The 112341-nt window shown below is 65.7% G+C and carries 106 protein-coding genes and 2 tRNA genes (1 of these 108 running past the window's edge); 61 read left to right on the forward strand and 47 right to left on the reverse strand.

Translation table 11 applies throughout. The features are described from left to right. Positions 1–175 precede the first annotated feature (175 nt). Complete coding sequence (locus CJ014_RS04010) at positions 176–925, forward strand: GntR family transcriptional regulator (protein ID WP_100079188.1); 750 nt, start codon at positions 176–178, stop codon at positions 923–925. Positions 926–931: 6 nt separating this feature from the next. Here the strand turns inward: CJ014_RS04010 and CJ014_RS04015 are convergent, their stop codons facing one another. Beyond that, on the reverse strand, positions 932–2257 hold the full coding sequence (locus CJ014_RS04015) for an FGGY family carbohydrate kinase (protein WP_100079189.1): 1326 nt from the start codon (positions 2255–2257) through the stop codon (positions 932–934). A gap of 10 nt (positions 2258–2267) precedes the next feature. Then, positions 2268–3065: a class I fructose-bisphosphate aldolase gene (locus tag CJ014_RS04020; protein WP_245427050.1), complete on the reverse strand. Its 798-nt coding sequence runs from the start codon at positions 3063–3065 to the stop codon at positions 2268–2270. Positions 3066–3324: 259 nt separating this feature from the next. On the opposite strand from CJ014_RS04020, the gene dhaK reads away from it, so the two are divergent. From dhaK to CJ014_RS04040, 4 genes are all read left to right on the forward strand, one after another. After that, on the forward strand, positions 3325–5022 hold the full coding sequence (gene dhaK, locus CJ014_RS04025; RefSeq protein WP_100079190.1) for a dihydroxyacetone kinase subunit DhaK: 1698 nt from the start codon (positions 3325–3327) through the stop codon (positions 5020–5022). 136 nt (positions 5023–5158) lie between these two features. Beyond that, a complete protein-coding gene (locus CJ014_RS04030; RefSeq protein WP_100079191.1) occupies positions 5159–6100 on the forward strand; it encodes an ABC transporter substrate-binding protein in 942 nt (313 codons plus the stop codon). Between the two features lie 114 nt (positions 6101–6214). Beyond that, positions 6215–7720: a sugar ABC transporter ATP-binding protein gene (locus CJ014_RS04035; protein WP_100079349.1), complete on the forward strand. Its 1506-nt coding sequence runs from the start codon at positions 6215–6217 to the stop codon at positions 7718–7720. A 46-nt stretch (positions 7721–7766) separates the two neighbouring features. Beyond that, the gene (locus tag CJ014_RS04040) at positions 7767–8729 is read left to right on the forward strand and encodes an ABC transporter permease subunit (protein ID WP_245427099.1); all 963 of its coding nucleotides are present in this window, start codon (positions 7767–7769) and stop codon (positions 8727–8729) included. 78 nt (positions 8730–8807) lie between these two features. Here the strand turns inward: CJ014_RS04040 and CJ014_RS04045 are convergent, their stop codons facing one another. From CJ014_RS04045 to CJ014_RS04075, 7 genes are all read right to left on the reverse strand, one after another. Further along, positions 8808–9536 carry an SDR family oxidoreductase gene (locus CJ014_RS04045; RefSeq protein WP_100079192.1) on the reverse strand — a complete coding sequence of 243 codons (729 nt, stop codon included), beginning with the start codon at positions 9534–9536 and terminating at the stop codon, positions 8808–8810. Between the two features lie 67 nt (positions 9537–9603). Further along, entirely contained in the window at positions 9604–10482 is an 879-nt protein-coding gene (locus CJ014_RS04050) for an L-ribulose-5-phosphate 3-epimerase (protein WP_245427052.1), read from the reverse strand. Positions 10483–10507: 25 nt separating this feature from the next. Continuing rightward, positions 10508–12001: an FGGY-family carbohydrate kinase gene (locus CJ014_RS04055; RefSeq protein ID WP_100079194.1), complete on the reverse strand. Its 1494-nt coding sequence runs from the start codon at positions 11999–12001 to the stop codon at positions 10508–10510. Positions 12002–12123: 122 nt separating this feature from the next. Then, positions 12124–13713: an FGGY-family carbohydrate kinase gene (locus CJ014_RS04060; protein ID WP_100079195.1), complete on the reverse strand. Its 1590-nt coding sequence runs from the start codon at positions 13711–13713 to the stop codon at positions 12124–12126. Between the two features lie 107 nt (positions 13714–13820). Then, positions 13821–14819 (reverse strand): ABC transporter permease, encoded by a 999-nt coding sequence (locus CJ014_RS04065; RefSeq protein WP_100079196.1) that lies wholly within the window; start codon positions 14817–14819, stop codon positions 13821–13823. Then, positions 14812–16305: a sugar ABC transporter ATP-binding protein gene (locus CJ014_RS04070; protein WP_100079197.1), complete on the reverse strand. Its 1494-nt coding sequence runs from the start codon at positions 16303–16305 to the stop codon at positions 14812–14814. The genes CJ014_RS04065 and CJ014_RS04070 overlap by 8 nt, the downstream gene beginning before the upstream one ends. A 112-nt stretch (positions 16306–16417) precedes the next feature. After that, positions 16418–17329, reverse strand: coding sequence for a substrate-binding domain-containing protein (locus tag CJ014_RS04075; protein ID WP_207765668.1), 912 nt, complete (start codon positions 17327–17329; stop codon positions 16418–16420). A 262-nt stretch (positions 17330–17591) separates the two neighbouring features. Between CJ014_RS04075 and CJ014_RS04080 the strand changes: the two genes are divergently transcribed. After that, positions 17592–18500, forward strand: a complete 909-nt coding sequence (locus tag CJ014_RS04080) for a helix-turn-helix domain-containing protein (RefSeq protein WP_100079199.1) — start codon at positions 17592–17594, stop codon at positions 18498–18500. 10 nt (positions 18501–18510) lie between these two features. Here CJ014_RS04080 and CJ014_RS04085 read toward each other — a convergent pair whose 3' ends face one another. Next, complete coding sequence (locus CJ014_RS04085; RefSeq protein ID WP_100079200.1) at positions 18511–20073, reverse strand: FGGY-family carbohydrate kinase; 1563 nt, start codon at positions 20071–20073, stop codon at positions 18511–18513. 344 nt (positions 20074–20417) lie between these two features. Here CJ014_RS04085 and CJ014_RS04090 point away from each other — a divergent pair, with 344 nt between their 5' ends. From CJ014_RS04090 to CJ014_RS04115, 6 genes are all read left to right on the forward strand, one after another. After that, complete coding sequence (locus CJ014_RS04090) at positions 20418–20864, forward strand: helix-turn-helix domain-containing protein (RefSeq protein ID WP_100079201.1); 447 nt, start codon at positions 20418–20420, stop codon at positions 20862–20864. 35 nt (positions 20865–20899) lie between these two features. Beyond that, the gene (locus CJ014_RS04095) at positions 20900–22867 is read left to right on the forward strand and encodes an AfsR/SARP family transcriptional regulator (protein ID WP_165790730.1); all 1968 of its coding nucleotides are present in this window, start codon (positions 20900–20902) and stop codon (positions 22865–22867) included. Positions 22868–22894: 27 nt separating this feature from the next. Then, positions 22895–23155: a hypothetical protein gene (locus CJ014_RS04100; protein ID WP_100079203.1), complete on the forward strand. Its 261-nt coding sequence runs from the start codon at positions 22895–22897 to the stop codon at positions 23153–23155. 24 nt (positions 23156–23179) lie between these two features. Continuing rightward, positions 23180–24376: a YcaO-like family protein gene (locus tag CJ014_RS04105; RefSeq protein ID WP_100079204.1), complete on the forward strand. Its 1197-nt coding sequence runs from the start codon at positions 23180–23182 to the stop codon at positions 24374–24376. Beyond that, positions 24373–25077, forward strand: a complete 705-nt coding sequence (locus CJ014_RS04110; RefSeq protein ID WP_100079205.1) for a TfuA-like protein — start codon at positions 24373–24375, stop codon at positions 25075–25077. The genes CJ014_RS04105 and CJ014_RS04110 overlap by 4 nt, the downstream gene beginning before the upstream one ends. 103 nt (positions 25078–25180) lie before the next feature. Further along, on the forward strand, positions 25181–25411 hold the full coding sequence (locus CJ014_RS04115; RefSeq protein WP_100079206.1) for a hypothetical protein: 231 nt from the start codon (positions 25181–25183) through the stop codon (positions 25409–25411). A 155-nt stretch (positions 25412–25566) separates the two neighbouring features. On the opposite strand, the gene CJ014_RS04120 is transcribed toward CJ014_RS04115, so the two are convergent. After that, positions 25567–25860 carry a putative quinol monooxygenase gene (locus CJ014_RS04120; RefSeq protein WP_165790732.1) on the reverse strand — a complete coding sequence of 98 codons (294 nt, stop codon included), beginning with the start codon at positions 25858–25860 and terminating at the stop codon, positions 25567–25569. Between the two features lie 22 nt (positions 25861–25882). Beyond that, complete coding sequence (locus tag CJ014_RS04125; RefSeq protein ID WP_342588514.1) at positions 25883–27472, reverse strand: xylulokinase; 1590 nt, start codon at positions 27470–27472, stop codon at positions 25883–25885. Between the two features lie 212 nt (positions 27473–27684). On the opposite strand from CJ014_RS04125, the gene CJ014_RS04130 reads away from it, so the two are divergent. The 6 genes from CJ014_RS04130 (at position 27685) to CJ014_RS04155 (ending at position 33903) form a co-directional block, all read left to right on the forward strand. Continuing rightward, a complete protein-coding gene (locus CJ014_RS04130; RefSeq protein WP_280952319.1) occupies positions 27685–28557 on the forward strand; it encodes a MurR/RpiR family transcriptional regulator in 873 nt (290 codons plus the stop codon). After that, positions 28557–29264, forward strand: coding sequence for a deoxyribose-phosphate aldolase (gene deoC, locus CJ014_RS04135; protein WP_100079209.1), 708 nt, complete (start codon positions 28557–28559; stop codon positions 29262–29264). The genes CJ014_RS04130 and deoC overlap by 1 nt, the downstream gene beginning before the upstream one ends. 23 nt (positions 29265–29287) lie before the next feature. Further along, positions 29288–30271, forward strand: coding sequence for an aldo/keto reductase (locus tag CJ014_RS04140; RefSeq protein WP_100079210.1), 984 nt, complete (start codon positions 29288–29290; stop codon positions 30269–30271). A gap of 71 nt (positions 30272–30342) precedes the next feature. Then, positions 30343–31323: an ABC transporter substrate-binding protein gene (locus CJ014_RS04145; RefSeq protein WP_100079211.1), complete on the forward strand. Its 981-nt coding sequence runs from the start codon at positions 30343–30345 to the stop codon at positions 31321–31323. Between the two features lie 75 nt (positions 31324–31398). After that, the gene (locus CJ014_RS04150) at positions 31399–32892 is read left to right on the forward strand and encodes a sugar ABC transporter ATP-binding protein (RefSeq protein ID WP_207765657.1); all 1494 of its coding nucleotides are present in this window, start codon (positions 31399–31401) and stop codon (positions 32890–32892) included. A 36-nt stretch (positions 32893–32928) separates the two neighbouring features. Beyond that, on the forward strand, positions 32929–33903 hold the full coding sequence (locus CJ014_RS04155) for an ABC transporter permease (protein WP_100079213.1): 975 nt from the start codon (positions 32929–32931) through the stop codon (positions 33901–33903). A 185-nt stretch (positions 33904–34088) separates the two neighbouring features. Here the strand turns inward: CJ014_RS04155 and CJ014_RS04160 are convergent, their stop codons facing one another. The 6 genes from CJ014_RS04160 to CJ014_RS04185 form a co-directional block, all read right to left on the reverse strand. Then, complete coding sequence (locus CJ014_RS04160) at positions 34089–34775, reverse strand: GntR family transcriptional regulator (RefSeq protein ID WP_100079214.1); 687 nt, start codon at positions 34773–34775, stop codon at positions 34089–34091. Positions 34776–34947: 172 nt separating this feature from the next. Further along, positions 34948–36030 (reverse strand): ABC transporter ATP-binding protein, encoded by a 1083-nt coding sequence (locus CJ014_RS04165; RefSeq protein ID WP_100079215.1) that lies wholly within the window; start codon positions 36028–36030, stop codon positions 34948–34950. Between the two features lie 18 nt (positions 36031–36048). After that, entirely contained in the window at positions 36049–37563 is a 1515-nt protein-coding gene (locus tag CJ014_RS04170) for a DUF5060 domain-containing protein (protein ID WP_100079216.1), read from the reverse strand. 23 nt (positions 37564–37586) lie between these two features. After that, positions 37587–38459: a carbohydrate ABC transporter permease gene (locus CJ014_RS04175; protein WP_100079217.1), complete on the reverse strand. Its 873-nt coding sequence runs from the start codon at positions 38457–38459 to the stop codon at positions 37587–37589. Beyond that, positions 38456–39355: a carbohydrate ABC transporter permease gene (locus CJ014_RS04180; RefSeq protein WP_100079218.1), complete on the reverse strand. Its 900-nt coding sequence runs from the start codon at positions 39353–39355 to the stop codon at positions 38456–38458. Before CJ014_RS04180 ends, CJ014_RS04175 begins: the two co-directional genes overlap by 4 nt. Before the next feature lie 80 nt (positions 39356–39435). After that, positions 39436–40680: an ABC transporter substrate-binding protein gene (locus CJ014_RS04185; RefSeq protein WP_100079219.1), complete on the reverse strand. Its 1245-nt coding sequence runs from the start codon at positions 40678–40680 to the stop codon at positions 39436–39438. Between the two features lie 306 nt (positions 40681–40986). Between CJ014_RS04185 and CJ014_RS04190 the strand changes: the two genes are divergently transcribed. Both CJ014_RS04190 and pdxY read left to right on the forward strand, forming a co-directional pair. Next, positions 40987–42174, forward strand: coding sequence for an ROK family transcriptional regulator (locus CJ014_RS04190; RefSeq protein ID WP_245427101.1), 1188 nt, complete (start codon positions 40987–40989; stop codon positions 42172–42174). Between the two features lie 182 nt (positions 42175–42356). Beyond that, positions 42357–43205, forward strand: coding sequence for a pyridoxal kinase PdxY (gene pdxY / locus CJ014_RS04195; RefSeq protein ID WP_100079221.1), 849 nt, complete (start codon positions 42357–42359; stop codon positions 43203–43205). A gap of 21 nt (positions 43206–43226) precedes the next feature. On the opposite strand, the gene phnF is transcribed toward pdxY, so the two are convergent. Next, positions 43227–43964: a phosphonate metabolism transcriptional regulator PhnF gene (gene phnF, locus CJ014_RS04200; protein ID WP_100079222.1), complete on the reverse strand. Its 738-nt coding sequence runs from the start codon at positions 43962–43964 to the stop codon at positions 43227–43229. 127 nt (positions 43965–44091) lie between these two features. Between phnF and phnG the strand changes: the two genes are divergently transcribed. From phnG to CJ014_RS04270, 15 genes are all read left to right on the forward strand, one after another. Continuing rightward, positions 44092–44553 carry a phosphonate C-P lyase system protein PhnG gene (gene phnG, locus CJ014_RS04205; protein WP_100079223.1) on the forward strand — a complete coding sequence of 154 codons (462 nt, stop codon included), beginning with the start codon at positions 44092–44094 and terminating at the stop codon, positions 44551–44553. Continuing rightward, a complete protein-coding gene (phnH, locus tag CJ014_RS04210) occupies positions 44553–45161 on the forward strand; it encodes a phosphonate C-P lyase system protein PhnH (RefSeq protein WP_425351888.1) in 609 nt (202 codons plus the stop codon). Before phnG ends, phnH begins: the two co-directional genes overlap by 1 nt. Before the next feature lie 3 nt (positions 45162–45164). Then, positions 45165–46283: a carbon-phosphorus lyase complex subunit gene (locus CJ014_RS04215; protein WP_100079224.1), complete on the forward strand. Its 1119-nt coding sequence runs from the start codon at positions 45165–45167 to the stop codon at positions 46281–46283. Further along, positions 46280–46501, forward strand: a complete 222-nt coding sequence (locus CJ014_RS27475; RefSeq protein WP_133121800.1) for a hypothetical protein — start codon at positions 46280–46282, stop codon at positions 46499–46501. Before CJ014_RS04215 ends, CJ014_RS27475 begins: the two co-directional genes overlap by 4 nt. Continuing rightward, on the forward strand, positions 46498–47346 hold the full coding sequence (locus CJ014_RS04220; protein WP_280952315.1) for an alpha-D-ribose 1-methylphosphonate 5-phosphate C-P-lyase PhnJ: 849 nt from the start codon (positions 46498–46500) through the stop codon (positions 47344–47346). The genes CJ014_RS27475 and CJ014_RS04220 overlap by 4 nt, the downstream gene beginning before the upstream one ends. Further along, the gene (gene phnK, locus CJ014_RS04225; RefSeq protein WP_100079226.1) at positions 47343–48119 is read left to right on the forward strand and encodes a phosphonate C-P lyase system protein PhnK; all 777 of its coding nucleotides are present in this window, start codon (positions 47343–47345) and stop codon (positions 48117–48119) included. Before CJ014_RS04220 ends, phnK begins: the two co-directional genes overlap by 4 nt. Before the next feature lie 12 nt (positions 48120–48131). Continuing rightward, positions 48132–48836, forward strand: a complete 705-nt coding sequence (gene phnL, locus CJ014_RS04230) for a phosphonate C-P lyase system protein PhnL (RefSeq protein ID WP_100079227.1) — start codon at positions 48132–48134, stop codon at positions 48834–48836. Then, positions 48833–49447 carry a DapH/DapD/GlmU-related protein gene (locus CJ014_RS04235; RefSeq protein WP_100079228.1) on the forward strand — a complete coding sequence of 205 codons (615 nt, stop codon included), beginning with the start codon at positions 48833–48835 and terminating at the stop codon, positions 49445–49447. Before phnL ends, CJ014_RS04235 begins: the two co-directional genes overlap by 4 nt. A gap of 92 nt (positions 49448–49539) precedes the next feature. Then, the gene (phnC, locus tag CJ014_RS04240) at positions 49540–50376 is read left to right on the forward strand and encodes a phosphonate ABC transporter ATP-binding protein (protein ID WP_100079229.1); all 837 of its coding nucleotides are present in this window, start codon (positions 49540–49542) and stop codon (positions 50374–50376) included. A gap of 256 nt (positions 50377–50632) precedes the next feature. Next, positions 50633–51538, forward strand: coding sequence for a phosphonate ABC transporter substrate-binding protein (phnD, locus tag CJ014_RS04245; RefSeq protein WP_100079230.1), 906 nt, complete (start codon positions 50633–50635; stop codon positions 51536–51538). 66 nt (positions 51539–51604) lie between these two features. After that, positions 51605–52552 (forward strand): phosphonate ABC transporter, permease protein PhnE, encoded by a 948-nt coding sequence (gene phnE / locus CJ014_RS04250; protein ID WP_100079231.1) that lies wholly within the window; start codon positions 51605–51607, stop codon positions 52550–52552. 12 nt (positions 52553–52564) lie between these two features. Continuing rightward, complete coding sequence (gene phnE, locus CJ014_RS04255) at positions 52565–54055, forward strand: phosphonate ABC transporter, permease protein PhnE (RefSeq protein WP_100079232.1); 1491 nt, start codon at positions 52565–52567, stop codon at positions 54053–54055. A gap of 17 nt (positions 54056–54072) precedes the next feature. Beyond that, on the forward strand, positions 54073–55218 hold the full coding sequence (locus CJ014_RS04260; RefSeq protein ID WP_100079233.1) for an alpha-D-ribose 1-methylphosphonate 5-triphosphate diphosphatase: 1146 nt from the start codon (positions 54073–54075) through the stop codon (positions 55216–55218). Further along, positions 55218–55799, forward strand: coding sequence for a phosphonate metabolism protein/1,5-bisphosphokinase (PRPP-forming) PhnN (gene phnN, locus CJ014_RS04265; RefSeq protein WP_100079234.1), 582 nt, complete (start codon positions 55218–55220; stop codon positions 55797–55799). The genes CJ014_RS04260 and phnN overlap by 1 nt, the downstream gene beginning before the upstream one ends. 9 nt (positions 55800–55808) lie before the next feature. After that, complete coding sequence (locus CJ014_RS04270) at positions 55809–56498, forward strand: DUF1045 domain-containing protein (protein ID WP_100079235.1); 690 nt, start codon at positions 55809–55811, stop codon at positions 56496–56498. Between the two features lie 20 nt (positions 56499–56518). Here CJ014_RS04270 and CJ014_RS04275 read toward each other — a convergent pair whose 3' ends face one another. Next, a complete protein-coding gene (locus CJ014_RS04275; RefSeq protein ID WP_100079236.1) occupies positions 56519–57529 on the reverse strand; it encodes a LacI family DNA-binding transcriptional regulator in 1011 nt (336 codons plus the stop codon). 178 nt (positions 57530–57707) lie between these two features. Here CJ014_RS04275 and CJ014_RS04280 point away from each other — a divergent pair, with 178 nt between their 5' ends. The 5 genes from CJ014_RS04280 (at position 57708) to CJ014_RS04300 (ending at position 62595) form a co-directional block, all read left to right on the forward strand. Further along, positions 57708–58649 (forward strand): sugar ABC transporter substrate-binding protein, encoded by a 942-nt coding sequence (locus CJ014_RS04280; protein ID WP_100079237.1) that lies wholly within the window; start codon positions 57708–57710, stop codon positions 58647–58649. A gap of 15 nt (positions 58650–58664) precedes the next feature. After that, a complete protein-coding gene (locus CJ014_RS04285) occupies positions 58665–60224 on the forward strand; it encodes a sugar ABC transporter ATP-binding protein (protein ID WP_100079238.1) in 1560 nt (519 codons plus the stop codon). Next, positions 60224–61219, forward strand: a complete 996-nt coding sequence (locus CJ014_RS04290) for an ABC transporter permease (RefSeq protein WP_100079239.1) — start codon at positions 60224–60226, stop codon at positions 61217–61219. Before CJ014_RS04285 ends, CJ014_RS04290 begins: the two co-directional genes overlap by 1 nt. 23 nt (positions 61220–61242) lie before the next feature. Continuing rightward, positions 61243–62085, forward strand: coding sequence for an N-acyl homoserine lactonase family protein (locus tag CJ014_RS04295; RefSeq protein WP_100079240.1), 843 nt, complete (start codon positions 61243–61245; stop codon positions 62083–62085). A gap of 150 nt (positions 62086–62235) precedes the next feature. After that, positions 62236–62595, forward strand: coding sequence for a DUF488 domain-containing protein (locus CJ014_RS04300; RefSeq protein ID WP_100079241.1), 360 nt, complete (start codon positions 62236–62238; stop codon positions 62593–62595). 58 nt (positions 62596–62653) lie between these two features. Here the strand turns inward: CJ014_RS04300 and CJ014_RS04305 are convergent, their stop codons facing one another. The 6 genes from CJ014_RS04305 to araD form a co-directional block, all read right to left on the reverse strand. Next, positions 62654–63592 carry an SRPBCC family protein gene (locus tag CJ014_RS04305; RefSeq protein WP_100079242.1) on the reverse strand — a complete coding sequence of 313 codons (939 nt, stop codon included), beginning with the start codon at positions 63590–63592 and terminating at the stop codon, positions 62654–62656. After that, positions 63589–63930 carry an ArsR/SmtB family transcription factor gene (locus CJ014_RS04310; RefSeq protein WP_207765658.1) on the reverse strand — a complete coding sequence of 114 codons (342 nt, stop codon included), beginning with the start codon at positions 63928–63930 and terminating at the stop codon, positions 63589–63591. The genes CJ014_RS04305 and CJ014_RS04310 overlap by 4 nt, the downstream gene beginning before the upstream one ends. 257 nt (positions 63931–64187) lie before the next feature. Next, positions 64188–64281: transfer RNA gene (locus CJ014_RS04315), tRNA-Ser, on the reverse strand. Between the two features lie 168 nt (positions 64282–64449). Continuing rightward, positions 64450–65436: an aldo/keto reductase gene (locus CJ014_RS04320; RefSeq protein ID WP_100079244.1), complete on the reverse strand. Its 987-nt coding sequence runs from the start codon at positions 65434–65436 to the stop codon at positions 64450–64452. 192 nt (positions 65437–65628) lie between these two features. Beyond that, the gene (locus CJ014_RS04325; protein ID WP_100079245.1) at positions 65629–67035 is read right to left on the reverse strand and encodes an L-fucose/L-arabinose isomerase family protein; all 1407 of its coding nucleotides are present in this window, start codon (positions 67033–67035) and stop codon (positions 65629–65631) included. Between the two features lie 66 nt (positions 67036–67101). Beyond that, the gene (araD, locus tag CJ014_RS04330; RefSeq protein ID WP_100079246.1) at positions 67102–67803 is read right to left on the reverse strand and encodes an L-ribulose-5-phosphate 4-epimerase AraD; all 702 of its coding nucleotides are present in this window, start codon (positions 67801–67803) and stop codon (positions 67102–67104) included. A gap of 505 nt (positions 67804–68308) precedes the next feature. Between araD and araC the strand changes: the two genes are divergently transcribed. From araC to CJ014_RS04345, 3 genes are all read left to right on the forward strand, one after another. Further along, entirely contained in the window at positions 68309–69265 is a 957-nt protein-coding gene (araC, locus tag CJ014_RS04335) for an arabinose operon transcriptional regulator AraC (protein WP_100079247.1), read from the forward strand. Between the two features lie 237 nt (positions 69266–69502). Next, positions 69503–70660: a galactokinase gene (locus CJ014_RS04340; RefSeq protein WP_100079248.1), complete on the forward strand. Its 1158-nt coding sequence runs from the start codon at positions 69503–69505 to the stop codon at positions 70658–70660. 111 nt (positions 70661–70771) lie between these two features. Next, positions 70772–71812, forward strand: a complete 1041-nt coding sequence (locus tag CJ014_RS04345) for a UDP-glucose--hexose-1-phosphate uridylyltransferase (protein WP_100079249.1) — start codon at positions 70772–70774, stop codon at positions 71810–71812. A gap of 77 nt (positions 71813–71889) precedes the next feature. Here the strand turns inward: CJ014_RS04345 and yjfF are convergent, their stop codons facing one another. The 5 genes from yjfF to lipB all read right to left on the reverse strand — a co-directional run bounded on the left by yjfF (position 71890) and on the right by lipB (position 77760). After that, the gene (gene yjfF / locus CJ014_RS04350; RefSeq protein WP_100079250.1) at positions 71890–72894 is read right to left on the reverse strand and encodes a galactofuranose ABC transporter, permease protein YjfF; all 1005 of its coding nucleotides are present in this window, start codon (positions 72892–72894) and stop codon (positions 71890–71892) included. Next, positions 72891–73925, reverse strand: a complete 1035-nt coding sequence (locus CJ014_RS04355) for an ABC transporter permease (RefSeq protein WP_100079251.1) — start codon at positions 73923–73925, stop codon at positions 72891–72893. The genes yjfF and CJ014_RS04355 overlap by 4 nt, the downstream gene beginning before the upstream one ends. Further along, entirely contained in the window at positions 73925–75445 is a 1521-nt protein-coding gene (gene ytfR, locus CJ014_RS04360) for a galactofuranose ABC transporter, ATP-binding protein YtfR (RefSeq protein ID WP_425351889.1), read from the reverse strand. Before ytfR ends, CJ014_RS04355 begins: the two co-directional genes overlap by 1 nt. A gap of 155 nt (positions 75446–75600) precedes the next feature. Next, positions 75601–76557 (reverse strand): galactofuranose ABC transporter, galactofuranose-binding protein YtfQ, encoded by a 957-nt coding sequence (gene ytfQ / locus CJ014_RS04365; protein WP_100079253.1) that lies wholly within the window; start codon positions 76555–76557, stop codon positions 75601–75603. A 525-nt stretch (positions 76558–77082) separates the two neighbouring features. After that, entirely contained in the window at positions 77083–77760 is a 678-nt protein-coding gene (lipB, locus tag CJ014_RS04370) for a lipoyl(octanoyl) transferase LipB (RefSeq protein ID WP_425351890.1), read from the reverse strand. Positions 77761–77912: 152 nt separating this feature from the next. Here lipB and CJ014_RS04375 point away from each other — a divergent pair, with 152 nt between their 5' ends. The 7 genes from CJ014_RS04375 to CJ014_RS04405 all read left to right on the forward strand — a co-directional run bounded on the left by CJ014_RS04375 (position 77913) and on the right by CJ014_RS04405 (position 83020). Beyond that, on the forward strand, positions 77913–78179 hold the full coding sequence (locus CJ014_RS04375) for a FliM/FliN family flagellar motor switch protein (RefSeq protein ID WP_100079255.1): 267 nt from the start codon (positions 77913–77915) through the stop codon (positions 78177–78179). Positions 78180–78307: 128 nt separating this feature from the next. Further along, a tRNA-Leu gene (locus CJ014_RS04380) sits at positions 78308–78392 on the forward strand. Positions 78393–78606: 214 nt separating this feature from the next. Further along, positions 78607–80019: a magnesium transporter gene (gene mgtE / locus CJ014_RS04385; RefSeq protein ID WP_100079256.1), complete on the forward strand. Its 1413-nt coding sequence runs from the start codon at positions 78607–78609 to the stop codon at positions 80017–80019. After that, entirely contained in the window at positions 80016–80828 is an 813-nt protein-coding gene (locus CJ014_RS04390; RefSeq protein ID WP_245427057.1) for a glycoside hydrolase family 25 protein, read from the forward strand. Before mgtE ends, CJ014_RS04390 begins: the two co-directional genes overlap by 4 nt. A 258-nt stretch (positions 80829–81086) precedes the next feature. Beyond that, positions 81087–81710 (forward strand): ATP-dependent Clp protease proteolytic subunit, encoded by a 624-nt coding sequence (locus CJ014_RS04395; RefSeq protein WP_100079257.1) that lies wholly within the window; start codon positions 81087–81089, stop codon positions 81708–81710. 129 nt (positions 81711–81839) lie between these two features. Then, entirely contained in the window at positions 81840–82181 is a 342-nt protein-coding gene (locus tag CJ014_RS04400) for a hypothetical protein (RefSeq protein WP_100079258.1), read from the forward strand. Between the two features lie 38 nt (positions 82182–82219). After that, positions 82220–83020 carry a YdcF family protein gene (locus CJ014_RS04405; RefSeq protein ID WP_100079259.1) on the forward strand — a complete coding sequence of 267 codons (801 nt, stop codon included), beginning with the start codon at positions 82220–82222 and terminating at the stop codon, positions 83018–83020. 135 nt (positions 83021–83155) lie between these two features. Here the strand turns inward: CJ014_RS04405 and CJ014_RS04410 are convergent, their stop codons facing one another. Together CJ014_RS04410 and CJ014_RS04415 are read right to left on the reverse strand one after the other, a co-directional pair. Next, positions 83156–83524 (reverse strand): DUF3253 domain-containing protein, encoded by a 369-nt coding sequence (locus CJ014_RS04410; protein WP_245427059.1) that lies wholly within the window; start codon positions 83522–83524, stop codon positions 83156–83158. Next, positions 83521–84210, reverse strand: coding sequence for a DUF599 domain-containing protein (locus tag CJ014_RS04415; RefSeq protein ID WP_100079260.1), 690 nt, complete (start codon positions 84208–84210; stop codon positions 83521–83523). Before CJ014_RS04415 ends, CJ014_RS04410 begins: the two co-directional genes overlap by 4 nt. A gap of 181 nt (positions 84211–84391) precedes the next feature. On the opposite strand from CJ014_RS04415, the gene CJ014_RS04420 reads away from it, so the two are divergent. Then, positions 84392–85825, forward strand: a complete 1434-nt coding sequence (locus CJ014_RS04420; protein ID WP_100079261.1) for an alkaline phosphatase — start codon at positions 84392–84394, stop codon at positions 85823–85825. 185 nt (positions 85826–86010) lie between these two features. Here the strand turns inward: CJ014_RS04420 and CJ014_RS04425 are convergent, their stop codons facing one another. Further along, positions 86011–87900 (reverse strand): ABC-F family ATP-binding cassette domain-containing protein, encoded by a 1890-nt coding sequence (locus tag CJ014_RS04425; protein WP_100079262.1) that lies wholly within the window; start codon positions 87898–87900, stop codon positions 86011–86013. Between the two features lie 143 nt (positions 87901–88043). Here CJ014_RS04425 and CJ014_RS04430 point away from each other — a divergent pair, with 143 nt between their 5' ends. From CJ014_RS04430 to CJ014_RS04440, 3 genes are all read left to right on the forward strand, one after another. Then, positions 88044–89075, forward strand: coding sequence for a histone deacetylase family protein (locus CJ014_RS04430; protein ID WP_100079263.1), 1032 nt, complete (start codon positions 88044–88046; stop codon positions 89073–89075). An 81-nt stretch (positions 89076–89156) separates the two neighbouring features. Continuing rightward, complete coding sequence (locus CJ014_RS04435) at positions 89157–89549, forward strand: VOC family protein (RefSeq protein WP_100079264.1); 393 nt, start codon at positions 89157–89159, stop codon at positions 89547–89549. A 49-nt stretch (positions 89550–89598) separates the two neighbouring features. Next, positions 89599–89979, forward strand: coding sequence for a VOC family protein (locus CJ014_RS04440; protein ID WP_100079265.1), 381 nt, complete (start codon positions 89599–89601; stop codon positions 89977–89979). A gap of 2 nt (positions 89980–89981) precedes the next feature. Here the strand turns inward: CJ014_RS04440 and CJ014_RS04445 are convergent, their stop codons facing one another. Then, complete coding sequence (locus CJ014_RS04445; protein ID WP_245427061.1) at positions 89982–90644, reverse strand: class I SAM-dependent methyltransferase; 663 nt, start codon at positions 90642–90644, stop codon at positions 89982–89984. Then, on the reverse strand, positions 90641–91870 hold the full coding sequence (locus CJ014_RS04450; protein WP_100079266.1) for a BtaA family protein: 1230 nt from the start codon (positions 91868–91870) through the stop codon (positions 90641–90643). The genes CJ014_RS04445 and CJ014_RS04450 overlap by 4 nt, the downstream gene beginning before the upstream one ends. 348 nt (positions 91871–92218) lie before the next feature. Here CJ014_RS04450 and aspS point away from each other — a divergent pair, with 348 nt between their 5' ends. After that, positions 92219–94000 (forward strand): aspartate--tRNA ligase, encoded by a 1782-nt coding sequence (aspS, locus tag CJ014_RS04455; RefSeq protein WP_100079267.1) that lies wholly within the window; start codon positions 92219–92221, stop codon positions 93998–94000. 82 nt (positions 94001–94082) lie between these two features. On the opposite strand, the gene CJ014_RS04460 is transcribed toward aspS, so the two are convergent. Continuing rightward, a complete protein-coding gene (locus CJ014_RS04460) occupies positions 94083–96260 on the reverse strand; it encodes a hypothetical protein (RefSeq protein WP_100079268.1) in 2178 nt (725 codons plus the stop codon). 132 nt (positions 96261–96392) lie between these two features. Then, on the reverse strand, positions 96393–97562 hold the full coding sequence (locus CJ014_RS04465; RefSeq protein WP_133121801.1) for a hypothetical protein: 1170 nt from the start codon (positions 97560–97562) through the stop codon (positions 96393–96395). Positions 97563–97849: 287 nt separating this feature from the next. Between CJ014_RS04465 and CJ014_RS04470 the strand changes: the two genes are divergently transcribed. Continuing rightward, positions 97850–99508, forward strand: coding sequence for an EAL domain-containing protein (locus CJ014_RS04470; protein WP_133121802.1), 1659 nt, complete (start codon positions 97850–97852; stop codon positions 99506–99508). A 29-nt stretch (positions 99509–99537) separates the two neighbouring features. Here the strand turns inward: CJ014_RS04470 and CJ014_RS04475 are convergent, their stop codons facing one another. The 4 genes from CJ014_RS04475 to CJ014_RS04490 all read right to left on the reverse strand — a co-directional run bounded on the left by CJ014_RS04475 (position 99538) and on the right by CJ014_RS04490 (position 103818). Beyond that, complete coding sequence (locus CJ014_RS04475; protein WP_100079271.1) at positions 99538–99816, reverse strand: DUF6455 family protein; 279 nt, start codon at positions 99814–99816, stop codon at positions 99538–99540. A gap of 294 nt (positions 99817–100110) precedes the next feature. Further along, the gene (gene glpK / locus CJ014_RS04480) at positions 100111–101598 is read right to left on the reverse strand and encodes a glycerol kinase GlpK (protein ID WP_100079272.1); all 1488 of its coding nucleotides are present in this window, start codon (positions 101596–101598) and stop codon (positions 100111–100113) included. A gap of 37 nt (positions 101599–101635) precedes the next feature. Then, entirely contained in the window at positions 101636–103180 is a 1545-nt protein-coding gene (gene glpD, locus CJ014_RS04485) for a glycerol-3-phosphate dehydrogenase (protein ID WP_100079273.1), read from the reverse strand. A 170-nt stretch (positions 103181–103350) separates the two neighbouring features. Continuing rightward, positions 103351–103818, reverse strand: coding sequence for an Lrp/AsnC family transcriptional regulator (locus CJ014_RS04490; RefSeq protein ID WP_207765659.1), 468 nt, complete (start codon positions 103816–103818; stop codon positions 103351–103353). A gap of 162 nt (positions 103819–103980) precedes the next feature. On the opposite strand from CJ014_RS04490, the gene CJ014_RS04495 reads away from it, so the two are divergent. From CJ014_RS04495 to CJ014_RS04505, 3 genes are all read left to right on the forward strand, one after another. Further along, positions 103981–105153 carry an amino acid aminotransferase gene (locus tag CJ014_RS04495; RefSeq protein WP_100079275.1) on the forward strand — a complete coding sequence of 391 codons (1173 nt, stop codon included), beginning with the start codon at positions 103981–103983 and terminating at the stop codon, positions 105151–105153. Positions 105154–105180: 27 nt separating this feature from the next. After that, entirely contained in the window at positions 105181–106851 is a 1671-nt protein-coding gene (locus CJ014_RS04500; protein WP_100079276.1) for a thiamine pyrophosphate-dependent enzyme, read from the forward strand. Between the two features lie 209 nt (positions 106852–107060). Further along, positions 107061–107492: a hypothetical protein gene (locus CJ014_RS04505; protein ID WP_100079277.1), complete on the forward strand. Its 432-nt coding sequence runs from the start codon at positions 107061–107063 to the stop codon at positions 107490–107492. A gap of 118 nt (positions 107493–107610) precedes the next feature. Here CJ014_RS04505 and CJ014_RS04510 read toward each other — a convergent pair whose 3' ends face one another. Both CJ014_RS04510 and CJ014_RS27480 read right to left on the reverse strand, forming a co-directional pair. Further along, the gene (locus CJ014_RS04510) at positions 107611–107922 is read right to left on the reverse strand and encodes a hypothetical protein (protein ID WP_100079278.1); all 312 of its coding nucleotides are present in this window, start codon (positions 107920–107922) and stop codon (positions 107611–107613) included. Positions 107923–108045: 123 nt separating this feature from the next. After that, complete coding sequence (locus CJ014_RS27480) at positions 108046–108984, reverse strand: DMT family transporter (protein ID WP_165790734.1); 939 nt, start codon at positions 108982–108984, stop codon at positions 108046–108048. A gap of 271 nt (positions 108985–109255) precedes the next feature. Here CJ014_RS27480 and CJ014_RS04520 point away from each other — a divergent pair, with 271 nt between their 5' ends. Further along, entirely contained in the window at positions 109256–110047 is a 792-nt protein-coding gene (locus CJ014_RS04520; RefSeq protein ID WP_100079279.1) for an IclR family transcriptional regulator, read from the forward strand. Positions 110048–110049: 2 nt separating this feature from the next. On the opposite strand, the gene CJ014_RS28115 is transcribed toward CJ014_RS04520, so the two are convergent. Both CJ014_RS28115 and CJ014_RS04530 read right to left on the reverse strand, forming a co-directional pair. Continuing rightward, the gene (locus CJ014_RS28115) at positions 110050–110469 is read right to left on the reverse strand and encodes a helix-turn-helix transcriptional regulator (RefSeq protein ID WP_245427065.1); all 420 of its coding nucleotides are present in this window, start codon (positions 110467–110469) and stop codon (positions 110050–110052) included. Positions 110470–110610: 141 nt separating this feature from the next. Then, on the reverse strand, positions 110611–111567 hold the full coding sequence (locus CJ014_RS04530) for a phosphoribosylaminoimidazolesuccinocarboxamide synthase (RefSeq protein ID WP_100079280.1): 957 nt from the start codon (positions 111565–111567) through the stop codon (positions 110611–110613). Between the two features lie 154 nt (positions 111568–111721). On the opposite strand from CJ014_RS04530, the gene CJ014_RS04535 reads away from it, so the two are divergent. Continuing rightward, the gene (locus CJ014_RS04535; RefSeq protein WP_207765660.1) at positions 111722–112297 is read left to right on the forward strand and encodes a 5' nucleotidase, NT5C type; all 576 of its coding nucleotides are present in this window, start codon (positions 111722–111724) and stop codon (positions 112295–112297) included. On the opposite strand, the gene CJ014_RS04540 is transcribed toward CJ014_RS04535, so the two are convergent. After that, positions 112273–112341 carry the final stretch of a DUF2585 family protein gene (locus CJ014_RS04540; protein WP_100079358.1) on the reverse strand. Its footprint extends 525 nt past the window's final position, so only the last 69 of its 594 coding nucleotides appear in the window; the start codon falls outside the window, past its right edge — the gene reads right to left on this strand; the stop codon is at positions 112273–112275. The two genes, CJ014_RS04535 and CJ014_RS04540, sit on opposite strands and share 25 nt — an antisense overlap.

The raw sequence follows: 112341 nt of genomic DNA on the forward strand, positions 1-112341 counted from the left end.
CACCCGCCCTTCTCCCGGGAGAATAGCGGCTTTGCGGGGCGGCGGCGAGCGGCGAGCGTCGGAATGCGACGGACGGAAAACCGGTGGCGTGTTTTCACCGACGTGCGCCGTCCAATCTATTCAACGGCTTGCACCTGATGTAGATTTCGTGCGGACAAACCAGACTGCCGATATCATGGACGCCATCAACCGCACTTCCGCCGAGCCCTATTACCAGCAACTCGGCCGCATCCTCGAACAGCGCATCAAGTCGAAGGAGCTGTCGCCGGGCCAGCGCCTGCCGTCGGAAAGCGATCTCTGCCGCACCTTCGATCTTTCCCGCTCCACGGTGCGCGAGACGCTGCGCTCGCTGCAGGAGCAGGGGCTGATCCGGATGATTCCCCGGCGCGGCGCCTTCGTCGCCGAGCGGAACAGCGGCGACTGGATGCTGCAGGTGACGCGCGGCTTCTTCGAGTCGGAGGTGGACGGCACCCGCACCGTCGACACGACGGTCTTCCGCAGCGGCCTCGAACCGCTGCCGCGCGAGGCGAGCGATGCGCTGGGGCTCGAACCGGGCGCCGCCGGCTTCATCCTGGAACGGCTGCGTTGCCTCGACGGCAAGCCGGCCGTCTATTCGACCAACTTCATGCCGCCCGAAGTCGGCGCGGTGCTGGCCGGCACGGACGTGCTGCGCGGCACCCAGTCGCTCAACCAAACCCTTCGGGCCGCCGGCTATCAGATTTCCAGCGCCCGCCGCGAGGTGGCGGCGGTCGGCGCGCCCGAGCTGCCGGCCCGCTTCCTCGGCCTCGACGTGCGGGATCCGGTGCTGCTGATCCGTTCGCTGTCGCGCGGCGCCGATGGCCGGCCGTTCGACTACTATCGCTCCTACGCCCGCTCCGACGTAGTGACCATCGCGGTCGAGGCGCAGGCGATGGACGGCGACTGAGGCGGGTCAGGCGTCGATCCGGCTTATTTTCAGGACATGCGCCAGATCCGGCCGGGCGCCGGCGATCAGCGCCGCGCCGAGGGCGGCGAGCTCGGGCTCGTCGATGCGGTGGATCGGCCGACCGAGAATGCCGGCGCGGAGACGCATCAGCGCGTCGGAGCGGCTCCAGCCGCCCGTCGCGAACAGCGGACCGTCGCCGACGCCCGAGGCGGTGAGGTCGTCGAAGATGCCGGCGGTGATCCGGGCGCAGGCGACGAGCAGGGCAGCGGCGATGCGGCGCGCGTCCGATTCGTTTGCCTGAGCAAGGATGGCAGCGACCGCCGCGTGATCGGCTGGATCGTCGACGCTGGGCGTCGCCTCGGCGGGAATTTCGGCGGCGGCGAGCAGGTCGGACAGGAGATCGCCGGAGGGCGTCGGAAGCCTGAGCGGCGCCAGCGCCGCCGCCAACTCGAACACCTTGAAGCGCGCCTCGCGGCCGGGCAGCACGGAAACCGAGCGGACGATGCCCGGCCGCGGCGGCACGGGGCGATCGGTTTCGCCATAGACGAGTTCGGCGGTGCCGAGCGAATCGACGATGGCATCCGGGTGCAGGCGGTGGGCGACCGAGGCGGCGACCGGATGGTCGTGACCGCCGGCGACGAGCCGGGTGGCGGTGGTGGCCGCCCCGGCTTGCGTGAGGCGGCCCGGCCGCATCGGACCGACCGTGGCGCCGGCCGGCAGAACCGGCGGCAGCGTCGGCGCCCGCGCCGCCGCGAGCAGGTCGTCGCGAAAGGCGCGGGCGGAAATGTCGTAGCAGGCGGTGCGGGCGGCCAGCGTCTCGCTGAGGAAGGCCCGCCCCGACCACCAGGCGGCGGGAAAGTCGGTGAGGGCGATCCAGCCCGCGACCGCCGGCACCGGACGATGGCGGGCGATCCACAGCCACTTGGCGGAGGTGCGCGTCGGCTCGAAGGCGAGGCCGGTGACGTCGACGCAGTCGTGGGCGGCGGCGAGCTCGTCCGCTTCGGCAGCGGCGCGGTCGTCGAACCAGGGAATGACGGTGGAGAGCGGCCGCAACGCGGCGTCGACGAGGCATCCGTCCTCCCCGACTCCGGCGGCGGCGATGGCCGCGATCGGGAGGCCGTCGGCGGCCTGCCGCCAGGCGTCGATGATCATGTCCTCGATCGCCTTCAGCAGGACGAGCGGCTCGGCCTCGCCGGCCCGGGCGCCGGCCGTGTCCTGTCCGAGGCGCGGCGTCGGGCGGCGACGGCGGGCGATGACGCCCGCCACCTCGTCGACCAGCACCACCTTGATGTTGGTCGAGCCGATATCGACACCGCAATAAAGCCCGGACATCCCGGCCTCCTCACCAGTGGCGGGTATAGTGCCGGCGGGTGATGCGCGCCAGTTCGCGGATCGTTTCCTTGGCCTCGGCTTCCGGACGCTGCCAGACCTTGCGGCCGATCACCAGACCCTGGGCGCCGGCCCGGATGACTTCCTCGGAATCGGTCAGCGTCGACTTGGAATCGCCGCTGAGCGCGCCGCCGGCCACCACGATCGGAATGCGCAGTTCCTCGACGAGGCGGGCGGTTTCCTCGGCGCCGGGGAAGGTGATCTTGATGATGTCGGCGCCGAGGTCGAAGGCGATGCGCGCCACCTCGATCTCCTGCTTGACCACCTCCGGCGAGCGCGGCGCCGCCAGCAGCACCGGCTCGACCATCACCGGCATCTCCCACTTGGCGGCCTCGGAGATCACGTTGCCGATGCGCTCGCAATAGAGGATCTTCTCCTCGTCGGAGACGTTCCAGGGCAACAGCAGCTTGACGCAGTCGACGCCGAGGCGGACGGCATCCTCGAGCCGGGCGACGATGGTGCCGGTGCCCTTGTCGGGCGTCTTGGTCGACCAGAAGGCGTCGATGGCCAGCACGCGGGCGAACTGCGGCTGGCGGGCCAAGAGAGCCTCGGTGGCGCGGACGATGCCGGTGGTCACCATGAAGCCGGTGACGTCCTCCTGCATGTAGCTGTTGATCACGTCGACGGGCGCTTCGAGGGCCGGAACGCGGCCCCAGACGACGCCGTGGTCGACCGGCACGATCAGCGCCGCCCGGTCCACGTGGAAAAGCCGGTTCATGCGGTAGCTCGTCGAGAGCCGGTGTTGGGCCATGGTTCATCTCCTCGTTTTGCGGGTCCCTGGCGGAGGACCGTTGGAGCGGTGATCCGGCGTCGCCGTTCCTCGAAAGAGACGCGGTTCATCGCTTGTCGGTATCGTACGGACAAAATCTGTCTACCTTTTGCATATCGAGGCGTCAATACCGTCTTGACAGTTGTTCGGTACCGAACGTATCGTCCGACTTGTCCGTACAAAAATGACGGTGAGGAGGAACCACGTAACGTCGTGGCTCACCGGGAGACGGGAGGACGGCGTGAAGAAGCTGATCAACGATGTCGGCGCGGTGGTCGATGACATGATCGACGGCCTCATCCGGTCGGTGGACGGCCTCAGCCGCATCGAGGGCGAACGCGTCATTGTCCGCCGCGACCTGGAGGCGGTTCGCTCCGCCGGGCAGGTGGCGCTGGTCTCGGGCGGCGGCTCCGGCCACGAACCGGCCCATGCCGGCTATGTCGGCGCCGGCATGCTGACCGCCGCCGTCTGCGGCGACGTCTTCACCTCGCCGTCGACCGATGCCGTGCTGGCCGCCATCCGTGCCGTCGGCGGCCCGGCCGGCGTACTGCTGATCGTCAAGTCCTATACCGGCGACCGCCTCAACTTCGGCCTCGCCGCCGAAATCGCCCGCTCGGAGGGCATTCCCGTCGAGATGGTGGTGGTAGCCGACGACGTGTCGCTCGCCACCGGCACGTCCAACGCCGGCCGGCGCGGCATCGCCGGCACCGTCCTTGTTCACAAAGTAGCCGGCGCCGCTGCGGCCGCCGGCCTTCCCCTCGATCGGGTCGCCGCCCTGGCGCGGCGGGTCGGCGACGGCGTCGGCTCCATGGGCGTCGGCCTCACCGCCTGCACCGTGCCGGCGGCCGGCCGGCCGAGCTTCTCGCTCGCCGACGACGAGATCGAATTCGGCCTCGGCATTCATGGCGAAGCCGGCGTTCGCCGCGACCGGATGCAGCCGGTGGGCGCACTGGTGTCGACCGTGGCCGAACGCATCTTCGAGGACCGCGGCCTTTTGGCCGGCGACCGCGCCGTGCTGCTCGTCAACAATCTCGGCGCCACGCCGGCGATGGAGATGGCGATCGTTGCCGGCGAGGCCGCCCGTGCCGCCGAGGCGCGCGGCCTCTGCGTCGAGCGCATGTGGACGGGCGCCTTCCTGACCGCCCTCGACATGGCCGGCTTCTCGCTGTCGGCGCTCGCCGTCGACGACGAGCTGCTGGGCTATCTCGACGCGCCGACCACCGCCTCGGCCTGGCCGACGTCGGCGGCGCCCGCCAAGATCGCGCCTGCCGTGGCGGTTGCTGCCCGCACTGACGAGGCCGTGGGCGGCGCCGGCGAACCCGATCTCACTCTCGTTTCGGCCATCGAGGCGGCCGCCCGCGCGTTGATCGCCGACGAGGCGCGTCTCACGGCGCTCGATCAGGCGGTCGGCGACGGCGACCTCGGCCTCAATCTGGCGCGCGGCGCCGAGGCGGTGCTCGCCGAGATCGACGGCTATCGCGCCCTCGGCCGGTCGGCGGTACTGCGGCGCCTGTCGGCGACCGTCCGGAAGACGGTGGGCGGAACCTCGGGAGCGCTCTACGCCGTCGGCCTGATGCGCGCCGCCGCCGTCGCCGAGAAGCCGGTGGCCGGCAACGCCCTCTGGGGCGAGGCGCTGGCCGCCGCCGCAGAGGCCATATCCCGGCTGGGCGATGCCCGCATCGGCGACCGCACGATGCTCGATGCCCTGCTGCCGGCCGCCGAGGCGCTGGCCTCGGCCGGCGCCGACCCGCGCGCCGGCTACGCGGCCGCCGTTAAGGCCGCCGCCAGCGGCGCTGCCGCCACCGCCGCCGTCACGTCCCGGCGCGGCCGCTCGAGCTATCTCGGCGAGCGGGCGGTCGGGCACCCCGACCCCGGCGCCGAAGCCGTCGTCGTCTGGCTGACCGCCATCGGGCAAGTCCTCGGGGAGGAGGACGCCTGACCGCGGCAAGAGCTTGGCGCGGTCGTCCCGGAACCTCCGGGATGCCCGCCCACGAACGCAGACCCGCGTGTCTGCCAAAGGGCAGCCCGGCGTCGCCGTGATCGCGCGCCGCGCCGTCCGAACAAGGAGGAGACCAATGAAGCCTGCAACCTATCTCATGGCTGCCGCCGCCTTCGCGCTCGCGGCCGTGCCGGCGATGGCCGCCGACAAGGTTCCCACCCGCGTCGGCATCACCGTCGGTACGCTCGGCAACCCGTTCTTCGTGCCCCTGGTGGCCGGCGCCAAGGACACCGTGGCCAAGGCCGCCCCGGAGGCCGACGTCACCGTCATCGGCGCCGACTACGACCTCAATAAGCAGGCGACGCAGATCGACAACTTCATCGCCTCCGGCGTCGAGCTGATCATGATCAACTCGGTGGACGCCAACGCCATCGCCCCGGCGATCGAGAAGGCCAAGGCGGCCGGCATCACCGTCGGCGCCTTCGACGTCTCGGCCAAGGGCGCCGACGTCACCGTGATGACCAACAACGTCCAGGCCGGCGAGATCGCCTGCAAGTACCTGGCCGACCAGCTCAAGGGCAAGGGCGACGTCGTCATCATCAACGGCCCGCCGATCTCGTCGATCATCGATCGCGTCACCGGCTGCAAGAACGCCTTCGCCGGCTATCCCGACATCAACATCCTGTCGGACAATCAGGACGGCAAGGCTTCGCGCGACGGCGGCTTCGCCGTCATGCAGGGTCTGTTGACCCGCTTTCCGCACATCGACGCCGTGTTCGGGGCCAACGACCCGACCGCGCTCGGCGCCGACCTCGCTGCCAAGCAGCTCAACCGGCAGGAGATGATCATTGCCGGCGTCGACGGCGCTCCCGATGTCGTCGCCGCCCTCAAGTCGGGCGAGACCCGGATCGTCGCCTCCTCCTCCCAGGATCCCTATGCGATGGCCGCACGGGCCACCGAAATGGCTCTCGCCGCCTTCCGTGGCGAGGCCCAGCCTTCGGAGCCGGTGCTGCTCGATACCAAGCTGGTCACGGCGGACAACGTCGGCAGCTACATCGGATGGGATGCCGAGCGCTGACGGCAGCAGCGGCCGCCGCGGCATCCCCCCGCCGCGGCGGCCTCCTTCGATACCGGACCGATCGGGAGAACAGTCGTGGAGCAAACGTCCGGACGGCCGGCGCCGCTTCTCGAGATGCGCCACATCAGCAAGACCTTCGGCAGCATGGCCGCCCTGAAGGACGTCTCGCTGTCGGTGGAGCGCGGAGAAGTGCATGCGCTGATGGGCGAGAACGGCGCCGGCAAGTCGACGCTGATGAAGATCCTCTCCGGCGCCTATCGCGCCGACGCCGGCGGCTCCATCCTCATCGACGGCCGGGAGGTCGACATCGACGGGCCGCAGGCCGGCCGCCATTGCGGCATCGCCGTCATCTATCAGGAACTGTCGCTGGCCCCCAACCTGACGGTCGCCCAGAACATCTTCCTCGGCCGGGAGCATCGGCGCGGCGGCTTCACCGACCGCAAGGCGCAGGAGGCGGCCTGCCGCGACGTGCTCGCCCGTCTCCGCCTTGCCTTCCCGCCGTCGACGGTGGTCTCCCGCCTGTCGCTCGGCGAGCGGCAACTGGTGGAGATCGCCCGGGCGCTCGCCTCGGACGCCCGCATCCTGGTGATGGACGAGCCGACGACCTCGCTCAGCCTGCTCGAGACGGAACGCCTCTACGAGATCATCGCCGACCTCAAGGCGCACGGTATCGGCATCATCTACATCAGCCACCGCATGGAGGAGATCTACGCGCTGTCCGACCGGGTCAGCGTGTTGCGCGACGGCCGCTACGTCGGCACGCTCGGCCGCGACGAGATCGTCGCCGAGCGGCTGGTGGCCATGATGGTCGGCCGCGATCTCTCCTCCTTCTACAAGAAGGACCATCGGCCCGCCGCCGATCGCCGGACGCTGCTTTCCGTCCGCGACATCGCCGACGACGTCCGCGTCCACGGCTGCTCCTTCGATCTCAAGGCCGGCGAGGTGCTGTGCCTGGCCGGCCTGGTCGGCTCGGGACGCACCGAGCTGGCCCGTCTCGTCTACGGCGCCGATCCGCGCACGCGCGGCAGCATCGCCCTCGACGGCCGGGCGCTCGACATCCGCCGAGCGCGCGACGCCATCGCTGCGGGCATCGTCTATCTCACCGAGGACCGGCGCCGGCTCGGCCTGTTCCTGGAGATGTCGATCAACGACAACGTCAGCATCAACGTCGCGGCCGGCGATGCCCATGGCGCCGGCTTCACCAATGCCGTGAAGGCGCGCGAGCGGGCCGACCGCGCGATGAAAACACTGGAGATCCGCGCCACCGGCATCTCGGCCAAGACCGGCGCGCTGTCGGGCGGCAACCAGCAGAAGGTGCTGCTCGGCCGCCTCTTGGAGACCGAGCCGCGCGTGCTGATCCTCGACGAGCCGACGCGCGGCGTCGACGTCGGCGCCAAGTCGGAGATCTATCGGCTGATCGACGATCTCGCGACGCGCGGCATCGGCGTCCTGATGATCTCCAGCGAACTGCCGGAGGTCGTCGGCGTCGCCGACCGGGTGCTGGTGATGCGCGACGGACGGATCGTCGGCGAGATCGCCGCCGCGCCGGACCAGCCGATCACCCAGGAAGCCATCATGGCCTACGCGACCGGTGTCGCCGCCGTCGACGCGGACGCCTGAACGGGCCAATTCGGGAGAGGTTCAGTTGACCAACACGACGAAAACCATCGACGCCGGTGCGCTGGCGCGCGCCGACAGGCTGCAAACCGTCATTCAGATCGCCGGCATGCTGCCGGTGCTGATTCTGCTCTGCATCGGCTTCGAGCTGCTGAGCGGCCGCTTCGCCACCTTCACCAACCTCTCCATCGTCATGCAGCAGGCGGCGATCAACACCACGCTGGCCGCCGGCATGACCTTCGTCATCCTGACCGGCGGCATCGACCTGTCGGTCGGCTCGATCGTCGCCGCCTCGGCGATGGTGTCGGTGATGGGCTCGCTGATCCCCGGCTGGGGCTATATCGGCATTCCCGCCGGGCTGGCCGTCGGCCTTGCCTGCGGCCTGGTCAACGGCCTCCTGGTCGCCGTCGTCAAGCTGCCACCCTTCATAGCCACCCTTGGTTCGCTGACGGCGGTGCGCGGCTTCGCCCGCCTGATCGGCAACGACACCACCGTCTTCAACACGGCGATGCCCTTCGCCTTCCTCGGCAACGGCTCGCTGTTCGGCGTGCCCTGGCTGGTGATCATCGCCTTCGCCGGCATCGTCGTCTCGTGGCTGATCCTGCGGCGCACGGTGCTCGGCACCTTCATCTACGCCATCGGCGGCAACGAGGACGCGGCCCGCCTCGCCGGCATCCGCGTCACGGCGGTGCTCACCTTCGTCTATGCGATTTCCGGGCTGTTCGCCGGCCTTGGCGGCGTCATGAGCGCCGCCCGCCTCTACGCCGCCAACGGCTTGCAGGTCGGCCAGTCCTACGAGCTCGACGCTATCGCCGCCGTCATTCTCGGCGGCACCAGCTTCGTCGGCGGCATCGGCTCGATCTGGGGCACGCTGGTCGGTGCGCTGATCATCGCCGTGCTGTCTAACGGCCTGATCCTGATCGGCGTTTCCGATATCTGGCAGTATATCGTCAAGGGGCTGGTGATCATCGCCGCCGTCGCCCTCGACAGGTATCACCGCTCGAGAGGATGACCGGCGACGGACTCCAAATGGCACGGCGGCGCGATCGATATCGATGCGCCGCCGCCCTGTCTTGATAAATCAATGGTCTCAGATATCGAACTGGGCCGGCAGGATCACCAGGTCGCGGACGACGACGTTGCGCGGCCGCGTCAGCATGAACAGCACGGCTTCGGCGACTTCCTCGGGCTCGATCAGGCCGCCGGCCGCCTTCAGGGCGGCAAGCCGCTCCGGCACCCAGTCCTTGAGGAGGGCGGTGATCACCGGGCCGGGCTGCACCGCGCCGACGCGCACGTCATGTTTCGCCACCTGGCGGCGGACGGTGTGCACGAAGGCCTGCACCGCGTGCTTGGAGGCGGTGTAGATCGGCTCGACCATCACCGGCACCACGCCGGCCACCGAGCTGGTGAACAGGATGTCGCCGTGCTTGCGCTCGATCATGTAGGGCAACACGGCATGGGCGGTGCGGAAGGCCGCGTTGATGTTGAGGTTGAGCATGCGGTCCCAGGCATCGGGATCGCCGGTGGCGGCGTCGCCGCCGATATAGGCGCCGGCGTTGGCATGCAGGATGTCGAGCTTGCCGGCCTTGTCGATGATCTGCGGCAGCATGGTGGCGACGCTCTTGGGATCCAGGAGGTCGATGCGGACCGGGAAGGCGTTGGCGCCGATCTCGGCGCAGGCCTTGGCGAGACCTTCTTCGTCGCGGTCGACGACGGCGACCCGGGCGCCGGCCTCGGCCATGGCCTTGGCGCATGCCAGGCCGATGCCGGAAGCGCCACCGGTGACGGCGGCAACCTGACCTTCGATACTCACAGCCATTTCAGTCTCCTTTCGTCCGTATCCGACGGACAATCGCTTTGTTTGTTGGACGTTTCCTCAAGTGTTCTCATGCGACCTGCAGCAGGCCGCCGAGGCGCATCTGCTCGATCATCCAGCGCCGGGCGGTGGCGATCTCCACCACCGGCTCGTCCGATTTCTCGGTCCACATCTCCATCAGGAAGGGGCCGCGATAGCCGAGGTCGGCGAGCGTGGCGAAGCAGGCCTTGAAGTCGACGCAGCCGTCGCCGAAGGGCACGTCGCGGAACTGGCCGGGGAAGTCGCCGGTTACCTTCAGCGTGTCTTTCAGGTGGATGGCGACGATGCGGTCGATGCCCGCCCTGAGCTCCGCGTCGACGTCGTTGCCCCAGGCCGTGAGGTTGCCGAGGTCGGGGTAGACGCAGAAGTACGGCGAGTGGATGAGCTGGTCGTATTCGCGCCAGCGGGTGATCGAGTTGATGAAGGCGGTGTCCATGATCTCGACCGCCAGCATCACCTGCGCCTTGGCCGCCTCGCGCACCGACCACTGCAGGCCTTCGATGAACCGCTCCTTGGTGCCGACGTCGGCTTCCTCGTAGTAGACGTCGTAACCGGCCACCTGGATGGTGCGGATGCCCAGGTCGACGCAGAGGTCGATCGCCCGGCGCATGATGTCGCGCGCCTTGACGCGCGTCGACGGATCGCGGCTGCCGAACGGGAAGCGGCGGTGCGCCGACAGGCAGACGCTCGGCACCGAGACGCCGAAATCGCGCACGGCGGCGCAGAAGGCGGCGCGCTCGGCCTTCGACCAGCTGAGGCGCGTCATGCGTTCGTCGGTCTCGTCGATCGACATTTCGACGAAGTCGAAGTCCAATGCCTTGGCGAGCGCCAGCCGCGCCGGCCAGTCGAGGTCCTTCGGCAGGGCCTTCTCATAGATGCCCAGCGGGTTGGGCAGCGCCTCTCGGGTCACGTCGTCCTCCAGATATTGGTGGCTCTCAGCGTCCGGCCGGCAGGGTGGACAGCGTGTCGGCCAAGCGGCGGAAGGCCGCGTATTTTTCGCGATAGGCGGGGAAGCTCCCGGCATCCGGCTCGATCAGCGCGCCGGATGGGCACATGGCCGCCATGGCTTCCTTGAAGCCCTTGTGGACGCCGGAGCCGACGGCGGCGGCGATGGCGGCGCCGAGGCAGCCGGACTGCTCGACGTGCATCACCTCGACCGGCATCTCGGAGATGTCGGCGACCATCTGCATCCAGGGCTTGGAGCGGGTCGGGCCGCCGGTGAGGCGCAGCGTCTTGTCGCGGCCGGACAGCTTGACGATCCGCTCGAGGTGGACGTGCTGCGAGAAGCAGATGCCCTCGTAGACCGCCTGCAGCACCTGGCCGAGGCCGTGGGCATTGGCGAGGCCGTGCAGGCCGGCCGTGAGATCGTCGCCGAGGTTGGAGGCGAACAGATAGGGCAGGAACTGGATGCCGGTGCCCGCCTTGGGCAGCGCCGAGATCATCAGGTCGGCCTGGCGGTAGCAGTCGGGCATGCCGCCGAGGAAGGTGCGGACGAACCATTCGAGGTTGCCGGCCGAGGTCGGGCTGCCTTCGTGGACGAAGTAGCGGTCCGGCATGCAGTAGCGGCCCCAGATGTAGGGCCAGTTGTCGCCTTGGGGCTTCAGGATGCGGTCGGTGGTCCAGGTGACGATGGTCCAGGTGCCCATCACCACGTTGACGAAGCTCGGATCGGCGAGGCCGGCGCAGACGGCGGCCGACACCACGTCGAAGAAGCCGCCGAACACCGGCGTGCCCGCCTTGAGGCCGGTTTCCTCGGCCGCCTTGGCGCTCAGGCCGGCGACGCGCTCCTCCGAGCCGACGACCGGCGGCAGGCAGCCCTCCATCTCGTCGATGCCGAACATCCTGAAGAGAGCGGGGTCGTAGGCGCCCTTCTCGACGTTGTAGAGATTGCTGCCGGAGATGTTGGTGACCTCGGCGGCGAAAACGCCGGTCAGCTTGTAGCGGACGAAATCGTGCGCCATCAGCACGTGACGCGTCCGGCGGTAGTTGTCCGGCTCGTTGGCCTTCATCCAGGCGAGCAGCGACACCGGGTGGCCGGTCCAGAGCTGCTGATAGCCGTAGGGATAGCTCGCCGCGTCGAGCCCCTTGGCCTTCCAGTCCTTGACGATGGACAGCGAGCGGTTGTCGGAGGAGATGATGCCGTTGCGCACCGGCTCGCCGTCGGCATCGAGGGCGTAGAGCCCCTTGCCGTGGGCGGAGAAGCTGATGCCGGCGATCTCGTCGGCCGAAACGCCGGCTTCGGCGACGACGCGGCGGATGGTGCCGGCGACGATCCGCCACATGGCGTTCATGTCGCGCTCGGACCAGCCGACGTGGGCGGCGACGCCGTTGTCGACCTCGGAGGCCACGGCCTTTTCATGCCCCTCGGCGTCGTAGAGGCCGCTCTTGATGACGGTGCCGCCGATATCGATTCCGAGAAAGTAGGTCACGGCTCTTGGTCCTTTGAAGAAACGCGGGACTGGTTCGGCTTGCGCCGGGCAAAGAGGATCCCGTCCGTCGGACGGATGGCCCGGCGATCAGGCGTGGTCGGTTCGGGGCGGCCGAAGGGCTGTCAGCCGGCGGCGAGAAGGCTTCGATATTTCAACTGGTCGCCCGCCATCTCGCGGAAGACACGGTATTTCCTGTCGTGGAAGGCAGCGGTTTCGGATCGGGGCATCGTCACCGAGACATCGCCGGCCATGGCCAGCATGGCGTCGGTGAGCTTGGGATAGAGGCCGGCCGCCGTCGCGCCCAGCATGGCCGAGCCGAGCAGCATCGCCTCGCTTTCCGAGATGATCTCGATCGGCAGGCCGGTGACGTCGGCGAATTCGCGCACCCAGAGCGGGTTCTTGGCGCCGCCGCCAGCGAGGCGGATGCGCTTGATGGCGTAGCCGTTGCCGTTCATCGTCTCGATGATGTGGCGCGTGCCGTAGGCGACCGACTGCAGCGCGGCGAGATAGCGGACGGCGAGGCTTTCCAGCGTGTCGTCGAGCTTGAGGCCCGAGATCATGCCGGTCAGCGTCGGGTCGGCGAGCGGCGAGCGATTGCCGAGGTAGTAGCCGAGCAGGTGGAAGTCGCTGGTCGGGAACGGGTTCCCGGCCTCGATCTTGCCGACGAGATCGTTGAGATAGGCGTAGGTCGACCGGCCCGTCCGGGCGAGCTCCTTCTCCAGCGCCGGCCAGGCGGCGCTGTCGCGCACCACGAAGTCGACCAGCGCGCCGGCCGCGCTCTGTCCGCCTTCGGCCAGCCAGTAACCGGGCACCATGGCGCCGTGATAGGGGCCCCAGACGCCGGGAACGAAGTGGCGGTCGCGGTTGGAGGCCATGTGGCAGGCCGACGTGCCGGCGATCACCGCCAGCGCTTCCTCGGGCCGGTCGCCGAGCACGCCGACGCCGCCGGCGTGCGCGTCGATCAGGCCGACGGCCACGACGACGTCCGGCGACAGGCCGAGCTCGGCGGCGGCCGCCGCCGTCAGTTTGCCGGCCGGGGTGCCGGCCTCGAGAATGGTGTCGCCGATGCGGTTTTCATCGAGCAGCTCCACGAGGTCGAGCGCCTCGAAGAACGGCCGCGACCAGCGCTTTTCGTGATGGAGGTAGGTCCACTTGCAGACGGTGGTGCAGGCCGAGCGCACGGTGCTGCCGGTCGACCGCCAGCTCAGGAAGTCGGCGAGGTCGAGGAACAGGGCGACGCGCTGGTATTGCTCGGGCAGGTGGGTCTTGAGCCAGCGGATCTTGGGGATCTCCATCTCCGGCGAGATGGCGCCGCCGACGAAGTCGAGCACCTCGTAGCCGCCCTTGTTGATGGCTTCCGCCTCGGCGAGCGCCCGGTGATCCATCCAGACGACGACATTCCATTGGTCGTCGCCCGTCTCGGACACCGACACCGGCTTTCCCTCGGCGTCGACGGCCACCAGCGAGCAGGTGGCGTCGTAGCCGATCGCCTTGATGTCGCCGACCGGCACGCCGGCGGCGACCACCACGGCGCGGACGCACTCGACGACGCCGGCCCAGATGTCGCCGGAGGACTGCTCGACGTGGAGCGGCCGCGGCTTGTTCATCCGGATCGGGCGGTCGGCGACGGCAAGGCGGCCGCCGCGCTCGTCGAACAGCGCCGCCCTGACGCTGCCGGTGCCCACATCCACGCCGATGACATAGGAAGTCATGGTCAAACCTCGTGACGCCGCTTTTCCTGTTGACCGGTCCGATGGTCCGGTCCCTGGTGTTCTGCCGGGAGGCGCCTCGTCGACTTGCGGGGCGCCTCCCGGCTTGTTCAGCGCGAATTCCGCTTGCGTAGATAGCCGATGAGGACGGCGATCAGCAGGATGACGCCCTTGACGACGCGCTGGCTGTAGGGCGACAGGCCGATCATGTTCAGGCTGTTGTTGAGCACGCCGAGCAGCAGGGCGCCGATCAGGGTGCCGACGATATGGCCGCGGCCGCCGGTGATCGCCGTGCCGCCGAGCACCACCGCCGCGATGGCGTCGAGCTCCACGCCGATGGCCGAGTTGGGCTGGCCGGACAACAGGCGCGAGGTCTGGATCATGCCGGCGATGGCGGCGGTGAAGCCGGAGATGGCGTAGACCATCAGCTTGATGCGGGCGGTGCGGATACCCGACAGGATGGCCGCGTCTTCGTTGCCGCCGACGGCGTAGACGTAGCGGCCGATCGGCAGGCGGTTCAGCACGAAGTAGGCGGCCGCGAAGACGATCAGCATGATCAGCGTCGGGATCGGCAGGCCGAGCACGTATTCGCGGCCGATGAACCCGAACTCGCGATCGATCGGCAGCGGATAGCCGTTGGTGTAGATGAGGCCGAGACCGCGCGGGATCTCCATCATCGCCAGCGTGACGATGATCGGCGGCAGGGCGAAGCGGGCGATGAAGAAGCCCGACACCGCGCCGGTCAGGGCGCCGCCGAAGATGGCGACCAGCGCCGCCGCCCAGAAGGGGAAGCCCATGTTGGCGATCATGCCGGCCATCAGCGTCGAGGCGAGCGCCACGATGGCGCCGACCGACAGGTCGATGCCGCCGGTCAGGATGACGAAGGTCATGCCGACGGCGATGATGCCGGTGGTGGACACCTGGCGCGTGATGTTGAGCAGGTTGTCGGCCGTGAAGAAGTTCTCGTTCATGAACGAGGTGAGGATCATCAGGACGATCAGCGCCACGAAGGAAACGAATTCCGGCCGGCCCACGGCGGCCTTGGCAAGGCCGACCAGTCCGGCGGGCTCTTCGCGCGATGTCGCGCCGGTGGCTGCAGCTTCACCCATTTTCACCTCCCGAGGCGTAAAGCATGATCTTTTCAGAGTTGATGTCGGCGCCGGTCAGCGTGGCGCGGATCGAGCCGTAGCGCATGACCAGCACGCGGTCGCAGATGCCGATCACTTCCGGCAGGTCGGACGAAATCACCACCACGCCGAGGCCCTGCGCCGCCAGCTCCTGCAGCATGACGTAGATTTCCGCCTTGGCGCCCACGTCGATGCCGCGGGTCGGCTCATCGAAGATCAGGAGCTTGCAGTTGCTGGCCAGCCAGCGGGCGATGATCACCTTCTGCTGGTTGCCGCCGGACAGTTCCGACACCGTCTTGAGGTCGGAGGTGGTGCGGATGCGCATGCGCTGGATGAAGCGGTCGCTGAGCGCCTTTTCCTGGCGCGCCACCACCATGCCGAACTTGTTGGTCAGGCGGGCGACCGTGCTGACCACGATGTTGGAGCGGATGGAGAACGGCAGGAACAGGCCGGTCCGCTTGCGGTCCTCCGGCAGGTAGCCGATGCCGTGGCTCAGCGCTTCGTGCGGCGAGCGCAACTGGATCGGCTTGCCCTGGAACAGCACTTCTTTTTCAGTGGACGGATCGCGGCCGATCAGGGCCAGGAAGCTCTCGGTCCGCTTGGCGCCGACCAGCCCGGCGATGCCGAGGATCTCGCCGCGCCGCACTTCGAAGGAGATCTCGTCCGAGCCGGGGAAGCGCAGCTTGCGCACTTCCATGATCGGCGGCTCGGCCTTTTCCGCGGCGCCGCGTTTCGGCGGGAAGGCCTGCGTCACCTCGCGGCCGACCATCTTGGAGATCAGCTCGTCCTGGGTGCAATCGCTGACCGGACCGGTATAGACGTGGCAGCCGTCGCGCAGCACCGACACGGTGTCGGCGATCTCGAAGATCTCCTCGAGATGGTGGGAGATGAAGAAGCAGCCGACGCCCAGCGCCTTGAGGCGCTCGATCACCTCGAACAGCTTCTTGACCTCGCGCGGTGTCAACGTCGCCGTCGGCTCGTCGAGCACCAGGAAGTTGCACTTGAAGATGGTCGCCTTGACGATTTCGACCGATTGCTGCTCGGCCACCGTCAGGTCGGCGACGGGACGGTCGAGCGGGAAATACATGTCGAGCCGGTCGAGGGCCTCGCGGGCCATGCGACGCATGGAGCGGCTATCGAGCGTGCCGAACCTGGTGCGGATCTCACGGCCGAGAAAGATGTTCTCATAGGCATTGAGCTCGGGGACCAGGCTGAATTCCTGGAAGATGATGTTGATGCCGAGTTTTTCCGACTCACGGGTGCGCGTCGGATGAACTTCTTTTCCATCAATCAGCAGTTCGCCTTCATCGGCTTGGTAGACGCCGGACAGGATTTTCATCAGCGTCGACTTGCCGGCGCCGTTTTCGCCGACCAGCGCGTGAACCTCGCCGCGTTTCAGCGAGAGGGAGACATCGTTGAGGGCGACGATGCCGGGGAACCTCTTGGTGATATGTTTCATTTCGAGCATGGCGGAACCCTCGGAGCGCGCCGTTCCAGACGGCGGTGCTGATCGGACTGTCCGGAAAACGGGTTCGCCGCGGGGAGGGGCGGTCGGCCGCTTCCTCCCCGCGACGGATCGATTACCAGGCGAAGGTCGCCGCGTTGGATTGGTCGACGAGCTCGACGTCGATCGGGATCACGGCCGGAACGTGGGCGCCCATGTACTTGGCAAGCGCGATGGCGAGGCCGATCCGCATCTGGTCGCGCGGGAACTGGGCGGCGGTGGCCTTGAAGGCCGTGCCGGCAGCGATCGCCTTGGTCGCCTCGGGGGCGCCGTCGACCGAGGTCAGGACGATGTCCTTGCCCGAGCCCTCGATAGCCGCCAGCGCGCCCATCGAGCCGCCGTCGTTGACCGAGAAGACGCCCTTCAGGTCGGGATGCGACTGGATCATGTTCTCGACGACGTCGACGGCGATGTCGCGTTCCTGGCGGCCGTTCTGGATGTCGACCAGCTTGACGTCCGGCGCCTTGGCGAGGGCGTCCTTGCAGCCGCGAACGCGCTCGAGGATCGGAACCACGGCGATACCGTCGAGGATGGCGACCTCGCCCTTGCCGCCGATATCCTTGATCAGGGCATCGCAGGCCAGCACGCCGGCATCGTAGTTCTTGGAGCCGACGAAAGCGTCGACGCCGGCGGCCTGCGCGTCCACCGACACCACCGTCACGCCTTTGGCCTTGGCGGCTTCGACGGCGCTGCGCACGCCTTCGGAGTCGGTCGGGTTGACCACCAGGATATTGACACCCTTGGAGACCATATCCTCGATGTCGCTGAGCTGCTTGGAAACATCGTGGCGAGCGTCGGCAACGTAAACTTCAGTATTGTCACCGAGCAGCTTGGCGAAAGCCGTGACTTCCTCGTTCATGACGATGAAGTAGGGGTTGTTCATTTCCTGGAAGGAAACACCGATCTTGGGAGCGTCCTTGGCGAGAGCTGCACCTGCCGACAGGACAAGCGTCGCCGAAGCGGCGAGCAGCGCCGCTTTTGCATGAATATTCATAACGTCTCCTCCGTAATTATTGCCTTTCGGCGGATTCCTTCTAGCCGACCTCCTCGATCTGCCCCTAGACGATTTTCCTGATTTGTCTTGTACTTTTTCCACCCTTCCCTTGAATCTTCAGGGGAATTCGCCGTACCGATTAGCCTTTGGTCTGAGTGGCAAAGGGCGTCCGGCGGTTCGTCTTGACAGGGGCGCCGCCGGCTTCCGATCATTGCCGGCGGGCGAGCTGCCGCTGGCCGACCGATAGGAACCGACAATGCCGGAGATGAAGCCGTCGCTCGAGGTGAACGACAACAACCTCGGAAATTCCTTCCGCTTTCAGCGCTGCGGCTGGCCGAACGACAGCGACAAATGGCATTTTCATCCCGAATACGAGCTGCACCAGATCGTCAGGACCAGCGGCAAGCTGTTCATTGGCGACAACGTGCTGAATTTCCGGCCGGGCAGCCTGTTCCTGATCGGACCCTACACGCCGCACAACTTCGTCAGCGACGCCCGCAGCGGCGCGGTGGTTCCCGAGCGCGACCTCATCCTGCAGTTCCGCAAGGAGTGGATCGAGGCCAGCGCCAACGTGCTGACCGAGTTGCGGCTGCTGCGTCCGGCCTTCGACGAGGCGGTGTTCGGTGTCGAGTACGGCGGCGAGACGCAGCAGGCGGTCTACGGCCTGATGAACCGCATCGACAGCGAGGAGCCGCTGGAGCGGCTGATCTCGTTTATGCGGATCATCGACCATCTGAAGCAATGCCGCCGCAAGACGGTGCTCGGAACGTCGCGCTATTTCATCGACATGCGGACCGCCTCGCTCAGGCGGTTCAACAAGGTGGTCGACTATATCCACGAGCACATCGAGGAGGACGTCTCGATGGAGGAGGCCGCCGACCTCGTCGGCATGAGCTATAAGATGTTTTCCCGCTGGTTCATCGAATGCACCGGCATCGGCTTCCGCCGTTACGTCATCAAGACGAGAATCAACAAGTCCTGCGAGTATCTGTTCTCCACCTCGCGCTCCATCCAGGAGATCTGCTACCTGGTGGGGTTCAACAACGTGTCCAACTACAACCGGCTGTTCCGGCAGGTCATCGGCGTCACGCCCAGCGAGTTCCGTCGCAAGTCGCAGGAAGCGCAGGAATACGAGTTTCCGCTCGAAGGCTTCGCCGCCGCCTGACGCGGCGGCGTCAGGTTTCGTTGACGGTGGGAAAATAGGACTTCATGTGCTCGTAGAGCCGCTTGAAGTTCTCGAAGGTGCGCTCGTAGACGGCATTGGCGGCGGCGTCCGGCGTCAGCACTCTCGCCTGTTGGCGGACGCTCAGCCAGTCGACCATCTGCTGGCGGTCGATCATGCCCACCCCGTAGGCGGCGATCACCGCCGCGCCGTAGGCCGCCTTGCCGCTGTTGGGCAGCACCCGCACCGGCCGGCCGGTGACGTTGGTGATGATTTCCACCCAGAGGTCGGATTTCGACACGTCGCCGACCACGGTCAATTGGTCCTCCAATCCCTGGAAGGCGGCGCTGCCGTAGTCGATGTTGTTCTTGAGCGCGTAGGCGACGCTCTCCAGCATGGCCCGGTAGAGGTGCGACTTGGTATGGCTGAGCGTCAGGCCGGTGATGGTGCCGCGCGCGTCGACGTCCCAGATCGGGCTGCGCTCGCCCATGAAATAGGGCAGCATCATCAGGCCGTTGGAGCCGGGCTGAATGGTCGAGGCGTGCTCGTCGAGAAGGTCGTAGGCCGATATGCGCCGTTTGCCGCCGCTGGTCAGCGACTCGACCAGCCGCTCGTTGTCGGCGAAATTGTCGCGGAACCACTGGACCACCGAGCCGGAGGTCGCCGAGCCGCCGTAGGAATAGGTGAGCGTCTCGCTGTCGATCACGTAGGGCATCGACACGAGGCCTGGAAAGCGGTCGGCGCTGGCGTGGATGAAGCCCCAGCAGGTCGACGAACTCAGCATGGCGGCGTGCTGGCCCTCGCGCACCACGCCGGCCCTGAGCGTGGCGACCGCCGCATCGACGCCGCCGGCGCAGACCGGCATGCCCTCGGTAAGGCCGAGCATGCGGGCGCCGGCCTTGTGCAGCCGGCCGACCACCTCCTGGGAGCCGACCAGCCGCTCCGGGAAGAAATAGGGAGGGATGTCGAGGATATCGGCCATCTCCTCCGACCAGGCGCGCTTGCCGAGGTCATAGACGCCGCCGATGTTGCAGGCCTGCGAATGGTCGACGGCGATTTCGCCGGTCAGGCGATAGATGATGTCGGCGTTGGGCGGCAGGAAATAGTTGATCCGCGACCAGACCTCCGGCTCGTGGTTCTTGATCCACAGGATCTTGGTGAAGCCGAAGTAGGAATCCGCGCCGTTGCCGGTGATGGCGTAGAGATCCTCCTCGCTGATCATCTGGCGAACGCGTTCGCTTTCGATCTTGGCGCGACGATCCAGCCAGAGCAGGCAAGGGCGGATCGGCTGCATGCCGACGTCGACCGGAATGCCGGTGCCGCCGCCGATGGCCGACACCGCCATGCCCTTGACGCTCTGGGCGGTGACGCCGGCGCGCAGCAAGGTCTCCCGCACGGCCTCCGTGAAGGCGTGCAGCCAGGCTTCGGACGATTGCTCGGCCCACAGGCTGTGCAGGCTGACGAAGCCGTATTCGGCCCGCCCCTGGCCGAGGATACGGCCGTCCCGATCCACCAACACGGCTTTCACCGACGAGGTGCCCAGGTCCACGCCCAATACGCAATCGGCCCCGGTCATTCGCACCAGGCCTCCTCTTCCGTCTCATCCCTTTTTGGCGGCAGGATTCTCACGCCTGCCTACTTCAGAGCAACAATAGTAGTCCATTCCCTTGCGGCGGGGCAATCGACGGATTCAATCGTTTGGACGATGGGTAACGACGGATTTACCTGCGAAGGCCCGTCTTGCTGGTCGAGTCCATGGAGTGCACGCTGGCGTCGACATTGACGATCGATGCGCTTTCGCTACTTTATTTTGTGCGCCTCATGAAATACACTAATTCGTGGTGTGGCTCTTTCGGCCTGTTCCCTAAGCTACCTTGATCGCTACGACGCTCGTCGACCATCGCCAAGCTGGAGACTCCAATGACCGCCAAGTTGCCTAACCCGATCGACATCCATGTTGGTTCGCGCGTGCGCATGCGCCGGTTTCTCGTCGGGATGACGCAGGGGAAGCTGGCGGAGCAATTGGGGATCACCTTCCAGCAGGTCCAGAAATACGAAAAGGGGACGAGCCGCATCAGCGCGTCGCGTCTCCAGACGATCGCCAATGTCTTCGAAGTGCCGGTGGGTTTCTTTTTCGAGAATATCGCCAGCCATGCGAGCGCCGAATACGATCCCCTGTCGGATGCCGCCGACGCGTCGCTGCTGACGCTGGACGGCATGGCGCTCAACAAGGCTTTCGTTCGCATCCGGAGCGCCAGGGTCAGGAGATCGATCATCGAGCTGGTGAAGCTTTTGGCCGACGACTGCGATGCATCGCTGACCGATCTGTCGATCGATGCGGATATCCGGGGGCTTCGCTCCAACTGAATTTCGGAAGGCATTCGAACCAAAAGGGGAATGGCGTGCCCTTCGGACTGAAGACCTTCGGCGAAACGCGATTGACCGGCCCCGGCGGTCTGTCCGTCGCCTTTCCCGACAAGGGACTTCTGGCAATCGTCTTTCTGGGCTTTCGTCCATCCGGACGGGTTTCCCGGACCGAGTTGGCGTCCTTTCTCTGGGGAGAGGACGACGACGGCGGCGCCAAGGCGCTTGGCAACCTCCGCCAGTTGCTGTCGCGGATCAGAACGCGCCAGCGGGAACTCGGAACGGCCTTTCTCGATATCGACTCCTCCGACATCGCCTTGTATCGGGGCGCCGTCAGGTTCGATTTCGAGGAACTGCAGCCGGACCAATCCGAAGACCCCGTCGCCAGTCTGGAAGCGTTCCTGAAGGTCATGTCGGGGCAGTTTCTTGCCGATCTCGATGCCTCGTCGGAAACGGGCCAGCTCTGGCTTCTCGAACGGCGCGATTTCTGGCTGGCCGAATTCGCTGCCGCCCTGGAGGAGGCAGCAGCCGCTCTCTCACGCCTGAACAGTGCGCCGATCAAGGACGCCGCGGCGCGGCTCATCGAGCTGGATCCCTACAGCGATATCGCCCATCAGGTGCTGATGCGGGTCTACGCCAAGGACCGCAGGCTGTCGCAGGCCCGCCTCATCTACGATCGCTACAAGCAGCAGCTCTGGTCGGATCTCAATACCCGGCCGTCCGAGGACATGCTTCGCTTCGCCCGCCTGCTTTTCAACGACGAGGGGAGGGTGGCGGCGGCCGGCCTGGAGACGGCGCCCGAGCGGACCGAAGCCCGCGATCCGCAGCCGGCTCTGGCTTTTCGCCCGCCGCTGCCGCGCCTGTTGCTGCTGCCGCCGAAGCGCCCCGAGGAGCCGCGCAGCTGGGCGCCGATTTCCGGCCTGATCGAAGACGTCACGATCGGTCTCTGCCGCATCCGGACGCTGGCCATCGTGGCGCCGCATACCGCCAGGCGGATCGCCGGTATGGCGGGTGCCGAGGCCGATCTCCTGAGGCAGTTCGACGTGTCCTACGTTCTGGAAACGCGGCTGCAGGAGCGAAACGGCGAGACGGCCCTCTATGCCACGCTCGTCCATGTCGCCAGCGACGAGGTTCTCTGGTCCGAAAGGTTTCGCGGCCATCCAGACGATTTCCCGGACACCTACGGCGAACTGGTTGCCCGGATTGTCCTGGAGACGACCGGCTCGATCGAGAGGAAGGAGCTGTCGAAGATCCGCACCGTCTCGAAGCCGACCGCCTATCAGAATTTTCTGCTCGGCCAGCACAGTCTTTCCATTGCCGATCTGCCCGGCATTCGCCGGGCGCGGAAATTCTTCCGCGCCGCCCTTCACGACGCACCGCAGTATGCCTCGGCGATTGCGGGACTGGCGCGAACCGAGCATCTCGAATGGCTGTTGACGGCGCGAGGCGATGAGGAACTGCTTCTCTCAGCGGAAGTTCATGCCCGGGATGCGATCCGGATCAGCGCCGACGATGCCGGCGGCTATCATCAGCTCGGCGTCGCCAAGCTCTACCAGGGGCAGTTTTTCGAAAGCATGGAAGCCTTCTTGGAGGCCGAAAGCCGGGCTCCGTCGCACGCCGACCTGATCGCCGATCATGCCGATACGCTCGTTCACACGGCCGATCCGATCCTTGCGCTCGACAAGATCAAGCGGGCGATCGAACTCAACCCGCTATGCCCCGACCTTTACTGGTGGACAGCGGCGGGGGCGAATTACTGTCTTGAGGAATATGGCGAGGCTATCGCTTGCATCGGCCGCATGGCCGACCAGGCCAATGCCGGAAGGTTGGCGGCGGCGGCCTATGCCATGCTTGGCGATCAACGGAGCGCCAGAAGGGAGATGCGCCGGACACTCGCGATCTATCCCGACTTCACCGTCGACGATTGGCTGACCAAGGTGCCGATCCGCGAAAAGTGGAAACAGGATATGTTGCGAGACGGCATGCGGAAAGCGGGCTTCAAATAAGGGGTCCGCGTTTTGAGGAGAAAGACCATGGCTAAGTTGGTAGTTCTGGGTATTTCCGATGAACCCGGGTATTGGCTCGTCGATTTCGAGAACGGCACGGTGTCCGTGCTGCCGGAAGGCACAAAAGAGCCGTTCGATTTTTCGAAGACGGCTCGCGACAAGGGAGCGAAGCTGGTCGCCGGTGTCGATCTCGCGGTGGCGCTCGATAGCGGCGATGACGCGATGGTCGGCAAGGGCGAGGCTTCCTCCGGCCGCCTGAGTGCCTATTCCGGCCGTTTCAGCAACTAAGAAGGTCACGTTCGGTCCGGACAAGTGGCATCAAGCGAACACACCTATTCGGACCGCACGTGCCGTCCGGAGGAAACTCTGGCGCGCGTGGCGCCGGCGCTCGCCGAGCATGGGGTCACGCGCCTCGCTAAAGTGACCGGCTTGGATTGCATCGGTATTCCGGTGTGGAATGTCATGCGCCCCAATGCGCGGTCGCTGTCGGTCCATCAGGGCAAGGGCATAACCGATATCGACGCCAAGGCGTCGGCCGTCATGGAAGCGCTCGAGCGGGCGTGTGCCGAGCGGTCGAGCCTTTTCGTGCGAACGGCTTCGGCCGAAGAGCTCGTCGGGGAGGGCAGGCTCTGCGATACCCTCGACGATCTCGTCGCGATTGGCCACCAGCCCCTGGATAGCGGCTGCCGGCTGGAATGGGTCGAGGGGCAGGATCTGATCGGCGGCCGGTCCATCTGGGTGCCGCTCGAAGCCGTGCGTCTCGACTTCACCCGCTCCTCGCATTTCTGGCAGTCGTCCGACGGTCTCGCCTCCGGCAATACAGACCGGGAGGCGATCTTCCACGGCCTGCTCGAACGCATCGAGCGCGACGCCGACACCCTCTGGTCCCTGGAGCGGTTCGAGCGGCAGGCGGCGACCTGCGTTTCAAGCGCCGATCTCGGCGATCCCGTGGTGACCGCGCTGGTCGATCGCATCGAGCGAGCCGGGTTCATGCTGCGGCTTTTCGACATGACCAGCGATCTCGGCGTGCCGACCTTCTCGGTTCTGCTCGCTCCGGCCGAGGCTTTGTCGCGCCGGTCCCTCCGCTATATCGACATGACCATGGGAAGCGGCACCCATCCGATTGCCTATCGCGCGGCGCTGAGGGCCATCACCGAAGCCGTGCAGTCGCGGCTGACGCTGATCACCGGCACGCGCGACGACGTCGAGGACGACGTCTACGAGAGCGAGGCGTCGGAATTTCTCCTGCGCAAGCTGCGCCTGAAGCCGCAAGGCCGGATCCCCGCCGATTTGACCCTGCCGGGGGACGGGGTGGAGGCGATGCTGGCGCGCCTTCTGGAGGTGCTTCGGGATCATGGGATCGGCCGCGTCATCGCTGTGCGGATGAACCCCGGCGAAGAGCGCTTTTCGGTGATGAAGATGATCGTATCGGGCCTGGAACATCCCGAAGGCCGCCGGCAGCGCCGGTTCGGCGCCAGGGCCCTCTCGCGCCTCCTGGTGTTTCGATGAAGCTGATATTCGTCGGTCCCTCGCTTCACGGCGCCGAACTGCCCGTTGCTGCCGGCACCGAGCTGCGGCCGCCCGCGGCGAAGGGGGACGTACGCCGGGCCGTGGAGGAGGGGGCGGACGTCATCGGCCTTGTCGACGGCTATTTCGAAACGACGGCCGCGGTCTGGCACAAGGAAATCCTCCATGCCCTGTCCTGCGGGGTGCGCGTGTTCGGTGCGGCGAGCATCGGCGCGTTGCGGGCCGCCGAGTGCGCCGCCTTCGGGATGACCGGCATCGGCGCGATTTACGAGGCCTATGCCGCCGGCCGGCTGGAGGACGACGCCGAGGTGGCGCTGCTGCACGCACCGCGCGAACTCGGTTATGCGCCGCTGTCCGAACCCCTGGTCAACGTAAGGGCCACGCTCGACCATATGCTGGCGGCCAACCTCATCGTCGAGCGTCAATTCCGGACGCTGATCGAAACGGCGTCGGCGATCTTCTACAAGGAACGGACCTGGAAGGCGATCCTTGCCGCGGCGACGCTATCCGCCGACGAACGGGCGCTGATCGGCGGGCTGGTGCGGACGTCTCGCGTCGACCAGAAAATGATCGACGCCATGGCGCTCGTAAAGGCGGTGGAACTGGAAACCGGCGTCCGGTCGAAGGAACCGCCCGCCTGGGACTTCTCGCATACGTCCTACTTCCGGATGCTTGCTACCTAGCGGATAGCCTCCTGTATCCAGTTTGTAACGGCGCTGTCACGGCGCAGTTGGTTAGGTTCCCTCCACGTTATTTGTGCTTGGTAGGCTAGGAAGGGGATTCAAGATGCTGGATAGAACCGTCGACAAGGCCGTCACGGCCGATTCGGAAGAGTTCGCCGCTCTTGCGCGACTGATCATTTATGCGCGTCAGACGTCCAAGACGCTGAACGCCGAGTTCACGTCCTATTGCCTCGACCTCGCGCTCGCGGCTGTCATCGACGAGATGGAAAAGGCCGGCCTCGACACGTCGATCATGGCTCCGAACGCGGAAGCGGTGATCGGCGAACTTCACTGAAGGATCGGCCGCGGCTTTTCACCGACATGCCCGATCATCGTTGATCGGCGGCCGGTGAATATTCGAACCACGCTGGGCTTTGCCTGAGCGCCGGAAACTGGAGTTTCCGGCGCCTTGTATATTGGCGGGCTGACCAACCTGGGCCGGAGCTGGCTTCAACTTATTGCTTCGACGAAGGTCAGCTCGGACTTTCCGCTGACGGCGACATCCTTCAGCCAGGCATTAAAGGCGACGCTATGCGGTTCGGCGAGGTGGCTGGCGAAGGCCGTCTCGTCGGCATAGGTCTCGACAACGTCGAAGCGGTTCGGCTCGTCGCAGCGCCGGTAGACCTGGAACAGGCGATTGCCGGCTTCCTTGCGGACGTGGCGGGCAAGGTCGGAAAGGCGCGCCGCCAGTTGGTCGGTCTTGCCCTCCCTGGCCTCGAGATGTGCGATCAGCGAAACCTCCACGATGCATTCTCCTCGTTGACGCTCAGCCGGGCGGCGTGTCCGTCTCGCCCTCTACCTGGTCCATCAGGTCATAGTAGGGACCACCCAGCCGATAAAGGTCGGCGAACACCCCGAACAGCTTGGCATAGCGATCCCGCCAAGCCGGATTCGGTTTGATTTCCATGTCATATCTCACACAGCGGCGCACGGCCTCCGCCGTGTCCGCGAAGGCGCCGAGCCCGAGCCCACCGATCATGGCGCAGCCGACGATGCCGTTCTCGGCGTCGGCGGTACGCAGGATCGGCAGATCGTAGATCGATGCCTTGACCGTCAGCACGAAATCGGACCGCGATCCGCCGCCGGAGGCGATCAGCCGGCCGATCGGGCCGGTAGCCGCCCGGAGATCGTCGAGACAACGGCGAGCGCCGAAAGCGGAGCCTTCGATGACCGCCCGATGCAGGTCGCCGGCCCGGTGGCGGCGGGTGAGGCCGAAGAACTGGGCGCGCGCGTTGCGTCGGGCGGCGTTGCGTTCGCCGGAGAGATAGGGAAGGAAGACGAGGCCGCCGCTGCCGGCCGGCGCCTGCTCGGCCAGGTCGGCGATCTCGGCGTAGGATAGCGCGTTGTCGTGGAAGGCGAGGCGCGCCCAACGCATGGCGTCGCCGCCGGAATCGAGAATGGTGAATACGCCCCACGCCTGGTTGGCGAGGTGTAGGTTGTTGACGCCGGCTGCGGGCCGCGGCTTCGGGCTGACCACCGTCAGCAGCGTGGAGGTGCCGGTGCTGTCGGATGCGACGCCTGTCTCGTAAACGCCGGAACCGAGGATGGAAGCCGCCATGTCGGAGGTGCCGGCCACGACCGGCAGGCCGGCGGGCAGGCCGGTCGAGCGGCAGACGGCCGGCAGCACCGCGCCGATGACGTCGGTGGCGGTCTTGATCTCCGGCAGGAAGGCGCGGCTAAGCCCGAACAGCGCCAGCAGACGATCGTCATATCGGCCGGTGCTGGCGTCGAGGAGATAGAAGCAGGAGGCCTCGCTGAGGTCGGTGGCCCGGACGCCAGTGAGACAGGCGTTGATATAGTCTTTCGGCATCAGCAAACCGGACGCCCGATCCCAGGCCTCCGGCCGGTGGCGCCGGATCCATTGCAGCTTGAACGCCGGCCATGCGGTGGTGGGGGGATTGCCGGTGAGCGTGGTCAGCGCCGGCAGGTCGTCGCGAGCGGAAAAGGTCTCCACCTCGGCCTCGCAACGTTTGTCGTTCCAGAGCGGCACCTCGTCGAGCACCGGCTGGAAGTCGTCGTCGACGAGCACGGTGCCATGCATCTGGCCGCACGTCGCGACGCAGAGCAGCCGACCGGCGGCGTCGGGATGGTCCGAGAGGATCTGCCGGATGCCGTTCTCCGCGTTTGCCCACCACTGACTCGCTCGCTGCTCGCTCCAACCGTGCTTCGGTGTGAGCTGGTCGTGTTCGCGCTGGACCATGGCGTCGATGCGTCCATCGAGACCGACGAGAGCCACTCGAACGCTGCCGGTGCCTATATCGATCGCCAAAACTCTGTCGCGTATCATGGCTGTCATCCATTCGCCTGTTTGTAGTTTTACAACTATGATTGTGCGAATGAAAAGAGTCATGACCATACGACCAAATGCTGATTATCGCGCGTCCAGTGCGGTAGCTCCTTGATAAATTGTTATATATCAATATTTTGATTGGGAACTATGAAACTCGCATGGTTTTGAATGCGAGTTGACAAGCTGATGTAGCTGATGCAAGTAGGTCTGGTATTCCAGATTTATGTAGTAAAGCTTCTATTTCGCGAGGCGAGATGACCATTCATTTTGTAATCCAGATGCAGGCGGCCCTCGAGGCCGGCGAGCTTTCCCGCGGAGAGCGGCGGGTCGTCCAGTTCGTTCTCGCCGCGCCGGACGAGGCGATGCGGTTGCCGCTCGCCAAGCTGGCCGATGCGGTGGGTGTCAGCGAACCGACGGTTCTGCGCTGCTGCCGCAAGCTCGGCTGCTCCAGCCTGCAGGAGTTCCGTATCAAGATGGCCGGTGCCGAGGCGATCGGCCTGCCGGCCACCCACGCCGCCATTCCGGTCGGCAGTTCGGTATCGGAGATCGCAGCCCGTGTTCTCGACTTCTCGGTGAGCAATCTCGACAACCTCAGGCGCCAGATCGACGGCGCCGCCTTGCAGCGGGTTGTCGACATCGTGGCAGGCGCGCGATCACTGCATTTCTGGGGCAATGGCGCGTCCGGCATTGTCGCCCGGGATGCCCAGCAGAAGTTCCCGCTGTTCGGCATACCCTGCGTCGCCGAGACCGACAGTCACCAGATCCTGATCAATGCCGCGTCGCTGTCGGCCGGTGACGTCGTCGTGGTGTTCTCCAACACCGGGCGCAATTCGTCCATGCGGCCGTCGGTGGCGGCGGCGCGTGCCAATGGCGCGCCGGTCATCCTGATCACGTCGTCGGTGGATACGCCCTTGGCGCGAGAGGCGAGCGAAGTGCTGTCGATTCCGACCCTCGACAACACCGACATCTATACGCCGACGATTTCGCGGATCGCCGCCTTGTGCATTGTGGACATTCTGTCCATTTGCGTCGCGCAGACACGAGGAAATACCGGCGCCTTGAAGATGAAAAAAATGAAAGAGGCCATCGTCAAGGTCTTCCGCGACGATGCGCCTGCGAAAATGCCTGGAAAATGTTCGGAGAAAACTTGATGTCTATCGCTGCAAGCCGCTTTGCCCGTCTGATCGACCTGAGCGCAGTCCAGGCCGTCAATTCGGAGCGCGATGTCCGCGAGGTCGCCGCCTATGCGCTCGAAAGGGACATCATCGCCGTCCATGTGCTGCCGTGCTGGGTTCCGCTGTTGCGCGATCTGCTGCCCAAGGGCGGATCGACGCTGATTGGTGCCCCGATCGGCTTTCCCGGCGGCGCCCATGTCACCGACATTAAGGTCGCCGAGGCCGTCCGTCTGGTTGCCGACGGGGCCGAGGAGGTCGACATGGTGATGTGCATCGCCAAGGCTCTGAGCGGCGATTTCGATTATGTCGGGGCCGACATCAGAGCCGTTGCCGAGGCGGTGGCGCCGACGCCGATCAAGGTCATCCTCGAGTGCCATCATCTCGACGAGGCGACCATCCGGCGCTGCTGCGACGTTGCCATCGACAGCGGCACCAAGTGGATCAAGACGGCGACCGGCTGGGCGCCGACCGGCGCCACGGTGGCCAACCTCACCATCATTTCCGATCAGGTTCGCGGCCGCGTCGGTCTCAAGGCGGCCGGCGGCGTTCGGACGCTGGATGACGTCAGGGCTTTCTATCGGCTGGGCGTACGCCGCTTCGGCATGAGCCTTTCGAGCGCGCGCACGTTGCTCGATCGCCTCGACACCGAGCCGGAGGCATTCCCCGAACTGGCAAGCGCCTGATCCGGGGGCGAGGGAGGCTTGCAATGAAATACAAGACGGTCGCGGCTCTGCCGCATGCCCGTTTCTCGACGATCGGCTTTGGCTGCTGGTCGCTTGGAGCCCAGTCCGGCTGGCGCAATTCGAACGACGAGGAGTCCATTGCCACCGTGCACAAGGCCATCGACTGCGGCGTGACGTTTTTCGACACGGCGCCGGTCTATGGTTTCCACGGCTCCGAAACCCTGCTCGGCAGGGCGCTGGGGGAGCGCCGCGACAGGATTTTCCTGGCGAGCAAGTGCGGCCTTCTCTGGGACGACAGCCACACGACCCGACGGGATCTGTCTCATGACGCGGTCATTGCCGATGTGGAAGGGTCGCTAAGCCGGCTCAGGACGGATCATCTCGATCTCCTGCAACTGCACTGGCCCGACCACGCCACTCCGCTCGAGGAAACAGCGCGCGCCCTCCATCATCTGTTGGATCAAGGCAAGATCCGTGCGGTGGGCGTCACCAACTACTCGGTCGCCGACACGCTGGCGCTGGCAAAGCTCGTTCCGGTGAGCTCCTACCAGGGGCTCTACAATATGCTGGAGCGAAATACCGACAGCTATCACGACATTCCGCTGGAATACGAAGCCGAGCGGGAAATTCTGCCGTTCTGTCTGGAAAATGGCATGGCGTTCCTGCCTTACAGTCCACTGTTCCAGGGCCTGTTGACCGGCCGCTTCAACGCCGACAGCAAGTTTGGCTCCGACGATATCCGCTCCGCCAATCCGAAGCTCGCCGGCAATGGCTACCGGCGGTATGTCGCGGCGGTTGACGACCTGAAGCCGATCGCCGAGGCGGCGGGCATCAGCATGACGCACATGGCGCTCGCCTGGCTCTGCCAGAATCCGGCTGTGACCTCGGTGCTATGCGGCGCTCACCGGCCCGATCAGATCGCCGACAACGCGGCCGCCGCCGATGTTGTCCTTTCCGAGAGAACTCTCAATGACATCAAGGAGGTGCTCGAGCGACACGATCTTTGAGATTGCTTGGAGGAGCATTTGAAGCATGTCACGGCGGGCAATCCTGCCGCCGGAATTGTCGTGGAGGAAACATGAAAAAGCTCATCATCGGGTTGTGCGCCGCGACCGCGCTGGCGCTGGTCACGGGCTCGGCTTTCGCCAAGGACCCCGTCGAAGTCACCGTCATCATCAAGGCCACCAACTCGGAATTCTGGCAGGCGGTGCTGGTCGGCGCCCAGAACTACGCCAAGGAGCACGAAGGCGTCACCGTCACCACCAACGGTCCGCCGTCGGAGGCCGACATCGAGCAACAGGTCTCGATCCTCGAGGACACCGTCTCGCGCGGGCCGCATGGCATCGTCATCTCATCGACCAGCTCGGAGGCCACCGTTCCGGCCATCGAGAGGGCGATGGACCAGGGCATTCCGGTCGTCACCATCGACAATCGCGTCAAGACCGACAAGGTCACCTCGTTCCTCGCCACCGATAACGTCGCCGGCGGCAAGATGGCCGCCCAGCAGATGGTCGAGCAGTTGAAGGCGGCCGGCAAGCCGCTCGAGGGCAAGGTCGCCCTCATCAGCTCGATGGCCGGCGTGCAGGTACTGATCGACCGCGACACCGGCTTCGAAGAGGGCCTGAAGGAATATGCGCCGGGATTGACGCTGATGACGCCGCGCTACGTCAACAACGACATCTTCACCGCCGTCAACACGGCTCAGGATCTCGTTCTGTCGAATCCGGACCTCGTCGGAATCTTCGCCGACAACAACACCACCGGCAGTGGCGTCGCCAAGGTTTTGAGCGAAACCGGCAAGCAGGATGCCATCGTGGCGGTCGCCTTCGATTCCGATCCGCAGGAAGTCGAGGCGCTGCGGTCCGGCGCCCTCAAGGCGCTGGTGGTCCAGGATCCCTACGGCATGGGGTACAAGGGCGTCGACAGCGTGATCCGCGCGCTCGCCGGCGAAAAGCTGCCCGCCTATGTCGATACCGGCGCCAATATCGTCACCAAGGCGAACATGGACGAGGAGACGTACAAGAATCTTCTCGATCCGCTGGGCCGAGCCATCAAGTGACCCTCGTCAAGTGAGCCAGGGAGAGGTCGGCGCCACGGTGCCGACCTTTCCGATGATCCGCGGAGGAGGATGGCCATGGCCGAGCTGATAGCCGCGCGCGGCATTTCCAAAGCTTTCCCGGGCGTGCGGGCGCTCGATCAGGTCGATTTCGTGCTGCGACCGGGCGAGGTTCACGCGCTGGTCGGCGAAAACGGCGCCGGCAAGTCGACACTTATCAAGATACTGATGGGCGTCTACCGGCGGGACGCCGGCACGCTTTCGATCAAGGGACGGGACGTCCACGATTTCAGCCCGCAGGCCGCGCAAGCCTGCGGCATGGCGGCGGTCTATCAGGATATTTCTCTGGCCCGCAGCCTGACGGTCGGTGAGAATTTCTTCCTCGGCCATATGCCGACGACCGGCTGGGGTATCGTCGACTGGGCCAAGGCCTACGAGCAGTGCGGGAGGCTGCTCGGAGAACTCGGCCTCGACGACATCGATCCGCGCGCGACGCTCAGCAGCCTGTCGGTGGCCAAGCAGGAGATGGTGGCCATCGCCAAGCCGGTGTTCGAGAACGCCGACATCCTGGTGTTCGACGAACCCACCGCGCTGCTTGCCAGCGAGGAGACGGAAATCCTGTTCTCGATCATTCGGCGGCTGCGCGACGAGGGCAAGGGCATCGTCTACATCTCCCACCGACTGGAGGAGATCTTCGCCATCTGCGACAGCGTGACCGTTCTGAAGGACGGCCGCCATGTCCGCACCATGCCGGTCTCCGACACCAACCCGGACGAACTCGTGCGGCTGATGGTCGGCCGGTCCATGGAAGACATGTACACGATCCGCCGCTCGCCGCCCGGAGAGGTTGCCCTCAAGGTCGAGGGATTGACGCGCGAGCCGCGCTTTCGCGACATCGGCTTCGACGTGCATCACGGCGAGATTTTCGGCTTGTTTGGGCTCGTCGGGTCGGGGCGCACGGAAATCATGCGGGCGATCTTCGGGGCCGATCCCGTCGAGCGCGGCGAAATCCGCCTCGACGGCAGGCCGGTGCGTTTCACCCATCCGAGCCAGGCCATCGCGGCGGGCATCGGCTTCATGAGCGAAGACCGCAAGAACCAGTCGATCGCCCTGCCTCTGTCGGTGCGGACCAACATCAATCTGGCCAACTATCCGGCGATTTCGCCGTTCGGCGTCGTCAATCGAACCGCCGAGCGAGAGGCGGCTCGAACCTATATCGACCGGTTGGCGATCAAGACGCCGTCCGATGCGGTGGCCATCCGCAATCTCAGCGGCGGCAACCAGCAGAAGGTCGTGCTCGGAAAGAACCTTGCGAGCAAATCGCGGATTCTCGTCTGCGACGAGCCAACCATCGGCGTCGATGTCGGCGCCAAGAGCGAGATCTACAAGATCTTCGAGAAGCTGACGGAAGAGGGTGTCGCCATCCTCCTGGTCTCCTCCTACCTCCCTGAAATCATGGGTTTGGCGGACCGAATACTCGTCATCTACGAAGGTCGCCAGATGGGAATAGTCGAGCGCTCGGCGTTCGACGAGGAGCGGCTGGTTCGCCTGGCATCCGGACTTCAGGCCTGAGGCGCGAGAGCGGAGGATATGATTGTGGCAAATATTATGGAAACCAAGCCGCGTCAGGGCATCGCCGTGCTCGGCAAATACAACATCGGCACCAGCGCCACGCTGCTGGCCATCGTGGTCGTGCTGTTCGTGTTCCTGAGCTTGACGTCCGCGGTCTTTCCGACGCCGGGAAACCTGTCCAATCTTCTCCGGCAGACGTCGATCAACGGCATCATCGCACTCGGCATGCTGATGGTGATCATCACCGCCGGCATCGACCTATCGGTCGGCGCCGTGGTGGCGATCGCCGGCATCGTCAATGCCCTGATGCTGCAAGCCGGCGTGTCGATGTGGGTCAGCATTCCGCTGACGCTCGTCATCGGCGCGGCCATCGGCGTGTTCAACGGCATCCTCATCCATGAAGTGTCGATCACTCCCTTCATCGCCACGCTGGGGACGCTGACCATTGTCCGGGGATTGGTGATGATCATGTCGGGTGCCCGTATGGTCGCCAACCTGCCCAAAGAATTCGGGCAGATCGCCTCCGGCGACATCTTCGGCATCCCCAGCATGTTCATCATCTGGATGGCGCTGTTCCTGGTGACGGTATTCCTGCTCAACTACACCCAACTCGGTCGCAACTTCTTCATCATCGGCTCGAGCAAGGAAGTGGCCCGCCTGTCGGGCATCCGCCTGCGCATCAACATGTACACGGTCTACGGCCTTTCCAGCCTCTATGCGGCGCTGGCCGGCATCCTGCTCAGCTCGCGCCTCAGCATGGGCGTGCCGACGGCGGGCATTTCCTACGAGCTCGACGCCATCGCGGCGGTGGTGATCGGCGGCGGCAGCCTGTTCGGCGCGGCCGGCAGCGCCATCGGCGCGGTGCTGGGGGCGATCATCATGCAGACCATCCGCAACGGCGGCAACCTGCTCGGCATCGATCCGTTCGCGCTGCAGGTGATCATTGGCGCCCTGATCCTGATCGCTGTCGGTATCGACCAGTTTCGAATGCGGAGGGCGGAAAAGGGATAATCCCGGAGATCGCGGGGAAAATATCCGGATGCGAGAAGAGGTAAATGCGACCGACGCCGGAGACGGAGCCTGCCTTTCGGGTCGCACGGTCCGACTTCACATGGACTGACCTTCTGGTGCAGGAGCATTCAGCCAATGCCTCCTGTCACCAGAGGACTAGCAGTTAGAGTCGGCGGCGATCGATGTCAGGATCTGTTCATTCCGGAATCGGCGGCAGCTATGTCCTTGACGTGCTCGGCATACGTCGAGCTCACTCGGTCGATATGTTGCCTTAGCACTGCGAGACAGGCTGGAAGGTCACGCGCCCGGATAAGGTCGAGCATCTGGTGATGCTCTTGGTCCGAGCGACGTGTGTGGTCCGGTTTATGGGAAAGATGAGTTCTGAGTGCCGCCAGCTTGCCAACGTAAAGCGTGTAGGTGCTTTCAAGGTAGCTGTTGTCGCAGCACTCGAAGAAGACCTGATGATAGTCGGTATCGGCGGCGAGATACGCGCGTTCGTCGCCTGCCGCATGCGCCTTTTCCATGCGCCCCACCACAGCGGAAAGCCGCTCGGCGAGTTGCTCGGGGTTGCGCCCGAGCGCATAGCGGAGCGCCGCTTCCTCAAGAGCAAAACGCAGCTCACAGATATCGCGAATCTCCCGCGCCGATAGCGTAAAGACCGTAACGCCACGCTGCGGGTAAATATTGACCAACCCCTCTAGCCGCAGTTGCGCCAGCGCTTCCCGCACCGGCGTTTTGGACACGTTGAGCTTTTCGGCGAGTTGGCGCTCCGACAACACCTCACCCAACCGAAAGTCACCCTCGACGATGGCGTGGCGAAGCCGGCTGGCGACTTCCTCGGCAATTGAGCGTGGGCGCTCGATGGGGTGCATCCTGTCTCCTGGATTTCGCCGTCGACTGGCTCTTGATGAAACAGCTTTTTGGAGCCCGTCAATAGAAATCTCCGGGGCGAAGGTTCACGCTCGAAATGCCCATCGGGCGATCGCTAGATCTCCATCCGTTTGCACAACACTAAAGCTCTGATTGTGATGGGGCTTCCGTTCTTCAGACGTCCATCGGTTCGAGAGCGAGTCTCTGGCCGTTTCCGGCGTCGAAAAGATGTCCCTGGCCTTCCTCGAAGGCGATTGAGAGCCGGTCGCCGACGGCAATCGGAAGCCGGCGGCGGATGAGGGCGACCAGTTTTTCGCCGGCGGCATCGACCACGACGTGGGTTTCCGAGCCGGTCGGTTCGACCACGTCGACGCGGGCGTCGAGGCCCTCGGCATCGGACACCAGAATGTGCTCCGGCCGGATACCGAACTCCACCTGCCGTCCGACAAGTTCCGCCGGGTAGGGGCCGACGGCGATGACCGCGCCGGAGGCGACCTTCAGGCCGGCCTGGCCGGCTTCGAGGGTGCCGGCGATGAAGTTCATGGCCGGCGAGCCGATGAAGCCGGCGACGAAGCGGTTGACGGGCCGATCGTAGAGCTCGAGCGGCGTGCCGATCTGCTCGACGCGGCCGGCGTTGAGCACGACGATCCTGTCGGCCATGGTCATGGCCTCGATCTGGTCGTGGGTGACGTAGACGACGGTCGTGCCGAGCCGCTGGTGCAGGCTCTTGATCTCGGCGCGCATGGCGACGCGCAGCTTGGCGTCGAGGTTGGAAAGCGGCTCGTCGAACAGGAACACCTTGGGATTGCGGACGATCGCCCGGCCCATGGCGACGCGCTGGCGCTGGCCGCCGGAAAGCTGGGCCGGCTTGCGGTCGAGAAGCGGCTCCAGGCCGAGGATGGCGGCGGCCGCGTCGACCTTCTGCCGGATCGTCGCCTTGTCGACCCTGGCAAGCTCCAGCGCAAAGCTCATGTTCTGGGCGACGGTCATCTGCGGATAGAGCGCGTAGTTCTGGAACACCATGGCGATGTCCCGGTCCTTCGGCTCCAGATGATTGACCACCCGGTCGTCGATGGCGATGGTGCCGGCGGATATGTTCTCCAAGCCGGCGATCATGCGCAGGAGCGTCGACTTGCCGCAGCCCGATGGGCCGACGAGCACGACGAACTCGCCGTGACGGATGTCGATGTCGACGCCGTGGATAACCGCAACGGCGCCGTAGGTCTTGCGAACCTCGCTGATCGTGACGCTGGCCACTTGCATCCTCCCCGATTGTCAATGGCGCCGGCGAACGCGGATGGCGAGATGCGGCTTGCCGGGCAGTTCGACGGCGAATACCGCATCCGGACGCCGCGACCGCACCTGCGCGCCATGCCGGGTCGGATGGTTGGCGGGTGCGTCGACGATCCTGGCCGGGGTGACCGTCATGTTCCAGGTGTCGATCAGGTCGACGTCGTAGTCGCCGGGTTCGGTCGGCAGGCCGGGCGCCCAGATCACCGGCTGGTGCTCGCCGAGATAGATGTAGACGACGTCGCCGTCGCCGGCGCCCGAGACGCGGCTCCACGGCCAGTTGTCGGAGGGAGCGAGCGGCGTGAGGCCCGTCTTCACGTCCTGTTCGAGGAGGTCGCGCAGGAAGCCGATCCGCTTCCAGGCCTCGCCGTGCAGCGCGCCGCCCTTGGCCCACCATAGAATATCATCGGGGTGCATGAAGGTCTCGCCGTGGCCGGCGTAGCCGCCGCGCAGCAGCGTGATCCAGAAGCGATGGACGAGCTCCTCGGCCGAGATGTTGCCCCAGCTCAGCAGGATGTTGCCCTCGTATTCCGGCTCGTCGTTGACCACCGGCTTGCCGTAGGCGTCGCGCCACTCCTGGGTGCGCTTGACGTCCCAGTTCTGGATGCAGACATGGCTGACCCAGGGCTTGCGATGGTCGTAGTTGGCCTTGACGTCGCCGTTGTGGATCGATTTCAGGTGCCGGTAGGGGTCGTTTTCCTCGATGATCTGGAAATAGCGGTCCCACTGGGCCATCGGCTTGGAATTGAGCAGGAAGTCGTATTCGTTGGCCAGCGACCACCAGACGTTCCGGAAGGCGGCGAGGCGCGCCGTCAGATAGGCGACGTAGCGATAGTCCTGCGCCGCCGACATGTCGCAATAGCCCCAGCGGTCGTAGGGGTGGAAAATGATGATGTCCGCCTCGATACCGAGATCGCGGAGCGCCGCGACCTGCGTCTCCAGATGCCGGAAAGCGACGGGGTTGGGGCGGTCGAAGTCGAGCTCGCCCTCGTCGTCGCGCTCGAAGATGTCGAAGAGCGGCTCGTTGACGTTGAAGGGGTAGTCCTTCGGAAACACGGCCATGCGGATCTTGTTGAAGCGCGCGGTCGACAGCGTTTTCAGCGTCTCGGCCTGCAATTCCAACGGCTGGTGCGTCCAGGCATAGCTCGTCGTGCCGAAGGGCAGGTAGGGCGTGCCGTCGGCGTAGGCGAAGTGGAACTGGTTGGCGACGTGCACCGGACCATGGCTGGCCCTGGCCGGCGCCTTGACGACAAAGGCGCCGGTCTGCCCATCGAGCTCGGCGATATTGGAAATGGTCGTGTAGGTCCATTCGCCTTCGTTGTCGGGCATGAAGCGGATCCTGTAGGCGCCTGCGCCGTCGTAGAAACCGGGCACCCGGACGACGCGGCTGTTCTGCTTGAAGAACGCCTCGAAGCCGACGTCGAGATAGGGGTTGCCGGTGTCGGGACCGATAAAGCTGGCCTCGAAGAGATCCCACTTGGATACGCTCTGCTTGGACATGTTCTGGTTATCCTGTTGAGGCTTCAGCCCTTGACGGCGCCGGAGGTCAGGCCGGACACGAAGTAGCGCTGGAAGATCAGGTAGACGAGGGTGGCCGGCAGCACGGTCATGACGATCGCCGCGTTGAGCTGGCCGTAGTCGCGCGAGAACTGGCCCTGGAAGGCGGAGAGGCCGAGCGGCAGCGTCCACATCTCCCGATCCTGCAGCAGCACCAGCGCCATGGCGAACTCGTTCCAGGTGGCGACGAAGTCGAGGATGAACAGCGCCGCCAAGACCGGCAGCGACACCGGCAGGAACACCCGCCGGAAGGTGGTGAAATGGGAGGCGCCGTCGATGCGCGCCGCCTCGCTGAGCTCGTGCGGAATGGCGCGGAAGAAGCCGTGCAGGATGAACACCTGGTAGGGAATGCCGAAGGCGAGGTAGGGCAGGATGACGCCGGGATAGGTGTCGATCAGCCCGAAGCCGTTCACCAGCGTGAAGATCGGCGCCAGCATCACCTGGAAGGGTATCATGGTCCCGAACAGGATCAGCACCAGGGTCAGCCGGCCGAAGCGCATCGGGATCTTGGCCAGCGCGTAGGCGGCCATCGCCGAGATCATCAGCCCGAGCGGCACCTTGATCGCCGTGATGACGACCGAATTGACGAAAGTCGTGTCGAAACGGCCGCGTGCCCAGGCGGAGGCATAATTGCTGAATTGCGGGTCGGCCGGCGGCGCGAACGCGCTGGTCGTCATCACCTGGCCCGTCGACTTCAGCGACGTGAAGACGATGAAGACGAACGGGGCGATCCAGATCGCGGCGACGACGATCAGCGACAGCCAGAGGCCGATCAGCACCCAGTCGCGCGGCGGCCGGCCGGCATCCGCCTGGACGGCGGCCAGATTGGCGGAGGTCATTCCGTGGTCTCCTCGCGCTTCTGCGTCCAGCGCATGTAGGGGATGACGACGGCCAGCGTGACGCCGAGCAGCACGACCGAGATGGCGCTGCCGCGGCCGAAGTCGAAGATCTGCATCGACTGGGTGAAGGCCCAGAGCGCCAGCATCTGGGTGGACTGGGCGGGGCCGCCGCCGGTCAGGCCGTAGACGATGTCGAAGGCCTTGAGCGAGTTGATGATGGCGAGGACGAGCACGATGGTCAGCGTGGTGCGCAGGGCCGGCAACGTCACGTAACGGAAGATGGACCATCGGCCGGCGCCATCGATGCGCGCCGCCTCGACGAGCGACCTGTTGACGCCCTGAAGGCCGGCGAGAAACAGCACCATCGAGAAGCCGACCGATTGCCAGACATAGGCGCCGAAGGCGGAATAGAGCGCGATATCGCGGTTGCCGAGCCAGTCCATCACCCAGGACTGCAATCCGAGCGAGGTCAGGATCTGGCCGAACAGGCCGAAGAACGGATCGTACATCCAGCGCCACATGGTAGCGACGGCGATCGGCGCGATGATGACCGGCAGATAGTAGATGGCGCGCAACGTATTGCGGCCGAAGATCGGCTGGTTGAGGCCGAGCGCCAGCCCGAGGCCGATCATCGGCGGAATGACGACGGAAAGTGCCGTCCAGATCATCGTATTGCGGAAAGCCACCCAGAACACCGGGTCCTTGGTGAACACGTCGACGTAGTTGGACGCGCCGACGTAGACCTTGACCGGATCGAGGCCGTTCCACTTGAAGAAGCTCAGCCAGATCACGTCGAGCATCGGGAAGACGGCGAAGACGACGTAGATGACCAGCGCCGGGCCGAGCAGCAGCAGGGCCTGGATGCGCATGTTGGAGCCAATGGCGCGTGCGGCCATGAGGCGCCTCCCTGTGTCGGCGGCGACGGAAAAAGGCGGCCGGTGCCGGAGCAACCGGCCGCGTCGGGCTTCAGGAGAGATCAGCTCTTGTTGCCGATGAAGGTCTGCATGGCGGCGGCGGCGTCGACGGGCGTCATGTTGCCGCTGGCCACTTCGTTGATGACGCGGAAATATTCCGTCGTCACGTCGAGCGGGAAGGCCTGATCGCCGTTCATGTACACCTTGTCGTAGGTGTTGAAGATGTCGAGCCACTTTTTCTCCAGCGGGCGCTGGTTGTCATAGGCTACGTGCTTGTTAATCGACGTGGTGCTGAACGCCCCGAGCACACTCTGCTGGACGTCCGTCGAATTGAAGTAATCGAGGAATTTCGCAGCGAGATCGGGGTTTTTGCTCTTCGTGCTCACATAGTTATATTCGGCGAAGCCGTAGAGCCTGTTGGTTCCTGTCGGGAACAGGAACAAGTCGTAGCCATTGAGGTCGACGACCTCGGCCAACTGCTGCACCAGCCAATCACCTTCCAGCATCATCGCCGCCCGGCCGGCCACGAACAGGTTGAACGACTGGGCCTGATCGATGCCCATGAAGGGCGACAGAATGTAGTTCTTCGCCCACTTGTCGAGTTCGGCAAATGAGTCTGCGGCGCAGGCTTCCTTGGTCCAGTCGACCTTCATGTTCATCAGTGCGTCGTGCGTGTCGGCGCCGCACTTGGCTTCGAGGATCACATCCATCAGGCGCATGACGTGCCAGTTGACGGTACCGCCGAAGGTGATCGCCGGAATACCGGCCGCCTTCAGCTTTTCCGCGTCGGCGACGAGTTCATCATAGTTGGCGGGCGTGCCGGCAATGCCGGCCTTCTCGAACAGCGCCTTGTTGTAGTAGAGCGCCTCGCCCTTGAAGGTGAAGGGCACGCCGTGCCGGCCGCCTTCGTAGATGCGCGAGAACGAGGCGGCCGCCGGGACCAGCTCGTCGTCCCACTTGTATTCCGCATAATACTTGTCGAGCGGCAGGCTGAGACCCGCCTTGACGTATTCGCCGCCGAGACCGAGGCCCGCCCACATGAAGTAGATATCCGGGCCCTTGTCCGTGCCTGCGGCGACGCGAATGGCGGTCTTGTGGTCGTCGACGCCACGGGTAACGACGTTGACCTTAACTCCGGGGTTCGCAGCTTCAAAGTCCGCGGCGATCTTCGTAAAGGCGTCATTCGAGGCCTCCGAGCTGAAGTTCAGCGTCCAGATCGTCAGATCCTCGGCAGCGGACAGGCAGGTCCCGGCCAGCAGCAGACCGCCGGCGAAGGCGGCGCGCGAGGCAACAGAAATCAATGTCATGGCTTTCCTCCCAGTCGGTTCCAACGCGACTGAGCATGGAGTATGGCCGCCTTTACCCTCTGTCAAGGATCATTATGTCGTAATCGTCGTAATTATGCCTGTCTTTTCTGGGAATTTATGCCGATATCGGGGGTTAAATATCTGAATCTGGCCGATTTCCGGCGATAAATTAGATTCTTTGGGCGTTGTTTGCCTCCATAATGTCGTTGACGGCGGAAAGGCGCGCCACTACCGTTTTGTCGCCGGGGACGGTAAAGCGTCGAGGGGCAGTATCCATTAAGTTCGTCGGAGACGAAATTGGCCAACATGATCACCAGCGAACTCGAAGGGCTGCTTTACGGCCGCGAGCTGGACTCGCCGGTCGTCAAGGTCGTGAGGGCACTGAGTGGGCATGGGGCGGTGAGCACGTCGCAAATCGCCCGCAACACCGGCCTTGCGCGATCGACCGTGTCCACCATTCTCGCCGACCTGAAGCGGTCGAACCTGGTGGTCGAGATGGAGGCGCGCAACCCGGGGCCTGGCCGTCCCGCCGTTGCCCACTCGCTCAATCCGGAGGCGGGCACCTGCGTCGGCGCGCTGCTGGACGTCGACGAGATCCGGGTGATCGTCGCCGACGTGGCGCACAACGTGGTGGCGGATCTGGCGATGCCGGTCGAGCGGGAATATTCGCCCACCAAGGCGGCCCGCGTCGTCAAGCACGCCGTCGACACGCTCTACAAGGAGCACAGCCTTGCCTATGCCAGCCTGATCGGCATCGGCTTTGCCGTTTCCGCGCCGATCGCCCCCGATGGACGCGTCATGCGGTCTTCGGCATTGCCGGGCTGGCAGGGCACCGATTTCCGCGAGGCGCTCGAGCCGGTGCTGCAAAAGCCGATCTTCGCCGACAGTGAAAGCAACTGCGCGGCGCTGGCCGAGATGATGTGGGGCGCGGCCAGCGGCAGCGACAATTTCGTGCTGCTGAAGCTCAATCAGGCGGTCAGCGGCGCCGTGGTGGTCGACGGAAAGGCGCTGGTCGGCGCCTCCGGGTCGGCCGGCGAGGTGGGGCATATCGTCGTCGATCCGCACGGGCCGCTCTGCCGATGCGGCAATCGCGGCTGTCTCGAACTTTATTGCGGCGCCGGCTTCGTGGCGAAGATGGCCGCCGACTGGCTCGGCCGCTCCATTCCCGTGGACGAGATCGTCGCACGGGCGGTGCAGGGCGAGACGGGCTTCCGGCGCCTCCTGGCCGACGCCGGCGAGGCGGCCGGCCGTGGCCTCAGCATGGTCGGCGCCATGATCAACCCGCCGCTGTTCATCATTTCCGGCATCCTGGCCGGCGCCGGCGAACTGCTGCTCGCGCCGTTGCGCGCCAGCTACGAGAAGCATTCCTTCGTCAAGCGCGACGACGTCGACGAGGCGCACTATCCGGTCTTCCGGGTGGGGAAGTTCCTCGACAACGACAATTGCCTCGGCGCGGCGGGCCTTGTGCTGCGCCATAGCAGCCGCCTCAAATGACGCGGATGCCTAGAGCATCGGATTTTCCGAAAATCGGATTCCACTTTTCGGTCCGATGCTCTAGGTGAGCCTGATCGGCCCCTTGCACAACCCTGTCCGTTGCCCGACGGTGGTGGCGATCCTTGCCGTTGGCTGATAGGCCATGAAGCATAGTCCCGTCCATCGATCCCGAAATGCCATCCATGAACATCCTGTCCATTCAGTCCCACGTCGCCTACGGCCATGTCGGCAACGCCTCGGCCGCTTTCGCCATGCAGCGCCTCGGGCATGAGGTCTGGCCCATCCATACCGTTCAGTTCTCCAACCACACCGGCTATGGATCCTGGAAGGGACAGGTGTTCGACAGCTCGCTGATCGACGATTGCGTCGAAGGCATCTCCGAGCGCGGCGTGCTGGGTAGCTGCGACGGCGTCCTGTCCGGCTATGTCGGCGCTCCGGCGATCGGGGACTCGATTCTGAGGGCCGTGAAGCGGGTGCGAGAGGCCAATCCGGCGGCCGCCTACGCCTGCGACCCGGTGATCGGCGACGTCGGCCGGGGAATTTTCGTGCGCCCCGGCGTGCCGGAGTTTTTCCGCGACCAGGCGGTGCCGGCGGCCGATCTCGTGACGCCCAACCATTTCGAGCTCGACTTTCTGGTGGGTCGCCCCTCGGCCTCCATGAGCGACGTGAAGGCGTCGGTGGCCGACCTGCACGCGCTTGGCCCCAAGGTCGTGCTCGTCACGTCGCTGATCGTCGACGGCACGCCGGATGACGCGCTCGACATCGTCGCCTCCGATGGCAGCCATCTGTGGCTTGCCCGCTCGCGGCGGCTGCCGCTGTCGGTCAACGGCGCCGGCGACGCCATCGCGGCGCTGTTCTACGTGCACTGGCTGACCACGCGCTCGGTGCCGGAGGCCCTGTCGCGTTCGGTCTCCTCGGTGTTCGGGCTGCTCAACCGAACGGTCGAGGCCGGCAGCCGGGAGATCGTGCTGATCGCCGCCCAGGACGAGATCGTCCGGCCGTCGACGGTCATACCGGCCGTTCCGGTCTGATCGGCGACGCAGTGCCGGCGCTCAGGCGGTCATCCTGAGGCTGATGCGGTCGGCGGAGAAGCGCGTCCGCGAACATTGCACAGGCCGGCCGTCGAGGTCGGTATCGATGGCGCGCGTTTCGAGCACGATGGCACCGGGCGACAGCTTCATCAGCTCGCGCTCGCGGGCGTCGGCGTGACGGGCCGATACTTCGGTGCTGTGCCGGAGATAGTCGGGCAGGCCACAGGCCGCGAAGGCGCGGGTGATCGAGCCGGTGGCGGCGATATGGCGGGCGATGTCGGGGAAGCGATCGGCCGGAAAGAAATGCTGCGAACAGGAGACGGGACGGCCGTCGACGTAGCCGGCTTCCTCCACTTCGATCACCGGCCGCTCGGGTGCGATCTGCAGCAAGCTTGCCACCTCGGCCGGAGCCGGCAGTTCGCTCGAATTCAGCAGGCGCGTTGCCACCGACGACGCCTGATCGCCGAGGCCGGCCGAGAAACGCGTGCGTTTCGAGATGGGTAGCGTCAGCTGGCGGCCGCCGACGATGACGGTGCCATGGCCCTGAATGCTCTCGACGAGCCCTTCCTCCGCCAGGAAGGCGAGGGCGGCCCGCACCGTGTGCCGGTTGACGCCGAAGCGGTCGGCGAGATCGAAGGCCGGCGGTAGCCGGCCGGTTTCCCGGAATTCGCCGTCGGCGATCGACACGCGAATGCGGTCGGCGATCTGCCGCCAGAGTGAGACGCCGGAATGTCGCTCGACCGGTTTCTGCTGGGCCATGTCACCTCGCTGTCACGGAGTTCGGTTAAGACTCTCGTTATTGTGTAGTTGTCTAGATTAATAGACAATTTGACGCGATGCAAGCCCGCCATGCAGCATAGCGTGCGGGCGGAACCGGAGCGAGCCAATGGACGCCGCCCTTGCCGATCCAGAGACCGGGCGCCGCCGCCAGCGCATGGGGCTTCTCGCCCGCGCCAGCGCCGCCGAGCTCGAAGCCGCCTGGGCGGCGCTCGACGTGCCCCCCGAAGTGACCGACCTGCGCGGTCCGGAGACCGGCCTCGTCATGCTGACCGGCCGTATCGGCGGCGACGGCGCCCGTTTCAACCTCGGCGAGGCAACGGTGAGCCGGTCGACGGTGCGGCTGGCATCCGGCCGCATCGGTTTCGGCCAACTGCTCGGCAGCGATCGCGATCGCGCCCGACGGGCCGCCGTCTTCGATGCGCTCGCGGGTACGGAGGAGGGCGGTTCGGTGGTCGAGCGGCTTTGTGCGGCCGTGGAGGCGCGCCTTATCGACGAACGCCGGCGGCAAGAATCCGAGACGGCGTCGACCCGCGTCGATTTCTTCACGCTGGTCCGGGGAGAGGATTGATGCCGCAAACCATGTCTCTCCTCGACGCTTCCCTCGATGGCGGCTTCGGTCAGCCGGTGTTCGAGGCGCAGGCGGCTTTCCGTTTGCTGATGGATGCCATGGCGCGGCCGGGCAGCCGTCATCGTGTCGACGCCGACGTGGCTGCTCCCGGCCTGTCCGGACCGGCGCAGGCGACCCTGGCGCTGACGCTTTGCGATGCCGACACGCCGGTCTGGTGCGACGATGCGCCGCCGGCGCTCGGAGCCTGGCTCGCCTTTCATACCGGCGCCTCCCTGACGGCTGCGCCGGGTGAAGCGGCCTTTGCCTTTGTCGGGCTGGGCGGCGCCGTGCCCGATGACTTACCGCTCGGCAGCCAGGATTACCCCGACCGCTCGGCGACGCTCGTCATCGAGGTGCGAGGCTTCGGCGAGGGCGAGCGTTTCCGGCTAGCCGGCCCCGGCATCGACGGTTCTTGCGATCTTGCCGTCGATGGTCTGCCCGAAGATTTCGCCGCCTTTCGCGCCGCCAACCGGGCGCTGTTCCCGCGCGGTCTCGACGTGGTGCTGACGGCGGGGCGCGAGATTGTCGCCTTGCCGCGCTCCACCCATTTCATCCCTTCGGAAGGCTGAGCCATGTATGTCGCCGTCAAGGGTGGCGAGGCCGCCATCGACAACGCCCATCGCCTGCTCGCCGATCGCCGCCGCGGCGACCGTAGCCTGCCGGCCATCAGCGAGGCGCAGATCGCCGAGCAACTGTCGCTCGCCGTCGACCGGGTGATGGCGGAAGCCTCGCTCTACGATCCGGGGCTCGCGGCGCTGGCCATCCGGCAGGCGCGCGGCGATATGATCGAGGCGATCTTCATCCTGCGCGCCTATCGCACCACGCTGCCGCGCTTCGGCATCAGCCGGCCGCTCGACAGCCGCGCCATGCGCATCGAACGGCGCGTTTCCGCCACCTACAAGGATCTGCCGGGCGGCCAGCTTCTCGGCCCCACTTTCGACTATACCCACCGCCTGCTCGACCCCACGCTTTCCGGCGATCCCGAAGTGCCGGAGCCAAGCCGTCGCGATGGCGGGGTCGGCGGCCTGGCGCGCGTATCCGACATCCTAGATGGCGAGAGCCTGATCGAAATGGAGGCCGACGAGGGCGCCGAACCGGGCGATATCACCCGCATGCCGCAGGAATTTCCGCTGTCGCGCGCCGAGCGGCTGCAGTCGCTTGCCCGCGGCGACGAAGGCTTTCTGCTGGCGCTCGCCTATTCCACCCAGCGCGGCTACGGCCGAACCCATCCCTTCGTCGGCGAGATCCGCATCGGCCTTGCGACGGTGGAGATCGATATTCCCGAATTGGGCTTCTCGGTGGCGATCGGCGAGGTGCGCGTCACCGAATGCCAGATGGTCAACCAGTTCAAGGGATCGGCCGAGCGGCCGCCGCAATTCACGCGCGGCTACGGCCTGGTGTTCGGCCAGAGCGAACGCAAGGCCATGGCCATGTCGCTATGCGACCGGGCGCTCCGGGCGGCCGAATATGGCGAGGAGATCACCGCTCCGGCCCAGGACGAGGAATTCGTCATCTCCCATTGCGACAACGTCGAGGCGACCGGCTTCGTCGAGCACCTGAAACTGCCGCACTACGTCGATTTCCAAGCCGAGCTCGGTCTCGTCCGCCGGCTGCGCGCCGCCTGGCAGGAGCGCGGCGTGGTGTCGGAGGCCGAAGAGGGCGACGCGCCGATCGGGGAGGCCGCCCAATGAGCAACCCCCCAAAGCAATCACTGACACCTGTTGTCGCTATCGCCCCTGTTGCAATCGTCGCCGCCAGACGGACCATTAGACCAGATCGAGGAGTCGTCGTTGGAAGCGCTGCGACGAATGGCAACAACGCCGACAACGATTACGACGATGGCAAGCAGGATGTCCTTAAGGAGTTGCATGTCCACCATCCTGTCATTGGAAGTGGCAAAAAATCATGAACGCCGCCACCTATAACTTCGCCTATCTCGACGAACAGACCAAGCGGATGATCCGCCGGGCCATTCTGAAGGCGCTCGCCATCCCCGGCTATCAGGTGCCGTTCGCCGCCCGCGAGATGCCGATGCCCTACGGCTGGGGCACCGGCGGCGTGCAGGTCACCGCCGCCGTCATCGGCCCCGGCGACGTGTTGAAGGTGATCGACCAAGGGGCCGACGACACCACCAATGCCGTGTCCATCCGCGCTTTCTTCCGCAAAGTGGCCGGCGTCGCCACCACCACGCACACCGCCGAGGCGACGGTCATCCAGACGCGCCACCGCATTCCCGAATATCCGCTCAAGGAAGGCCAGATCCTCGTCTATCAGGTGCCGATCCCCGAGCCCTTGCGCTTCCTCGAACCACGGGAAACCGAGACACGGGTGATGCACGGCCTCGAGGATTACGGCCTGATGCATGTTAAGCTCTACGAGGACATCGCCCATCACGGCCGGATCGCCACCGCCTACGCCTATCCGGTGAAGGTGGCCGGCCGCTACGTGATGGACCCATCGCCCATCCCGAAATTCGACAATCCGAAGATGACGATGAGCCCGGCCTTGCAGTTGTTCGGCGCCGGCCGCGAAAAGCGCATCTACGCCGTGCCGCCCTATACTGAGGTGAAGAGCCTCGACTTCGAGGATCATCCCTTCGAAGTGCAGACCTTCAACGAGCCGTGCGCTCTCTGCGGTGCCCGCAACGTCTACCTCGACGAGGTAGTGCTCGACGATCGCGGCGGCCGCATGTTCGTCTGCTCCGATACCGACAATTGCGAAAGCCGACGCACCGGGACGGGGGCGCAATCATGACGGACGCCCCCATCCTCGAAGTGCGCGATCTCGCCAAGACTTATGGCGCCCGTCTCGGCTGCGCCGACATCTCCTTCGACCTCTGGCCGGGGGAGGTGCTGGCGGTGGTTGGCGAGAGCGGCTCGGGCAAGACGACCCTGCTCAATTGCCTGTCGACGCGGCTTGCCGCCGACGGCGGCTCGATCGTCTACGCCATGCGCGACGGCAGCCGGCGCGATCTCGCGACCATGCCGGAAGCCGAACGCCGCTTCCTGATGCGCACCGACTGGGGCTTCGTCCACCAGAATCCGGCCGATGGCCTCAGGATGGGCGTCTCGGCCGGCGCCAACGTCGGCGAACGGCTGATGGCCATCGGCGACCGCCACTACGGCCGCATCCGCGGCACGGCGCTCGACTGGCTTTCCCGCGTCGAGATCGCCGCCGATCGCATCGACGACGGCCCGCGCGCCTTTTCCGGCGGTATGCGCCAGCGCTTGCAGATCGCCCGCAACCTGGTGACCGCGCCGCGTCTCGTCTTCATGGACGAGCCGACTGGCGGCCTCGACGTCTCGGTGCAGGCGCGCCTTCTCGACCTGATGCGCGGTCTCGTGCGCGATCTCGGCCTGTCGGTGATCATCGTGACGCATGATCTCGCCGTCGCGCGGCTGCTCAGCCATCGCATCATGGTGATGAAGGATGGCCGCGTCATCGAGGAAGGGTTGACCGACCGCGTGCTCGACGATCCGCGCCAGCCGTACACCCAGCTTCTCGTTTCCTCCATCCCGCAAGCCTGATCGGACCCCGCCATGCTGCCGCTCCGCGTGCGCGACATCGCCAAGACCTTCGTCATGCATCTGCGCGGCGGCCTCCGCCTGCCGGTGTTCTCCAACGTCTCCTTCGAGGTGGCGGCCGGCGAATGCCTGGTGCTCGGCGGCCCGTCCGGCGTCGGCAAGAGCTCGATCCTGAAGATGCTCTACGGCAACTACGGCGTCGACGCCGGCGAGATCCTGGTCGCCCATGCCTGCCGGCCGGTCGACCTGGCGAAAGCGCTGCCGCGCGAGGTTCTCGATGTCCGCCGCCTCACCCTCGGCTACGTCAGCCAGTTCCTGCGCGCCATTCCGCGCGTGCCGGCGCTCGAAGTGGTGGCCGATCCGCTTATCGCCCTCGGCAGCGACCGGGCCGAGGCGCTGGAGCGCGCCGAGGCGGCGCTCGCCCGCCTCAACCTGCCGCGCGAGCTCTGGAGCCTGCCGCCGGCCACCTTCTCGGGCGGCGAACAGCAGCGCGTCAACATCGCCCGTGGCTTCATCTCCGATCACCCCATCCTGCTGCTCGACGAGCCGACGGCGTCGCTGGACGCCGCCAACCGTGCCGTCGTCGTCGACATGATCGAGGAGAAGAAGGCGGCCGGCACGGCGCTGGTCGGCATCTTCCATGACGAGGACGTCCGCGATCGGGTGGCGAGCCGCGTCGTCGACGTATCCCGCTACTCGCAACGGAGGGCCGGCCAATGACCCGCCTGTCGGAAACGCCGCTGATCCATCCGGCCGCCAGCGTCGAGGCGAGCCAGCTTGGCCGCTACACCGAGATTGCCGAGGGCTGCCGCATCAGCGAGCTCGATCTCGGCGACTATTCCTATATCGAACGCGACGGCATGGTCTGGTGCGCCACGATCGGCAAGTTCGCCAACATCGCCGCCGCCGTCCGCATCAATGCAACGCGCCATCCGATGGATCGGGCGAGCCTCCACCACTTCACCTACCGGGCCGGCGACTACTGGGGCGATGCCGACCACGAGCAGGACTTCTTCGCCTGGCGGCGCGACAACCGCGTTCGCATCGGCCACGACGTCTGGATCGGTCACGGCGCCACGGTCCTGCCGGGGGTGTCCATCGGCAACGGCGCCGTCGTCGGCGCTGGCGCTGTGGTGAGCCGTGATGTGCCCGCCTATACCATCGTGGCGGGCGTGCCGGCGCGACCGCTCAAGCGACGCTTTCCCGAAGACATCGCCGATCGGCTGGAGGCGCTTGCCTGGTGGGATTGGGATCACGAACGACTTCGGCTGGCGCTCGAAGATTTTCGTGAACTCGATGTCGAGTCTTTCTTGAATAAGTATGAAAATTAGCTGGTTTACCTGTCGGTTGTACACGAAAGTGACATCCGGCCGGCGTAAACTCAAGTCCATCCAAAACATAAGCTTGCAGGACTGCTAGAAGAATGTTCGAAATCCGCAACCTGTCGCGTCACTTCGGGACCAAGGTCGCCGTCGATGACGTCAGCTTCTCGATCCCCGAGGGGCAGATGGTCGGTGTCATCGGTCGTTCCGGCGCCGGCAAGTCGACGCTGCTGCGGATGATCAACCGGCTGGCCGATCCGACCGCTGGTTCGATCCGCTATGGCGACGTCGAGATCGTTTCGCTGAAGGGCGAGGCGCTGCGCCGCTGGCGGCGCGACTGCGCCATGATCTTCCAGCAGTTCAATCTGGTGCCGCGCCTCGACGTGCTGACCAACGTGCTGCTCGGCCGCCTCAATCACCGTTCGACGGCGCTGTCGGTGATGAATCTCTTCAGCCGCGACGAGCGCATCATGGCCATCGCAGCGCTGGAACGGCTCGGCATCGAGCAGACGGTGCTGCAAGCGGCCGGCACGCTCAGCGGCGGCCAGCAGCAGCGCGTCGCCATCGCCCGCGCCCTGATGCAGGAGCCGCGCGTCATCCTCGCCGACGAGCCGATCGCCTCGCTCGACCCGCTCAACGCCAAGGTGGTGATGGACGCGCTCGCCGACATCAACCGCCGTGACGGCATCACGGTCATCACCAATCTTCACACCCTCGACACGGCGCGCGCCTACTGTCAGCGCATCCTCGGCATGGCCGAGGGGAGGGTGGTGTTCGACGGCCCACCGGCCGAGCTGACGGCCGAGGTGGTCCGCCGCATCTACGGCGCCGAGGACGATTTCGACGAGCGCATGACTTCGACCTCGATCACCCCTCAATGGGTGCCGGCGCCGGAGACCGTTCCGGGCCTCGCCATGCAGGCCGCCGCCGCCATGTAAGGCGGCCAGCATCACGAACCAAGTTTCGAGCACGCGAGGCCGGCTGCCGGTTTCGTGGGTAGCGATCCCGCGCGCTCGTCTATCCGCGCCTAGAGCCTTTTCCCGATCGGGCGGAATCGCCCGGCCGACAAGAAAAGTCCACAGATTCAAAAGCTTGGGAATATTCGGTCGGATCGTTTCGATCCGGGCCGGATATGCCCCGAGGCGCAACATGACCATCCGACCGGCGGGGCCGGCGGAACCAGGAGTGAGACGGATGTTGAAGAAGATTCTATTTGCCGCAACCGCCCTCGTCGCGCTCGCCGGCGCCGCCGCCGCCGAGGAGATCAAGGATTTCCGCATCGGCATTCTGGGCGGCGAGAACGAGGCCGACCGCCTGCGCAACTTCAAGTGCCTGCAGGACAAGCTGCCGGCCGTCCTCGGCGTCGAGAAGGTATCGCTGTTCCCGGCCGCCGACTATGACGGCGTCATTCAAGGCCTTTTGGGCGGCACGCTCGACGAGGCCGAGCTCGGTGCTTCCGGCTACGCCAAGATCGCCTTGGCCAATCCGGATGCCGTCTCTCCGGTGCTGACCACCGTCCAGACCGACGGCTCGACCGGTTACTATTCGATCATGGTCGCCGCCAAGGACAGCGGCATCAAGACGCTGGCCGATCTCAAGGGCAAGAAGCTCGGCTTTGCCGATCCGGACTCGACGTCCGGCTACCTCGTTCCGGTCGTCTCCCTGCCGGACGATATCGGCGCGCCGGTCAAGGACTATTTCGCCTCGACGGGTTTCGGCGGCGGCCACGAGAACCTGGTGCTCGAAGTGCTGAAGGGCACCTTCGACGCCGGCACCACCTTCGGTTCGGGCGTCGGCGAGTTCAAGGACGGCTACACCTCCGGCAATCTCAGGAAGATGGTCGAGAAGGGCATGCTCAACATGGACGACCTCGTCGAGGTCTGGAAGTCGCCGCTCATCCCCAACGGTCCGATCGTCGTCCGCAACGCCCTGCCGGATGACATCAAGACCAAGTTCGTCGCCTTCATGAAGGATCTGCCGAAGTCGGATGCCGCCTGCTTCTCGGCCATCGAGGGTGGCGATTTCAAGGACTTCACCGACGTGACGCCGGACTTCTACAAGACCATCGTCGCTGCCCGCAAGGCGCAGATCGGCGGCTGAGCGCGGTTCGTGTCTTTCGGACCGGCCGGAACTCTCCGGCCGGTCCCGCTCCAATTCGGGTCCGACATGCCGACGAGACTTTCCGACCGCGCAGCGCTTATCGAACGCCACTGGCAGGCCCAGGCGCGCGTGCGGCGCCTTTACACCGTTCTCGGCGTCGGCGGCCTGATCGTCGCGGTGGCGCTGTCGCTATGGTTCGCCAACGAGGCCAACGCCGGCAAGTTTTTCGACCGGCTGCCACATTTTCTCGATTTCACCGGCGATCTGGTGCCGCGCGACTGGCTCGAAGTGGGGCGCGCCATGTTCGACCTGCCCTCACCCTACGACGACGGCAGTCTCAGGTACAACTACCCGGAGGGTCGCGCCTACTTGATGGCCGGCCTCTATATTCCCGAATACATCGACCAGATGGCCATCACCCTCAACATAGCGCTGCTGTCGACGGTGCTCGGCACGCTCATCGGCGGCCTGCTGTCGTTTCTCGCCGCCCGCAACATGATGCCCAACCGGCTGGTGCGCTGGCCGGCCCGCCGGTTCATGGAAATCCTGCGCGCCTTTCCCGACGTGGTGGTGGCCGGCTTCTTCCTGTCTTTCCTCACGGTCGGACCGATACCGGCCATTGCGGCGGTGACGATCCATACCATCGGCGCGCTCGGCAAGCTGTTCTTCGAGGTGATCGAGAACGCCGACATGAAACCCGAGGAGGGGCTCAGGGCCGTCGGCGGCAACTGGATCGAGCGTGTCCGCTTCGCCATGCTGCCGCAGGTGCTGCCCAACTTCGCCAGCTATTTCCTCCTGCGCCTCGAGATCAACGTGCGCGCCTCTACCATCATCGGCGCCGTCGGCGGCGGCGGCATCGGTGAGCTTCTGCGCCTGTCGATCAGCCAGAACCACGGCGCCAAGACCATCGCCATCGTCATCCTGCTGTTTGGCACCATCGTCGCCGTCGACCAGTTTTCCGCCTGGCTGCGCCGGGGCCTGGTCGGCCGCGACGCCTTCCTGCCGGCCGCCTGAGGAGGCTCCGCGATGCTTGCCCTCACCGCCGACCAATATGCCGACATCGCCGCCCGCCACCCGGATGTGGTGCGGTCGCAATTCTGGACGGTGTGGCGCGTGCCGGCGCTGGCCGCCGCCACGGTTGTCTATCTGATGTTCTGCTGGTGGGTGTTCGGCATCGGCCAGGTGCTCGCCAACACCAACTGGCAGATCGCCGGCTCCTATCTCGTACAATGGGTGACCTACGAATACCGGCCGACCATCTCGATCGACCGCGATGGCGCCATGGCCGTGACCTTTCCGCGCTTCGATCCGATCGGCCCCAACCCGAAGCCCGACTGGATGACCGTCGAGCGGGCGCCCATGGAGCGGCGCATCGCGGCGCCGAAGCCCACTGGTGCGACCGCTGGCGGATTCATGGCCGGCGGCGGCTTCATGGCACCCGATGCGGCGCCCGCTGTTTCCGCCACCCCGCCGACCGTCCGCATCGAGGAGGTGGTGAAGCGCGCCGAGGTGCGTTTCTCCGCCGGTGCCCGCCTTGTCGCCACACCCGACCGCATCGTCGTCGAGAAGGGCGGCGAGACGCTGGTCGTGCCGCTCGGCACCGGTGCCGACGTGCAGGCGACCGGGCCGCTGCCGGCCTGGGCGGCGCAGAAGCGGGCCGGCGATCGCATCATCGTCACCTTCGGCCTTTCGGGCTGGGCCCAGATCGACGGCGGGTCGGTGGCGGTGCACCGGCGCTTCCCCGGCTGGGTCAACTTCGTCTTCGATACCAACTCGGCCTTCTTCGGCAAGTCGGCCGGCGAGATCCTGCACCTGATCGCCGCCGAGCCGCGCCTCGACCTGGCCCGCAGCAACCTTGCCGTCGCCGTCGACGATTTTCTTTACAACCCGTCCTGGCAGCACCTCGACGTCTGGACCAAGCTGCTCGAAACCGTGGTGATGGCCTTCATCGGCACGCTGTTCGCAGCGATCGTCGCCTTCCCGCTCAGCTTCATTGCCGCCCGCAACATCACGGTCAACTGGCTGGCCAACCAGACGGCCAAGCGCTTCTTCGACTTCCTGCGTTCGGTCGACATGCTGATCTGGGCGCTGTTCTTCACCCGCGCCTTCGGCCCGGGACCGATCTCCGGCATGGCGGCGATCTTCTTCACCGACACCGGTTCGCTCGGCAAGCTGTTCTCGGAGGCGCTGGAGAACATCGACGGCAAGCCGCGCGACGGGCTGACCTCGGTGGGCGCCGCGCCGATCGCCGTGCAACGCTTCGGCGTGCTGCCGCAGGTGTTGCCCGTCTTCGTCAGCCAGACGCTGTATTTCTGGGAATCCAATACCCGTTCGGCCACCATCATCGGCGCCATGGGCGCCGGCGGCATCGGCCTCAAGCTGTGGGAGGCGATGCGCACCCACACCAACTGGCCGAACATTTTCTACATGGTGATCCTGATCATCGGCACCGTGTTCATCTTCGACACCATTTCCAATGCCCTGCGCAGCCGGCTGACCGGCCGCGCGCAGTCTTGACGAAAAGAAGACCTGAGATGACCGATGCGCGCGATTTCGAGATTTGCAACGCCAACCTCGTGCTGGAGGACCGCGTCGTCGCCGGCGGCGTGGTCGTGCGCGACGGCCGCATCGCCGAGGTGACGGAAGGGTCGGCGCGGAGCGGCCTCGATCTCGAAGGAGATTATCTCATTCCCGGCCTCGTCGAGCTGCACACCGATCATCTCGAGGTGCATTATGCGCCGAGGCCCGGCGTGCGCTGGGACACTATCGCCGCCATCCAGGCGCACGACGGCCAGGTGGCGACGGCCGGCATTACCACGGTGTTCGACTGCCTGCGCATGGGGTCGGACGAGGATGGCGGCTTCGCACCGGGCGAGATGCGGGCGCTGGCCGATGCGCTGCACGAGGGGCGCGAGCAGGGCCGTTTCCGCGCCGACCATCTCATCCACTTGCGCTGCGAGGTATCGGCGCCCGACATGCTCGCCGACTACGAGGCCTTCCGCGACGATCCCTTGGTGCACCTCGCCTCGGTGATGGACCATGCGCCGGGCCAGCGGCAGTTCCAGACGATGGACCAGTACACGCTCTACTACAAGACCAAGCGCGGCCTTTCCGACGCAGCCTTCGCCGCCTTCATTGCCCGTCGGCAAGAGGCATCGGCCCGCCATTCCGGCCCCAATCGTCAGGCTGTGGCTGCCGATTGCCGGGCGCGCGGCATCGCGCTGGCCAGCCATGACGACGCCACCATCGACCATGTCGCCGAGTCGGCCGGCCATGGCGTCCGCATCGCCGAGTTCCCGACGACGCTCGACGCGGCGCGCGCCTCGCATGCCGCCGGCATCGCCGTGCTGATGGGCGCGCCCAACATCGTGCGCGGCCGGTCGCATTCCGGCAACATTGCGGCCGGCGACCTGGCGGCTGCCGGCGTGCTCGACGTGCTCTCCTCCGATTACGTGCCGATCAGCCTGATCCACGCCCCGTTCATCCTGGCCGACCGGGTGGCTGGCATCGATCTGCCGCAGGCGATCGCCATGGTCACCGCCACGCCGGCCCGGAGCGTCGGCCTTGCCGACCGCGGCCGCCTCGCCGAGGGGCTCCGCGCCGACCTGGTTCGCGTGCATCGCGACGCGGGCGTTCCGGTAGTGCGGGCCGTCTGGCGCGAAGGGCGGCGGGTGGCGTGATGAGCGGGCTTCGGGCAGCGCCGGCCGGCTGCATGATCGTCGTGGTCGGGCCATCCGGTGCCGGCAAGGACAGCCTGATGGCTCTGGCAGCCAACCGCCTCGCCGAACGGTCCGATATCGCCTTCGTGCGGCGGATGGTGACAAGGGCCGGCGACGCCGGTGGCGAGGCGCATTGGCCGGTGAGCCCCGACGAATTCGAGGCGGCGGCGGTGGCCGGCGGCTTTGCCGTTTTCTGGCGGGCACACGGCCATGGTTACGGCATCCCGGCCGCGACGCTCGAGGCAGTCCGGTCCGGCCGCTGCCTGGTCGCCAACGGCAGCCGCGCCGCCCTTGCCGATTTCGCCGCCGCTTATCCGTCGCTTGCGGTGATCCGCGTCACCGCCGACCGCGACTGCCTGATGGCCAGGCTCACGGCGCGTGGCCGCGAGACGGCGGCGGAAGTCAGCGCCCGCCTCGACCGGCCGGAACCGGCGTTGCCGGCCGGGCTGGCCGTTTACACCGTCGACAACAGCGGCGATCTTGCCGAGGCCGGACGGCGCTTTGCCGCGCTGGTCGAGGAAATTGCCGACCGTCAGGCCTGAAGGACGATCATGCCGCACCGTGCCCGCTACGCGCTCTACTACGCCCCATCGATCGACCATCCGCTCAGGCGCACCGCGGTGCGATGGCTTGGCCGCGATGCCTTCGGTGGCCGGGTGCCGGCGCGAACGCTGCCGCCGGCCTGGGAGCCGCTGGTGACCGATCCGCGCCGCTACGGCTTCCACGCCACGCTGAAGCCGCCGATGCGCCTCAAGCCGGAGTTTCATTCCTGGGACTTGCAGGCCGCCGCCGGCGATTTTGCCCGGAGGCAAGCGCCGCTGGATATCGGCTGCCTCAAGGTGGCGCGCATCGGCCATTTTTTCGCGCTGGTTCCAGAGGATGCCCCCGCCGCGCTGCGAACGCTCGCCGACGCGGTGGTAACCGAGTTCGACCGATTCCGGGCTCCCATGGGCGCCGAGGAGTTCGCCCGCCGCAACGGGTCCAACCTCGATGCGGTCGAGGTGGAGAACCTCAAGACCTGGGGCTATCCTTATGTCTTCGGACGGTTCCGTTTCCATATGTCGCTGACCGGCCCGGTGCCGGAAGAGCTGCGCGCGGCGGTGGGCGGCCATCTTGCCGAACTGTTCGCCGACAGCCTGCGACAGCCCGTCGTCCTCGACGCGCTGACCATATTCATGGAGGAGGTGCCAGAGGCCGACTTCGTCGCCCTGTCGCGCGCCGAGTTCGGCGGGCAGGCCTGACCGCCGAGCCTTCCGGCCCGTTATCCATCCGTCGCCGGCGCACAGCTGTCGCCGAGCACCAGGCTTGGCGTGAACACCACGTTGCCCGGCGGCCGGGAATTGCCGTGCTGGATGCGGTCGACCAGCAGGCGGAGCGCCTCGTAGGTCATTTCCTCCAGGGGGTGCTCGGTGCGGGTCAACTGCGGCCGCAGGCCGCCCGGCCCGGAGACGGTGTCGGTCGAGACGATCGAGATGTCCTCCGGGCACCGGAGGCCGAGATCGGACAGCGCCCGCATCACGCCGAGGGCCATCAGCCCGTTGGCGACATAGAGCGCCGAAGGTCTGTCCGGCTGCTTCAGCATCTCGCGGGCCACCGAATAGGCCATCTGCTCGCGGAAGTCGCCGCTGCGGATGTGTTCGGGGCGCGGCGTCACGCCCCGGGCGGCCATGGCGTCGATCATGCCGGCGAGGCGGTCGCGTCCGGTGTTGAGATGGGTGGGCGCGGCGATCGAGCCAATGCGGCGATGGCCGAGGTCGAGCAGATAGTTGGTGGCGAGCCGCGCCGCCTCGTGGTTGTCGAGCGTGACGGTGTCCATGTTGTCGCGGTTGAACGACCGGCCATAAAGAACGGTCGGCGGCCAGCGGCGGGTGTCGCGGACCGGATAGTGATCCTCGTCGCCGACCGGAACCAGCAGCACGCCGTCGCAGCCGAGCATGCGGACGCGGCTGAGGATTCGCTTTTCGTTGTCCGGCTTCTCGTCGCTGTTGAAGACGACCAGCGAATAGCCCCAGGCCGACACATCGGCTTCCGCCGCCCAGACGAGGCGGGAATAGAAGGGGTTGGCGAGGTCGGCCACCACCAGCGCGATGAGCTGACTTCGCCCGTGCTTGAAATTGCGCGCCACCTGCGACGGCGCATAGCCCAGGGCGTCGATCGCCGAGAGCACTCTCGCCCTGAGCGCCGGGCTCACATAGGCGCTGTCGTTGATCACCGCCGACACGGTCGCGGTGGATACTTCCGCCTCTCGGGCGACATCCTTGATCGTAGCCATCGTATACCAGCTAAACGTTTCGCTGAGTATGGCAAGCGGCGCATGGCGTTGTCTAGCAGTTTTTAGCGTAAATCCCCTTGACCTCTCCAAATGTTTGCGCGACGCTAGCGAAACGGTTAGCCAAGTTCGCCAGACACCATAACGAAGCGATCGGCACCGCCTAAGGGAGAGGAACCCCATGAAAGAACTCGCATGCGGCCTGATGGCCGCGCTGGCGCTGACGACCACTCTGGCCTTGGCCCAGGAAGACAAGCTCATCGGCGTCGTTTCGATCTCGGCCACCGAGGCGAACAACGCCCGCTACATCAAGGGGGCGGAAGACGCGGCCAAGGAGATCGGCTGGACGATCTCGGTCATCGACGCGGCCGGCAGCGCCGATCAGGCGAACGCGGCGATCCAGAACTTCGTCCAGCGCGGCGCCAAGGCCGTCGTCGACATGGTCTTTCCCTACAGCTCCATCGGAGCCGGCCTCGATTCGGCCAAGGCCGCCGGCGTGCCGGTGGTGACGTGGGGCGGCGGCATCGGCGGCACAGTGGCGGCGACCAACGGTTCGGGCGCGCCGATGGCCGAGCCGGTGATCAAGCTGATGCTCGATCAGATGGCCGGCAAGGGCGCCATCCTGGCGCTGACCTACCGCACCGGCGAGGTCTGCCGGAACCGCGAGGTGGTGTTCGACCAGATGATCGAGGCTTTCCCGGACATTACCGTCACCAAGAACCAGGTGCGCATCCCCGGCTACTTCGAGGACGGCGCCCAGTATGCCAACGCCTGGCTGGCCTCGCATCCGGCCGGCGAGGGCAACCTGGCCATCTGGGGCTGCTGGGACGATCCGGCCATCGGCGCCATCGGCGCCTTGCGCCAGCAGGCCCGCGACGACGTCAAGGTCTACGGCGTCAACGGCAACGCGCAGGCGCTGGAGAACATCCGCAACGGCCACATGCACGGCACCGCCTGGCAGGACAGCTACACCGAAGGCGCCAACATGGTGAAGCTGATCCCCAAGATCATCGAGGCCGGCGCCGACTGGCAGCCGCATGCGGAAGAAGTTCCGGCCGTGCTCGTCACGCCCGAGACGGTCAACGCCTTCATCGAGGCCCATCCCGAGGCGATCGGCAACTAAGGCCGCGTGACAACGATGCTGACGCACAGCGATACGCGCTCCGAAGCGGAGGCGGCGGCCCTGCCGCTCGTCTCCGTGAGGGGACTTAGCAAGAGCTTCGGTGGCGTTCAGGCGCTCAAGGGCGTCTCGATCGACATCGCCCCCGGCGAAGTCCACGGCCTGGTCGGCGCCAACGGCGCCGGCAAGTCCACCCTGATCCGCACCCTCGCCGGGCTTGTCCTGCCGGATGCCGGCGAGATCAGGGTCGACGGCCGGCCGGTGTCGCTTCCCGGCCCGTCGGCGGCGACCGACCTCGGGATGAACTTCATCCACCAGGAGCTCGCCTTCGTGCCGGGCATGACAGTGCTCGAAAACATCACGCTCGGCATTCCGAAGCCGACACGCTTCGGAATGGTCGACTGGAAGGCGACGGCGCGTGAAATCGCGCCGATCGCCGCCCGCGTCGGCATCACCGCGCCGCTGTCGGCCAACGTCAGCGGCCTGTCCACGGCCGAGAACTGGCTCGTCAACATCTGCCGCGCCCTGGTGCGCAAGGCCCGGCTGATCGTGATGGACGAGCCGACCGCCTCGCTGTCGGCCGGCGAGGTGGAAAAGCTGTTCACGATCGTCGAGGATCTCTCGGCCTCCGGCGTCGCGGTCCTCTACGTGTCGCATCGGCTCGACGAAATCCTCCGGCTGTGCGACCGGGTCACCGTGTTCCGCGACGGCCGGTCGGTCGCCGGTTTCGAGCGGGTCGATCTCGCCCATGGCCGCCTCGTCGAGGCGATCGTCGGCGGAAAGGTCGAGCGGCTCGAAAGCCGCCACGAACAGGCGAGTGCGACGGAGGTCGTGCTGTCCGTCCGCAACGTCGCTTCGCTGCCGATGGTCCGCGACGTCAGCCTCGACCTGCATCGCGGCGAGGTTCTGGGAATCGGCGGCCTGGTCGGCGCCGGACGCAGCGAACTCGCCCGGCTGATCTTCGGCGCCGACCGGCTCGATGCCGGCAGCATGACGCTCGACGGCCGGCCCTACGCTCCTCGGTCGCCGTCGGCGGCGGTCAAGGCGGGCGTCGGCCTCGTGCCGGAGGAACGGCGCACCGAAGCGCTGATCCTCAGCAAGAGCATCGCCTTCAACGCGCTGCTCGCCAATCTCGAGAAGGCCGTGAAAAGTCCGTTGCTGCCGCTGATCGACGGGCAGAAGCGCAAGACGCATGCCGAAGTGATCATTCGGGATCTGGCCATCAAGACGGATAGTGTCGACAAGGCGGTCGGCAAGCTCAGCGGCGGCAACCAGCAGAAGGTGGTGATCGGCCGCTGGCTTCTGAAGAAGCCCCGCGTCCTCATCCTCGACGAGCCGACGCGCGGCGTCGACATCGGCGCCCGCGCCGAGATCCACCGCCTGATCCGCAAGCTCGCCGACGACGGCATGGCGGTGATCGTCGTCTCCTCCGATCCCGAGGAACTGCCGGATCTCTCCGACCGCGTGTTGGTGATGGCGGAGGGACGCATCGTCCGGGAACTCAGTGGCGGTGCCATCTCGCGAACCGCCATCATCGAGGCCAGCTATCAGGCCAAGGAACAGTCAGGAAAACGCTGATGTCAGACGCCACCTTCGCATCCCGACGCCTGAGCCCGCGCACCCGGCTCGCCCTCGGCGTCTTCGCCCGCTATGCCACCATCATCGGCCTCATCGGCATGATCGCCGCCTTCTCGGCGCTGTCGCCGCGCGCCTTCCCGACGCTGATCAACTTCACCAACGTTCTCAACCAGGCCTCGCTCGCCGTCATCATCTCCGGCGGACTGACGCTGGCGGTGATCGTCGGCGAGCTCGACCTGTCGGTCGGATTTGCCGCCAGCCTGCACGGCGTGCTGGTGATGGGCCTCATCGTCTCGAATCAGTTGCCGGTGCCGGTCGCCATCCTCATCGTGCTGCTGCTCGGCGCGCTGATCGGCTATGTCAACGGCCTGATCGTGACGCGCCTCAAGGTCAACTCGGTGATCGCCACGCTGGGCGTCGGCACCATCCTGACCGGTCTCGCCTTCGCCTATGCCTCTGGCGTGCCGATCGTCGCCGGCGTGCCGGAGGCCTTCCTGCAGATCTCGCTCGGCCGCTGGTTCTTCGGCATCCCGAACAACATCCTGATCATGGCGGTGGTGCTCGGCGCCCTCTGGGTACTGGTCGAGCGGACGTCGATCGGCCAGGAGATCCAGGCCGTCGGCGGCAACCCGGCCGCCGCCCGCCTCGCCGGCATCGACGTCGCCCGCATCAAGACGCTCGGCTTCGTCATCTCCGGCGTCTGCGCGGCGCTGACCGGCGTGCTCCTGTCGTCCCGCCTCGGCAGCGGCACCACCAACGCCGCCGACAGCTATCTGATGACCGCTTTCGCAGCGGTGTTCCTGGGATCGGCGACGCTGCGCGACGGCGAGTTCCACATCGTCGGCACGCTGATCGGGGCGCTGATCATCGCCTTCGGCTTCAACGGCCTCAACATCTTCGGGGCGCCAACCTTCTCCCAATACATCTTCCAGGGCGCGATCCTGATCGTCGCCGTCGGGCTTTCGAGCCTTGGCCGCATCATCGCCGAAAGCTGATGCCAGTCTTGAAGGGAAACGACATGTCGCAGCAATCCGCATCCCATTGGGACGTGTTCGTGCTGGAATATGCGCGGGCCAAGGACCAGCCGATCGCCTCGCTGATCAACGGAACCCACGATCAGGGCGTGATGGACACGCCTTTCTCCTTCGTCTTCGCGCGCAGCGGCGACCGCAACGTGCTGGTCGACACCGGCTTCATGCGCGAAGGCCTCGGCGAGGAGATGAGCGTCCGCTTCGGCGTGCCGGACTGGATCTCGCCGCTACGCTTGCTTGAAGAACTCGGCGTAAAGCCCGAGGACATCACCGACATCTTCCTCAGTCACGCCCATTTCGACCACATGGGCTCGGTGCACAAGTTCCCCAGCGCCCGCCTCTACATCCAGAAGAGAGAGCTCCTGTCCTGGCACGAGATGCTGACGCTTCCCAAGCAGTTCGACTACCTGACGGCGATCATCAACCCCGACGACATGCGGGCGATGTTCACCGCCTCGATCGACCATCGGGTGACGCTTCTCGACGGCGACCGGGAGAACGCCCTGCCGGGCCTGCATGCCCGGCTCGGACCCGGCCACACCATGGGCCAGCAGTTCATCGTGCTCGAGACGGCTCGCGGCCCGATGGTGGTGGCCGGCGACTGCATCTATTCGCGCGTCAATCTCACCGGGCACAATCACGATGGTTGCTATGTGCCCCTCAACAACACGGTGGGCAGCGTCTACGATCAGTTGATGACCATGGACCGCATCAAGACGGCCGTCGACGGCGACCTCGACCGGGTGATCATCCTGCACGATATCGACCGCTGGAAGAATTTCGAGCTCGTGAAGGAGATCGACGGCTTCAGGATCGTCCGCGCAGCCTGACAGCCAGTGGCGCCGGCTTCCCGCCCGCTGACTTGAAGCCACCGGCATAGGTCGGCGGCAAGGCTATGAAAACGTCGACTGGCGTTTTGGGCCGCGGGCGAGCACAGTTGCTGACCGACGTCGGGATGGCACGGAGGCACCAGAAGCATCATGGCCCGCTTTCCTCTCATCGTGGCAAGGGTCTACGACCCTCCGGAATCGATGGCCGGGGCGCATCTGCTGGTGGATAGGCTTTGGCCCAGGGGGATATCGAAGGCGCGCCTTCGCCCCGACGACTGGCCCAAGGAGGTGACGCCCAGCACCGCCTTGCGCCAATGGTTCCACGCCGATGCCGGGAGCTGGCCGGAATTCCGCGAACGGTACGAGGCCGAGCTTGCCGCCAATCCCGCCGCGGTCGAGCGCTGTCTCGACTGGTGTCGCAAGGGGCCGGTCACCCTGCTGACGTCAGCCCATGACCGCGAACACAATCACGCGGTTATTCTGCGCGACTGGCTGGAGGCACGGCTCTAATAAGTGGTCGTTCCGAGAACTGACTTGTCTGGCCAAAATGGCGGGCCATGCGAGCCTGCTAAGCCGTAGCATCCCGTCGGGATTTGACGCAGCGTTCCAGCTTGGCCAGCGTTTGCAAGCCCAGCTCGACCGCGCCGAAACCTTTCGCCTCCTGAAACTCGGCCTCTGTGCTGAACACCATGCCCAGCGTCACTTTGGTTGCCCCGTCCTGCTCCTCGAACGAGGCCCAGGCGTCGGCATGTTTCGGCCCGTTCTCGCCCCATAGCAGCGTATAACCGATCCTCTCCTCGGGTCGGACCTTGGTATAGAGGTGATGGTTCGGAAAGACCGTGCCATCCGGGGCGATCATGTCGAACACCCATTCGCCGCCCGTTCGCAGATCGATCCTCTTCGTCCGGCAGGAAAACCCTTCCGGCCCCCACCATTGCGGCAGCGTCTCCGGGTTCATCCAGGTATTCCAGACGACGGTTCGTGGTGCTTGTATCATTCGTTGCAGCACCATGGTTCGCTCGGCCGCCCCGGCGAGATTGCGCAGTCCCGCGTCGAAGCCCTGTCGGTAGCCGGCCTCCATATCCCCGGCCAGCGAGGAAAGCTGCACCGTCACGACCAGCCGGCTGCTTTCGCCCGTGCCCGAGAAATCAGCCGTCACCAGCGCCGCCGATTGCCTCACGCCACCGGAGGAGACCACTTCGTAGTTCACGCTGCGCTCTGCCGGCTGCAACTCAAGCCAGCCGCATTCGCAGCGAATGTCCGGCTGGCCCTCAACCTTGCAGAGCGAGACTTCACGCCCACCCACGCTGGTGTCAGCCTCCAAAAACTCCACGGCGACCGAGGGAGTGGGGGCTGCCCAGACCGCTCGCGCGGCAGGGGCCGTCCAGGCCTGCCACAGCACCGGCAATGGCGCGGCTACATCCCGCTCGAAGGTCAGCGTCGCAAAGCGGCCTGCCGCAGGATCGGGCGCGGCAGGCATACGCTCGGGGTTGCGTTTCGATGTCATTCCGTGCGCTCCTTCATTGCCCTCATCGCGAATGCATCCAACCGGCCGAGCCGGCTTTCCCAGATGGCCCGCTGTTCGTCGAGCCACGTCCGGACCGGCTCCAAGGCCTCCGGCACGATGGCGCAGGTGCGCACCCGCCCATCCTTGGACGTGGCGATCAGCCCTGCTTCCTCCAGCACCGAAAGGTGCCGCATCACCGTGGGCAGGCGCAGACCTGTGGGTTCGGACAAATCGGTGACTCGCGCGGGCCTTTCAGCGAGCCGGGTCAGGATCGATCGACGGGTCGGATCGGCCAGAGCATGGAAGATCAGCGAAAGTTCCGGATGATGCTTAGTCATGCTGCTAACTATCATCCGCGCACCTATCGCGCAAGGGAAACTTCGCCAATTTGCTAAGTGTTCCTGCATTGGCGGGCGGTTGGGACAGGCGAGAGAGGGTGCTTTTTTGCGAGGGGAGTGGCGAAAATAGTTCTTAAGTACCAACTAAGATGATTGCATATCAGAATAGCAACTATAACGTGTAAAAACGCCCAACATCGAAATGGCTCTTGGCCTAACCATTGAGATTATTAGGTTCATTAGCAATCACTTGAAAGTGGCGGAGCCGGAGGGATTCGAACCCTCGGTACGGGTTTACGCCCGTACGCCGGTTTAGCAAACCAGTGCCTTCAGCCTCTCGGCCACAGCTCCGTTGCGAAGTTGTCTAGAGATTCTGGGGCACTGGGTCAAGCCCCGGCGCCACGGAACCCGCATATGGCGCGGCCAGGCCGATCTTGCGGCGGCACGAAACCCGGCGTAGCGGGCAAGCGGCGGAAATCGTGAGGATTTCCGCCGCGAGGAACAGGGATGCCGCTTGGCTTACCAGCGCTGGTGGACGTGCGGCGCGACCAGCCGGGCGTAGATCTCGCGCGTCGCGGCCATCACGTCGGCCGGAATGGCCGGAAGGTCGGAGGCGGCGGCGTTGCCGCGGGCCTGTTCGGCGTTGCGGGCGCCCGGGATGACGACGCTGACGGCGTCGGCCATCAGGATCCAGCGCAGCGCAAAGGCGGCCATGCTCTGGCCGACCGGCACCAGCCGGCGGATCTCCTCGACCGCTTGCAGGCCGACCTCGAAGGGCACGCCGCCGAAGGTCTCGCCGACGTCGAAGGCCTCGCCGTGGCGATTGAACAGGCGGTGATCGTCGTCGGCGAACTTGGTCTGCGCCGTGATCTTGCCGGAGAGCAGGCCCGAGGCGAGCGGCACGCGCACGATGACGGCGACGCCGCGCTTCTTCGCCTCCTCGAAGAACAGCCGGTCCGGCCGCTGGCGGAAGATGTTGTAGATGATCTGGATGGAGACGACGCCGGGATATTCGATCGCCTTCAGCGCTTCCTCGACCTTTTCGACCGAGACGCCGTAGTTGCGGATCTTGCCCTTGGCCTTGATCGCCTCGAGCCCCTGGAACAGGGCAGGGGTGTACAGCACCTCGGTCGGCGGGCAGTGGAGCTGCACGAGGTCGAGCGTGTCGACGTCGAGGTTCTTCAGGCTGCGGTCGATGAAGGCCTCGATGTTGTCCGGCGTGTAGCCGGCGGCGACATGCGGATCGAGGCGGCGGCCGGCCTTGGTGGCGACGAAGGGCCGCTTGCCTTTCCATTCCTTCAGCACCGAGGCGATGATCCGCTCGGAACGGCCGTCGCCGTAGACGTCGGCGGTGTCGATGAAGGTGACGCCCGCCTCCAGCGCCGCCTCGAGGGCGGCCCTGCCGTCGGCCTCGGTCACCTCGCCCCAGGCGCCGCCGATCTGCCAGGCGCCGAAGCCGATATCGGACACCTCGACCGGCAGGCGGCCGAATTTGCGATACTGCATGACTTTTCTCCCCGAATAATTGGCTCTTGGACTTTGATTTCGAGGGGAGATTAATGCCGTTCGGGCGGGCCGGCGCAAATGGTTTCTGGCGATGGCCGGCATCGCCAATGGAGATCACCGGCCGGCCTCTCCGGCCAAACAAAAGGGCCGGCTTTCGCCGGCCCAGTTCCGCTTGCTTGGGAGGAGCGGGTATCAGACCTCGACGTACTCTATGCCGACGAGATCGCAATAGGCCTTCCACTTGGCGCGGGTGTCGCCGAGGTGCAGGACCTGATGGTGCGTGCCGCCGTTCTTCAGCCAGCCGTTGAGGCATTCCCTGACGCCGGTGGCCGGCTTGAAGAAGAAATAGGGCATCTCGACGGTGGGCAGCTCCTCGGTGTCGAGGATCTCGCCCTGCGACACGACGAGGCGGTACTTGTCGGCGCCGAGCGACACCAGGCTGACCAGCGTCGCCGGGCCGGGCTCGCCCTGGAACAGCACGGTCGGCGGGTTGTCGAGGCCGCCGATGCCGAGCGGACGGTCGATGAGGCGCGGCTTCTTGTCCTTGCGGGCGACCTTCCAGTTGCCTTCGCCCATGTGGCTCTGCAGAGCCGCATCGAGCTCGAAGTCCATGGCGTACATTTCGGTGAACTGCGGATCGGCCTGCAGCGCGCGGGCGGCGACCATCAGCGAGGCGCAGTTGGTGTCGCCCTCGGCGGCGTAGCCGTAGCCGTCGGCCATCAGGTTGGAGGCGGCCATCATGTGGGTCTGCTTGAAGCGACCGTCGAGGCCGATCTCGTTGAAGTAGAGCGAGAAGGCGTCGTAGCCGCCGGCCTCCAGCACCTTGGTGATGGCCACCTGGATCTTGGCGGCCTCATCGAGCTGCGGCTCGGTCAGCTTCGGGTCGAGGTCGAAGTTGGCCTTGCAATAGGCGATGACGGCCTGGATCTCCTGGGTGTTGACCTTGTCCATCTCGGCGGCCACCGAGCCCATGCCGATATGGTCGACCTGCGGGCCAAGGACGCGCATGAAGGTGTGCGGGTCGGTCAGGATGTCGCCCATGCCGGGCATGCGGCCGAACACGGCCACCTTGGTCTTCTTCATGACGGCGACGGCGTGGGCGGCCGAGGCGAACACGTCGAAGGCCTTGACGAACTCTTCGTCCTTCCAGTCGCCCGACCAGACCGAGAACTGCTTGCCGAGGTGGATCAGCGAGTTGGCCGTGTCCTGAACGCCGTGGACGCCCTGGTTGTAGGTGAGGTCGTCCATGTTCCACGCCTTGGTGACGCGCGGCTCCGGCTGGATGTTGGCCAGGAACAGCGGCGCCGACACGTCGCGGAAGGCGTTGACGAGGCGCAGGCCCGGACCGTAGGTCAGGTTGACGATCATGATGCCGTCGACGTTTTCGGCGGCGAAGATCCTCAGCACGTCCTCGATGTCTTCACGGCAGCGGGCGGCCTTGGGGAAAAGCACGTCGGCGACGCTGGTCAGGCGGGCCGAAACCTCGCGGGCATAGCCTTCCTGCCGCTTGGTGATGTTCGGCAGCGTGTTGTCGTAGAGTTCCTGCATGATGCCGAGGAAACCGATCTTCGGCTTCCTCGTGATGTCCTTGAGCGACATTGCCTTGCCTCCTGGAAAATTGTTGTCCTTGACTTGTCTTCGATGCCCGAGATCCGGAAGGGACGATCAGGCCTTCTTCTGGCCGTACCACGCACCGGGGCCGTGCTTGCGCTGGTAGTGGTATTCGGAGACGTATTCCTCGACCGGCGCCGCATTGGGGGCCAGCGTCACGGTGGTGGTGGCGATGCGGGCGATTTCTTCGAGGAACACGGCGTTGAGCACCGAGTCCGGGGCGTTCTTGCCCCAGGTGAACGGGCCGTGACCGGCCACCAGCACCATCGGCTTGGCGAGCGGATTCTCGTTGCCGAGGCGGCGGACGATGGCCTCGCCGGTGTTGGCCTCGTAGTCGGCTGCCACTTCCTCGGCGGTCAGCGGCGCCGTCAGCGGCACGGCGCCATGGCAGTAGTCGGCGTGCGTGGTGCCGAAGCAGGGAATTTCCTTGCGCGCCTGCGCCCATGCGACGGCATAGGGCGAATGCGTGTGGGTGACGCCGCCGATGGTCGGGAAGGCGCGGTAGAGCACCAGATGCGTCTTGGTGTCGGTGGAGGGGTTGAGATCACCCTCGATCACCTTGCCGTCGGCGAGGCCCACCACCACCAGCTTGTCGGGGGTCAGCTTGTCGTAGGAGACGCCCGACGGCTTGATGACGATATAGCCCTTCTCGCGGTCGACGCCCGAGACGTTGCCCCAGGTGTGAACGACGATCTTGCGGCGGTCGAGTTCGAGATTGGCCTCGCAGACCTGTTCGCGGAGTTCCTTGAGTTTCATTGTCGGCTGCCTTCAGCATGAATCGGAACGCTGGCCGCGAGTCGAGCCGCGGCCAACAGCGCTAGATAACGCAACGACGGGCGCCGGTCTCGCATAAGCGGCGAGTCGCAGGCGACTTCGTAGGTTTCCAGATGAATGCGGCTGTCTCGGGATCGAGACCGATCGCATGCGTGTCGCCTTGGCCATCCGCCCCCTCCCAGGGACCACCGTCTCATTGGACGTATCCGTCAAGGCGCGCCGCCGTCCGGATCGTTGTTTTGTTTGCGTTCGGTCTCGTCGCATCGCCCGAAATTCGGGAAACACGCCCCTCGGCGCGTCACGAAGAAGTCACGTGGTTTCGCTTAAGCGTTAGCCGCGATGCGGACGAATTTCGCACATCGTGCGAAACCTCCAGCCTCTTCCTCCTTATCGGCGACCGAATTCAAGCCGCTGTTATTGCTCATTTTGATTGGGAGGATTATAGTACGCCCTATCCACTTCCCAAAGGGCTAATCCAGCTTTTTACATGGACGATACTGCCGCTCCCCTTTCCGCTCCGGCCCAAGTCGAAAGCGTCATCCGCCGTTTGTCTCTGTTGCAGACCGAAGGTGAGACGACGGCCGATCCGTTTGTCGCGCCGCTGTTCCCCGGGTTTCATTTCGATACGCGGCTGGTCGCCGGCATCACGCCGATCGAACGCGGCGGACCGCTCGATTTCCGCATCGAGCGGCCGGACGGCATGCGCGGCTGGATCATCAATCTGACCGTCAAGGGAAGCGGCGAGGTTTTCGACGGCGAGAACCGTTTCACGGTGGAGCCGGGTGATCTTGTGCTGTTCCCGCCGGGGGCGATCCACGACTACGGACGCGCGCCGGGAGCATCGGAGTGGTGGCACCGCTGGATCTACTTCCAGCCGCGCGCCTTCTGGAGCGGCTGGTTGTCCTGGCGCGGCGCGCGCGGCGCGTTCTTCGTGCAGCGGGTCGAGGACAAGTCGCTGGTGGCGACGCTGGAGACGCTGTTCGGCGAGGTGGCGAGCTGGTCGGCCAACACCGATCTCTTGTCCATGGAACTGGCGATGAATCTCCTCGAGCGGGTCATCCTGCTCTGCGCCAAGAACGACCGGGCGACGGCGCCGCCGGGGCACTTCGACCAGCGTCTGCTGATGGCCTGCAAGTTCGTCACCGACAACCTGCACCGGCCGCTTTCCGTGGCGGAAATCGCCCAGGCGGTGTGCCTGTCGCCGTCGCGTCTCGCCCACCTGTTCACCCAGACGCTGGGACGGTCGATCCTGAAGTGGCGCGAGGAGCAGGTGATCCAGTTCGCCTGCCATCTGCTCTTGGTGACGCCGAGCCCGGTGAAGCAGATCGCCGCCCAGGTCGGCTATGAAGACCCGCTCTATTTCAGCCGGGTGTTCCGCCGCTATACCGGTTGCAGCCCGAAGGCCTTCCGGGCCGAGCACGGCCGCACGCAAGGGCTGTCGTAAGCGAATTTCGCTCTGCCGTGGGGCCGTCTCCGCTCTCGCCACGGAAGCGGAATTCCGCCTTCATACGCAAAGGCGCGCAAGCATCCGGTGCTTGCCGGGTTGTTTTATGCTGTCTATAAGAGGGTGTCGCCTCGTTGCATGAGCCCGAAGCGGCGCGATCGTACCAGCGCATTCATCCATGCCGGCAACCGTTTCGGAGGGGGTGCTGGCCACGACCCTCGGGAGGCGGAAGCCAACATGTTCAGCGTCGACGAGCTCAAGGCGGGATTCAAGGATATCTACGGCAGCGAGCCGTTTCTCATCAGGGCGCCGGGGCGCGTCAACCTGATCGGCGAACACACCGACTACAACGACGGCTTCATCATGCCGGCGGCGCTCGAATACGAAACCCGGGCCGCCGTGGCGCCGCGCGCAGACAGAATCCTCCGTGTCCACTCGGCCAAGATCGGCGAGACGCGCGAGTTCGATCTGGACAATCCTGCTCCCCAGCCGAAGCGCGACTGGACCGATTACGTGTTCGGCGTGGCGGTGGCGCTGGCCGGCGCCGGCAAGCGGCTGAAGGGCGCCGACATCCTGATCGCCTCGTCGGTGCCCGTCGGCTCCGGCCTGTCGTCGTCGGCGGCGCTCGAGGTGTCGATCGGCTACAGCCTGCTCACCGTCGCCGGGTTGCCGATCGACAAGGTCGAACTGGCCAAGCTCTGCCAGAAGGCCGAGAACGAATTCGTCGGCATGCGCTGCGGCATCATGGACCAGTTCATTTCCTGCAACGGCCAGCACGACCACGCGCTGATGATCGATTGCCGCAGCCTCGAAAAGCGGCCGGTGCCGATCGACCCGCGCGCCCGCATCGTCGTCGCCAACTCGATGGTGCATCACGAACTGGCGTCCGGCGAATACAACAAGCGGCGCGCCTCCTGCGAAGAGGCGGTTCGCCTGCTCTCGCCGGTGCTCGGCCCGATCAAGGCGCTGCGCGACGTGACGCCCGCCGCCCTCGAAGCCAACAAGGCGTTGCTTTCCGACGTCACCTATCGCCGCGCCCGCCACATCGTCAGCGAGAACGAGCGGGTGGTCGAGGCGGCCGACGCGCTGGCGGCCGGCGATCTTGGCCGCTTCGGCGCGCTGATGAACCAGTCGCACACCTCGATGCGCGACGACTACGAGATCTCCTGCGAAGAGGTCGACGTGCTGGTGGACATCGCCCAGAAGCAGCCGGGCGTGTTCGGCTCGCGGATGACCGGCGGCGGCTTCGGCGGCTGCACGGTCAGCCTGGTCGAGGCCGGCGCGGCGGATATCTTCATGGAAAACGTGAAGGCGGCCTACGAGAAGGCCACCGGTCTCAAGTCGACTATTTTCGCCTGTTCGCCGCAGCAGGGCGTCGGTCCGCTCACGGACTGAGTGAACAAGGGCGGGGCGGATATCCGGCATGGCCGCTCCGCCCCCAATTCCCGGAACGCCCCGGCGTTCCGACCGGTCGCCGACCGGCCCATCGGCCAGGACGGAACAGTCATGAACACATTCGCCGATCATCCCCACCGCCGGTTCAACCCGCTTACGGGCGAATGGGTGCTGGTGTCGCCGCACCGGGCCAAGCGCCCCTGGCAGGGGCAGGTGGAGAAGCTGCCGCCCGTCGCCGGCGTCGCCCACGATCCCAAGTGCAACCTCTGTACCGGCAACCTGCGCATGAACGGCGAGCGCAACCCGGACTACAAGCACACCTTCGTCTTCGACAACGACTTCGCGGCGCTGACGCCCGACGCGCCTTCCGATTATCGCGACGACGACGGGCTGATGATCGCCGAGGGCGAGTCCGGCCTCTGCCGGGTGCTGTGCTTCTCGCCGCGCCACGACCAGACGCTGTCGCGCATGTCGGTCGAGGAGATCACCTACGTCGTCGACGCCTGGATCGAGCAGTTCATCGACCTCGGCTCGAAGCCGGATATCGGTTCGGTGCTGATCTTCGAGAACCGCGGCGAGGTGATGGGCTGCTCGCAGCCGCATCCGCACGGCCAGATCTGGTCGAGCCGGCACATGCCGAACGAGACCGCCAAGGAGACCGACCGCCAGCTCGCCTATTTCAAGGAAAAGGGCAGGGCGATGCTGCTCGACTACGTCGGGAAGGAGCTGAAGCTCGGCGAGCGCATCATCCATCAGAATGATCACTTCGTGGTGCTGGTGCCCTATTGGGCGATCTGGCCGTTCGAGACCATGGTGCTGCCCAAGCGGCGCATCGGCGGCTTCGACGAGTTCACCGACGACGAGCGCGGCTCGCTGGCCGATGCGCTGTCCAATATCGCCATCCGCTACGACAACCTGTTCGAGACGTCCTTCCCCTATTCGATGGGCTTCCACCAGAAGCCGACCGACGGCGAGGCGCACGAGGAGTGGATGTTCCACGCCCACTTCTATCCGCCGCTGCTGCGCTCGGCGACGGTGAAGAAATTCATGGTCGGCTTCGAGATGCTCGGCTCGCCGCAGCGCGACCTGACGCCGGAGACGGCCGCCCAGCGGCTGCGCGACCTGCCGACCGTGCATTATCTCGACCGCTGAGCGGTCTTGATTGCAAATGAAACCGCCGCCGGAGCGATCCGGCGGCGGTTTCGCTTTTCAGGCGGGAGCAACGACGGTCAGGCGTTGCTCGGCTGGGCGGCCGAAGCGTGGCGCATGTTGCGGGCGCTGCGCTCGGACATCCACATCAGGCCGCGCTGCAAGGCGATGAAGCCGAACAGCAGAAGGCCGATGACGATCTTCGTCCACCAGCTCGACAGCGTGCCGTCGAACACGATGTAGGTCTGGATCAGGCCCTGGATGCAGATGCCGAGGAAGGTGCCGGCGACGAAGCCGTAGCCGCCGGTGAGCAGCGTGCCGCCAATCACCACGGCGGCGATGGCGTCGAGCTCGACGCCGACGGCCGCCAGCGAGTAGCCGGCCGAGGTGTAGAGCGAGAAGACGATGCCGGAAAGGCCGGCCAGGAAGCCCGACAGGGCATAGATGCCGATCGTCGTCTTGGCCACCGGCACGCCCATCAGCTGCGCCGAGGTGAGGTTGCCGCCGAGAGCGTAGACGTAGGTGCCGAAGCGGGTGCGCTGGGCAAGGATGATGCCGACGGCGAACACCACCAGCATGACGATGGCGATCAGCGTCAGCCGGCCGCCGCCGGGCATCACGAAGTAGATGTCCTGCAGCGTCGAGTAGAACGGATGGGTGATCGGCACCGAATCCGTGGTCAAGAGGTAGGAGATGCCGCGGGCGAGGAACATGCCGGCCAGCGTGACGATGAAGGGCGGCATGTCCAGGAAGAAGATGACGCCGCCCATCGCCGCACCGAAGGCCGTCGTCAGCGCCAGCACCATGACGAAGGCGACCAGCGGATGGATGGAGGTATCCCTCAGGATCACCGACAGGAACACGCCGGTGAAGGCGATGACCGAGCCGACCGACAGGTCGATGCCGCCCGACAGGATGACGAAGGTCATGCCGACCGCCGTGATGCCGAGGAAGGCGTTGTCGGTGAGCAGGTTGCCGGCGACGCGCGTCGACAGCATGTTCGGGAACACCGAGATGCAGATGATGTAGGCCAGCACGAAGACCACGAAGGTGGCCATCAGCGGCAGGTACTTGGAGTTTTTCATCGCGCCGCGTGCTCCCTGCTTTCGGTCTTGACGGCCACGGTCTGCCGGTTGGCCCGGAAGTTGGCCATGGCTGTCTGGCTGGCCGGCGACTGGACGATCAGGATGATCAGGATGATCGCCGCCTTGATGATGAGGTTGAATTCCGGCGGGAAGCCCGCGAGAAGAATGCCCGTATTGAGCGACTGGATGATCATGGCGCCCATCAGCGAGCCGACGAGCGAGAAGCGGCCGCCGAGCAGCGACGTGCCGCCGATGACCACCGCCAGGATGGCGTCCATTTCCAGCCAGAGGCCGGCGTTGTTGGCGTCGGCGCCCTTGATGTCGGCGGCGGCGATGACGCCGGCGACGGCCGCGCAGAGCCCCGACACCGCGTAGACGGCGAGCAGGATGACGCGGGAGTTGACGCCCGACAGCGTGGAGGCGCGCCGGTTGATGCCGATCGCCTCGATCAGCAGGCCGAGCGCCGAGCGCCGCACCACCAGGATGGCCAGGATGGCGATGACGATCCAGATGATCACCGGCATCGGCAGGCTGAGGAACGAGCCGGAGCCGACGAAGATCAGCTCGGGCTTGTCGTTGAACGTCAGGATGACGCCCTCGGTGATGAGCTGGGCGATGCCGCGGCCGGCCACCATCAGGATCAGCGTGGCGATGATCGGCTGGATGTCGAGCAGGGCGACCAGGGCGCCGTTCCACAGGCCGCAGACGAGGCCGACGAACAGCGCGCCGGCCAGCGTCGCGGGCAACGAGTAGCCGGAGGTGATCAGCGAGGCGGCGACGGCGCCGACGATGGCCATCACGGCGCCGACGGAGAGGTCGATGCCCTTGGTGGCGATCACCAGCGTCATGCCGATGGCCAGCAAGGTCACCGGCGCGCCGCGGTTGAGCACGTCGATCAACGAACCGTAGAGACGGTCGTTCTGGATCTCGATCGAGAAGAAGCCCGGCGAAATGACCGCGTTGAGCGCCAGGATGACCGCCAGGACGATCAATTGGGGCGTCCGCTCACGGACGATGGTTGGAACGGCCATTACGCTGCCTCCCCGGTCGCGCCATGCGAAGCGATGGCCTTCATGATGTGGTCGGTGGAAATCTCGTCACCGGTCAGCTCGCTGACCATCTTGCGGTCCCTCAGCACGATGATGCGCGAGGAATAGCCGACGAGTTCGCCGAGCTCGGAGGAGATGACCAGCAGCGCCATGCCGCGCTCGCAGAGATCGATGATCAGGCGGATGATTTCGGCGTGGGCGCCGACGTCGATGCCGCGGGTCGGCTCGTCGAGGATCAGGAAGCGCGGGTTGGTGGCGAGCCAGCGGGCGAGCAGCACTTTCTGCTGGTTGCCGCCCGACAGGAACTTGATCGGCTTTTCCCGGTCGGACGTGCGGATGTCCAGGGCGGAGATATAGCGGTCGGCGAGCGCCTCCTGCTCGGAGCGCGACAAGGGGCGCATCCAGCCGCGCTGGGCCTGCAGCGCGAAGATGATGTTCTCGCGCACGGAGAGGTCGCCGACGATGCCGTCGGTCTTGCGGTCCTCGGGGCAGAAGGCGAAGCCCTGGGCAATCGCCTTGCGCGGCGAGGTCATGGCGACCGGCGTGCCGGCGACGCTGATGGTGCCGCTGTCGGCGCGCTCGATGCCGAACACCAGTTGCGCCGTCTCGGTGCGGCCGGAGCCGAGCAGGCCGGCGATGCCCACCACCTCGCCCTGGCGGATGTCGAGGTCGAGCGGGTCGACGTTGCCGCGCTTGCCGAGCCCGCGCAGCGACACCAGCGGCTCGGATTTCGGGGTGTCGGGGTCGATGGTGCGCTTGATGTCGGATTCGAGCTGGCGGCCCAGCATCATCGAGACGAGCTTCAGGCGATCGAGGCCGGCCACCGGCACGGTGTCGATCAGGCGGCCGTTGCGCAGCACCGTGATGGTATCGGCGATCTCGTAGACCTGGTCGAGGAAATGGCTGATGAAGATGATGCCCATGCCGCGGGCGCGCAGTTGCCGGACCACGGCGAACAGCATCTCCACCTCGTGGGCGTCGAGGCTGGCCGTCGGCTCGTCGAGCACCAGCACCTTGCCGGAGATGTCGACGGCGCGGGCGATCGCGACGACCTGCTGGATGGCGACCGAGAAATTGGCCAGCGGCGCGGTGACGTCGATATGCAGGCCGTAGGTGTCGAGGATGGCCCGCGAGCGGCGGTTCATCTCGCGCACGTCGGTGAGGCCGAAGCGCTTGGGCTGGCGCCCGAGGAACAGGTTCTCGGCAACCGTGAGGTTGGTCAGGAGGTTGACCTCCTGATAGACGGTGCCGATGCCGAGCTTCTGGGCGTCGACGACGTCGCGCGGGTAGATGGGCGTCCCTTCGAGCAGGACCTCGCCCTCGTCGCGGCGGTAGGCGCCGGTGATGATCTTGATGAGCGTCGATTTGCCGGCGCCATTCTCGCCGAGCAGGGCATGCACCTCGCCGGCCTGCAGGGTGAAATCGACGTTCTCGAGCGCGGAAACGCCGAGGAAGGCCTTGCTGACTCCGCGTACGGATAGCAGCGGCTGAGCGTTCGCCATGATAGCTGGTCCAACAATTGCCGTTCAAAGAAACGGGCCGCCCTCCGATGCGGCGGCCTCACCCCGAGGGACAAGCCCGCCGACAGCCGGAAAAGCGGCCCGGCAATGAAGAGGAGCGCCGCCCTTTCTGGACGGGGCGGCGCTCCGGGTCGGTATCAGTAACCGAGGCCCTTCTTCTCGTCGTAGACCTTCTGCGGGTCGTCAGCCGGCGTGTAGAGCTTGGACTCGGTCTGGATCCACTTGGCGGGCTCCTTCTTGTCCTTGAGATAGGCGTCAAGGGCGTCGAAGGCCGGGCCGGCCATGTTGGGGGTCAGCTCGACGGTGGCGTTGGCTTCGCCGGCGATGAACGCCTGGAAGATGTCCGGCACGGCGTCGATGGAGACGACCAGGATGTCCTTGCCCGGCTGCAGGCCGGCTTCCTTGATCGCCTGGATGGCGCCGACGGCCATGTCGTCATTGTGGGCGTAGAGCGCGCAGATGTTCTTGCCGCCGTTCTCGGCCTTCAGGAAGGATTCCGCCACTTCCTTGCCCTTGGTGCGGGTGAAGTCGCCGGTCTGGCTGCGGATGATCTTCAGGTTGTCGTGGCCGGCAATGGCTTCCTCGAAGCCCTTCTTGCGGTTGATGGCCGGCGAGGAGCCGGTCGTGCCCTGCAGCTCGACGATGTTGCACGGCTTGTCGCCGACCGTCTTCACCAGCCACTCGCCGGCGACCTTGCCCTCGTGGACCTGGTCGGAGGTGACGGCGGTGAGGTAGAGGTCTTCCGGCGCGTCGATCTGGCGGTCGAGCAGGATCACCGGAATGTTGGCTTCCTTGGCTTCCTTGAGGACGGCATCCCAGCCGGTGGCGACCACCGGGGCGATCAGGATCGCGTCGACGCCTTGGGCGATGAACGACCGGACGGCCTTGATCTGGTTCTCCTGCTTCTGCTGGGCGTCGGCGAACTTCAGGTCGATGCCGCGCTTCTGCGCTTCCAGCTTGGTGACGCTCGTCTCGGCGGCGCGCCAACCGGATTCGGAACCGATTTGCGAGAAGCCGACGGTCAGCGCAAAGGCGGACGAAACGGAAAGAGCCGTCGCAAAGGCGGTCGCGGCGAGCAAATTAAGCGTGCGCATTCTTTCCTCCACAAAAAGTTATCGGAAATGACTTGGCCTGACAGGCCTTTTTCTCCGCAGCCGGCCTCCACACCGGCGAGGGGAAACTTAGCTCACACGACTTTTGAGAGAAAGAGACAAATCAGCCTTCTTCATAGAAAATTCTGCTGAATGGATGGGGTAGCCGGCATATACTAAGGTATAATATCCCTATGGATAGGGAAATTTGTGCGATTTACTCTTGCCAGACGCGGCGGGAAACGCCGGGTTGCATTGTTGAGCGCTCGACTCTTGTTCGGAACGATCCGCCATCGCAAAAACCTTGGAATGTATAGTTCATTCCGGGAATGCGCGATGTGTTTCCAAAATTCGGGCCGGAAAATTTCCGACGCCGCAGGGCAGGAATCCGTGCCGGTACCATCCTCTACACCGCACGGGAATCCTATAAGTTTTTCGATGGAATAGTTTACAGCCGGCGCGCTCGCGCGCCCTTTGGGCAAGGCTTCCGTCCATATTCGCAGCAGGATGTTCCGTCGCCGCCGGATGTCAGCCCTGCGAGGCCACGCAAGGCCCGAAGACCGCGATGAAACTCGCCTTCAGGGCGGCATCGGCATCCGCCATGGCGACCGGCAACCCCAGATCGACGAGGCTGGTGACGCCGTGTCCCCGGATGCCGCACGGCACGATGCCGGCGAAATGCCGAAGGTCCGGCTCGACGTTGAGGCTGATGCCGTGGAAGGTGACCCAGCGGCGGACGCGAATGCCGATGGCGGCGATCTTGTCCTCGGCGCCGTCTCCCTTGTCGGGCCGCCGAACCCAGACGCCGACGCGGTCCTCGCGCCGCTCGCCGCGAACGTTGAACGAAGCCAGCGCGCCGATGATCCAGCGCTCCAGCGCCGCCACGAAGGCCCGGATGTCCTTGCTGCGCCGTTCGAGATCGAGCATCACGTAGGCCACCCGCTGGCCGGGGCCGTGATAGGTATATTGTCCGCCGCGCCCGGTCCGGTGGACGGGAAAGCGGCCGGGCTCGACGAGGTCGGCGGGGTCGGCGCTGGTGCCGGCGGTATAAAGGGGAGGGTGCTCGACCAGCCAGACGAGCTCCGCGGCCCGTCCCTCGGCAATGGCGGCGACGCGCTCCTCCATGAAGGCGACGGCGGGTTCGTAGTCGACAAGCCCCGGCTCGATCCGCCACTCGACCGGCGGCGAACCGGGGATGGCGTGCATGTCCGTCTCGATTTCGGATCGATCGTTAACCATTCGGTAACCTTATGCCGTAAACACTCGGCGGACGACGATGCGCGGCTCGCCGCTTCGTGTTCCGGGTGGCGCCGGCGGTCGTCGGGGGTATGGTGCCGGCGATACGGAAGATAGGACCGATGGCCACTTTGGAGAAGATCAAAGTCGAGATCTCTGTCGTGCTCGGCGGGCAGACCATGCCCATCCACCAGCTCTTGCGGATGGGCCGGGGCGCGGTGATCGAGCTCGACCATTCGGCCGACGACGACGTGGATATCCTTGCCAACAATCTGCCGGTGGCGAAGGGGCAGGTGGTGCTGAAGGGCGATCGCGTCACGGTGTCGATCACCGAGGTTCTGGCCCGTCCGGCCTCCTACCGCCGCCTCGACGACGTCGTGAAGATCTGAGGGATTTTTCCCGGATTCCAGCGGTTTTTCCGCTGCTGGCAAAATTCTTCTTGCCTCCCTCTTGTGCCTCGGGGAATCTCTTGCTAGATACCCGGCGCCGGCCCGGAAGGGGCGGCATCTACCACGATGCGGTCGTGGCGGAATTGGTAGACGCGCAGCGTTGAGGTCGCTGTGTCGCAAGACGTGGAAGTTCGAGTCTTCTCGACCGCACCATTCAAGACCGGTCCCCAGGGGCCGGTTTTTGATTCCGAGGGGTCGGATTCGCGTTGCGGCACGGGTCTGCCCGGACCGTCGGGCGCCATGCCGTCCAACCGGAATTTCTCCCTTGCGCCATCCGGTTTGTCGGCTTTAACTCCGGCCCTGCGGTGCCGACCGTCGCCGTCGATTCAACCTGTTCGCCACCTCAAGCCCCGCAGGGAGACGCGCCATGGCCGGAGCCGAGCCCAACGCGCCTGAAACGCTCAACGTCGACGGCTTGCCGCCGCTTCGGACGGACGAGGGCGAACTGGATCCGCTTTTCCTCGACGCCATTCGCGCGGCAATCGAGGCGGCCGATGCCCGCACCGTCGAGGCGCTGGCCGCCGATCTGCACGAGGCCGACGTCGGCGACATCATCGAGGCGTTGTCGGCCGACGAGCGGGCGCCCTTCATCCAGTTGCTCGGCGAGCATTTCGACTTCACGGCGCTGACCGAGGTCGACGAGACGGTTCGCGTCCAGCTCATCGAGGAACTGCCGCCCGACGCGGTGGCCGAGGGCGTGCGCGACCTCGATTCCGACGATGCCGTCTACATCCTCGAGGACCTCGACGACGAGGACCAGGAGGAAATCCTCGCCAAGCTGCCGGCGCTCGACCGCATGGCTCTGCGGCGCAGCCTCGATTTTCCCGAGGAGACGGCCGGTCGGCGCATGCAGACCGATTTCATCGCCGTGCCGCCGTTCTGGACCGCCGGGCAGACCATCGACTACCTGAGGGAGCAGAAGGACCTGCCCGACGAGTTCTACGAGGTGTTCGTCATCGATCCCGGCTTCCGCTTTCTCGGCGCCGTGGCGCTCAATCGGCTGCTGCGGGCGCCGCGCGTCGTCAAGATGGCCGACATCATGAACGACGAGCGGCAGCGGGTGCTCGCCACCGACGACCAGGAGGACGTGGCGCGCATGTTCGAGCGCTACAACCTCGTCTCGGCGGCCGTGGTCGACGAGGCGGAGCGGCTGGTCGGCGTCATCACCGTCGACGACGTGGTCGACGTCATCCAGGCCGAGGCGGAGGAGGATATCCGCGCGCTGGCCGGCGTCGGCGACGAGGAGATTTCCGACTCCGTATTCTACGCGCTGAGGACGCGCTGGGTCTGGCTGCTGGTCAACATGGCGACCGCCTTCCTCGCCTCGTCGGTGATCGGCATGTTCTCCGATTCCATCTCGAAGATGGTGGCGCTCGCCGTGCTGATGCCGATCGTCGCCTCGATGGGCGGCAACGCGGCGACGCAGACCATGACGGTGACGGTGCGGGCGCTCGCCACCCGCGATCTCGATACCCACAATGTTTGGCGGATTTTCGGTCGGGAATTAAGCGTTGGTTTACTCAACGGCGGCAGTTTTGCAGTGATCGTCGGGTCGGCGGCCGCGCTTTGGTTCCAGGATCCGCTCCTTGGAGGCGTGATCGGCGCTGCGACGATCGTCAACCTGTTGTCCGCGGCGACGGCCGGCATCCTGATACCCCTGGCATTCGAACGGTTCGACATCGATCCGGCGGTCGCCTCGGGGGTGTTCGTGACGATGATAACCGACGTCGTGGGGTTTCTGGCGTTCCTCGGGCTCGCGTCATGGATTTTGCTTGGGTGAAGAAGGCGTTTCGGACGAAGCGGCGACGCGGCGGCAAGCCGCCGGCGCCGACCGGCATGGGCCGCTGGACCGGCCTCGCAGCCCGCCTCGTCAATCCGCTCGCCCTCGGTTCGCTGGCCTTCGGCCTCTCGGCCTGCGCGCTGTTCGATTTCGGCCCGCCGGGCCCCGACGACTACCCGGTGAAGGGCATCGACGTCTCCTATTATCAGGAGGACATCAACTGGCGCTCGGTGGTGGCCGACAACACCGCCTTCGCCTGGCTGAAGGCCACCGAGGGCGGCGACTGGTACGATCCGAAATTCGACGCCAACTGGTATGGCGCCGCCATGGCGGGCCTGCCGCGCGGCGCCTATCATTTCTGGTATTTCTGCCGGCCGGCGATGGAGCAGGTGAGCTGGTTCCTGCAACACGTGCCTTACGATCCTTACGCGCTGCCGCCGGTGCTGGATATCGAGTGGGTCAATTCCAAGACCTGTCCGGGTCATCCGCCGCGCGAGGTGATCATTTCCGAAGTCCGAATCTGGCTCGACGCCATCGAGCGCTACTACGGCAAGCGGCCGATCATCTATACGTCGATCAGCTTCTACAACGACCGCCTCCGGGGGGCTTTCCCGGGCTATTTCATCTGGATCGCCTCCTACAAGGGGCATCCCATCGTGCGCGATCCCAGCCTGCGCTGGAACTTCTGGCAGCATACCGAGGCCGGCCGGGTCTCCGGTATCCGGGGGCGGGTCGACCGCAACGTCTTCAACGGCTCGGTGCGCGAATGGCAGGCTTTCCTGCAAGGACGGCTCCGTCCGGAGAGCTAGGACGCGGCAAGACGGGAATCCGTCTTCCCTAAAAAGCAGTGCGATATCGACCGGCTGTAACCTGCCGAGAGAAACCGCCTGCGGCATCTGTCGCTCGTCGCCCGGCGTGCTTATCTCGAGCGATGAGCGCGCCGTTCACCCTGTCCGTCCGGTCGGGTTGCCGTCTGCTCCCCTGATGGGATACGAATGGATCCATCAGGATTTGCGAGTCCCGAGGCCCGACCCTTCGTCGCGGCCGCCACCCACGAGAAGGTCCACATGATTTCCAAGGATCAGGAATACGTCCGCTTCGACGACGAGGAAGAGGAGCAGGACGAGAAGGCCAAGGACGCGGCCCCCGCCCCGCAGGTCGACAAGTATCTCTTCAAGTCGCGCACGGTTCTGATCACCGGCCAGGTGACCCAGGACATGGCCAAGGACGTGACGTCGCGCCTGCTGGCGCTGGCCGAGGCGAGCGCCACCGATCCGATCACCGTCATCGTGTCGTCGCCCGGCGGCCACGTCGAATCCGGCGACATGATCCACGACATGATCGGCTTCGTGGCGGCCCCGGTGAACATCATCGGCACGGGCTGGGTGGCGAGCGCCGGCGCGCTGATCTACGTGTCGGTGCCCAAGGAGCGCCGCTTCTGCACGCCCAACACCCGCTTCCTTCTGCACCAGCCGTCCGGCGGTACCGGCGGCATGGCCACCGACATCGAGATCCAGGCGCGCGAGATCATCAAGATGCGCGATCGCCTCAACCGGATCTTCGCCGAAGCCACCGGCCAGCCTGTCGAGCGCATCGAGAAGGATACCGATCGCGACTACTGGATGAGTGCCGAGGAGGGCATCGCCTATGGTCTCGTCGGCCGGGTGGTGCGGACCGCTTCGGACATCTGAGACAACCATGGGGCGGCCGGATGCGCCGCCCCTTTCATCAGGCATTGCCGACCCCGGCGGGTGGCCCCGTTCCGCGGGTCACGCCCATGCCGGGAACATACAGGCCGCGTGTCGACCGGGAGGACGAGATTGTCCGGCTTTGGAAAGATTGCCCTTTCGATCGGCTTCTGCCTTTCGGCCGGGGTAGCGCTGGCTCAGTCGGCCAGTCCGTATGACATGACCTATGCGCTCCGCGAAGGCAAGCCGACGCCGCTTTACGCCGACATGAGCGAGAAGGCGGCAAGGAAGAGTACCATCCCCGGCGATGCCAAGGGCATCGTGCTGCGGTGGTGCCGCGACGAGATCCCCTTCGGGTCCTGGCAGTTCGGCAGCCGGAAGGCTCAGCTTGCCCTGCTCGATGCACGGTGGTGCGAAATCTCCTACAATGGCGCCGTCGGCAACGTGCCCGGCAAGGTTCTGACTCCGCAGTAGTCCGAGCCCGGTATGCCTGGAGAAGGAGGGCCGGCGAGGTGTTCTATGTGCTCTCCAAGCTCGGCTTCCTGTTCCTGCGCCCGTCCAACGCGCTTATCTTGGCGCTGTTGCTCGGCGCGGCGTTGCGGCTGTTCGGTTGGCGGCGGCGTGGCGCCGAACTGATCGGCATCGCGCTCGGCGTTCTTGTGGTCTGCGCCTGGACCGGCGTCCCGACGCTGCTGCTGCGGCCGCTCGAACAGCGATTCCAGATGCCGGCCGATCCCGGTCACCTCAATCCCGCCGGCATTCTGGTGCTGGGCGGCGTGATCGACACCGGACTGACGACCGAGCGGCGTTCGACCGAGCTGATCGACGGCGCCGAACGGGTGATCGTTGCCGCCGAGCTTGCCCGGCGATATCCGCAGGCCCGCATCCTGCTGTCGGGCGGCTCGAACGGTGTTTTTGCCAATGACGAAATCGCCGAATCCGTCCTTGCCCGCGACCTGCTGATCGAGTTCGGCGTGCCGGCCGGCCGAATCACCATCGAGGACCGCTCGCGCAACACGCACGAGAACGCCGTCTTCAGCTTTGCCGCCGTCGAGCCGACGCCGCGCGATCAGTGGCTGCTGGTGACTTCGGCCTTCCACATGCCGCGCGCCATCGGCACGTTCCGCGCCGCCGGCTGGAATGGCGTGGTGGCGTGGCCGGTCGACTACCGCAATGGCGCCGATACCAGTTGGTTCGGCGGCCGTACCGCCGCCGAGGGCCTGACCATGACCGACATGGCGGTCCGCGAATGGATCGGCCTCATCGCCTACCGCTTCGCCGGCTACACGGACGCCTTGCTGCCGCGGCCCTGAGGCGATGCTTTATGCCAATTCGCAAGGATGCTGACGCATCCGCTCATTGAGATCCTTGCCGATTTCTCATGTGCATCATGGGCATGAGAAATCGGCAAGCGGAATACCAAGATTCATTTTCAATGCATCTTGGTATTATGCCTCGTCGTCCTCGTCCGGCAGAAAATCGTCATCCAGCGGGTCGTCGTCCGGCTTCGGCGCCTCGTAGACGGGTATCGGCTCTCCCTCGGCCCGGAGACGGATGCGATAAAGGCCGCGGACGCGATCGGGATCGACCGGCTTGCCTTTCCTCACCAGAATCACCTTGCCGTCCCTGGCGAGGCGCGCCGCTTCGTCCTTGATCGGCTTCATCAGGCGGCGCCATACCTTTTCGTCCTTGCCGGCGATGGCGCGGGCGACGGCGTCCGGGCCGATCGGCGTGCCGGAAGGCGATTCGGCGGCCATCAGCAGCAGGACGTCGCGGATCTGGCCGGCCTTGACGCGGTGCGGGTCGACGTCGGTCACTCGTATCTCCTCATGGCCTTGACGGCGTTGGAGGTGAACTGGCGGCGGGCGAGAACCACCGCGATGAAGGTGGAGCTGGCGATCAGCGGCAGAGGTCCGAGGAAGCAGCCGAGATAGCCGATCGACATGAAGAAGGCGCGGAGCCCGCGATTGAAGTTGGTGCCGGCCACCACGATGATCGACGAGGCTCGCGCCACCGCCTTGTCCATGTCGGTGGTCTCGGCCTCGGCCGGCGGCGGCAGCGCGCCGAGCAGGATCGAGCCGAAGTTGAACATGCGGTAGGCCCAGCCGAACTTGAAAAAGGCGTAGGCATAGATGCCGAGCAGGCCCACCACCTTGAATTCAAAGGCGGTGCGGTCGGCGGCGGTGATTTCCGACAGCGCCGAGACGACGCCGACGGCGTGATCGATCGAGTTCAACAAGGTGAACCCGCCGCCGATCGCCAGGAGCGACGTCGAGGCGAAGAAGGCGGTGCCGTTCTGCAGGCCGGCAACGATGGCCGTATCGACCATGCGCAAGTCGCGTGTCGCCGCCTGCCGTACCCAGCCGTGCCGGCCGATGTTGATGAAATGCGTGAGCGAGTACTTTGCCCATCGGCTCTTCTCGGTCAGCCAGGCCTGCCCGAACCACATGGCCAGGAACCAGACGAACGAAGCGATATCGAAAGGCGTGAAGGCGGTCGTCATGGCGGGCGTCCGGAGGATCGAGTCGCGCTGACGATACAGGCTCGGATCGCGCTCTAAAAGGCGGCCGATCGCCAACCGACCGCCGGAATCCAGTCAATATGCACAGGCCGGTACAGCGTCGCGTTATTGTTACGTTATACCGTTACATGTCGGCCGTTGCATTTGGCAGGGGAGCCCGACCATGCGCTTGACCAAGACACTTCTGATTGCCTTCGCTGTTTGCACGGCCGTCGTTCCGGTGGCCCAGGCCGCCGAAGGCGCCGCCAAAAACGTTATCGTCATGATTTCCGATGGTGCCGGCATCAACACCTGGCACGCCGCCAGTTACTACCGCCATGGCGGCCTCGGGCACGAAGCCTACGACGCCTTCGACGTCAAGCTGTTTGCCTCGACCCATCCGCTCAACACCAGCAAGGAGCCGACCGGCACCGACGAGGGGGCGGTGACGTTCGATTCGAAGGCGATCTGGAACGCCAGCCCGGTCGACACCGTCTTCGAGGGGGCGATCGGCAACTATCCCGGCTATTTCGCCGGCTACGATTACATCCGAGCCGATATTACCGACAGCGCCGCCGCCGCGACGGCGCTCGCCACCGGCCACAAGACCTACAACAACGCCATCAACTGGTCGAACACCGACGCCCGCCTCAAGCATATCGGCGAATACGCGGTGGAGAGCGGCCGGGCGCTCGGCGTCATCACGTCGGTGCAGTGGAGCCACGCCACCCCGGCCGGCTTCCTCGCCCACAACCGCAGCCGCAACGACTATGTCGGCATCGGCAAGGAGATCGTCGACAGCGGGCTCGCCAGCGTCGTCATGGGCTCGGGTCATCCCTATTTCGACAAGAACGGCGGGGCGATCGAGCCGGCGGACGACAAGGCCTTCCAGTATGTCGGCGGCCGCGACACCTGGGACAGGCTGAAGTCCGGTGCCACCGACTACAAGCTGATCGAGACCAAGGCCGATTTCGAGGCGCTGGCCGACGGTTCGCTCGACCTTTCCGGCAAGACCAAGGTGCTCGGCACCGTCGAGAACAATGCGACGCTGCAGTTCAACCGCAGCGGCGTCGCTGCCGGCAACCTGCTCGCCAACCAGCCGGACCTGCCGACCATGACGCGCGGTGCGCTGAACGTGGTGTCGCAGGATCCCGACGGTTTCTTCCTGATGGTCGAGGGTGGCGCGGTCGACTGGGCGGCCCACGCCAACAACCTGCCGCGCCTCATCGAGGAGCAGATCGACTTCAACCTCGCGGTGGAAGCGGTGGTCGAGTGGGTCGAGAAGAACTCGTCCTGGGACGAGACGCTGGTGATCGTCACCACCGACCACGGCAACGGCCTGCTGCAGGGCCCGGACTCCGACAAGGTGGCCTATTCGGATATCGTCAGCCAGGGTGCCGGCGCGCTGCCGCTTGTCCGCTGGCACAACGACAACCACACCCGCGAACTGGTGCCGGTCTACGCCAAGGGCAATGGCGCCGACTACTTCACCTCGGCTGCCAAGGCGGAGCCCGGCCTCGCCGCCTATCACGTGCCGGCCGAAAGCCAGGTCTATATCGACAATACCGACGTCTTCCGGGCCAGCGCCAGGGCCTTCGGCCTCGAAGTCGAGGGCTGATCGCCGGCGTCCCGTCCGCAACAGGCGTGCCGATCCTGCCCTTTTTGGCACGCCTCAGGAGGCCGGGCGACCGGCCTTCGGAAACGCCCCCGCCGAAGAGAAGAGCGGCGGGGGCGTCGCCTTTCCCTGGAGCATTCAAGGAATGCATGTCAGGTGAACCGGCATCCACGTCGCTCGAAAAGACTTTACCCCTCGGCCGCCTCGGCTTCCTCGTATTCGGCCGACAGCGTCAGCCATTCCTCCTCGAATGTATCGAGGCTGCGGACGGCGTCGGCCCGCTCCTTGGAGAGCCTGGCGCCCTTGGCCGGATCGCTCGTGAACAGGGCAGGGTCGGCAAGCGCGGCGTCGATGCGGGCGATGAGCTTTCTCGCCTTGTCCATCTCCGCCTCGATGCCCTGGATGCGTTTCCTGAGCGGGGCGAGCTGGGCGCGCCGCTCGGCGGCGAGGCGGCGACGGTCGGCGTTGGTGAGCTTCTGATCGTCGCTTTTCGTTGCCCGGTCGGCATCGCCGGGGCCCGAGAGTATGAAGCGCTTGTAGTCGTCCATATCGCCGTCGAAGGGCGTAATGGTGCCTTTGTCCACCAGCCAGAGACGATCCATGGTCGCCTCGATCAGATGGCGGTCGTGGCTGACCAGGATGACGGCGCCCTCGAAATCGTTGAGCGCCTGGATCAGGCTCTCGCGGCTGTCGATGTCGAGGTGGTTGGTCGGCTCGTCGAGAATCAGCAGGTTCGGCCCGTGGAAGGTGGCGAGGCCGAGAAGGAGGCGCGCCTTCTCGCCACCGGAAAGCTCGCGGGCCGGCGTATCCATCTTGTTGGTGTCGAGGCCCATCTGGGCGACGCGCGACCGCACGCGGGCGTCGGGGGCGTCCGGCATCAGGCGGCGAACGTGGGCGACGGCACTCTCGTCGGGATGCAGTTCGTCGAGCTGATGCTGGGCGAAGAAGGCGATCTCCAGCTTGCCGGCCTTGACGATATTGCCCGAGAATGGCGTTAGCCGGTCGGCCAGCGCCTTGGCGAAGGTCGACTTGCCGTTGCCGTTCTTGCCGAGCAGCGCGATGCGGTCGTCGTCGTCGATCCTGAGCGTCAGGCGCTTCAGCACCGGCTTTTCCGGATCGTAGCCGAGATCGACCTTGTCGTAGGTGACGATGGGTGGCGCCAGCTTGGCCTTCGGATTGGGAAAGCTGATCTGCTGGACGTGCTCTTCCACCACGGCGTCGACGATATCGAGCTTTTCCAGCATCTTGATGCGCGACTGGGCCTGGGTCGCCTTGCTGGCCTTGTAGCGGAAACGGTCGACGAAGGCCTGCAGGTGCTTGCGCCGCGCCTCGATCTTCTCGCGCGCCTTCTCCTGCAGCAGCATCTTTTCCTGCCGCTGGCGGGCGAACGAGGTGTAGCCGCCCTTCCAGAGCGTCAGCTTGCCCTCGGAGAGGTGGCAGATGTGGTCGACGGCGCTGTCGAGCAGGTCGCGGTCGTGGCTGATCAGTACGACCGTGTAGGGATAGCGCTGGACGTAGTTGGTAAGCCAGAGCGTGCCTTCGAGGTCGAGATAGTTGGTCGGCTCGTCGAGCAGCAGGAGGTCGGGCTCGGTGAACAGCACGGCGGCGAGCGCCACGCGCATCCGCCAGCCGCCGGAGAAGTCGGCGCAGGGCCGGCGCTGGTCGGCGGCGTCGAAGCCGAGGCCGGACAGGATGGTGGCGGCGCGCGCCTCGGCCGAATGGGCCTCGATATCGGCGAGCCGCACCTGGATCTCGGCGATGCGGTGCGGATCGGAGGCCGTCTCGGCCTCGGCCAGCAGCGCCGTGCGCTCGGTATCGGCGGCCAGCACGAAATCGATCAGCGAGGTTTCCGAGCCCGGCGCCTCCTGGGCGACGCGGCCGATGCGGGCGCCGCGCTTGAGGTCGATCGAGCCGCTTTCGGCCGACAGGTCACCGGCGACGATATTGAACAGCGTCGTCTTGCCGGTGCCGTTGCGGCCGACGAGGCCGACCTTGGCGCCGTCGTGAATGGTGACGGAGGCGCCTTCGATGAGCGTGCGGCCGGCGATGCGGTAGGTGAGATCGGAGATGATCAACATGGCCCGGCGATTTCGCCCGAACGGCCGGGAAAGGCAAGACGGCCGGCGCGAATTTCAGCCTCCCTGTCGCCTTTTCGCCCTTGCCGGCGCGAGCGACCGGTGTAGCGTCCAATGCCTCGATCGCCATTCGACCGGAATCGCTCATGAAAACCGTCTACTCGCCTCGCCATCGCCTGCACGCCGACAACCAGGAACTCAACGCCGGCGTCATCACGCCGGCCTTCGAACTGCCGGCGCGCGTCGACTTCATTTTGCAGCGGATCGCGGCGGTCGGCCTTGGCGCGGTGATCGAGGCGGCTCCCGTCGACGCGGTCGCGGCGGCGGCCAAGGTGCATGACGCCGGCTATCTCCGGTTCATGGCCGATTTCTGGAAGCTGTGGCTCGCCGAGGGACGGACCGGGCCGACCATGCCCTACGTCTGGCCGGCGCGCGGCCAGCGCGACATCCGGCCGCAGCACGTCAACGGCCTGATGGGCTACTATTCGTTCGACGGCGGCGGCTCCTTCGTCGCGGGCACATGGGAAGCGGTGCAGTCGGCCGTCTGGTCGGCGGTCGGGGCCGCCGAGCTGATCCACGGCGGCGAGACGGCCGCCTATGCGCTCTGCCGGCCGCCGGGGCATCATGCGGGATCGTCGACCATGGGCGGCTATTGTTTCATCAACAACGCCGCCGTGGCGGCCCAATGGTTTCTCGATCACGGCGCCCGCCGCGTCACCATCCTCGACGTCGACTACCACCACGGCAACGGCACGCAGGAGATATTCTATCGGCGCAGGGACGTGCAGGTGGTCAATCTGCACGCCGACACGGCCGTCGCCTATCCCTTCTTCTCCGGCCGCGCCGACGAAACGGGCGAGGGGGAGGGCGAGGGCTTCACCCTCAACCTGCCGATGCCCTTCGGCACAGCCTGGGAGACCTGGGGCGCCGCGCTCGACGTGGCCTGCCGGGCGATCGAAGCCTTCGGGCCGGATGCCCTGGTGGTGTCGCTCGGTCTCGACACCTTCGAGGGCGACCCGATTTCCAAATTCAAACTGACGCGCGAGGACTATCCGAAGATCGGCGCCCGCATCGCCCGCCTCGGCCGGCCGACGCTGTTCGTGCAGGAGGGCGGCTACGCCGTCGAGGACATCGGCCACAACGCGGTCGGGGTGCTTTCCGGGTTCGAAGGGGCCTGACGGCGTATGCCGGGAGGCACTCCTGACAGGGGCTGGCAGGCCGATCTGCTACGCCGTCCGTCATCAACACGGGAGGCAGAAATGCTGGATCACATGGGCTTTCCGGCCGTCGATTTCGAAAAGTCGAAGGCCTTCTACGACAAGGCGCTGGCGCCGCTCGACGTCTCGGTGGTGATGGCCGTCTCGGCCGAGGAGACGGGTGGCGACGCCTTCGCCGGCTACGGCAGCGACGGCAAGCCGGACTTCTGGGTGTCGACCGGCCGTCCGGCCGGCGAGATCATGCATTTCCATGTCGCCTTCGTGGCCAAGGACCGCGCCACCGTCGATGCCTTTCATGCCGCGGCCATGGCTGCCGGCGGCCGTGACAACGGCGGGCCGGGGCTCCGGCCGCACTATCACCCCAACTACTACGCCGCCTTTGTTCTCGACCCCGATGGCAACAACATCGAGGCGGTCTGCCACAAGCCGGAATGAAAGGGTGGACGGGCCACGGCGGATCCGTCGCGGCCGGTCCTGAGCCACCATGTTCGACCATGTCGACTGTCCGGTGACGGACATCCGCCGTTCCGTCGCCTTCTATGACCTGTTGCTGGCGCCGCTCGGGATAGCGCGATTGATAACCCGTTTGGCCTCAAGCCCGACCGGTGCGTCGAATGCCGGCTATGGCCGCGACGGCCATGCCGGGTTCTGGCTGTCGGATGCCAGCCGCAAGGGGCATCTCCATGTCGGCTTCTCCGCCGCGACGCGCGAGGCCGTCGCCGCCTTCCACGCGGCCGGGCTGGCGGCCGGCGGCAAGGACAATGGCGGGCCGGGGCTTCGGCCCTACGCGGCCAACTATTTTGCCGCCTATATCATCGATCCCGACGGTCACAACATCGAGGCGGTGTGCCGGGCGGATCGCTGAGATCAGGAGATGATGCCGAGCTGGGCATAGCCGCGGGCCGGCCGCTCGAAGCGGAGCGTCCGGCCCGAGGCTTTCGCGAGGCGGACCATCTCGGCCTCCAGGCCGGCGCGCGGCGCGACGTGGAACCAGGAAAGCCAGCCGTGCAGCAGCGCGCGGGCCGGCGCCCCCAGCCCTTCGCAGAAGCCGAAATCGACCACCGACAGGCTGCCGCCGTCCTTGACCTGCGCGAGGCCATGGGCGAGCGCCGTCGTCCAGTCGGGAATCATCGACAGCGTGTAGGAGAAATAAACCCGGTCGAAACGGGCGACGCCGAAGGCGGCCTCGGGATCGAAGAGGCAGGCATCGCCCTCGGCGAGACGGATATCGAGGCCGGAGCGTTCGATATTGGTGCGCGCCGTCTTCAGCATTTCGCCGGAAATGTCGAAGCCGTAGAGGCGGGCGCGCGGGTGGCGGCGACCGACGGCGATCAGGTTGCGGCCGGTGCCGCAGCCCATCTCCAGCACGCTGCCGTCCGGCGGAACGTCGAGGGCCTCGATCATGCGGTCGCGGCCGAGGAGATAGGGTTTGCGCGTCGCGTCGTAGACGTGCCGGGTCAGCCGGTACATGCGGTCCATGGCCGCCTTCTGGCCGGCCGACGACCGGGGCGCCGAGGTGGGGGCGCTCACGCCGCCGCCTTCACGTAGAGATGGAAGCCGCCGTAGATCGACGAGCGGTCGCGGGCGACATAATCCGGCACCGTCGACGGGTCATAGGACCAGCGCGAGCGAATGTCGGCCGGCAGCACCGCCTCGAGCGGGCTGTCGAGGCCGGCGGTGCGGAAGATGACGCGGGCGCCGGGGCGGGCGGTCCGGGTGATCTCGGTCCAGAGGGCGATCATCTGGGCCGGCGTCATCCAGTCCTGGGCGTCCAGCAGCACGTAGCCGTCGAAACTGCCGGCCGGCATGCCGGCGAGCTGATCGGTCATCGACGCCTGCACGGCGGTGACGCGGCCGGCGTTAGCGCGGATGGCCTCGTAGGCGTCACGGGTGAGGTAGGGCGGCACGGCGCGCCGGCTCTCGCGGTCGTAGCGGCGGCCGAAGGCCTGCCAGGCGAAATAGTTGTCTTCCAGCGGGAAGTCGCAGGCGAGGCGGGCGAGGCGTTGGCGCAAAAGGCCGGCGAGGTCGCCGCCGGCATCGGCGGAAAGATAGGCGAACTGGGCCGGCGGGATGCCGAGGCCGTAAAGCGACACCGGCATGCGGCACAGCCAGCGAATGAGCCAGGACTCGAACACCGGAGCCAGGTTCTCCTCGAACAGGCGCCGCTGGTCGTCGAGCCCCTGGGCGGTCAGCATGAGGCGCGGGTTCTTGCCGTAGGCGCGGGCGAGCAGATGCATCACGCCGATGAAGCGGCCGAGCAGGCCGTAGCGGTAGATGTCGCGGGTGAAGATGGCGATCTGCCGGCGGCCGGTCACCCCCCGCTTTTCCCAATAGGCGCGGGCATCCTCCGGCAGGTGATCGCGCAGGAAACGGTCGTAGCGGGCTGTATTCTCGCGCTCGTCGGCGTGGCCGAAGAAGCGGAAGAAGCTTTCGTGGTTCGGCAGGTGGCAGGCGGCGGTCAGCTTCAGCTTGAGCAGCGCGATATGGGCCGGGTTGAGATCGACGGCGATGATCCCGGCCGGCGACGCCGTCAGGTAGTTCATGACGTTGCAGCCGCCCGAGGCGATGGTGATGATGCGCTTGTCCGGGCCGAGTTCGAGCGCGGCCATGTCGACGGCCGGATCCTCCCAGATCTGCGGATAGACCAGGCCGGAGAAGGCGAGGGTAAACAGGCGTTCGAGAATGCCCTCCCGGCTGGCCAGCTTGTTGGCGTGCACCGCGCTCGCCAGGAGGTCCTTGGTCTTCTGCTTGCTCATGGAAGCGTCCCCATCAGCCGGCAAACGGGACTAGCCCCGCGAGTCGCCTTGCGGCCTGCCGCCTGAGCGAAGGCTTCTCCCACATTCCAATGACACTATTCCGACGAAGCCGGCAAAGCCGGAAGCGCTCACCGTCAAAAACGCCGGCAACGGAAAATTCTTCCACGGATGTTGATCTTGGTGCCTGCCACAGGAGGGCTGCCCGCCAGCCGGCGAAGCACGCAATCGGGCGTCAGAATTCTTGACAAACCTGCCTCGCCGTGCGCTTGTCGCGCCCACAGATCCGGCCGCCTCAAGGTGGGAATCCGGAGCCGTTCCCGACGGAATCAACGAGACAGGACGATCACCATGCACGCCTATCGTACCCACACCTGCGGCCAGCTTCGAGCCAGCGACGTCGGGCAGAATGCGCGGCTGTCCGGCTGGGTGCACCGTGTGCGCGATCATGGCGGTCTGCTGTTCATCGACCTCCGCGACCACTACGGCATGACGCAGGTGGTGGTCGATCCCGACAGCGGCGCGTTCAAGCTGGCCGAGACGCTGCGCGCCGAGTGGGTGATCCGCGTCGACTGTCTCGTGCGTGCCCGCACGCCCGAGACCGTCAACCCCAACCTTCCCACCGGCGAGATCGAGGTGTTCGCCAACGAGATCACCGTGCTGGCCCAGGCGAAGGACCTGCCGCTGCCGGTGTTCGGCGAGCCGGATTATCCGGAGGACGTGCGCCTCAAGTACCGTTTCCTCGACCTGCGCCGCGAGACGCTGCACGGCAATATCGTCAAGCGGACGAAGATCATCCGCTCCATGCGCCGCCGCATGGAGGACGCCGGCTTCACCGAGTATTCGACGCCGATCCTGACGGCCTCCTCGCCGGAAGGCGCACGCGACTTCCTGGTGCCGAGCCGCATTCACGCCGGCAAGTTCTATGCGCTGCCGCAGGCGCCGCAGCAGTACAAGCAGCTGTTGATGGTGGCCGGTTTCGACCGCTATTTCCAGATCGCGCCCTGCTTCCGCGACGAGGACCCGCGCGCCGATCGCCTGCCGGGCGAATTCTACCAGCTCGACCTCGAAATGAGCTTCGTGACGCAGGACGACGTCTTCAACACCATGGAGCCGGTGATCCGCGGCGTCTTCGAGGAGTTCGCCGAAGGCAAGCCGGTCACCCAACAGTTCCTCCGCATCAGGTATGACGATGCCATCCGCCTCTACGGCTCGGACAAGCCGGACCTCCGCAACCCGATCGAGATGCAGGCGGTGACCGAGCATTTCGCCGGCTCCGGCTTCAAGGTGTTCGCCCGGATGATCGAGGCCGATCCCAAGACCGAGGTCTGGGCGATCCCGGCCAAGACCGGCGGCAGCCGCGCCTTCTGCGACCGCATGAATTCCTGGGCGCAGGGCCAGGGCCAGCCCGGCCTCGGCTATATCTTCTGGCGGTCGGAGAACGGCGCGCTGGAAGGCGCCGGGCCGCTTGCCAAGAACATCGGGCCGGAGCGCACCGAGGCGATCCGCGCGCAGCTCGGCCTTGCCGAGGGCGACGCGGTGTTCTTCGTCGCCGGTGACCCGGCGAAGTTCTACAAGTTCGCCGGCGAAGCGCGCAACCGCGTCGGCTTCGACCTCAACCTCGTCGACACCGAGCGTTTCGAGCTCTGCTGGATCGTCGACTTCCCCTTCTACGAGTGGAACGACGAGGAGAAGAAGCTCGACTTCGCGCACAACCCCTTCTCGATGCCGCAGGGCGGTCTCGAAGCGCTCAACGGCCAGGACCCGCTGACCATCAAGGCCTTCCAGTACGACATGGTCTGCAACGGCTACGAGATGGCCTCGGGCTCGATCCGCAACCAGTCGCCGGAGACCATGGTCAAGGCGTTCGAACTCACCGGCACCTCCAAGGCCGAGGTCGAGGAGCGCTTCGGCGGCATGTACCGCGCCTTCCAGTATGGCGCGCCGCCGCACGGCGGCATGGCGGCCGGTGTCGATCGCGTGGTGATGCTGCTGTGCGGGGCGCAGAATCTCCGCGAGATCACGCTGTTCCCGATGAACCAGCGGGCGGAAGATCCGCTGATGGGGGCGCCGTCGGAGGCTTCGACCAAGCAGCTCCGCGAGCTGCATCTGAAGCTCAACCTGCCGAACTGATCGGCGCGTACGGCAAAAAAAGATCGAGGCCGGGGAGGGCGCTTCCCCGGCCTCGATCTTTTTTGTTATGTGACCGTCCATCTCACTCGTTGGCAGTCACGCCAACGTTCAGCAGCCGGATCAGGTCGTTCGGCTTCTCGGTATCGACCTTTTCGAGGTCGGCGAGAGGAACGGGCTTTTCCGGCGCGATCGTGAAGGTGATGGACTTCGGATCCTTGATGAAGTCGGAGATCGGCCCCTCGAACCGCGCCTGCAACTCCGGGTCCTTGAGGGCGTTCAACATCAGCGGCAGGGCGCCGGCGGTGTTCTGGCGGAACTTGTCGCCGTCCTGATCGAGCTTCTTGGCCTGCGCCTCGAACGCCTTCTCGACGATGCCGTCATTGCCATAGGTGACCGAGGCGGAAACGAGCGTCGCGTCGTTCATGCGGGCTTCGATCTCGTCGGGCTTTTCGACCAGCGACAGCGGCAGGCCGCCGAGATGGAAATCGCCGGACACGACGCCCATGTCGTCCGCCTTGAGGGTCAGGTCCTCGAGCCGGAGATCGCCCTTGTCGGCGTCGTAGGTCAGCGTCATGCCGCCGGACAGATCGACGGTCTCGTAGCCCATGGCCGTGAGCTCGGAGACCAGCGTCTCGTCGAGCAGCAGCGAAACCGGCAGCGACAGCGAGGTGAAGGTGAAATCGCCCCGCTGGGGCAGGGTGCCGAAATAGTCGCCGCTGGTCAGGGCGAGCGAGTCGAGCCCCACCGAACCGAGCGGCGATTCGACCGACAGGGCGCTGAGCTCGACAAATCCGAGCGACGTGCCGCCGTTGACGACAGCGTCGTACATGACCTTGCCGGAGGGCTGCTTGCCCTCGGAGGCGCTCTTGCCGAGCTCCAGAAGGGCGGCGAGCGACCCGAAGCGAATGTCCTGGAAGGTCAGCAGCGACAGGCTGATCTTTGTCGACGTTTCCTTGGCGGCGGCGGTAATGTCGCGCAGCGTAAAGGCGCCGATGCCGTTGCCGTCGATGCCGTTGCCGTCGAAGCGGTTGATGGCAAAATCGAAGTTGTCGCCCGCCTTGATCTGCAGCTTGTTGGCCTGGACGAAATCGACTCCCATGAGCTGGGTATAGTTGGGCAGAATACTGGAAATGAAGGAGAAGGGGTCGGCTTCTATTCGCTTGGGATCGCTGAACGCCTCGATGAGCTGCTTGAGCACAGGCTGCGCCGTCTGGCGCAGGAAGACGTTGTTGGCTTCGATGTTGCCGATACTGGCCGTCGCGCCGTCGAACGACACGGTGATGTCGTTGTAGCCATATTGCGAATAAAGAATGCGCCTCTTTCCGTCGCCGACACCCCCGACATATCTGGAAGGATCGAGCGCCTCCAGCAAAGCCCCCGTGTTCGTGCCAACGACGTAAGCGCTATCAATGGTAACCGACTTCAGCGGGGACGTCTCGCTCTTGGACTTCTGCTCCATCGAGTTGAAGCCGGATCGCTCGACGCGATGCTCGTGCATGCCGGATAGATAGACAAGCGAATAGGTGGTGATGAAATCTTCTTCGTTGAGCCCATTGCTCTCGACGCTGACCTCGTTCGCCTCCACCCAGTCGGCCCGGATGCTGCTCGACCAATCCATGAATCTGAAGAACGTTTCATAGAGAGGGCGGTCGAGGGGCAGCCTGTTGGGCGCGGGCGGAACGACCAGCCGCTCGACGAGCAGCGTGTCGGCGGAGATGGAATAGGTGACAACGGACGGCTGCGCTTTCTCGGCACCGACCTTCGGCTCTTCGGAGGGAGGCGAGGCGGCGCTGTCCTCTTGCTTGTCGCCGCCGCTTTCCTGCGCCCTGTTGACGGGCTTTTGCCGCGTCGTCGGCGGCGTCACCTTGTCGAGCTCCTTGCTGGCGCCGGCTTCCAGCTCGGCCAGGCCGGGGAACCAGTTGCCAACGTCGAAATGAATTTCGAGACGCCAGTTGGAGCCACGAATGGCGTGGGCGGCAAAGGCGCCTCCCGGCGCGGTTCGCGGGTCTTCCACCGACAATTCGTCGAAATGGACGGTAAAGAGATTGTCATCGACGCTGCCGATGCTGACGTCGGACAGCGTGACTGTCTGGGTGGCCGGATCGAAGCTGCTGGTTCCGATGTCCGTCGTCAGTCCCAACGCAGCCGAGGTGAGCCATTGCCGGACCAGGGATTCCTGTGGCGTCTCGGCGTAGGCGAGCGAGGGGCAGGCAAATGCGGCAAACGCGGCGACCACGCCAAGCGAAGCGCTGGTCCTCATCGACGATCCTCCCGGATGTGCGGTTTCGGAGCCGGCGGACCGGCCCCTCATATTCGCGGACCTTGCGGGCAGTTCGTCCCCGCCGGCGTTTGGCCTCGACCGAATTGGCCGGCCCGTTCGCTCGAAAATGCTTTAGTTCGTGTCGGTGCCTTCGCCCGCTTCGCCGTCTTCGCTTTCCGGCTGGTTGGCGATCACGTCGGCCTTGAGAAGATCCGGAAGCGTCTGCGGAGCGGTCTGGGAGGTGGAGAGAAGCTCCATCAGCGGGACGGGCGTCGCCGGCTTGGCGGTAATCGTCAGGTTCTTGGGGTCCTTCAGGAAGGTCGTCAGACCGTCGGCCAGCTTGTCCTGGAACGGCTGGTTGCCGATCGTCGACAGGAGCAGCGGCAGGGCGCCGGTGATCTGGCCGATGAAGGTGGCCGGCTCCTGGCCCATCTGCTTGGCCTGCTGGGCGATAAGACGACCGGCCAACGAGGCATCGCCGTAAAAGACCGAAGCCTCCTTCAGGGTGACCTTGCCAAGCGCATCCTGCGGCGGATTGGGCTGTTTCAGCTCCTTGACGACATCGGTGGTGAGGCCGCCGAAGGTGCCGGCCAGCGTCACGGTGCCGAGATCGGTGCCGTCGACGGTGATCTCGTTGACCACCAGGTCGCCGGTCGCCTCGTCGAGCGAGCCGGAGCCGTAGAAGCCGAGCGTCAGCTTGTCGTAGCCCATGGCCTTCAACTGACTGGCGAACTGGCCGCTGGTGTCCACCGCCGCCGGGTCGACGTCGATACCTTCGACGGAAAGGTCGATAGCGTGCGGCACGTCGTCGGCGTAGTCGGAAAGATCGAGCCCGGCGCTATCGATGACGATCGGCGCCTTGCCGGGCTGGGCAAGCGAAATGCCCTCGGCGGACAGGGCATCGATGCGGTTGCCGGTTTCCTTGCCGGTGAACACCGGGGCGGTCAGCTCGAGGGATGTGATGGTGATGCTGTCGCCCTTGTCGGTGCCGGTGAGGTTCTCGGCCACGATGGTATCGGCGCTCAGCGTGTCGCCCTCGACCGTCGGGTTGCCGATGGTCAGCACGTCGATCTTGGTCTCGCTGCCGTCGCCGGACTTGATCGAGACGTTGTTGTAGACGATTCCGGCGTCCGACTGGGTCGGCGTTCCCAGCGTGAAGGTCGCTCCCTTGTCCGTCGCCAACAGCTTGGTCAGGGCCGCCGTCACCTGTTCCGGCGTCGCCGCCGAGAAGGCCGGTCCGGCGAGGCCCGCGGTCAACGCCACGACAGCCACGGTAAGAGACCAGCGACTGGAAATCGTCATTTGATACTCCCAATAAGTCTTTATCGGCAAATAGAGACAACCCACGCCTTTCGAGACTGGCATTGTGGCCAAATGACGGTCGGGGCACAAGCCATGCCTCCTACCAATTTTATTGATGATGCGGTGAATTTGCCGGTTTCAAAGAAAGACGGGCGCAAGTCGTTTGGGAAACCATTTGTTCATCCAGCGCAAACAAAGATGAATGGTTCGAACAGACGATATCCGCTCCCACGGGCCAAGGCGCGGGGGCGGCAAGCGGCGGAGCTGAATCCGGGAATGGATGCGACGTGAAGCTCAGGTGGTTGAAATGGCTCCGGCTGCTTGGCCTGTCGGCGGTCGTCACGGCCGTTCCGATCGCCGCCGCCGACTACGTTCTTTCCCAGCACGCCATTTCAACCGGACAGGCCGAGGCCGATTCCATGGCGGAGCGCTATCTGGCGCGCGCCGAGACGACCGTCGCGGAAGCGCTCAGGGTGCTGGCCGACCTCAGGACCGGCGGCCGCGTGACCTGCAGCCTTGCCGATCGCACCGCTTTCGGAATGGCCGCCTTCAACTCGGAGTTCATCGTTCAGGTCGGCCTGACCGACGAGGCCGGCACGCTGATCTGCGGGGAACCGATGGGCGCGCTCGCCGCCCCGGCCCGGCTGCCGGTGGCCGAGAAGGGCGATCCGTCGGTGATGCTGTCGGTGCTGAGCGACGGAAAGGACAGGCGGCAGGCCGTCGTCACCCTGCGGGTCGACGACCGGATGCGCCTGGTGGCCCGCCTTGCGGCGCGGGCGCTCGATATCGAGGCCGGCGCCGGCTATTTCGAGGATTCCAGCGTCGCCTCCGTCTACCTGGACGACGGTTCGGAGTGGAGCAAGTTCGCCGGCAAGTGGACCGAGAGCGACCAGTCGTCGGCGCTGGTGTCGATGGTCTCCTCCGAGCGTTATCCGATCAAGGTGCGGGTGGCCGTCGACGAGGCGGCGGCGCAGAAATCGATCGCCGGTCTCAGGACGATCACCATCATCCTGTCGACGCTGGCCGGCCTCGGCGTGTTCATCATCGTCATCTGGTCGATGTGGCGCCAGTCCGACGGCGACAGCTTCTCGCGCGCCGTCGACAATCACGAGTTCATTCCCTACTACCAGCCGGTCTTCGACCTGATGACGGGCGAAATCCGCGGCTGCGAGGTGCTGGTCCGCTGGCTGAGGCCCGATGGCACCATGGTGCCGCCCGGCCAGTTCCTGGCCTATGCCGAGGCGACGGGCGCCATTCGCGACATAACGCGCCAGCTCATGACGCAGACGGTGGCCGACGTTTCCGACATCTACGACAAGAACCCCGGGCTCAAGCTGGCCATCAACCTGACGGCCATGCATTTCAACGACCTCGAGATCATGGACGACATCAAGCGGATCTACGGCAACTCGAAGATCCGCTACGAGCAGCTCTGCTTCGAGGTCACCGAGCAGCATCCTCTCAAGGATCTGGCGCTGTCGCGCGCCATCATCGGCCGCATCCAGGCGCTCGGCGCCTCGGTGGCGCTCGACGACGTCGGCACGGGGCACGGCGGCCTCGCCTACCTGCAGAAGCTCGGCGTCGACATCATCAAGATCGACAAGATGTTCATCGACCACATCGGCACCGACCATTCGTCGCAGACGATCGTCGATACCCTGGTCGAACTCGGCCATCAGCTCGGCCTCGGCATCGTCGCCGAGGGCGTCGAGCGGCCGGATCAGGTCGAACACCTCAAATCGATCGGCGTCGTCCAGGCGCAAGGCTACATCTACTCGCCACCCATTCCGGTCAAGGCGTTCCGCGAGTTCGTCCTGAAGTCGCTCGAGAGCACGAAATCCGGTCTCGGCGCGCGAACCGACAAGCCGGTCGAGGTTTCCGACAGCTTCGCCTCGCTCACCGTTTCGGTCGACGAAGACGACGACGAAGAGGCCGATGCCGCCTGAGCCCGCGTGGATCGTCCGTCCGGAAACGCTCAGAAGGACGACGAAGCGGCGTCGTTGCTGATTTCCTCGAACAGATCGGCGTTGCGGCAGAACTTCGGCGGATGCACGGCGCCGCGGATCGCCGTGATGTCGAGCCAGACCTTGCAGGCTTCGAGCTCGGTGCATTCGTGGCATCGGTCGGCGGCCAGCTTGCGCTCGATGCCCTGCAGGAACTGATCGGAATCGAGCGTCATCGCCATGCGGCGCATGAGTTCCGGTTCCCGATCGCAGCCGCAGCCATCTGCCTTGGAGGACGATTTATCGATCATTCAAACCTCCACGTTCACGCTATCCGATGCCATCATGATTAGCCTTAAGGCTAGTTCGGGCGATGACATGGATCAAAACTACGTGGATGTGATTGCCTTGCCCCGACGCCGGCAAGTCGAATTCCCGGGAGAACATTGTCGTCGATGGTGTTGACAATCAATACCATTTTCGTCTCCGCGAAAATACTATGCGGAGATTGAACAAGAATCGGGCAGGGAAGGCGAATTGTATCTCAGCCTAGGATTGTTCCGGCTCGCCGCCTCTGTTTTGTCGAACGGCGGGCCGGAGCGCTTTCAGGCGGACAATGTTCTGCGGATCGCATCGGCCCAGCCAGCGAGCTTTCTCCGCCGGGTGTCGTCGTCCATCTGGGGCATGAAGCGGCGGTTTCGCTTCCAACTGGCGGAAAAGCCCTGCATGTCCGGCCAGACGCCGGCCTTGTGGCCGGCCAGCCAGGCGGCGCCGAGGGCGGTGGTTTCCAGCACCAGCGGCCGGTCGACAGGCGCGTTCAGGAGATCGGCGAGGCGCTGCATGGTCCAGTCGCTCGCCACCATGCCGCCGTCGACGCGCAGCACCGTCTCCGACGAGCCGGTCCAGTCGCGACGCATGGCCGTGAGCAGATCGTGCGTCTGGTAGCAGACCGCCTCGAGGGCGGCGCGGGCGATCTCGGCCGGACCGGTGTTGCGCGTCATGCCGTAGAGGGCGCCGCGCGCCTCGGCGTCCCACCAGGGTGCGCCGAGGCCGGTGAAGGCGGGCACGAGATAGACGTTCTGGTTGGGATCGGCATGGTCGGCCAGCGCGCCGGCCTGATCCGACCGCTCGAAGAAGCGCAGGCCGTCGCGCAGCCACTGCACGGTGGCGCCGGCCATGAAGATCGAGCCCTCGAGGGCATAGGTCACCTTGCCGTCGAGGCGGTAGGCGATGGTCGACAGCAGCCGGTTGGACGAGCGGACGATCTCGGCGCCGGTGTTGAGCAGCGCGAAGCAGCCGGTGCCGTAGGTCGACTTCAGCATGCCCGGCGTGAAGCAGGACTGGCCGACCGTCGCCGCGTGCTGGTCGCCGGCGATGCCGCATATGGGGATGGCGACACCGAACAGGTCCGGGTCGGTTTCACCGAAATGGGCGGCGCTGTCGCGCACGTCGGGCAAGAGGGCGCGCGGCACGCCGAAAAGGCGCAAGAGGTCGTCGTCCCAGTCGCCGACGGCGATGTCGTAGAGGAGGGTGCGGGAGGCGTTGGTGGCGTCCGTCGCATGGACCTTGCCGCCGGTGAGACGCCAGAGCAGAAAGCTGTCGACGGTGCCGAAGGCGAGCTTGCCGGCCTCGGCGGCGGCGCGGGCGCCCTCGACGTTGTCGAGCAGCCAGGCGATCTTGGTGCCGGAGAAATAGGGATCGAGCAGCAGGCCGGTCTTGTCGCGCACCATGTCCTCGGCGCCGTCGGCCCTCAGCGCGGCGCAGCGGTCGGAGGTGCGGCGGTCCTGCCAGACGATGGCGCGATGGATGGGCTTGCCGGTGTCGCGGTGCCAGATCAGCGTGGTTTCGCGCTGGTTGGTGATGCCGATGGCCGCGATATCCTGCGGCGACACGGCGGCGCGGGCGAGGGCGTATTGCATGGTCTCCAGCGTGGTGTGCCAGATATCCTCCGGCTCGTGCTCGACCCAGCCGGAATCGGGAAAATGCTGGGGAAACTCCTGCTTGCCGACGCCCTTGACGCGGTAGTCCCCGTCGAAAACGATGGCCCGCGTCGACGTGGTGCCCTGATCGATCGCCAGTACGAATGCCGCCATGGTCGGTCTCCTCCCGTCCCTTGGTTTTGCTTGAGTTTTAGTTGTACGCCGGGTCGGCGCAAGCGTCGTTCCGCCGCTTCTCCCCGTTTCCGCGTAGGCCGGCGATGAAAGCGTCGATCTCCGCGGCCGCCTCCTTCGGCAGGTGGAGCCCGAGCTTGGTGCGCCGCCACAGGATGTCGTCGGCGCTCCTCGCCCATTCCTCCCGGACGAGATAGCGCACCTCGGCCTCCGTCAGGCCGGCGCCGAAGTCACCTCCGAGATCGGAGGTCGTGGTGGCGTCGGCCAGGATCGTTTCGGTCCGGGTGCCGTAGGTGCGGACCAACCGTTCGATGAGCGTCGGATCGATGCCGGGATGGGCGGCGGCGATGCGTGCCTGATAGGCGTCGAGACCGCCGGCCGGAAGATCTCCGCCCGGCAGCGTCGCGCCCTTGGTCCACGGCGCGCCTCGCGTGCCGATCGCTTGCCCGATCTGTTCCAGCGCGCTTTCGGCGAGACGGCGATAGGTGGTGATCTTGCCGCCGAATACGTTGAGCATCGGCGGTTCGCCCTTTTCGCCGGCCAGCTTCAGCACGTAGTCGCGCGTCGCTTCCTGCGCCTTCGACGCTCCGTCGTCATAGAGCGGCCGGATGCCGGAATAGGTCCAGACGACGTCATCTGCGGTTACCGGCGTCGCGAAATAGTCCGAGGCGGCTTTTGCAAGATAGCTGGTCTCCTCGCCGGTGATCCGGACGTCGGCCGGATTGCCGGAATAGTCGCGGTCGGTGGTGCCGATCAGCGTGAAGGCGCGTTCGTAGGGAATGGCGAAGACGATGCGGCCGTCGGCGTTCTGGAAGATATAGGCGCGGTCGTGGTCGTAAAGCTTCGGAACGACGATATGCGAGCCCTGGACGAGGCGGACGTGGCGGGCCTCCGGCATCCCGGCAACCGAGCGCAGCACCTCGTCGATCCACGGTCCGGCGGCATTGACCACAAGGCGAGCGGTGACGGTGCGGACGGCGCCGGTCTCGGCGTCGGCGAGCGTCACGGCCCAATGCTCGCCGGCGCGGACGGCCGCCGTCACGCGGGTGCGGGTGAGGATGGCGGCGCCGCGGGTGGCGGCGTCGACGGCGTTGAGCGCCACCAGGCGGGCGTCCTGCACCCAGCAGTCGGAATATTCGAAGCCCTTGCCATACCCTGTCTTCAGCGGCCGTCCGGCGGCGTCGACGCGGAGGTCGAGCGTCCGGGTGGACGGCAGGCGTTTGCGGCCGCCGAGATGGTCGTAGAGAAAAAGGCCGAGCCGCAGCAGCCAGGCGGGCCTGAGGCCGGCGTGATGCGGCAGGACGAAGCGCAGCGGCCAGATAATGTGCGGCGCCATGGCCCAGAGGATTTCCCGCTCCGTCAGAGCCTCGCGGACCAGGCGGAACTCGTAATGCTCGAGATAGCGGAGGCCGCCGTGGATGAGCTTGGTCGAGGCGGAGGAGGTACCGGAGGCGAGGTCGCCCATCTCGGCGAGCAGGACCGAGTAGCCGCGCCCGACCGCGTCGCGGGCAATGCCGCAGCCGTTGATGCCGCCGCCGATGACCAGGATGTCCACGTCCGCCATCGCACCCCTCCAGTTTCGCCGCCGCGTCCATCGGTCGGCTTTCAGGCGCATGTGACGCTAGCAAAAATACGAAATCAAATGAATATAAAACGAAAGCGAGGCGTGAAATTCCGGCGGGTGACCGAAGTCACCTTCCAAGACGACGGCAAGTTCAGTGTTCGAGGCGGAGCCTACGCCCGGAGCGGCACCGCGGTCGTCCGCTTGATGGCCTTCAGAGCCACGAAGGAGCGGAGCGAGGCGAAGCCGCCGACGGCGGTGATCAACCGCTCGATCAGGCTGGCCAGCTCTCCGAGGTCCTTGACCATGATCTTCAGGAGATAGTCGGCGTCGCCGGTCTGCGACCAGCACTCCACCACCTCGTCGGCGGCGTCGATGAAGGCGCGGAAGGCCTTACCGGTCTCGTCGTCGTGATTGCGCAGGCCGACCAGCGTATGGGCGATGATGTTGATGCCGAGGCGCTCGGGATCAAGGATGGCGACGATGTCGCGGACGTAGCCGTCGGCTCTGAGACGCTGCAGGCGGCGGGCACACTGGGTGGGGGAGAGATGCACTATTTCAGACAGCTCCGCCTGGGTCATGTCTCCCTTCTCCTGGATGGCGACGAGAAGACGTAGGTCGAAGACATCCAGCTCTTCCAAGGCGCAACTCCGAGGCAACGGCCGCGCAAGAAACATGCGCAAGCGGGCCGCATCATGCTGAAAATCTTCGCCGTGAGCAATTGCCTTTCCGGAAATCGCAGAGAAATTTCCCTTGAACGCCATTATGGTGGGGCTGTTCACCGTCACCCGGATGCGCCTCACATGTTTGACACCCTGCCCGAACAGCCTGCCGATGCCCTGCTCGCCCTCATCGGACTCTATCGCGCCGATCCTCGCCCCGAGAAGCTCGACCTCGGCGTCGGCGTCTACCGCGACGACAGCGGCGTCACGCCGATCATGGCGGCGGTCAAGGCGGCCGAGAAGGTGCTCCTGGAAACGCGCACCACCAAGGCCTACCTCGGACCGGAAGGCGACCCAGTCTATACCGATCTCCTGAAGCCGATCGTCTTCAGCAAGGATCCGGGCGGCCGGGTGGCCGGCATCCAGACGCCCGGCGGCACCGGTGCCGTGCGGCTCGCCGCCGATCTGGTGGCGCTGGCGCGGCCCGACGCGAAGATCCTCTACGGCGCGCCGACCTGGCCGAACCATCTGCAGATTCTCGCCGCCACCCGCCTCAAGGCGGTGCCGCATCCCTATTTCGACGTCAGGACGCAGACGGTGAACGTCGCCTCGCTCATTGCGGCGATCGAGGGCGCGTCGGCCGGCGATGTCGTGCTGCTGCATGGCTGCTGCCATAACCCGACCGGCGGCGAGCTGGAGCCGGCGGACTGGCAGACAGTGCTGAAGGCGCTGCAGGAAACCGGCGTCGTGCCGCTGATCGACTTCGCCTATCACGGCCTCGGCAAGGGCCTCGAGGGCGACGCCTACGGGGCGCGCCTCTTGATGGACAACCTCGACGAGGCGATGGTCGCCTATTCCTGCGACAAGAATTTCGGTCTTTACCGCGAGCGCGTCGGCGCGCTCTACGTCAAGGCGCGCGACGACAAGGCCGCGTCGGTGGTGATGTCCAACCTCGCCGCCTTCAGCCGGGTATCCTGGTCGATGCCGCCGGACCACGGCGCGGCCATCGTCCGCACCATTCTGGAGGACGGCGAGCTGACGCGCGTCTGGCGCGAGGAGATCGACCGCATGGGCGCCCGCGTCCGCGGGGTGCGCGCGGCGCTGGCCGCCGCCGGGCCCGGCCTCAAGGCGCACGAGAGCCAGACCGGCATGTTCTCGACGCTGGCGCTCAGCCCCGAACAGGTGTTGGCGCTCAGGAAGGACCACGCCGTCTACATGGCCGGTTCGGGCCGCATCAATGTCGCCGGCCTCAATATCCGCGACATTCCGGCCTTCGTGACGGCGCTCAAGGCCGTGGGATATCCGGTCGACTGACATAACGGGATTTCCCGGGAGGACATCATGCCGCAAGTCCGTGACGCCGTCTCCGGCGGTCGCGCGATCGTCGACGCGCTGATCGCCAACGGCGTCGACACCGTGTTCGGCCTGCCGGGCGCGCAGACCTATCCGATCTTCGATGCGCTGGCGCTTTCGGATGACCGCATCCGCACCTACAGCGCCCGCCACGAGCAGGCCTCGGGCTACATGGCCTTCGGCTACGCCCGCTCGACCGGCCGGCCCGGCGTGTTCTCGGTGGTGCCGGGACCGGGCGTGCTCAATGCCGGAGCGGCGCTGATCACCGCGCTCGGCTGCTGCGCGCCGGTGCTGCTGATCACCGGCAACGTTCCATCGACCTTCGAGGGCAGGGGACGCGGCCACCTGCACGAGATACCCGACCAGCTCGGGCTGCTGCGGCGCATCACCAAATGGTCGGCCCGCATCGAGCGGGTGGAGGACGCGCCCGCGCTCGTCAACGAGGCGTTCCGGCAGATGCTGACCGGCCGGCCGGGACCGGTCGCCCTCGAAATGGCCTGGGACAGCATGGCGGAGACGGCGGTGGCCGAGCCTCCTGGCGCGGCCGTCATTCCCGCGCCGTCCGAGCCCGATGCGGCGGCGATCGACACGGCGGCGCGGCTGCTCGTCTCGGCCCGCCGGCCGATGATCATGACCGGCAGCGGCGCCCAGCATGCGGCGGAAGAGGTGAGGGCGCTCGCCGCCCTCCTCGATGCGCCGGTGACGGCGTTGCGCGGCGGCCGGGGCATCGTCGCCGAGGGCGAGCCGCTCGGCCTGTCCTCGGCGGTCGCCCATCGCCTCTATCCGGAAACCGACGTGGTGCTCGGCATCGGCACGCGGCTGGAGCTGCCGACCATGCGCTGGACCGGCATGATGACCTATCACGGGCGACTGCCCGGCGACCGCAGGCTCGTCCGCATCGATATCGATCCGCAGGAGATGGTGCGCCTCAAGGCCGACGCGCCGGTGGTGGCCGACGCGAAGGCGGGCGTCCGCGCGCTGATCGACGCCATCGGGGCGCTGCCGGCGGGGATATCCCAACGCGACGGCGCCGCCATCCGCGCCGAGATCGCTGCCGCCAAGTCGGCCGTGGCAGTCGAAATCAGCAAGGTGCAGCCCGAGGTCGACTATCTCAAGGCGATTCGGGCGGCGCTGCCGGACGACGGCTTCTTCCTGACGGAGCTCTGCCAGGTGGGCTTCGCCTCCTACTTCGCCTGGGAAGCGCGGCGGCCGCGCACCTACGTCAGCGAGGGATACCAGGGGACGCTCGGCTACGGCTTTCCGACGGCGCTCGGCGTCAAGGCCGCCAATCCCGACCGCAAGGTGGTGGCCGTCTGCGGCGACGGCGGCTTCATGTTCGGCGTGCAGGAGCTGGCAACCGCCGCGCAGGAAGGCATAGGCGTCGTGGTCGTGGTGTTCGACAACGGCGCCTACGGCAACGTAAGGCGCGACCAGCGGACCCGCTTCGAAGGCCGCTTCATCGCCTCCGAGCTCCGCAATCCCGATTTCCCGAAACTCGCCGAGGCCTTCGGCCTCAAGGCCTATTCGGCGGCGTCACCGGCCGATCTCGCCGCCGTGCTGCCGGCGGCGCTGGCGGCCGAGCAAACGGTATTGATCCATGTCGCCGTGCCGCGCGACGGCGAGGCATCGCCCTGGCCGTTCATCCATCCGGCGCCGTGAAGTTTCCGCCGGTCGTTGGCGAGCCGTTAACCCCTCGTCTGGTTTAGTGGCGGTCGTCTCGCGAAGAGGCGGCCGCTTCCAAAAAGCATCTCGGCTATAATGCACATCGTTAAAATTTTAACGATGGCAGGAACGCTCCCTTCAGCGCCGGCGCGTATGCTTCCTTCGATGATCCGGATCATCCGCTATCCGGCTCGAAAGGATAGATCATGGATATCGGGAGCGTAAAACCGGTCCTTACCGGTGTCACCTCGCCGGTGCCGAAAACGCCGACCGAGCACAAGCAGTCGACGACAACCGATCTCAATGCCGAGAAGGCCGTAAAGGTCGCCGAGAAGACGGACGGTAGCGCCGTGGACACGGCGACCGGCAAGCCCTCGGAGCAGCAAAGTGGATCGGCGTCCGCCAATGCGCTGACCAAGGCCAACACCGTCAAGGCCAGCCCCCTCGACCAGGTAGCCGGCTTCGAGGTATTCGCTTCGGACGCAAGCAAGGCAACGGACCAGACGTCCGATTCGCCTGCCAATGCCGCGGTCGTTCAGGACAGCCAGGAATTCGCCATGCGCATGCAGGCGATGATCGAAGCCTGGGAAGGGACGGGCGGCACGCCACGCACCGCGGTATTCGACCAGAAGCTCTGAGCCCACTTCCATGAATGCGAAATCGGCGCCTCGTGAGGGGCGCCGATCGCTTTTTGCTTGCCTGAAAGGAACCCTCGGCGGAACGGTTCGCCAGCCGAGGGTTCGGCTTGCCGAGGCCTTACGGCGTGGTGGCGGGCGGCGTCGCCGGCGCAGCCGGAGTCTCGGGCGTGGCAGGCGCTGGAGTGGCCGGCTCGGCCGGAGCGGGAGTGGTCGGCTCAGCAGGAGCTGGGGTGGTCGGCTCGGCAGGTGCAGCCGGCGTTGCCGGCGCGGCAGGCTCGGCCGGCGCGGGAGTGGCTGGCGCGGCGGGGGCCGTCGAGGTGGCGGGCGGCGGCGGAGTCGTCGTGCCGGAATTGCTACCCGAGAAGTAGACGATGGCGCCGATCACGACGATGACGGCGATGATGATCCAAATAATGGAAGATCTCTTCATGGGTGTTCTCCTATCGCTCGATGAATTCTGAAAGCACCGAAGAACAAGGGTCCGCCAGCGCCGCCTACAACAAACGAAAATTGCGGCTTATGGTTCCCCCCTGGGTTGATGGAGCGCCGACCGCTATTGCACGGGAGGCGCCGGCATCGCAGGTGTTCTCTGCCGGATCCGCTCGCGGTGGGCCGAATAAAGGCCAGAGCCGGCAATCATTACCGACCCTATCAGCGTATAATAGCTCGGGAAATCGCCGAAGAACAGATAGGAGAGAATACCGGCGGATACCAACTGTACGTAGGTGATGGGCGCCAGCAGCGACAGGGGCGCCAGCTTCAGGCCCGAGATGAACAGCATGTGGGCCAGCGTGAAGCTCAGCGAGCCGCCGATGCCGTAGGCGAGTTCGCGTCCGGTGGGAATGTGGAACACCGGCAGCACCAGCAGCGTCGATACGGCGAGGCCGATGAGGCCCGTCCACATGAAGGTGACTTCTGTCGGCTCGTGCTTCATCAGGCGCGTGAACAGGGCGCCCAGCGCCCAGGCGGTCGCCGATCCCAGCGGCAGCAGCGCGGCGAGCTGGAATCCGGCGGTACCGGGGCGAACGATCAGCAGCACGCCGGCAAATCCGACCGCCGCCGCCAGCCAGCGGCGGATTCCGACCGATTCGCCGAGCACGAACACCGACAGCACCATGACGATGATCGGCGAGATGAAGTGGATCGCCGTGTTGGAGGGGACATCGAGGTAGGCGAGGCCGAGGATGAAGAAGCTGGTCGAGGCCACGGCGGCAAGGCCGCGCCCGATCTGCAGCCGGTAGCTCGCCGGGCGGAACGCCTCGAGTCCCCTGGAAGACAGCGCCCAGGGAACCGCCACGAGGAAGAAGACGAAATAGCGAAACCAGGTGGCAAGCTGGGCAGGCGCCGTTTCCTTCATCAGCTTGGCGCCCACGTCGCCGCCGGCAAAGAAAATCGTCGAGCCGAAGACCAGCAGCATGGCGAGCAGCGCCCTTTCCGAGTTTCGGGGCGGCTGCGACGGCGCCGCTCCGGACGCATCGGGAAGGGTTGGCATGTGCGGCTCCGGGGGACGGCCGGCGCTCCGCCGAACCGGCCAAACCCCTCGCAGGAAGAAGGACAAGGCAATCGGCGAGACCGCAAGGATCTGCCGAGAGGTTGGTTTGTGCAAGGAGTCGTTCATGGGCGCAAGCGAATTTCCTGCACGCACCGGACATTGTCTTGTGATGAATGCGATTTTTTGTACATATCCACGTGTCGCCACGGATGGCCGGTTTTGCTGCACGTCGTAAAGGTTGTCACCGATGACAATTCGATGAGGGCGGGCAATGGTCCGTGAGGAAGTAAAAAAGGTAGCCGCATCGCGCCGCGCGGTTGCCGTTCCATCGCTGCAGAAAGCGGTCTTGATTCTCGATCTGGTCGGACGTCGCGGCAGGTTGCCCTTTTCAATCATCCAGAAGACCCTCGCCCTTCCGAAAAGCACGACGCATCAGCTTCTCAAGGCGCTGACCAATGTGGGCGCCCTGCAGATCCTGACCGATGGCGGCTTCATGCTCGGCCCGAAGATCTGCGAGCTCGGCATCCTCGGCATACGACAGCGCACCATCGACAGCCTGTCGCTCAAGCACCTGGAACTGTTGGCCGGCCAATCCGGCTTTCCTTGCGAAATCGCCACCTTCGAGGGACGGGACGCCGTGGTTCTCGCCAGCGCCAGTCCCGACGGCGGCGCCCGCAGCGCCGGCTGCGAGGGCAAGCGCTGGCCGCTGAACCGGGTGGCGACCGGCAAGGCGCTGTTGGCCTTTCTCGACGAGGTGGACCGCAAGCGGCTGTTCGCCGATCTCGACTGGACGAAGGCGACGCCACGCTCCATCGCCTCGCCGGATGCCATGCTGCGGGAACTCGATCTGGTCCGCGAGCGCGGCTGGGCGCTCGACGACCGCGAGGCCCTTGACGATACGTCCTGCATCGCCGCGCCGGTGTTCGACGGCCGCAACCGGGTGGTGGCGGCCGTGGCGACCGTCGGCCAGGCCGATCTGATCACGCCGGAGCGCTACGAAGCGTTGGCCGAACTGGTCCGCAACGCGGCCAATGCCGTGTCGCAGGCGGTTCGGGAGGCGTGAGTTCAGTCGCGCTCGGCGATGCGGGCGCGTACCCAGGCATGGATTTCCGCGTCGACGAAGGCGATGCGGCTTTCGCCGAGCCGGACCGGCTTGGGAAAGGTGCCGGCGGCCATCATGCGCTTGATGGAGGACACCGACAGCGTGGTCATCGCCGAGGCCTGCTTCATCGACAGGAGCGCCGGCGCGGCGGCCGTCGCGGCTCGGGGCTTCCGGCTGGCAAGGGCGGATTCGAGCTCGGCAGGGGCCGGGGCGAAGGCCGCCTCGGTGGTCGCCTGCAGGGCATGCACCGGGTTGCCGGCGTCGGGGGACGCCGGCGGTTCGGCCTTGCGAAGCACGGATGTCAATCGTTCGAGCTTGTCGAGTGCGTTCTTCAATCCCGGATTGTCATCGAACGGAATGGCTCCGCCGGCGATCTGCCCCATTTTCCTGCCCCAGCCCCGGTGTCCGAACGGCGCCGCGCGCCGTTTATCTCAGCCTTGCCAGTAGCATAAACCAGGAGTGGTTCACAGGACGTTGCCGTCCGGGCTAAGCTTTTGCCCATCTCGGCGTGTCGATCGGCGGCTTTAGCGAACGAAATAGGAAGCGAGATTGGACCGGACCCGCTCGAGCGGCGTCGCGCCCGCCAGGTCGGGCACGAAAGTCTCGCCGGTAATCGCCTCGAAGGCGTCGATATAGACCTTCGAGGTCTCGGCGATCAGGCTTTCGGGAATTTCCGGGATGGGGTCCTTGTAGGGATCGCAACGCGCGCCCACCCAGGCGCGGATGAAGTCCTTGTCGAAGCTCTTGGGACGCCGGCCGGCGGCAAAATCCTCGGCATAGGAAGCGGCGATCCAGTAGCGGCTCGAATCGGGGGTGTGGATCTCATCGGCGAGCACGATCGTGCCGTCGCCGTCGAGGCCGAACTCGTATTTGGTGTCGGCGAGGATGAGGCCGTGCCGTTCGGCGATTTCCACGCCGCGGGCATAAAGCTTCAGCGCGTAGTCCGAGACCGTCGCCCACTGCTCCGGTGTCAGCAGCTTTTTCGCCAGAATTTCCTCGCCGCTCAGCGGCTCGTCGTGGCCGCCGTCGAAGGCCTTGCTGGTCGGTGTCAGGATCGGGGAGGGGAGTTTCTCGTTGTCGTAGAGGCCCTCGGGCAGCGTCAGCCCGTACATGTGCCGTTCGCCGGCCCGGTATTTGGTCAGCACGGACGTGCTGGTGGTGCCGGCGAGATAGCCGCGCACGATCACCTCGACCGGCAGAATATCGAGCCGCCGGCCGACCACCACGTTGGGGTCGGGGTAGGCGATGACATGGTTGGGGCAGATATCGGCGGTGGCATCGAACCAGAAGCGCGCCGTCTCGGTCAGCACCTGGCCCTTGAAGGGAATTGCCGCCAGCACGCGGTCGAAGGCGCTGATGCGGTCGGTGGCGATGATGATGCGGCTGCCATCCGGCAGGTCGTAATTCTCGCGGACCTTGCCCTTGTAGTAATTGGGCAGCTCTGGAATGAAGGCTTCGGAGAGAACGCGGTCGAGGGCCATCGGTGCCTCCTGGACGGACGGGGCCGCTGGACGGCCGCCTGCTGGCCGCTCAATAGAACATCGCGGACGAAACTTTAAGCCGAACTTGCATGTCCGGGTCGGTCAGACATAGTTTGATTCGATTCATCGCCAAAGTCGCCTGGGGAGAAAGACCGTGAATCGTATCCGCGTTGCCGTCGACATGGACGAGGTCATCGCCGACACATACGGCGCCATGCTGGATTGGCTGGTCGATCGGCACGGCGCGCGATGGAGCGCGGAAGCCCTGCACGGCCGGCAAATCTTCGACGTCCTCGAATTGGAGGTTGCCGATGCGCTCAGGACCGCCATGCACGATGGCGCCTTCTTCGCCGATCTGCCGGTGATCGAAGGCAGCCAGGCGGCGCTTGCCGCCATCGCTGAGCATTGCGAACTGTTCGTCACGTCCGCCGCCATGGAGTTCCCCAATTCGCTCGGCCCGAAATTCCTCTGGCTGCGGCGGCATTTCCCGTTCGTCGACCCACTCAATATCGTCTTCTGCGGCGACAAGAGCATCATAGCCGCCGATTGCCTGATCGACGATAATGCCCGGCATTTCGCGCGGTTCGGCGGGCAGGGCATCGTCTTCTCGTCGCCCCACAACGTCGACGTCACTGGTTATCCGCGCATTCGCCGGTGGGACGAGGCCCTCGCCGTGCTGTCGGAAGTCTTTCCCGCTGCGTTAGCTCATTCCGGCGTGGATGCCCCATAGAGGCCACCTTCGGCCTGCCAGGCGGAGATGGTCTTGCTCGGTAC

This window comes from Pleomorphomonas carboxyditropha (assembly GCF_002770725.1).
GTDB lineage: Bacteria > Pseudomonadota > Alphaproteobacteria > Rhizobiales > Pleomorphomonadaceae > Pleomorphomonas > Pleomorphomonas carboxyditropha.

Excerpts from the sequence above, each read along its gene's own strand:
- CJ014_RS04010 (WP_100079188.1), top strand. The coding sequence starts at position 176 with ATGGACGCCATCAACCGCACTTCCGCCGAGCCCTATTACCAGCAACTC.
- CJ014_RS04015 (WP_100079189.1), bottom strand. The coding sequence starts at position 2,257 with ATGTCCGGGCTTTATTGCGGTGTCGATATCGGCTCGACCAACATCAAG.
- CJ014_RS04020 (WP_245427050.1), bottom strand. The coding sequence starts at position 3,065 with ATGGCCCAACACCGGCTCTCGACGAGCTACCGCATGAACCGGCTTTTC.
- CJ014_RS04030 (WP_100079191.1), top strand. The coding sequence starts at position 5,159 with ATGAAGCCTGCAACCTATCTCATGGCTGCCGCCGCCTTCGCGCTCGCG.
- CJ014_RS04035 (WP_100079349.1), top strand. The coding sequence starts at position 6,215 with ATGCGCCACATCAGCAAGACCTTCGGCAGCATGGCCGCCCTGAAGGAC.
- CJ014_RS04045 (WP_100079192.1), bottom strand. The coding sequence starts at position 9,536 with ATGGCTGTGAGTATCGAAGGTCAGGTTGCCGCCGTCACCGGTGGCGCT.
- CJ014_RS04060 (WP_100079195.1), bottom strand. The coding sequence starts at position 13,713 with ATGACTTCCTATGTCATCGGCGTGGATGTGGGCACCGGCAGCGTCAGG.
- CJ014_RS04065 (WP_100079196.1), bottom strand. The coding sequence starts at position 14,819 with ATGGGTGAAGCTGCAGCCACCGGCGCGACATCGCGCGAAGAGCCCGCC.
- CJ014_RS04070 (WP_100079197.1), bottom strand. The coding sequence starts at position 16,305 with ATGCTCGAAATGAAACATATCACCAAGAGGTTCCCCGGCATCGTCGCC.
- CJ014_RS04080 (WP_100079199.1), top strand. The coding sequence starts at position 17,592 with ATGCCGGAGATGAAGCCGTCGCTCGAGGTGAACGACAACAACCTCGGA.
- CJ014_RS04085 (WP_100079200.1), bottom strand. The coding sequence starts at position 20,073 with ATGACCGGGGCCGATTGCGTATTGGGCGTGGACCTGGGCACCTCGTCG.
- CJ014_RS04090 (WP_100079201.1), top strand. The coding sequence starts at position 20,418 with ATGACCGCCAAGTTGCCTAACCCGATCGACATCCATGTTGGTTCGCGC.
- CJ014_RS04100 (WP_100079203.1), top strand. The coding sequence starts at position 22,895 with ATGGCTAAGTTGGTAGTTCTGGGTATTTCCGATGAACCCGGGTATTGG.
- CJ014_RS04110 (WP_100079205.1), top strand. The coding sequence starts at position 24,373 with ATGAAGCTGATATTCGTCGGTCCCTCGCTTCACGGCGCCGAACTGCCC.
- CJ014_RS04115 (WP_100079206.1), top strand. The coding sequence starts at position 25,181 with ATGCTGGATAGAACCGTCGACAAGGCCGTCACGGCCGATTCGGAAGAG.
- CJ014_RS04125 (WP_342588514.1), bottom strand. The coding sequence starts at position 27,472 with ATGGTCATGACTCTTTTCATTCGCACAATCATAGTTGTAAAACTACAA.
- CJ014_RS04130 (WP_280952319.1), top strand. The coding sequence starts at position 27,685 with ATGCAGGCGGCCCTCGAGGCCGGCGAGCTTTCCCGCGGAGAGCGGCGG.
- deoC (WP_100079209.1), top strand. The coding sequence starts at position 28,557 with ATGTCTATCGCTGCAAGCCGCTTTGCCCGTCTGATCGACCTGAGCGCA.
- CJ014_RS04140 (WP_100079210.1), top strand. The coding sequence starts at position 29,288 with ATGAAATACAAGACGGTCGCGGCTCTGCCGCATGCCCGTTTCTCGACG.
- CJ014_RS04145 (WP_100079211.1), top strand. The coding sequence starts at position 30,343 with ATGAAAAAGCTCATCATCGGGTTGTGCGCCGCGACCGCGCTGGCGCTG.
- CJ014_RS04150 (WP_207765657.1), top strand. The coding sequence starts at position 31,399 with ATGGCCGAGCTGATAGCCGCGCGCGGCATTTCCAAAGCTTTCCCGGGC.
- CJ014_RS04155 (WP_100079213.1), top strand. The coding sequence starts at position 32,929 with ATGGAAACCAAGCCGCGTCAGGGCATCGCCGTGCTCGGCAAATACAAC.
- CJ014_RS04160 (WP_100079214.1), bottom strand. The coding sequence starts at position 34,775 with ATGCACCCCATCGAGCGCCCACGCTCAATTGCCGAGGAAGTCGCCAGC.
- CJ014_RS04170 (WP_100079216.1), bottom strand. The coding sequence starts at position 37,563 with ATGTCCAAGCAGAGCGTATCCAAGTGGGATCTCTTCGAGGCCAGCTTT.
- CJ014_RS04175 (WP_100079217.1), bottom strand. The coding sequence starts at position 38,459 with ATGACCTCCGCCAATCTGGCCGCCGTCCAGGCGGATGCCGGCCGGCCG.
- CJ014_RS04180 (WP_100079218.1), bottom strand. The coding sequence starts at position 39,355 with ATGGCCGCACGCGCCATTGGCTCCAACATGCGCATCCAGGCCCTGCTG.
- CJ014_RS04185 (WP_100079219.1), bottom strand. The coding sequence starts at position 40,680 with ATGACATTGATTTCTGTTGCCTCGCGCGCCGCCTTCGCCGGCGGTCTG.
- CJ014_RS04190 (WP_245427101.1), top strand. The coding sequence starts at position 40,987 with ATGATCACCAGCGAACTCGAAGGGCTGCTTTACGGCCGCGAGCTGGAC.
- pdxY (WP_100079221.1), top strand. The coding sequence starts at position 42,357 with ATGAACATCCTGTCCATTCAGTCCCACGTCGCCTACGGCCATGTCGGC.
- phnF (WP_100079222.1), bottom strand. The coding sequence starts at position 43,964 with ATGGCCCAGCAGAAACCGGTCGAGCGACATTCCGGCGTCTCACTCTGG.
- phnG (WP_100079223.1), top strand. The coding sequence starts at position 44,092 with ATGGACGCCGCCCTTGCCGATCCAGAGACCGGGCGCCGCCGCCAGCGC.
- phnH (WP_425351888.1), top strand. The coding sequence starts at position 44,553 with ATGCCGCAAACCATGTCTCTCCTCGACGCTTCCCTCGATGGCGGCTTC.
- CJ014_RS04215 (WP_100079224.1), top strand. The coding sequence starts at position 45,165 with ATGTATGTCGCCGTCAAGGGTGGCGAGGCCGCCATCGACAACGCCCAT.
- CJ014_RS27475 (WP_133121800.1), top strand. The coding sequence starts at position 46,280 with ATGAGCAACCCCCCAAAGCAATCACTGACACCTGTTGTCGCTATCGCC.
- CJ014_RS04220 (WP_280952315.1), top strand. The coding sequence starts at position 46,498 with ATGAACGCCGCCACCTATAACTTCGCCTATCTCGACGAACAGACCAAG.
- phnK (WP_100079226.1), top strand. The coding sequence starts at position 47,343 with ATGACGGACGCCCCCATCCTCGAAGTGCGCGATCTCGCCAAGACTTAT.
- phnL (WP_100079227.1), top strand. The coding sequence starts at position 48,132 with ATGCTGCCGCTCCGCGTGCGCGACATCGCCAAGACCTTCGTCATGCAT.
- CJ014_RS04235 (WP_100079228.1), top strand. The coding sequence starts at position 48,833 with ATGACCCGCCTGTCGGAAACGCCGCTGATCCATCCGGCCGCCAGCGTC.
- phnC (WP_100079229.1), top strand. The coding sequence starts at position 49,540 with ATGTTCGAAATCCGCAACCTGTCGCGTCACTTCGGGACCAAGGTCGCC.
- phnD (WP_100079230.1), top strand. The coding sequence starts at position 50,633 with ATGTTGAAGAAGATTCTATTTGCCGCAACCGCCCTCGTCGCGCTCGCC.
- phnE (WP_100079231.1), top strand. The coding sequence starts at position 51,605 with ATGCCGACGAGACTTTCCGACCGCGCAGCGCTTATCGAACGCCACTGG.
- phnE (WP_100079232.1), top strand. The coding sequence starts at position 52,565 with ATGCTTGCCCTCACCGCCGACCAATATGCCGACATCGCCGCCCGCCAC.
- CJ014_RS04260 (WP_100079233.1), top strand. The coding sequence starts at position 54,073 with ATGACCGATGCGCGCGATTTCGAGATTTGCAACGCCAACCTCGTGCTG.
- phnN (WP_100079234.1), top strand. The coding sequence starts at position 55,218 with ATGAGCGGGCTTCGGGCAGCGCCGGCCGGCTGCATGATCGTCGTGGTC.
- CJ014_RS04270 (WP_100079235.1), top strand. The coding sequence starts at position 55,809 with ATGCCGCACCGTGCCCGCTACGCGCTCTACTACGCCCCATCGATCGAC.
- CJ014_RS04275 (WP_100079236.1), bottom strand. The coding sequence starts at position 57,529 with ATGGCTACGATCAAGGATGTCGCCCGAGAGGCGGAAGTATCCACCGCG.
- CJ014_RS04280 (WP_100079237.1), top strand. The coding sequence starts at position 57,708 with ATGAAAGAACTCGCATGCGGCCTGATGGCCGCGCTGGCGCTGACGACC.
- CJ014_RS04285 (WP_100079238.1), top strand. The coding sequence starts at position 58,665 with ATGCTGACGCACAGCGATACGCGCTCCGAAGCGGAGGCGGCGGCCCTG.
- CJ014_RS04290 (WP_100079239.1), top strand. The coding sequence starts at position 60,224 with ATGTCAGACGCCACCTTCGCATCCCGACGCCTGAGCCCGCGCACCCGG.
- CJ014_RS04295 (WP_100079240.1), top strand. The coding sequence starts at position 61,243 with ATGTCGCAGCAATCCGCATCCCATTGGGACGTGTTCGTGCTGGAATAT.
- CJ014_RS04300 (WP_100079241.1), top strand. The coding sequence starts at position 62,236 with ATGGCCCGCTTTCCTCTCATCGTGGCAAGGGTCTACGACCCTCCGGAA.
- CJ014_RS04305 (WP_100079242.1), bottom strand. The coding sequence starts at position 63,592 with ATGACATCGAAACGCAACCCCGAGCGTATGCCTGCCGCGCCCGATCCT.
- CJ014_RS04310 (WP_207765658.1), bottom strand. The coding sequence starts at position 63,930 with ATGACTAAGCATCATCCGGAACTTTCGCTGATCTTCCATGCTCTGGCC.
- CJ014_RS04320 (WP_100079244.1), bottom strand. The coding sequence starts at position 65,436 with ATGCAGTATCGCAAATTCGGCCGCCTGCCGGTCGAGGTGTCCGATATC.
- CJ014_RS04325 (WP_100079245.1), bottom strand. The coding sequence starts at position 67,035 with ATGTCGCTCAAGGACATCACGAGGAAGCCGAAGATCGGTTTCCTCGGC.
- araD (WP_100079246.1), bottom strand. The coding sequence starts at position 67,803 with ATGAAACTCAAGGAACTCCGCGAACAGGTCTGCGAGGCCAATCTCGAA.
- araC (WP_100079247.1), top strand. The coding sequence starts at position 68,309 with ATGGACGATACTGCCGCTCCCCTTTCCGCTCCGGCCCAAGTCGAAAGC.
- CJ014_RS04340 (WP_100079248.1), top strand. The coding sequence starts at position 69,503 with ATGTTCAGCGTCGACGAGCTCAAGGCGGGATTCAAGGATATCTACGGC.
- CJ014_RS04345 (WP_100079249.1), top strand. The coding sequence starts at position 70,772 with ATGAACACATTCGCCGATCATCCCCACCGCCGGTTCAACCCGCTTACG.
- yjfF (WP_100079250.1), bottom strand. The coding sequence starts at position 72,894 with ATGAAAAACTCCAAGTACCTGCCGCTGATGGCCACCTTCGTGGTCTTC.
- CJ014_RS04355 (WP_100079251.1), bottom strand. The coding sequence starts at position 73,925 with ATGGCCGTTCCAACCATCGTCCGTGAGCGGACGCCCCAATTGATCGTC.
- ytfR (WP_425351889.1), bottom strand. The coding sequence starts at position 75,445 with ATGGCGAACGCTCAGCCGCTGCTATCCGTACGCGGAGTCAGCAAGGCC.
- ytfQ (WP_100079253.1), bottom strand. The coding sequence starts at position 76,557 with ATGCGCACGCTTAATTTGCTCGCCGCGACCGCCTTTGCGACGGCTCTT.
- lipB (WP_425351890.1), bottom strand. The coding sequence starts at position 77,760 with ATGCACGCCATCCCCGGTTCGCCGCCGGTCGAGTGGCGGATCGAGCCG.
- CJ014_RS04375 (WP_100079255.1), top strand. The coding sequence starts at position 77,913 with ATGGCCACTTTGGAGAAGATCAAAGTCGAGATCTCTGTCGTGCTCGGC.
- mgtE (WP_100079256.1), top strand. The coding sequence starts at position 78,607 with ATGGCCGGAGCCGAGCCCAACGCGCCTGAAACGCTCAACGTCGACGGC.
- CJ014_RS04395 (WP_100079257.1), top strand. The coding sequence starts at position 81,087 with ATGATTTCCAAGGATCAGGAATACGTCCGCTTCGACGACGAGGAAGAG.
- CJ014_RS04415 (WP_100079260.1), bottom strand. The coding sequence starts at position 84,210 with ATGACGACCGCCTTCACGCCTTTCGATATCGCTTCGTTCGTCTGGTTC.
- CJ014_RS04420 (WP_100079261.1), top strand. The coding sequence starts at position 84,392 with ATGCGCTTGACCAAGACACTTCTGATTGCCTTCGCTGTTTGCACGGCC.
- CJ014_RS04425 (WP_100079262.1), bottom strand. The coding sequence starts at position 87,900 with ATGTTGATCATCTCCGATCTCACCTACCGCATCGCCGGCCGCACGCTC.
- CJ014_RS04430 (WP_100079263.1), top strand. The coding sequence starts at position 88,044 with ATGAAAACCGTCTACTCGCCTCGCCATCGCCTGCACGCCGACAACCAG.
- CJ014_RS04435 (WP_100079264.1), top strand. The coding sequence starts at position 89,157 with ATGCTGGATCACATGGGCTTTCCGGCCGTCGATTTCGAAAAGTCGAAG.
- CJ014_RS04440 (WP_100079265.1), top strand. The coding sequence starts at position 89,599 with ATGTTCGACCATGTCGACTGTCCGGTGACGGACATCCGCCGTTCCGTC.
- CJ014_RS04450 (WP_100079266.1), bottom strand. The coding sequence starts at position 91,870 with ATGAGCAAGCAGAAGACCAAGGACCTCCTGGCGAGCGCGGTGCACGCC.
- aspS (WP_100079267.1), top strand. The coding sequence starts at position 92,219 with ATGCACGCCTATCGTACCCACACCTGCGGCCAGCTTCGAGCCAGCGAC.
- CJ014_RS04460 (WP_100079268.1), bottom strand. The coding sequence starts at position 96,260 with ATGAGGACCAGCGCTTCGCTTGGCGTGGTCGCCGCGTTTGCCGCATTT.
- CJ014_RS04465 (WP_133121801.1), bottom strand. The coding sequence starts at position 97,562 with ATGACGATTTCCAGTCGCTGGTCTCTTACCGTGGCTGTCGTGGCGTTG.
- CJ014_RS04475 (WP_100079271.1), bottom strand. The coding sequence starts at position 99,816 with ATGATCGATAAATCGTCCTCCAAGGCAGATGGCTGCGGCTGCGATCGG.
- glpK (WP_100079272.1), bottom strand. The coding sequence starts at position 101,598 with ATGGCGGCATTCGTACTGGCGATCGATCAGGGCACCACGTCGACGCGG.
- glpD (WP_100079273.1), bottom strand. The coding sequence starts at position 103,180 with ATGGCGGACGTGGACATCCTGGTCATCGGCGGCGGCATCAACGGCTGC.
- CJ014_RS04495 (WP_100079275.1), top strand. The coding sequence starts at position 103,981 with ATGTTTGACACCCTGCCCGAACAGCCTGCCGATGCCCTGCTCGCCCTC.
- CJ014_RS04500 (WP_100079276.1), top strand. The coding sequence starts at position 105,181 with ATGCCGCAAGTCCGTGACGCCGTCTCCGGCGGTCGCGCGATCGTCGAC.
- CJ014_RS04505 (WP_100079277.1), top strand. The coding sequence starts at position 107,061 with ATGGATATCGGGAGCGTAAAACCGGTCCTTACCGGTGTCACCTCGCCG.
- CJ014_RS04510 (WP_100079278.1), bottom strand. The coding sequence starts at position 107,922 with ATGAAGAGATCTTCCATTATTTGGATCATCATCGCCGTCATCGTCGTG.
- CJ014_RS27480 (WP_165790734.1), bottom strand. The coding sequence starts at position 108,984 with ATGCCAACCCTTCCCGATGCGTCCGGAGCGGCGCCGTCGCAGCCGCCC.
- CJ014_RS04520 (WP_100079279.1), top strand. The coding sequence starts at position 109,256 with ATGGTCCGTGAGGAAGTAAAAAAGGTAGCCGCATCGCGCCGCGCGGTT.
- CJ014_RS28115 (WP_245427065.1), bottom strand. The coding sequence starts at position 110,469 with ATGGGGCAGATCGCCGGCGGAGCCATTCCGTTCGATGACAATCCGGGA.
- CJ014_RS04530 (WP_100079280.1), bottom strand. The coding sequence starts at position 111,567 with ATGGCCCTCGACCGCGTTCTCTCCGAAGCCTTCATTCCAGAGCTGCCC.